General features: G+C 73.2%; 103 protein-coding genes and 3 pseudogenes (1 of these 106 only partly in view). 47 read left to right on the forward strand and 59 right to left on the reverse strand.

Annotation, left to right across the window (positions count from 1 at the left end):
* Nucleotides 1-127 precede the first annotated feature (127 nt).
* Nucleotides 128-2,353, reverse strand: coding sequence for a glycoside hydrolase family 15 protein (locus tag ESG85_RS27665; protein ID WP_128983911.1), 2,226 nt, complete (start codon nt 2,351-2,353; stop codon nt 128-130).
* 291 nt (nt 2,354-2,644) lie between these two features.
* Here ESG85_RS27665 and ESG85_RS27670 point away from each other — a divergent pair, with 291 nt between their 5' ends.
* Nucleotides 2,645-5,056, forward strand: coding sequence for an MMPL family transporter (locus ESG85_RS27670; protein WP_128983912.1), 2,412 nt, complete (start codon nt 2,645-2,647; stop codon nt 5,054-5,056).
* A 268-nt stretch (nt 5,057-5,324) separates the two neighbouring features.
* On the opposite strand, the gene ESG85_RS27675 is transcribed toward ESG85_RS27670, so the two are convergent.
* Nucleotides 5,325-6,107, reverse strand: coding sequence for a MerR family transcriptional regulator (locus tag ESG85_RS27675; RefSeq protein ID WP_128983913.1), 783 nt, complete (start codon nt 6,105-6,107; stop codon nt 5,325-5,327).
* A 285-nt stretch (nt 6,108-6,392) separates the two neighbouring features.
* On the opposite strand from ESG85_RS27675, the gene ESG85_RS27680 reads away from it, so the two are divergent.
* A complete protein-coding gene (locus ESG85_RS27680; protein WP_128983914.1) occupies nt 6,393-7,334 on the forward strand; it encodes an AraC family transcriptional regulator in 942 nt (313 codons plus the stop codon).
* Here ESG85_RS27680 and ESG85_RS27685 read toward each other — a convergent pair.
* Entirely contained in the window at nt 7,312-7,695 is a 384-nt protein-coding gene (locus ESG85_RS27685; RefSeq protein WP_309550165.1) for a Zn-ribbon domain-containing OB-fold protein, read from the reverse strand. The two genes, ESG85_RS27680 and ESG85_RS27685, sit on opposite strands and share 23 nt — an antisense overlap.
* A 185-nt stretch (nt 7,696-7,880) precedes the next feature.
* The gene (locus ESG85_RS27690) at nt 7,881-8,333 is read right to left on the reverse strand and encodes a DoxX family membrane protein (RefSeq protein WP_128983915.1); all 453 of its coding nucleotides are present in this window, start codon (nt 8,331-8,333) and stop codon (nt 7,881-7,883) included.
* Nucleotides 8,334-8,753: 420 nt separating this feature from the next.
* On the opposite strand from ESG85_RS27690, the gene ESG85_RS27695 reads away from it, so the two are divergent.
* From ESG85_RS27695 to ESG85_RS27715, 5 genes are all read left to right on the forward strand, one after another.
* Complete coding sequence (locus tag ESG85_RS27695; protein ID WP_128983916.1) at nt 8,754-9,908, forward strand: flavin-containing monooxygenase; 1,155 nt, start codon at nt 8,754-8,756, stop codon at nt 9,906-9,908.
* A gap of 344 nt (nt 9,909-10,252) precedes the next feature.
* On the forward strand, nt 10,253-11,173 hold the full coding sequence (bla, locus tag ESG85_RS27700) for a class A beta-lactamase (protein ID WP_128983917.1): 921 nt from the start codon (nt 10,253-10,255) through the stop codon (nt 11,171-11,173).
* Nucleotides 11,174-11,356: 183 nt separating this feature from the next.
* On the forward strand, nt 11,357-13,585 hold the full coding sequence (locus ESG85_RS27705; RefSeq protein WP_128983918.1) for an acetate--CoA ligase family protein: 2,229 nt from the start codon (nt 11,357-11,359) through the stop codon (nt 13,583-13,585).
* Nucleotides 13,586-13,764: 179 nt separating this feature from the next.
* Nucleotides 13,765-14,490, forward strand: a complete 726-nt coding sequence (locus tag ESG85_RS27710) for an enoyl-CoA hydratase/isomerase family protein (protein WP_246095337.1) — start codon at nt 13,765-13,767, stop codon at nt 14,488-14,490.
* 128 nt (nt 14,491-14,618) lie between these two features.
* A complete protein-coding gene (locus ESG85_RS27715) occupies nt 14,619-15,206 on the forward strand; it encodes a flavin reductase family protein (RefSeq protein ID WP_128983998.1) in 588 nt (195 codons plus the stop codon).
* Nucleotides 15,207-15,244: 38 nt separating this feature from the next.
* Here the strand turns inward: ESG85_RS27715 and ESG85_RS27720 are convergent, their stop codons facing one another.
* Nucleotides 15,245-16,576: an MFS transporter gene (locus ESG85_RS27720; RefSeq protein WP_128983920.1), complete on the reverse strand. Its 1,332-nt coding sequence runs from the start codon at nt 16,574-16,576 to the stop codon at nt 15,245-15,247.
* Between the two features lie 274 nt (nt 16,577-16,850).
* Nucleotides 16,851-18,071, reverse strand: a complete 1,221-nt coding sequence (locus ESG85_RS27725; protein ID WP_246095338.1) for an MFS transporter — start codon at nt 18,069-18,071, stop codon at nt 16,851-16,853.
* A 243-nt stretch (nt 18,072-18,314) separates the two neighbouring features.
* On the opposite strand from ESG85_RS27725, the gene ESG85_RS27730 reads away from it, so the two are divergent.
* Nucleotides 18,315-19,304: a GlxA family transcriptional regulator gene (locus tag ESG85_RS27730; RefSeq protein ID WP_246095325.1), complete on the forward strand. Its 990-nt coding sequence runs from the start codon at nt 18,315-18,317 to the stop codon at nt 19,302-19,304.
* Nucleotides 19,305-19,370: 66 nt separating this feature from the next.
* Here the strand turns inward: ESG85_RS27730 and ESG85_RS27735 are convergent, their stop codons facing one another.
* Together ESG85_RS27735 and ESG85_RS27740 are read right to left on the reverse strand one after the other, a co-directional pair.
* A complete protein-coding gene (locus tag ESG85_RS27735) occupies nt 19,371-20,420 on the reverse strand; it encodes a Zn-dependent alcohol dehydrogenase (protein ID WP_128984000.1) in 1,050 nt (349 codons plus the stop codon).
* Between the two features lie 5 nt (nt 20,421-20,425).
* Nucleotides 20,426-21,358 carry an SDR family oxidoreductase gene (locus tag ESG85_RS27740; protein ID WP_128983921.1) on the reverse strand — a complete coding sequence of 311 codons (933 nt, stop codon included), beginning with the start codon at nt 21,356-21,358 and terminating at the stop codon, nt 20,426-20,428.
* A 102-nt stretch (nt 21,359-21,460) separates the two neighbouring features.
* On the opposite strand from ESG85_RS27740, the gene ESG85_RS27745 reads away from it, so the two are divergent.
* Nucleotides 21,461-22,387, forward strand: coding sequence for a cyclase family protein (locus tag ESG85_RS27745; protein ID WP_128983922.1), 927 nt, complete (start codon nt 21,461-21,463; stop codon nt 22,385-22,387).
* Nucleotides 22,388-22,612: 225 nt separating this feature from the next.
* On the opposite strand, the gene ESG85_RS27750 is transcribed toward ESG85_RS27745, so the two are convergent.
* The 4 genes from ESG85_RS27750 to ESG85_RS27770 form a co-directional block, all read right to left on the reverse strand.
* Nucleotides 22,613-23,134 (reverse strand): ATP-binding protein, encoded by a 522-nt coding sequence (locus ESG85_RS27750; protein ID WP_246095326.1) that lies wholly within the window; start codon nt 23,132-23,134, stop codon nt 22,613-22,615.
* A gap of 534 nt (nt 23,135-23,668) precedes the next feature.
* Entirely contained in the window at nt 23,669-24,703 is a 1,035-nt protein-coding gene (locus ESG85_RS27755) for an acyl-CoA dehydrogenase family protein (protein WP_246095327.1), read from the reverse strand.
* Between the two features lie 8 nt (nt 24,704-24,711).
* Entirely contained in the window at nt 24,712-25,845 is a 1,134-nt protein-coding gene (locus tag ESG85_RS27765) for an acyl-CoA dehydrogenase family protein (protein ID WP_128983923.1), read from the reverse strand.
* A complete protein-coding gene (locus ESG85_RS27770; protein ID WP_128983924.1) occupies nt 25,845-27,035 on the reverse strand; it encodes an amidohydrolase family protein in 1,191 nt (396 codons plus the stop codon). Before ESG85_RS27770 ends, ESG85_RS27765 begins: the two co-directional genes overlap by 1 nt.
* A gap of 146 nt (nt 27,036-27,181) precedes the next feature.
* On the opposite strand from ESG85_RS27770, the gene ESG85_RS27775 reads away from it, so the two are divergent.
* Nucleotides 27,182-28,705 (forward strand): class I adenylate-forming enzyme family protein, encoded by a 1,524-nt coding sequence (locus ESG85_RS27775; RefSeq protein ID WP_246095328.1) that lies wholly within the window; start codon nt 27,182-27,184, stop codon nt 28,703-28,705.
* Between the two features lie 144 nt (nt 28,706-28,849).
* On the opposite strand, the gene ESG85_RS27780 is transcribed toward ESG85_RS27775, so the two are convergent.
* On the reverse strand, nt 28,850-29,224 hold the full coding sequence (locus ESG85_RS27780; RefSeq protein ID WP_128983925.1) for an STAS domain-containing protein: 375 nt from the start codon (nt 29,222-29,224) through the stop codon (nt 28,850-28,852).
* 250 nt (nt 29,225-29,474) lie between these two features.
* Between ESG85_RS27780 and ESG85_RS27785 the strand changes: the two genes are divergently transcribed.
* Entirely contained in the window at nt 29,475-30,068 is a 594-nt protein-coding gene (locus ESG85_RS27785; RefSeq protein ID WP_128983926.1) for a sigma-70 family RNA polymerase sigma factor, read from the forward strand.
* Complete coding sequence (locus ESG85_RS27790) at nt 30,065-31,447, forward strand: zf-HC2 domain-containing protein (protein WP_181019134.1); 1,383 nt, start codon at nt 30,065-30,067, stop codon at nt 31,445-31,447. The genes ESG85_RS27785 and ESG85_RS27790 overlap by 4 nt, the downstream gene beginning before the upstream one ends.
* Before the next feature lie 92 nt (nt 31,448-31,539).
* On the opposite strand, the gene purU is transcribed toward ESG85_RS27790, so the two are convergent.
* Both purU and ESG85_RS27800 read right to left on the reverse strand, forming a co-directional pair.
* Nucleotides 31,540-32,391 carry a formyltetrahydrofolate deformylase gene (gene purU, locus ESG85_RS27795; RefSeq protein WP_128983927.1) on the reverse strand — a complete coding sequence of 284 codons (852 nt, stop codon included), beginning with the start codon at nt 32,389-32,391 and terminating at the stop codon, nt 31,540-31,542.
* Between the two features lie 168 nt (nt 32,392-32,559).
* Nucleotides 32,560-33,006, reverse strand: a complete 447-nt coding sequence (locus ESG85_RS27800; RefSeq protein WP_128984005.1) for an SCO4402 family protein — start codon at nt 33,004-33,006, stop codon at nt 32,560-32,562.
* Between the two features lie 188 nt (nt 33,007-33,194).
* Here ESG85_RS27800 and ESG85_RS27805 point away from each other — a divergent pair, with 188 nt between their 5' ends.
* Nucleotides 33,195-34,466 carry an ABC transporter substrate-binding protein gene (locus ESG85_RS27805; RefSeq protein ID WP_128983928.1) on the forward strand — a complete coding sequence of 424 codons (1,272 nt, stop codon included), beginning with the start codon at nt 33,195-33,197 and terminating at the stop codon, nt 34,464-34,466.
* Nucleotides 34,467-34,561: 95 nt separating this feature from the next.
* Here the strand turns inward: ESG85_RS27805 and ESG85_RS27810 are convergent, their stop codons facing one another.
* Both ESG85_RS27810 and ESG85_RS27815 read right to left on the reverse strand, forming a co-directional pair.
* Entirely contained in the window at nt 34,562-35,866 is a 1,305-nt protein-coding gene (locus tag ESG85_RS27810; protein ID WP_128983929.1) for a hypothetical protein, read from the reverse strand.
* A gap of 135 nt (nt 35,867-36,001) precedes the next feature.
* Nucleotides 36,002-37,384 carry an NsdA family TPR-like regulatory protein gene (locus ESG85_RS27815; protein WP_128983930.1) on the reverse strand — a complete coding sequence of 461 codons (1,383 nt, stop codon included), beginning with the start codon at nt 37,382-37,384 and terminating at the stop codon, nt 36,002-36,004.
* A 312-nt stretch (nt 37,385-37,696) separates the two neighbouring features.
* Here ESG85_RS27815 and ESG85_RS27820 point away from each other — a divergent pair, with 312 nt between their 5' ends.
* The 4 genes from ESG85_RS27820 to ESG85_RS27835 all read left to right on the forward strand — a co-directional run bounded on the left by ESG85_RS27820 (nt 37,697) and on the right by ESG85_RS27835 (nt 42,064).
* Nucleotides 37,697-38,374, forward strand: coding sequence for a bifunctional DNA primase/polymerase (locus tag ESG85_RS27820; protein WP_128983931.1), 678 nt, complete (start codon nt 37,697-37,699; stop codon nt 38,372-38,374).
* Nucleotides 38,375-38,570: 196 nt separating this feature from the next.
* Complete coding sequence (locus tag ESG85_RS27825; RefSeq protein WP_128984006.1) at nt 38,571-39,416, forward strand: ABC transporter ATP-binding protein; 846 nt, start codon at nt 38,571-38,573, stop codon at nt 39,414-39,416.
* Nucleotides 39,413-41,056, forward strand: a complete 1,644-nt coding sequence (locus ESG85_RS27830; RefSeq protein ID WP_128983932.1) for a transporter — start codon at nt 39,413-39,415, stop codon at nt 41,054-41,056. Before ESG85_RS27825 ends, ESG85_RS27830 begins: the two co-directional genes overlap by 4 nt.
* 552 nt (nt 41,057-41,608) lie before the next feature.
* The gene (locus ESG85_RS27835; protein ID WP_128983933.1) at nt 41,609-42,064 is read left to right on the forward strand and encodes a subtilase-type protease inhibitor; all 456 of its coding nucleotides are present in this window, start codon (nt 41,609-41,611) and stop codon (nt 42,062-42,064) included.
* 41 nt (nt 42,065-42,105) lie between these two features.
* On the opposite strand, the gene ESG85_RS27840 is transcribed toward ESG85_RS27835, so the two are convergent.
* Nucleotides 42,106-42,525: a hypothetical protein gene (locus tag ESG85_RS27840; RefSeq protein WP_128983934.1), complete on the reverse strand. Its 420-nt coding sequence runs from the start codon at nt 42,523-42,525 to the stop codon at nt 42,106-42,108.
* Between the two features lie 83 nt (nt 42,526-42,608).
* On the opposite strand from ESG85_RS27840, the pseudogene ESG85_RS36805 reads away from it, so the two are divergent.
* The 3 genes and pseudogenes from ESG85_RS36805 to ESG85_RS27850 form a co-directional block, all read left to right on the forward strand.
* Nucleotides 42,609-42,770, forward strand: a pseudogene (locus ESG85_RS36805) (helix-turn-helix domain-containing protein); the annotation flags it as partial.
* 37 nt (nt 42,771-42,807) lie between these two features.
* On the forward strand, nt 42,808-43,425 hold the full coding sequence (locus ESG85_RS27845) for a DUF5753 domain-containing protein (protein WP_342781426.1): 618 nt from the start codon (nt 42,808-42,810) through the stop codon (nt 43,423-43,425).
* Nucleotides 43,422-43,667 (forward strand): DUF397 domain-containing protein, encoded by a 246-nt coding sequence (locus tag ESG85_RS27850; protein WP_128983935.1) that lies wholly within the window; start codon nt 43,422-43,424, stop codon nt 43,665-43,667. Before ESG85_RS27845 ends, ESG85_RS27850 begins: the two co-directional genes overlap by 4 nt.
* A gap of 35 nt (nt 43,668-43,702) precedes the next feature.
* Here ESG85_RS27850 and ESG85_RS27855 read toward each other — a convergent pair whose 3' ends face one another.
* Together ESG85_RS27855 and ESG85_RS27860 are read right to left on the reverse strand one after the other, a co-directional pair.
* Entirely contained in the window at nt 43,703-44,557 is an 855-nt protein-coding gene (locus tag ESG85_RS27855) for an alpha/beta fold hydrolase (protein WP_128983936.1), read from the reverse strand.
* Nucleotides 44,558-45,130: 573 nt separating this feature from the next.
* On the reverse strand, nt 45,131-45,823 hold the full coding sequence (locus ESG85_RS27860; RefSeq protein WP_128983937.1) for an iron-dependent transcriptional repressor DtxR: 693 nt from the start codon (nt 45,821-45,823) through the stop codon (nt 45,131-45,133).
* A 150-nt stretch (nt 45,824-45,973) separates the two neighbouring features.
* Between ESG85_RS27860 and ESG85_RS27865 the strand changes: the two genes are divergently transcribed.
* Nucleotides 45,974-46,729, forward strand: a complete 756-nt coding sequence (locus ESG85_RS27865; RefSeq protein WP_128983938.1) for an SIS domain-containing protein — start codon at nt 45,974-45,976, stop codon at nt 46,727-46,729.
* A gap of 58 nt (nt 46,730-46,787) precedes the next feature.
* Here the strand turns inward: ESG85_RS27865 and ESG85_RS27870 are convergent, their stop codons facing one another.
* Both ESG85_RS27870 and ESG85_RS27875 read right to left on the reverse strand, forming a co-directional pair.
* Entirely contained in the window at nt 46,788-48,176 is a 1,389-nt protein-coding gene (locus ESG85_RS27870; RefSeq protein WP_128983939.1) for a PAS domain-containing protein, read from the reverse strand.
* A 204-nt stretch (nt 48,177-48,380) separates the two neighbouring features.
* The gene (locus tag ESG85_RS27875; protein ID WP_425471286.1) at nt 48,381-49,661 is read right to left on the reverse strand and encodes a helix-turn-helix transcriptional regulator; all 1,281 of its coding nucleotides are present in this window, start codon (nt 49,659-49,661) and stop codon (nt 48,381-48,383) included.
* A gap of 275 nt (nt 49,662-49,936) precedes the next feature.
* On the opposite strand from ESG85_RS27875, the gene ESG85_RS27880 reads away from it, so the two are divergent.
* Entirely contained in the window at nt 49,937-51,346 is a 1,410-nt protein-coding gene (locus tag ESG85_RS27880; RefSeq protein WP_246095330.1) for an FAD-binding oxidoreductase, read from the forward strand.
* 226 nt (nt 51,347-51,572) lie between these two features.
* Nucleotides 51,573-52,976, forward strand: a complete 1,404-nt coding sequence (locus ESG85_RS27885) for an MFS transporter (RefSeq protein ID WP_128983940.1) — start codon at nt 51,573-51,575, stop codon at nt 52,974-52,976.
* Between the two features lie 376 nt (nt 52,977-53,352).
* On the opposite strand, the gene pdxH is transcribed toward ESG85_RS27885, so the two are convergent.
* Nucleotides 53,353-53,988, reverse strand: coding sequence for a pyridoxamine 5'-phosphate oxidase (gene pdxH, locus ESG85_RS27890; RefSeq protein WP_128984009.1), 636 nt, complete (start codon nt 53,986-53,988; stop codon nt 53,353-53,355).
* A gap of 405 nt (nt 53,989-54,393) precedes the next feature.
* On the opposite strand from pdxH, the gene ESG85_RS27900 reads away from it, so the two are divergent.
* The gene (locus ESG85_RS27900; RefSeq protein ID WP_128983941.1) at nt 54,394-55,494 is read left to right on the forward strand and encodes a citrate synthase 2; all 1,101 of its coding nucleotides are present in this window, start codon (nt 54,394-54,396) and stop codon (nt 55,492-55,494) included.
* Nucleotides 55,495-55,683: 189 nt separating this feature from the next.
* Here ESG85_RS27900 and ESG85_RS27905 read toward each other — a convergent pair whose 3' ends face one another.
* The 4 genes from ESG85_RS27905 to ESG85_RS27920 all read right to left on the reverse strand — a co-directional run bounded on the left by ESG85_RS27905 (nt 55,684) and on the right by ESG85_RS27920 (nt 60,150).
* Complete coding sequence (locus ESG85_RS27905) at nt 55,684-56,715, reverse strand: isopenicillin N synthase family dioxygenase (RefSeq protein WP_128983942.1); 1,032 nt, start codon at nt 56,713-56,715, stop codon at nt 55,684-55,686.
* Nucleotides 56,716-57,021: 306 nt separating this feature from the next.
* Nucleotides 57,022-57,600, reverse strand: a complete 579-nt coding sequence (locus ESG85_RS27910) for a TetR/AcrR family transcriptional regulator (protein WP_128983943.1) — start codon at nt 57,598-57,600, stop codon at nt 57,022-57,024.
* Nucleotides 57,588-58,373, reverse strand: coding sequence for an enoyl-CoA hydratase family protein (locus ESG85_RS27915; RefSeq protein WP_128983944.1), 786 nt, complete (start codon nt 58,371-58,373; stop codon nt 57,588-57,590). The genes ESG85_RS27910 and ESG85_RS27915 overlap by 13 nt, the downstream gene beginning before the upstream one ends.
* A gap of 37 nt (nt 58,374-58,410) precedes the next feature.
* Nucleotides 58,411-60,150, reverse strand: coding sequence for an AMP-binding protein (locus ESG85_RS27920; protein WP_181019135.1), 1,740 nt, complete (start codon nt 60,148-60,150; stop codon nt 58,411-58,413).
* Nucleotides 60,151-60,368: 218 nt separating this feature from the next.
* On the opposite strand from ESG85_RS27920, the gene ESG85_RS27925 reads away from it, so the two are divergent.
* The 4 genes from ESG85_RS27925 (at nt 60,369) to ESG85_RS27940 (ending at nt 65,014) form a co-directional block, all read left to right on the forward strand.
* On the forward strand, nt 60,369-60,752 hold the full coding sequence (locus tag ESG85_RS27925; protein WP_128983945.1) for a nuclear transport factor 2 family protein: 384 nt from the start codon (nt 60,369-60,371) through the stop codon (nt 60,750-60,752).
* Between the two features lie 208 nt (nt 60,753-60,960).
* Entirely contained in the window at nt 60,961-62,361 is a 1,401-nt protein-coding gene (locus ESG85_RS27930) for a hypothetical protein (RefSeq protein ID WP_128983946.1), read from the forward strand.
* 128 nt (nt 62,362-62,489) lie between these two features.
* A complete protein-coding gene (locus tag ESG85_RS27935; protein ID WP_181019136.1) occupies nt 62,490-63,737 on the forward strand; it encodes an AAA family ATPase in 1,248 nt (415 codons plus the stop codon).
* Nucleotides 63,734-65,014: a vWA domain-containing protein gene (locus ESG85_RS27940; protein ID WP_128983948.1), complete on the forward strand. Its 1,281-nt coding sequence runs from the start codon at nt 63,734-63,736 to the stop codon at nt 65,012-65,014. The genes ESG85_RS27935 and ESG85_RS27940 overlap by 4 nt, the downstream gene beginning before the upstream one ends.
* Here the strand turns inward: ESG85_RS27940 and ESG85_RS27945 are convergent.
* From ESG85_RS27945 to ESG85_RS27980, 7 genes are all read right to left on the reverse strand, one after another.
* Nucleotides 64,963-66,282, reverse strand: a complete 1,320-nt coding sequence (locus ESG85_RS27945; protein WP_128983949.1) for an MFS transporter — start codon at nt 66,280-66,282, stop codon at nt 64,963-64,965. The genes ESG85_RS27940 and ESG85_RS27945 overlap by 52 nt on opposite strands.
* Nucleotides 66,283-66,344: 62 nt before the next feature.
* Nucleotides 66,345-67,316, reverse strand: coding sequence for an LLM class flavin-dependent oxidoreductase (locus ESG85_RS27950; RefSeq protein WP_164986332.1), 972 nt, complete (start codon nt 67,314-67,316; stop codon nt 66,345-66,347).
* Nucleotides 67,313-68,311 (reverse strand): FkbO/Hyg5 family chorismatase, encoded by a 999-nt coding sequence (locus ESG85_RS27955; protein WP_164986333.1) that lies wholly within the window; start codon nt 68,309-68,311, stop codon nt 67,313-67,315. The genes ESG85_RS27950 and ESG85_RS27955 overlap by 4 nt, the downstream gene beginning before the upstream one ends.
* Nucleotide 68,312: 1 nt before the next feature.
* The gene (locus ESG85_RS27960) at nt 68,313-69,185 is read right to left on the reverse strand and encodes a DsbA family oxidoreductase (RefSeq protein ID WP_246095332.1); all 873 of its coding nucleotides are present in this window, start codon (nt 69,183-69,185) and stop codon (nt 68,313-68,315) included.
* Entirely contained in the window at nt 69,182-69,667 is a 486-nt protein-coding gene (locus ESG85_RS27970; protein WP_128983952.1) for a nucleoside deaminase, read from the reverse strand. The genes ESG85_RS27960 and ESG85_RS27970 overlap by 4 nt, the downstream gene beginning before the upstream one ends.
* A gap of 201 nt (nt 69,668-69,868) precedes the next feature.
* On the reverse strand, nt 69,869-70,279 hold the full coding sequence (locus ESG85_RS27975) for a DMT family transporter (RefSeq protein ID WP_128983953.1): 411 nt from the start codon (nt 70,277-70,279) through the stop codon (nt 69,869-69,871).
* A 217-nt stretch (nt 70,280-70,496) separates the two neighbouring features.
* On the reverse strand, nt 70,497-70,817 hold the full coding sequence (locus tag ESG85_RS27980; RefSeq protein ID WP_128983954.1) for a DMT family transporter: 321 nt from the start codon (nt 70,815-70,817) through the stop codon (nt 70,497-70,499).
* 149 nt (nt 70,818-70,966) lie between these two features.
* On the opposite strand from ESG85_RS27980, the gene ESG85_RS27985 reads away from it, so the two are divergent.
* From ESG85_RS27985 to ESG85_RS28020, 8 genes are all read left to right on the forward strand, one after another.
* Nucleotides 70,967-71,416, forward strand: a complete 450-nt coding sequence (locus ESG85_RS27985; RefSeq protein ID WP_128983955.1) for a MarR family winged helix-turn-helix transcriptional regulator — start codon at nt 70,967-70,969, stop codon at nt 71,414-71,416.
* A 398-nt stretch (nt 71,417-71,814) separates the two neighbouring features.
* A complete protein-coding gene (locus ESG85_RS27990) occupies nt 71,815-73,308 on the forward strand; it encodes an AMP-binding protein (protein WP_128983956.1) in 1,494 nt (497 codons plus the stop codon).
* Nucleotides 73,305-73,571 carry an acyl carrier protein gene (locus ESG85_RS27995; protein ID WP_128983957.1) on the forward strand — a complete coding sequence of 89 codons (267 nt, stop codon included), beginning with the start codon at nt 73,305-73,307 and terminating at the stop codon, nt 73,569-73,571. Before ESG85_RS27990 ends, ESG85_RS27995 begins: the two co-directional genes overlap by 4 nt.
* A gap of 160 nt (nt 73,572-73,731) precedes the next feature.
* On the forward strand, nt 73,732-74,106 hold the full coding sequence (locus tag ESG85_RS28000) for an ectoine synthase (RefSeq protein WP_128983958.1): 375 nt from the start codon (nt 73,732-73,734) through the stop codon (nt 74,104-74,106).
* A 102-nt stretch (nt 74,107-74,208) separates the two neighbouring features.
* Complete coding sequence (locus ESG85_RS28005; RefSeq protein WP_128983959.1) at nt 74,209-75,327, forward strand: acyl-CoA dehydrogenase family protein; 1,119 nt, start codon at nt 74,209-74,211, stop codon at nt 75,325-75,327.
* A 113-nt stretch (nt 75,328-75,440) separates the two neighbouring features.
* The gene (locus ESG85_RS28010) at nt 75,441-76,118 is read left to right on the forward strand and encodes a transglutaminase-like domain-containing protein (RefSeq protein WP_128983960.1); all 678 of its coding nucleotides are present in this window, start codon (nt 75,441-75,443) and stop codon (nt 76,116-76,118) included.
* 34 nt (nt 76,119-76,152) lie between these two features.
* Nucleotides 76,153-76,962, forward strand: coding sequence for a maleate cis-trans isomerase family protein (locus ESG85_RS28015; protein WP_128983961.1), 810 nt, complete (start codon nt 76,153-76,155; stop codon nt 76,960-76,962).
* Nucleotides 76,959-77,219, forward strand: coding sequence for a DUF6253 family protein (locus tag ESG85_RS28020; protein ID WP_128983962.1), 261 nt, complete (start codon nt 76,959-76,961; stop codon nt 77,217-77,219). Before ESG85_RS28015 ends, ESG85_RS28020 begins: the two co-directional genes overlap by 4 nt.
* Nucleotides 77,220-77,450: 231 nt before the next feature.
* Here ESG85_RS28020 and ESG85_RS28025 read toward each other — a convergent pair whose 3' ends face one another.
* The 4 genes from ESG85_RS28025 to ESG85_RS28040 form a co-directional block, all read right to left on the reverse strand.
* Nucleotides 77,451-78,632: an IS701 family transposase gene (locus tag ESG85_RS28025; protein ID WP_164986334.1), complete on the reverse strand. Its 1,182-nt coding sequence runs from the start codon at nt 78,630-78,632 to the stop codon at nt 77,451-77,453.
* Between the two features lie 404 nt (nt 78,633-79,036).
* Nucleotides 79,037-79,606, reverse strand: a complete 570-nt coding sequence (locus tag ESG85_RS28030; protein ID WP_128983964.1) for a TetR/AcrR family transcriptional regulator — start codon at nt 79,604-79,606, stop codon at nt 79,037-79,039.
* Between the two features lie 306 nt (nt 79,607-79,912).
* The gene (locus ESG85_RS28035; RefSeq protein WP_128983965.1) at nt 79,913-80,878 is read right to left on the reverse strand and encodes an NAD-dependent epimerase/dehydratase family protein; all 966 of its coding nucleotides are present in this window, start codon (nt 80,876-80,878) and stop codon (nt 79,913-79,915) included.
* Nucleotides 80,875-81,477 (reverse strand): ScbR family autoregulator-binding transcription factor, encoded by a 603-nt coding sequence (locus ESG85_RS28040; RefSeq protein ID WP_309548606.1) that lies wholly within the window; start codon nt 81,475-81,477, stop codon nt 80,875-80,877. Before ESG85_RS28040 ends, ESG85_RS28035 begins: the two co-directional genes overlap by 4 nt.
* Nucleotides 81,478-81,609: 132 nt before the next feature.
* On the opposite strand from ESG85_RS28040, the gene ESG85_RS28045 reads away from it, so the two are divergent.
* Nucleotides 81,610-82,557 carry a ScbA/BarX family gamma-butyrolactone biosynthesis protein gene (locus tag ESG85_RS28045; RefSeq protein WP_128983967.1) on the forward strand — a complete coding sequence of 316 codons (948 nt, stop codon included), beginning with the start codon at nt 81,610-81,612 and terminating at the stop codon, nt 82,555-82,557.
* A 46-nt stretch (nt 82,558-82,603) separates the two neighbouring features.
* On the opposite strand, the gene ESG85_RS28050 is transcribed toward ESG85_RS28045, so the two are convergent.
* The 7 genes from ESG85_RS28050 to ESG85_RS28080 form a co-directional block, all read right to left on the reverse strand.
* On the reverse strand, nt 82,604-83,737 hold the full coding sequence (locus ESG85_RS28050; RefSeq protein ID WP_128983968.1) for an acyl-CoA dehydrogenase family protein: 1,134 nt from the start codon (nt 83,735-83,737) through the stop codon (nt 82,604-82,606).
* Nucleotides 83,734-85,635 carry an acetyl/propionyl/methylcrotonyl-CoA carboxylase subunit alpha gene (locus ESG85_RS28055; RefSeq protein ID WP_128983969.1) on the reverse strand — a complete coding sequence of 634 codons (1,902 nt, stop codon included), beginning with the start codon at nt 85,633-85,635 and terminating at the stop codon, nt 83,734-83,736. The genes ESG85_RS28050 and ESG85_RS28055 overlap by 4 nt, the downstream gene beginning before the upstream one ends.
* A 7-nt stretch (nt 85,636-85,642) precedes the next feature.
* The gene (locus tag ESG85_RS28060) at nt 85,643-87,241 is read right to left on the reverse strand and encodes an acyl-CoA carboxylase subunit beta (protein ID WP_128983970.1); all 1,599 of its coding nucleotides are present in this window, start codon (nt 87,239-87,241) and stop codon (nt 85,643-85,645) included.
* Entirely contained in the window at nt 87,238-88,929 is a 1,692-nt protein-coding gene (locus tag ESG85_RS28065; protein ID WP_128983971.1) for an acyclic terpene utilization AtuA family protein, read from the reverse strand. The genes ESG85_RS28060 and ESG85_RS28065 overlap by 4 nt, the downstream gene beginning before the upstream one ends.
* Entirely contained in the window at nt 88,926-89,720 is a 795-nt protein-coding gene (locus tag ESG85_RS28070; protein WP_128983972.1) for a TIGR03084 family metal-binding protein, read from the reverse strand. Before ESG85_RS28070 ends, ESG85_RS28065 begins: the two co-directional genes overlap by 4 nt.
* A 311-nt stretch (nt 89,721-90,031) precedes the next feature.
* The gene (locus ESG85_RS28075; protein ID WP_128983973.1) at nt 90,032-90,211 is read right to left on the reverse strand and encodes a DUF1272 domain-containing protein; all 180 of its coding nucleotides are present in this window, start codon (nt 90,209-90,211) and stop codon (nt 90,032-90,034) included.
* Nucleotides 90,212-90,266: 55 nt separating this feature from the next.
* Nucleotides 90,267-91,226: an EamA family transporter gene (locus ESG85_RS28080; protein WP_128984012.1), complete on the reverse strand. Its 960-nt coding sequence runs from the start codon at nt 91,224-91,226 to the stop codon at nt 90,267-90,269.
* Between the two features lie 241 nt (nt 91,227-91,467).
* Between ESG85_RS28080 and ESG85_RS28085 the strand changes: the two genes are divergently transcribed.
* Nucleotides 91,468-92,367 (forward strand): LysR family transcriptional regulator, encoded by a 900-nt coding sequence (locus ESG85_RS28085; protein ID WP_128983974.1) that lies wholly within the window; start codon nt 91,468-91,470, stop codon nt 92,365-92,367.
* A gap of 88 nt (nt 92,368-92,455) precedes the next feature.
* Nucleotides 92,456-93,322 carry a hypothetical protein gene (locus tag ESG85_RS28090; protein WP_128983975.1) on the forward strand — a complete coding sequence of 289 codons (867 nt, stop codon included), beginning with the start codon at nt 92,456-92,458 and terminating at the stop codon, nt 93,320-93,322.
* A gap of 286 nt (nt 93,323-93,608) precedes the next feature.
* Here ESG85_RS28090 and ESG85_RS28100 read toward each other — a convergent pair whose 3' ends face one another.
* Nucleotides 93,609-96,332 (reverse strand): FAD-binding and (Fe-S)-binding domain-containing protein, encoded by a 2,724-nt coding sequence (locus tag ESG85_RS28100; protein ID WP_342781427.1) that lies wholly within the window; start codon nt 96,330-96,332, stop codon nt 93,609-93,611.
* 336 nt (nt 96,333-96,668) lie between these two features.
* On the opposite strand from ESG85_RS28100, the gene serC reads away from it, so the two are divergent.
* Nucleotides 96,669-97,787, forward strand: a complete 1,119-nt coding sequence (serC, locus tag ESG85_RS28105) for a phosphoserine transaminase (protein WP_128983977.1) — start codon at nt 96,669-96,671, stop codon at nt 97,785-97,787.
* Between the two features lie 114 nt (nt 97,788-97,901).
* On the opposite strand, the gene ESG85_RS28110 is transcribed toward serC, so the two are convergent.
* Nucleotides 97,902-98,975 carry an SdiA-regulated/phytase-like domain-containing protein gene (locus ESG85_RS28110; protein WP_128983978.1) on the reverse strand — a complete coding sequence of 358 codons (1,074 nt, stop codon included), beginning with the start codon at nt 98,973-98,975 and terminating at the stop codon, nt 97,902-97,904.
* A 92-nt stretch (nt 98,976-99,067) separates the two neighbouring features.
* Here ESG85_RS28110 and ESG85_RS28115 point away from each other — a divergent pair, with 92 nt between their 5' ends.
* A complete protein-coding gene (locus ESG85_RS28115; RefSeq protein ID WP_128983979.1) occupies nt 99,068-99,796 on the forward strand; it encodes a GDSL-type esterase/lipase family protein in 729 nt (242 codons plus the stop codon).
* A 178-nt stretch (nt 99,797-99,974) separates the two neighbouring features.
* Here ESG85_RS28115 and ESG85_RS28120 read toward each other — a convergent pair.
* Nucleotides 99,975-100,154 (reverse strand): annotated as a pseudogene (locus ESG85_RS28120) (aldo/keto reductase); the annotation flags it as partial.
* Between the two features lie 22 nt (nt 100,155-100,176).
* Here ESG85_RS28120 and ESG85_RS28125 point away from each other — a divergent pair.
* On the forward strand, nt 100,177-100,518 hold the full coding sequence (locus ESG85_RS28125) for a recombinase family protein (protein WP_281288089.1): 342 nt from the start codon (nt 100,177-100,179) through the stop codon (nt 100,516-100,518).
* 78 nt (nt 100,519-100,596) lie between these two features.
* Here ESG85_RS28125 and ESG85_RS37110 read toward each other — a convergent pair whose 3' ends face one another.
* The 5 genes from ESG85_RS37110 to ESG85_RS28150 form a co-directional block, all read right to left on the reverse strand.
* Nucleotides 100,597-100,818, reverse strand: coding sequence for a DUF7848 domain-containing protein (locus ESG85_RS37110; RefSeq protein WP_445081986.1), 222 nt, complete (start codon nt 100,816-100,818; stop codon nt 100,597-100,599).
* Nucleotides 100,818-101,021 carry a hypothetical protein gene (locus ESG85_RS28135; RefSeq protein ID WP_246095333.1) on the reverse strand — a complete coding sequence of 68 codons (204 nt, stop codon included), beginning with the start codon at nt 101,019-101,021 and terminating at the stop codon, nt 100,818-100,820. The genes ESG85_RS37110 and ESG85_RS28135 overlap by 1 nt, the downstream gene beginning before the upstream one ends.
* A gap of 88 nt (nt 101,022-101,109) precedes the next feature.
* On the reverse strand, nt 101,110-101,943 hold the full coding sequence (locus ESG85_RS28140) for a helix-turn-helix domain-containing protein (RefSeq protein WP_128983982.1): 834 nt from the start codon (nt 101,941-101,943) through the stop codon (nt 101,110-101,112).
* The gene (locus ESG85_RS28145) at nt 101,940-102,464 is read right to left on the reverse strand and encodes a DUF6879 family protein (protein WP_128983983.1); all 525 of its coding nucleotides are present in this window, start codon (nt 102,462-102,464) and stop codon (nt 101,940-101,942) included. The genes ESG85_RS28140 and ESG85_RS28145 overlap by 4 nt, the downstream gene beginning before the upstream one ends.
* Nucleotides 102,448-102,654: a hypothetical protein gene (locus tag ESG85_RS28150; protein WP_128983984.1), complete on the reverse strand. Its 207-nt coding sequence runs from the start codon at nt 102,652-102,654 to the stop codon at nt 102,448-102,450. The genes ESG85_RS28145 and ESG85_RS28150 overlap by 17 nt, the downstream gene beginning before the upstream one ends.
* A 169-nt stretch (nt 102,655-102,823) precedes the next feature.
* On the opposite strand from ESG85_RS28150, the gene ESG85_RS28155 reads away from it, so the two are divergent.
* Entirely contained in the window at nt 102,824-103,813 is a 990-nt protein-coding gene (locus ESG85_RS28155; protein ID WP_128983985.1) for an aldo/keto reductase, read from the forward strand.
* A gap of 84 nt (nt 103,814-103,897) precedes the next feature.
* Here ESG85_RS28155 and ESG85_RS28160 read toward each other — a convergent pair.
* Together ESG85_RS28160 and thpR are read right to left on the reverse strand one after the other, a co-directional pair.
* Nucleotides 103,898-104,047, reverse strand: a pseudogene (locus tag ESG85_RS28160) (aldo/keto reductase); the annotation flags it as partial.
* A gap of 179 nt (nt 104,048-104,226) precedes the next feature.
* Nucleotides 104,227-104,811 carry an RNA 2',3'-cyclic phosphodiesterase gene (gene thpR, locus ESG85_RS28165; protein WP_128983986.1) on the reverse strand — a complete coding sequence of 195 codons (585 nt, stop codon included), beginning with the start codon at nt 104,809-104,811 and terminating at the stop codon, nt 104,227-104,229.
* A 33-nt stretch (nt 104,812-104,844) separates the two neighbouring features.
* Between thpR and ESG85_RS28170 the strand changes: the two genes are divergently transcribed.
* Entirely contained in the window at nt 104,845-105,357 is a 513-nt protein-coding gene (locus ESG85_RS28170; RefSeq protein WP_128983987.1) for a GNAT family N-acetyltransferase, read from the forward strand.
* A 95-nt stretch (nt 105,358-105,452) separates the two neighbouring features.
* Here the strand turns inward: ESG85_RS28170 and ESG85_RS28175 are convergent, their stop codons facing one another.
* From ESG85_RS28175 to ESG85_RS28185, 3 genes are all read right to left on the reverse strand, one after another.
* Nucleotides 105,453-105,953: a lamin tail domain-containing protein gene (locus tag ESG85_RS28175; protein ID WP_246095334.1), complete on the reverse strand. Its 501-nt coding sequence runs from the start codon at nt 105,951-105,953 to the stop codon at nt 105,453-105,455.
* 219 nt (nt 105,954-106,172) lie between these two features.
* Nucleotides 106,173-107,549, reverse strand: coding sequence for an MFS transporter (locus tag ESG85_RS28180; RefSeq protein ID WP_128983988.1), 1,377 nt, complete (start codon nt 107,547-107,549; stop codon nt 106,173-106,175).
* Between the two features lie 27 nt (nt 107,550-107,576).
* Nucleotides 107,577-108,020: a MarR family winged helix-turn-helix transcriptional regulator gene (locus tag ESG85_RS28185; protein WP_086830705.1), complete on the reverse strand. Its 444-nt coding sequence runs from the start codon at nt 108,018-108,020 to the stop codon at nt 107,577-107,579.
* Between the two features lie 131 nt (nt 108,021-108,151).
* On the opposite strand from ESG85_RS28185, the gene ESG85_RS28190 reads away from it, so the two are divergent.
* Nucleotides 108,152-108,376, forward strand: coding sequence for a ribbon-helix-helix protein, CopG family (locus ESG85_RS28190; RefSeq protein ID WP_128983989.1), 225 nt, complete (start codon nt 108,152-108,154; stop codon nt 108,374-108,376).
* Here ESG85_RS28190 and ESG85_RS28195 read toward each other — a convergent pair.
* The gene (locus ESG85_RS28195) at nt 108,346-109,797 is read right to left on the reverse strand and encodes an NCS2 family permease (RefSeq protein WP_128983990.1); all 1,452 of its coding nucleotides are present in this window, start codon (nt 109,795-109,797) and stop codon (nt 108,346-108,348) included. The genes ESG85_RS28190 and ESG85_RS28195 overlap by 31 nt on opposite strands.
* A gap of 461 nt (nt 109,798-110,258) precedes the next feature.
* Between ESG85_RS28195 and ESG85_RS28200 the strand changes: the two genes are divergently transcribed.
* Both ESG85_RS28200 and ESG85_RS28205 read left to right on the forward strand, forming a co-directional pair.
* Nucleotides 110,259-110,531, forward strand: coding sequence for a DUF2530 domain-containing protein (locus tag ESG85_RS28200; protein WP_128983991.1), 273 nt, complete (start codon nt 110,259-110,261; stop codon nt 110,529-110,531).
* An 88-nt stretch (nt 110,532-110,619) separates the two neighbouring features.
* Nucleotides 110,620-112,875 carry the 5' portion of an HAD-IC family P-type ATPase gene (locus ESG85_RS28205; RefSeq protein ID WP_246095335.1) on the forward strand. The gene runs 318 nt beyond the window's last position, so the window shows 2,256 of its 2,574 coding nt (coding positions 1-2,256); its start codon is at nt 110,620-110,622; its stop codon lies off the right edge, out of view.

Genomic DNA, 112,875 nt, shown 5'->3' on the forward strand with positions numbered 1-112,875 from the left:
AACAAGGGCGGCCGCACCAGAAGCCCACCAGACACGGCCCGCCCCACCAACCCCAGAAGCCCTACCGCACCCCCGCCCGCCGCGACCCCACCCCCACCAACCCCAGAAACAAGCCGCACCCCCTCCCCTAAGAACCCCCCGCTCCCCACGTCGTCGTCCCCGCCGGATGGGCGCCCTGTGAACCCGGGCGGTCCAGGCGTGTCAGGCCGCCCGCTCCGGACAGGCCGTCCAGTACCTCGTCCAGGGTCGTCGCCGCCATGATCAGGGACAGGTGCGTGAAAGCCTGCGGGAAGTTGCCCAGTTGTTCGCCGCTCGGGCCGATCTCCTCCGCGAACAGGCCGACGTGGTTGGCGTACGTCAGCATCTTCTCGAACGTGAACCGGGCCTGCCGCACCCGTCCCGCCCGCGCCAGCGCGTCCACGTACAGGAAGGTGCACAGGCTGAACGTGCCCTCCGCGCCTCGCAGTCCGTCCGGCGAGGCGCCCGGGTCGTAGCGGTGCACCAGGCTGTCGTGGACGAGGTTGCGCTCGATCGCGTCGAGGGTCGAGAGCCAGACCGGGTCCGTCGGGCTGAGCAGGCCCGACCTCGGGATGAGGAGCAGCGCCGCGTCGAGGACCTCCCCGCCGTAGTACTGCACGAGTGCCCGCCGCCGCTCGTTCCAGCCCCGGTGCATGACCTGGGCGTAGATCTCGTCGCGCGCCGCCCGCCACGTCTCCAGTGCGGCGGGCCGGCCGAACTCCTCCGCGAGGCGCAGTCCCCTGTCGAAGGCCACCCACGACATCACGCGGCTGAACGTGAAGTCCTGCCGTCCGCCCCGGGTTTCCCAGATGCCCTCGTCCGGGCCGTCCCACGACTTCGCCAGCCAGTCCAGCAGCGCGGACACCGCTTGCCAGCCCTCGTGCGTGGGCTGCGTGTCGAGGCCCGTCCACAGCCCGGCGCCGGGTCCGGGCCGAGCGTTCGTCCCGGCCGACCCCACCCCCGCCCCCGCCCCCGCACCGACACCCGGACTCACCCCTGGGCCCGCTCCCGCCCCCGGGCCCGAGCCGCGGGCGCGGCCCTGGGCGAGGGCGTAGAGGGCCTCGCCGTAGATGTCGAGCTGGAGCTGGTCGGCGGCGGCGTTCCCCACGCGTACGGGCGACGAACCGCGGTAGCCCTCGAAGCCGGTCAGGATCTCCTCCGGCAGCCACGGGTCGCCGTCCACGCGGTACATGATCTGGAGCGGGCGGGTCCCGTTCGGCCCCGTGCCGTCGCCGCCGGTGACGTCGCCCGTACCGGGGCCCGTGATGGTCACGGCCCCGCGCGCCGAGGCGCGCTCCGTGACGCGTTCGGTGAGCCAGCCGGTGAACGCCGCCGCCTCGTCGACGAATCCGAGGTCGAGGAGGGCGCGGACGGCGAGGGAACCGTCGCGGATCCAGGTGTAGCGGTAGTCCCAGTTGCGCTCGCCGCCGACGAGTTCGGGCAGGCCGAGGGTGGCCGCGGCGATCGGGGCGCCGGTGGGCAGGTAGGTGAGCAGCTTCAGCGTGATGGCGGATCGGTGCACCATGTCCGGCCAGCGGCCCCGGTAGCGGGCGGTGCGCACCCAGCCCTGCCAGAAGTCGACGGCGTCCCACAGCGCGGTCTCGACCTCGCCGGGCATCGGCAGCGGCGGAGGCTCCGCCTCCGGCCCGTCGACGGTGAACGCGGCTCCGGCGACGTCGCCTTCGCGGAGCGTGAGGCGGCCGCGTACGTCGTACGGGCCGTCCTGCTCCATCGGGATGTTCGACTGCAGGTACGCGGCGAGGCCCGGGGCCCGGAAGGTGGCGGTGCGGCCGTCGACGTGCGTCTCGTGCGGGTTGTCGGCGAAGCCGAAGCGCGGCCGGCACTCCATGGAGAACGTGACGGTCCCGCGGGTGCAGCGCAGCACGCGGAGGATGGTGTGCCGGTCGGTGGCCCGGCCGGTGCGGTCGGGAGGCATCCAGTCGATGAGTTCGCCCACGCCGTCGGGTGACATGAAACGGGTGACGAGGAGGGCGGTGTCGGGGTAGTAGAGCTGCTTCGTGGTGACGGTGGAGGCGGTGGGGGCAGTGGAAGCAGTGGTGACGGTGGAAGCAGTGGAGGCAGTGGGGGCAGCTGAAGCGGTGGAGGCGGTCGGCTTCTTCGCCGGTGGCGCCCCGCCCGTCTCGGCGTCGTCGAGCGCGTCCAGGGACAGGCGGAAGTAGCCGCCCCGGTCGTGGTCGAGGAGCGCCGAGAAGATGCCCGGCGAGTCGAATCGCGGCGCCGCGAACCAGTCGACCACGCCCTCGTCCGAGATGAGCGCGCACGTCTGCAGGTCGCCCACCAAGCCGTGATCGGCGATGAGCGGATAGCGCTTCACGGTTCCACTATCGGGGAGGACGGCCGATCCGGCGCCCTGACGCGACGGGCCGATCCGGCGCCCTGACGCGACGGTCTGCACCGCCCGGCCTCGGCCGTCCCCCTCCGACCGCGCCCCTCGGCCGTCCCCTCCTCCGACCGCGCCCCTCGGCCGTCCCTCTCCGACCGCGCCCGTCGGCGTCGTCCCCGTCGTCCCCGTCGCCCCTGTTTCGAGATGACGAGTCCGCCCCGACCGCCAACAATTGGTTCCGTAGCGACGCTCGGGGATTGCCTATCCGCACGCGGCGGTGCCATGAACGCACGTAGCCCGGTGAAGACCCCGGTGAAGACCCCCGTGGAGAAGGGCCTGCTCTACCGCATCGGGCACTGGTGTGCCCGGCACTTCGTGATCGTCATCGTGCTGTGGCTGGCCGCCGTCGCCGGGCTGCAGATCACGGACCGGGCGGTGGGCGGGCAGTTCTCCGACGACTTCGCGCTGCCGGGCGTGCAGTCCGCGGAGGGCCTGGACGTCCTGAAGGCGCACGACCCGGCGGCCGGCGGTTACGGCGCGCAGATCGTCCTGAACCAGCCTTCCGGACCGCTCACCGACCAGGCCTCGGCGGTGAACTCGACCGTCGCGGCGCTGCAGAAGCTGCCGGACGTGCTCAGCGTGCAGAACCCGCTGCCGCCGCCCGGCACTCCCCCGCCGACGACGCCGTCCACGGCGCCGAACACCGGGCCGCTGTCCACGGACGGCAAGACCGCGTACATCACCATCCGGTTCTCCGTGCCGCCCTCCACGCTCGGCACCGACTACCTGAACGGCGTGGACGGCGCCGTACAGCCGCTGCGGGACGCCGGCGTGGACGTCGAGTACGGCGGGTCGCTCGGCGAGCTGGCCCGGCCGGCGCCCGACGACCGCACGAGCGAGGCGATCGGCTTCGCCGTCGCGATCGTCGTGCTCCTGATCGGCTTCGGCAGTGTGATCGCGGCCGTGCTGCCGCTGGTCACGGCGCTCATCGGAGCCATCTGCGGGCTCGCGCTGCTGGGTCTGATGGCGGCGGCGTTCACCTTCGGCACGGTCTCGCCGACGCTGGCCACGATGATCGGTCTGGGCGTCGGCATCGACTACGCGCTGTTCCTGATCACGCGGCACCGCCAGAACCTCGTGAACGACCACGATCCCGCCGACTCGGCCGCCCTCGCCACCACGACGAGCGGCCGGGCCGTCCTCGTGTCCGGCTGCACGGTGATCATCGCGCTGTCCGGGCTGTGGGTCTCGGGCGTCACCTTCATCGGCAAGCTGGGGCTCGCGGCGGCGTTCACGGTCGTGACCGCCGTGCTGGCGGCGCTGACGCTGGTCCCGGCGATGCTGGGGCTGGTGGGGCGCCGTATCGACCGCTACCACGTGCGCAAGCCGGTGGCGGAGACCAACGTGGAGGTGACGGCCGGAGCAGGCGCCGAAGCGGGCACGGAGGCAGGAGGCACCGGCACCGCAGCCCCCACCGCCGCCGCGACCGGCACCGCAACCCCCACCACCGGCACCGCAACCCCCACCACCGGAACCGGAGCCGGAACCGGCACCTGGCATCGCTACGCGCAGCGCGTCGAGCGGCGGCCCTGGTGGTTCCTGGTGTCCGGCGTCGTGGCGCTGCTGATCCTGGCGTTCCCGCTGCTCTTCATCCAGCTCGGGCACATCGGCGACGGCGCGGACCCCAAGTCGTTCACGGACCGGCGGGCGTACGACCTGATCTCGACGGCGTTCGGTCCCGGCGCGAACGGGCCGCTGACACTGGTCGTGGACCAGACAGAGGTGCCCTCCGGCGACCGGGCGGCGCTCGCGAGCAGGCTCCAGCAGGCGCTGACGAACGTGCCGGACGCCGCCTCCATCACACCGCTGCAGACGACGCCCGACGGCGACGTGCTGATCGGCACGGCGTACTCGGTCGCGTCCCCGCAGGACGAGCGCACCACCGACCTCACGAACCACCTGGTGGACGACGTGCTGCCGCAGGCGGTGGCCGGGACGGAGGCGCAGACGTACGTGACGGGCACGACGGCCGCGCAGGTCGACTTCCTCGACATCGTCTCCAGCCGTCTGCCGCTGATCATCGCGGTGGTCGTCGCGCTGGCCTTCCTCGTCATCCTGACCGTGTTCCGCGGCCTGCTGGTGGCGGTGAAGGCGGCCGTCCTGAACGTGCTGTCCATCGCGGCGTCGTACGGGGTCGTCGTGGCCGTCTTCCAGTGGGGCTGGGGCGGGCCCGCGCTCGGGGTCTCCGGGAAGGTGCCCATCGAGAGCTACGTGCCGATGATGATGTTCGCGATCGTCTTCGGGCTGAGCATGGACTACGAGATCTTCCTGCTGTCGCGGGTGCGCGAGGCGTGGCTGCGCACCGGGGACGCGAAGGCGAGCGTGGCGCACGCGCTGGAGATCACGGCGCGGGTGATCACGTGTGCGGCCCTGATCATGGTGAGCGTCTTCGCGGCGTTCGTCGTCTCGGACAACATCGTGGTGAAGATGCTGGGCCTGGGCCTGGCCGCGAGCGTCCTGATCGACGCGACGATCGTCCGCCTGCTCCTGGTCCCCGCGGTGATGACCCTCCTGGGCAGCCGCGCCTGGTGGACTCCCCGGTGGCTCGACCGGATCCTGCCCCACCTGGACACGGAGGGTGAGGCCGCGCTGGAGGAGGAGGACCGGGCGGTGGGGGCGAAGCCCGAGGCGTGACAGCCGCGGCCCGTCTCGGCTGTCGCCCGCGCTGCCGAGGGTCTGCAGCCCCTCGACGGCGGTGGCGCCGACACGCACCGCACGCACGCCCGTCCGCGCGCACGCCTGTCCGCGCGCACGCCTGTCCGTCCGTCTGCCCGCCCGTCCGTCCGTCCGTCCGCATCGTCGTCTCAAGCACGGCTTACGGCTTACGGCTTACGGATCACGGCTCGCGGATCACGGCTCACCGCAGACGGCACACGGCACACGGCACACGGCCGATCGAGCCTCAGCTCAGCCGGGCGTCCGCGTAGGCCGCCATCGCCGCGCCCTGGTAGTCCGCGAGGCCGACGGCGATGCGGTCGAAGTTCTCGCGGAAACGAGGGTCCTCGGCGTACGTCGCCGCCAGGCCCTTGTACGCCTCCGCCGTCGGGGTCCAGAAGCGGCAGACGGTCCGGTAGTGGGCGTCCACCTCCTCCTGCACCTCCGGGGCGTCGACGGGCGTGCCGGCCGCCATGTGCTCCGCGAAGCGGATCATCTGGGCGGTGGCCTCGCGCTGCCACTCCTCGGTGGTCTCCGGCGTCATGCCCTCGACCGCCCGCCGCGACTCCTCGTACGCCGCCGGCCACCTCTCGCGGACCTCGGCCTCCATGTCCGGGTCGTGCCGGAAGCCCTCGAAGAGGTTCTCCGGCCGGTTGATCCTCACCATGTCCTCGTCCTCGCTTTCGTTTTCCCGATCCCGGGGTGATTCGAGATCGGCGATGGTGCGGGCGACCGTCGCCGCCAGCGTCCCGAGCCTGTCGCGCTCCTCGACCAGCCGCGCGTGGTGTTCGCGCAGGACGGTGACGCGGTCGGCCTCGCTGTCCAGGACGGCCTGGATCTCGCGCAGGCCCACGTCCAGCTCCCGCATGAGCAGGATCTGCTGGAGGCGCAGCAGCTGGGGCTCCTCGTAGTGGCGGTGACCGCTGCTCGCGGTCCACGCGGGCGGCAGCAGGCCGATCTCGTCGTAGTGCCGCAGGGTCCGGGACGTCACCCCGGACATCCGGGCCACGTCCGCGATCGACCAGGCCATGACGGTTCCCTTTCCCTTCCTTCGCCGGAGGCCGGTGGTCCCGGCCCCACACGAAGACCGTAGGAGTTGACGCTGCGGAAACCGCAAGTGGCCGGGTGGGGCGCGCCCGCAACCGGACCCTTCCGGAACCGGATCACCCGACCTTCCCGGGTCCGGGTCACCCGACCTTCCGGGTCCGGGTCACCCGACCTTTCCGGGCACGGATCGTCGGGTCCTGGGAGGCTGGTGGTTCCTACGGTGAAGGCACAGAGGAAACGAAACAGCAGGCAGGAAGGGTGGACGGGTGTGCTGGAAGGGCTGAACCGGGCGCTGGAGCACGTGGAGCGCCATCTCGACCGCGAGGTGGACGTCGCCGAGGCCGCGCGGATCGCGACGACCTCGGAGTACCACTTCCGGCGGCTGTTCTCGGCGCTCGCCGGCATGCCGCTCTCCGTGTACGTGCGGCGCCGCCGCATGACGCTCGCCGGGGCCGAGGTCCTGGCCGGGGAGCGGACGCTGCTCGACATCGCCGTGCGCTACGGCTACGGCTCGGGCGAGGCGTTCGCGCGGGCGTTCCGGTCCGTGCACGGCATCGGCCCGGGCGAGGCCCGGCGCGCCGGTGCGGCGCTCGTGTCGCAGCCCCGGATGTCCTTCCGTGTCGTCATCGAAGGGAGTACGACCATGCGGTACCGGATCGTCGAGAAGGACGCCTTCCGGGTGGTGGGCAGCAAGGCCACGGTCCCGCTCGTGCACGAGGGCGTCAACGCGGCCGCGGCGGCGCACGTGGCGAGCCTCGGCATGGAGACGATCGTCCGGATGAAGGAGCTGGCGGAAGGCGAGCCGGAGGGTGTCCTGTCGGCGGTGGTGCACCTGACCGACAGCCGGGAGGAGGGCGCCGAAGTGGACTACTGGATCGGCGTCGCGACCGGCGCCGACACCACCGTCGGCACCGGAAGCGGTACCGATGCCGGCACCGATACCGGTGCCGGCGACCTCGGCGACCTCGGCGGCCTCGACGTCCTCGACGTGCCGGCCGGCACCTGGGCGGTCTTCGACGACCACGGGCCCTACCCGGCGGCGCTCCAGGAGCTGTGGCGCGACGTGTTCACCCAGTGGTTCCCGTCCAATCCGTACGTGAGCCGGCCGGGTCCCGAGCTGCTGCGGACCCAGCCGGTGGAGATCGGCCAGGACACGGATTCCCAGCTGTGGATCCCGGTCGAGCGCGTCAGCTCGGGCGCCGGGGCCTGAAGACGGGGACCTGGACGTCGGCTTCCGCCCGGAACGCGACGTCCAGGTCCATGCCGATGCGCAGGTCCGCCTCGGGGCAGTCCACGATCTCCGTCATCATCCGCGGCCCCTCCGCCAGGTCGACGACCGCCGCCACGTACGGGACGCGGTCGCCGAACGGCGGGAGGTCGTTGCGGTGGACGACGGACCACGTGTAGAGCACCGCGCGGCCCTCGGCCTGCCGCCAGGCGACGTCCTCGCTCCAGCAGTACGGGCAGAACTCGCGCGGGTAGTGGTGCGGCCGGTCGCAGGCGGCGCAGTGGCGCAGCAGGAGGCGGCCTTCGGCGGCGGCGTCCCAGTAGGGGCGGGTGAACGCGTCGATGTCCGGGAGGCTCGCGGGGGTGGCCTTCGGGGCGCCGACGGTCGGGGAGCCGGCCTTCGAGGCACCGACGGTCGAGGCGCCGACTGTCACGGGCATGGCCGTCGCGGGCATGACCTCCGCGGGCATGACCTCCGCGGGCATGACCTCCGCGGGCATGGCCTTCGCGGGGTCGGAGGGTGTCGTCGTCATCGGAAGAGTCCGATCGCGTGGTCGAGCGACCAGGTCTGCCAGGACATGGCGAAGAGGGCGACGAGCGAGATCAGCGCCATCATCGCGTTCTGCCCCTGCTCGGCCCAGTCGTGGATCATCAGGACGAGGTAGAGGAGGTTCAGGAGCAGTCCGCCGACGAGGGCGACGGGCGTGAGGAAGCCGCTGATCAGGCCGAGGCCGAGGGCGAGTTCGGCGTAGACGACCACGTACGCCATGAGCTTGGGGCGCGGGGCCACCACCGTCTCGAAGCCGTGCTTCACCGCCGGCCAGCGGTGCTTGCCGGCGACGTCGGCGGCCCAGGCGATGCCCGTGCCGCGCTCGAACCAGCCTTTCCTGTCCTTGTGGCGCCAGCTCTCCAGCCACCACAGGCCGAGGCCGATGCGGAGGACGGCGAGCCATTCGGCGCCGGTGAGCCAGATCGTCTGCATGTGCGGTGCCGCCTCCCGTATGTGGAACCCGACATGGGATCGGGACCGGAACCCGGTCCGGAACCCGGCCCGGGATCCGGCCCGGGATCCGGCCCGGGATCCGGCCCGGGATCCGGCCCGGGATCCGGCCCGGAAGCTGGTGAGGGATCCGGTGTGAACCCCGGCCTGAACCCCGGCATGGGCCCTGGTGTGAACCCCGGCCTTGGCCCTGGTGTGAGCCCTGGTGTGAACCCCGGCCTTGGCCCTGGTGTGAGCCCTGGCGTAAGCCCCGGCGTAAGCCCCGGCGTGAAATCTGACGGGTCATCAGTTCATCGGATGCCTCCGCTTCTCCGCAAGACCCGTGCACCCGTGATCGATTCGCAACCCAACCCCCTCTTGACCGAGACCTACGACGTGTACGCGTCATTACGCTCAGCAGTCATGACCGTCACCCCCCAGCTCCATCCCGTCTACGTGATCGGCGGCGGCCCCGGCGGGCTCGCCGTCGCCGCCGCGCTGCGCGCGCGGGGCGTGCGGGCCGTCGTCGTGGAGAAGGCCGACGCCGTCGGCGACTCCTGGCGCCACCACTACGACCGGCTGCGGCTGCACACCACCCGCCGGCTCTCCGCGCTGCCCGGCCTGAAGATGCCGCGCTCCTTCGGGCGCTGGGTGGCCCGCGCGGACGTGGTGCGGTACCTGGAGACGTACGCCGAGTTCCACGACCTGGAGGTCGTGACGGGCGTCGAGGTCTTCCGCGTCGAACGGGACGGCGAGCACTGGACGCTGCACGCGACCGGCGGACGCCGGCTCACCGGCAGCGCCGTCGTGGTCGCGACCGGCTTCAACCACACCCCGCGGCTGCCCGACTGGCCCGGCCTCGGCTCGTACGAGCGCGAGCCCGGCCGCGAGTTCGTCCACGCGAGCGCGTACCGCAACCCCAAGCCGTACGCGGACAAGGACGTGCTCGTCGTCGGCGTCGGCAACACCGGCGCCGAGATCGCCGCCGACCTGGCGGAGGGCGGCGCCGCGCGGGTGCGGCTCGCGGTGCGCACGCCGCCGTTCATCGTCCGCCGCAGCACGCTCGGCTGGCCGAGCCAGCGCAACGGCGTCCTGGTGCGGCGGCTCCCGGTGGGCCTGGTGGACCGGCTGACCCGGCTGCTGGGGCGGTTCATCACGGCCGACCTCTCGGCGTACGGGATCCCGAGGCCGGAGGGCGGCCTCTACTCGCGCGCCCGGGCCGGGGCGATTCCGGTGCAGGACGTGGGCCTGGTCGCGGCCGTACGGGCCGGGAAGGTCGAGCCGGTGGCGGCGGTGGAGTCCTTCGACGGCGGCGAGGTCGTCCTCGCGGACGGCTCCCGCATCGCCCCGGACGCGGTCATCGCGGCGACCGGCTACCGCCGCGCCCTCGAACCGCTGCTCGGCCACCTCGGCGTCGTGGACGAGCGCGGCCGCCCGGCGGTGACGGGCGCGCGCTGCCCGCGCGAGGCACCGGGCCTGTACTTCACCGGCTTCACGAACCCGATCAGCGGCATGTTCCGCGAGATGGCGCTGGACGCGGAGCGGATAGCCCGCCGGATCGCGAAGCAGCGACGCTAGGCCGTCGGGGCCCGCAGGCCGCTGGGCCGGGGGCGCAGGTCGCGGGGGCGCAGGTCTCGGGGCGCGGGTCGCGGGTCACGGGTCACGGGTCGCGGGGCGCAGGTCGCGGTGCAACCACTCGTACGAGAAGCGACGTCACGTCTCATGGACGGACAAATGGCGACTCGGGACGACTCGGGACGACTCGGGCCGACTCACGTCACATGGGTCGGTCGACTCACGCCACATGCGTCGGAGTCGCCAGAGTCTGCGCCGTCGCCACAGGCTGCACAGTCTGCGCCGTCGCCACAGGCTGCACAGTCGCCACAGGCGTCACCGCACCCGCAACATGGAAGGTACCGACCATGCGCCCCACCCGTCGGACGATGCTCGCCGCCGGTGCCGGAGCGGCTCTCGCGGCCGCCGCCCTGCCCCCGGCCTCGGCACACGCCGCCCCCGCCCCCGATCGCCCCGGGGCCTCCGCTCCCGGTCGCGCCCGGCGGCGGTTACGCGCGCTGGAGCGGGAGCACGGCGCGCGGCTCGGTGCGTACGCGTACGACACCGGGAGCGGTCGCCTGGTGACGTACCGCGCCGACGAGCGCTTCCCGATGTGCTCGCTGTTCAAGGCCCTCAACGCGGCGGCGGTCCTGCGGGACCTGGACCGCGACGGCTCCTTCCTCGCGCGGCGCGTGTTCTACACGGAGCAGTACGTGAAGCGTTCGGGCTGGTCGCCGGTGACGAAGGCCCACGTCGCCGACGGCATGACGATCGCCGAGCTGTGCGAGTACTCGATCACCGAGAGCGACAACACCGCCGCCAACCTGCTGCTGCGGGAGCTGGGCGGCCCGGCGGCCGTCACCCGGTTCGCCCGTTCGATCGGCGACGGGGTGACCCGGCTCGACCGCTGGGAGCCGGAGCTCAACACGGCCGAGCCGTGGCGCGAGACGGACACGACGACTCCGCGCGCCATCGCCCGCTCGTACGGCCGGCTCCTCCTGGGCGGCGCGCTCGCGCCCGGGGACCGGCACCTGCTGACCGGCTGGATGCTGGCCAACAGGACCAGCGGCAACCGCTTCCGCAAGGGCCTGCCGGCCGACTGGGTCCTGGCCGACAAGACCGGCGGCGGCGAGTACGGCAGCAACAACGACGCGGGCGTGGCCTGGCCTCCCGGCCGGCCGCCGGTCGTCCTGGCCGTCATGACCACCAAGCCGGAGCAGGACGCGGCGGACGACGCACTGGTCGCGGGCGCGGCGGCGGTGCTGGCGGAGGCGATGAACGCCGGGTAGCCGCGGCCGGGAGCGGGGGACCACACGGGTGGGCCCTCGCCTCGCCCGCACGCCCTATTCCTGACTGCCCGTCAGTTGAGTAATCTGACTATGCGTCAGATCAAGCCAGACGACCAAGCCATGTCAGGGACGGCACAGGACGGCTCCGGTCCCCGGGGTCGGCGGGATGGGCGGTGCGGAACGATGCTGGGATCGACTCACGGGACCTTCACCACCGACCTCCGCGCCCGCGTGGACGCCTGCGGTGAGCACCACGACGGCCGGGTGGTCGTGCACGGCGTCGCCGCCGTCGAGGGCGACACCGACGTCAGCGGTCGCCCGCTGCACGCGCCCGTACCCGAGCTCGACCGGTTCTTCCGGCCCGAGGTCGTCGCGGTCGTCGGCGCCTCCGACACCGAAGGGCGGCCCAACACCGGGATCACCCGGCAGCTGATCGACTGGGCCGCCCGGGTCGGCGCGCGGGTGGTGCCCGTGCATCCGACCCGTACCGCCGTCTTCGGGATCGACTGCGTGCCGTCGGTGGGCGAGCTCGACGCCTCCGTCGACCTCGCCGTCCTCCTCGTCGCCGACCCGCTGCCGGTCATCGAGCAACTCGCCGAGTCCAAGGTGAAGTTCGCCGTCGCGTTCGCGTCCGGTTTCGCCGAGACCGGCGAGGAGGGCGCCCGCGCCCAGGAGCGCCTCGCGGCGGCCGTCGGGCGGTCCGGGCTGCGACTGCTGGGGCCCAACACCAACCTCAACGCCTTCGAGCGCTTCCGGGAGGACCTGGAAGGCCCCGCCATCGCGCTCATCACCCAGTCCGGGCACCAGGGCCGCCCGGTGTTCACCCTCCAGGAGCTGGGCGTCCGGCTCTCACACTGGGCGCCGACCGGGAACGAGGCCGACCTGGAGACCGCCGACTTCCTCTCGTACTTCGCGCACCGGCCCGAGGTCGGGGCCATCGCCTGTTACGTGGAGGGGCTGAAGGACGGCCGTTCCTTCCTGCTCGCCGCCGACCAGGCGGCCCGCCGCGGGGTGCCGGTCGTCGCCGTGAAGGTCGGCCGCACCGAGGCCGGGGCCCGGATGGCCGCCTCGCACACCGGCAAGCTCACCGGCGCCGACCAGGTCATCGACGCGGCCCTGCGGCAGTTCGGGGTCATCCGGGTCGACGGGCTCGACCAGCTCCAGGACACCGCGACGCTGCTCGCCCGGGCCCGCAGGCCGGTCGCGGACGGCGTCGTCGTCTACTCCATCTCCGGCGGCACCGGCGCCCACTTCTCCGACCTGGCCACGGCGGCGGGCCTCACCCTGCCGACCCTCACGCAGGCGAAGCAGGACGAGCTGCACCAGTGGATACCGGAGTACCTGAGCGTGGCCAACCCGGTCGACAACGGCGGGCACCCGGTCGGCGACTGGCGCGGCCGGAAGATCATCGACGCGATCCTCGCCGACCCGGCGGTGGGCGTGCTGATCTGCCCGATCACCGGCCCCTTCCCGCCCATGAGCGACAAGCTCGCGCAGGACCTCGTCGACGCGGCGGAGCGGACGGACAAGCTGGTCTGCGTGGTGTGGGGCTCGCCCGTCGGCACCGAGGAGGCCTACCGCACGACCCTGCTCGGCTCGTCGCGCGTCGCCACCTTCCGCACGTTCGGCAACTGCATCGGCGCGGTCAGGGCCTGGCTCGACCACCACCGCTTCACGACCGGCTACCGCTCGCCCTTCGACGAGGCACCGCGCACCCCGTCGCCCTCGTTCCGCAAGGCACAGGCCCTGATGCGGCCCGGCCACCGGCTGAGCGAGCACGCGGCGAAGCAGCTGCTGCGGGCGTACGGGATACGGGTGCCGCGCGAGCAGCTGGTGACGAGCGCGGCGGCGGCCGTGCGGGCGGCGGGACTCGTCGGCTACCCGGTGGTGATGAAGGCCTCGGGCGCGCAGCTCGCGCACAAGACGGAGCTGGGCCTGGTGAAGGTGGGCCTGACGTCCGCGAGCCAGATCCGCGACGCGTACCGGGAGCTGACCGACATCGCCCGCTACGAGGGCATCGACCTGGACGGCGTGCTGGTGTGCCAGATGGTCGGGCGCGGGGTGGAGATGGTGGTGGGCGTGTCGCGCGACCCGCTGTTCGGGCCGACGGTCACGGTCGGGCTCGGCGGCGTCCTGGTGGAGGTCCTGAACGACGCGGCCGTGCGCGTACCGCCGTTCGGCGAACGGGAGGCCCGCGACATGCTGGGCGAACTGCGCGGGCGGGCACTGCTCGACGGGGTGCGGGGGGCGCCGGCGGCGGACGTGGACGCGCTGGTGGAGGTGGTGCTGCGGGTGCAGCGGATGGCGCTCGAACTGGACGGGGATCTGGCCGAGTTGGACATCAATCCGTTGATGGTGCTGCCGCGGGGGCAGGGCGCGGTGGCGCTGGACGCCCTGGTGGTGTGCCGGTGAGGGAGCCTTCGATGAGGGATGCGGCCGACCTGGCCTGCACGACCGGCGCGGCCGGCGCGGCCGACCTGACCGGCACGACCGGGGCGTCCGACCCGTCCGGCGCGGCCGAGGTGCGCGACGACGTCCTGCACGCCGTCGCGAACGGCGTCTCGTGGATCACGCTCAACCGGCCCGAGGCGATGAACGCGGTCACCTGGGACCAGCGGGAGCGGATCATCGCGCTGCTCGCGGAGGCCTCGGCGGATCCCGCCGTACGGGCGGTGGTGGTGACGGCGACCGGGCGGGGCTTCTGCGCGGGCGCGGACCTGCGGGGCGGGCCGTCGGCCCCGGCCGGTGAGCGGGTCGCCGGTGACGTGGCGCGGATGATCCGCCAGGGCGCGCAGCGCTTCGTCGGGGCCGTATTGGACTGCGAGAAGCCGGTGGTCGCGGCGGTGAACGGCACGGCGGCCGGGATCGGGGCGCACCTGGCGTTCGCGTGCGACCTGGTGCTGGCGGCGGAGTCGGCGAGGTTCGTGGAGGTGTTCGTCAGGCGCGGGATCGTGCCGGACGGCGGCGGCGCGTATCTGCTGCCGCGGCTGGTGGGGCCACAGCGGGCGAAGGAGCTGATGTTCTTCGGCGACGCGCTGCCGGCGGCGGAGGCGCGGGCGATGGGCCTGGTCAACCGGGTGGTCCCGGCGGAGGACCTGGAGAAGACGGCCCGCGAGTGGGCGGAACGCCTGGCCCGCGGCCCGACCCGCGCACTGGCCCTGACCAAGCAGCTGGTGAACGCGTCCCTGGACGCCGACCGCACGAGCGCCTTCGCGGCGGAGGCGGCGGCGCAGGAGGTGTGCATGACGACGCGGGACGCACGGGAGGGCGTGGCGGCGTTCGTGGAACGCCGGAAGACGCACTTCGAGGGCCGCTGACCCCGGTCCTCTCCCCTCCCCCGGTCCGGCAGGAGAGGAGAGGCAGCAGTGCGGGAACAACGGGTGCACCGGACTTCCTATCTGACGGTACGTCAGTTTCAATGACTCCCATGATGGGTCACGCGGGGATGGCGGCCACCGCCGTCCGGTATCTGAGGTCGGCCGGGGCGCCCACGGCCGTGGAAGCACTGCCGCGGCCCGCGCTGCGCGCGGTACGGGACGACGAACGGATGCCCGTCGATCCGGGCGAGTTCCGGCGGGTGCTCGGACACTTCGCGAGCGGGGTCACCGTCGTCACGGCACTGGACGAGGACGGCCCCGCGGGCTTCGCCTGCCAGTCCTTCGCGTCGCTGTCGCTCGACCCGCCGCTGGTGGTCTTCATGGTGGCCCGCACCTCGACGACCTGGCCGAGGATCGCCCGAGCGGGCCGCTTCTGCGTGAACGTCCTGGGCGCGGACCAGGCCGAACTGTGCCGGGCGTTCGCGGTGAGCGGCGCGGACAAGTTCGCGGGCGTGCCCTGGACCCCGGCGCCGTCGACGGGCTCGCCACGCCTGCCGGACGTGCCGGCGTGGATCGACTGCGAGATCGCGGCGGTCCACACGGGCGGCGACCACCTGATCGTGGTCGGCCGCGTGGCAGCCCTCGCCACGGCCGCCACCGACTCCACCGCCCCACTCCTCTTCCACCGAGGCCGCTTCGGCCGCTTCGCGGAGTAGACCACCGCCCCCGCCCGCCGTCACGCCCCCGCCCGCCGTCACGCCCCCGCCGCGGCCACCGCTCCCACCCGGGGGCGCCTGATCACCAGGGCCATCAGGGCCGCCGCCGCGCACAAGGCGCCCGCGGCGTACCAGACGACGTCGTACGAGCCGAAGAGGTCGCGGGCCAGGCCGCCGGCGAAGGCGACGGCGGCGGCGCCCACCTGGTGGGAGGCGAGGACCCAGCCGAAGACGATCGCGCTGTCCTCGCCGTAGTGCTCCCGGCACAGGGCGATCGTCGGCGGGACCGTGGCGACCCAGTCCAGGCCGTAGAAGACGATGAAGAACAGCATCGGCGGGTGCACCGCCGGGGCCAGCAGCATCGGCAGGAAGAGCAGCGAGATCCCGCGCAGCGCGTAGTAGACGGCCAGCAGGCGGCGCGCCTCGAAGCGGTCGGTGAACCAGCCCGACGCGATCGTGCCCACGACGTCGAAGACGCCGATCACGGCGAGGAGTCCCGCGGCCGCCGTCACCGGCATGCCGTGGTCATGCGCGGCCGGTACGAAGTGGGTCTTGACCAGGCCGTTCGTCGACGCGCCACAGATCGCGAACGTGCCGGCGAGCAGCCAGAACGGGCCGGTGCGGGCCGCCTTGAAGAGGACCGTGACGGCGCGGCGCGCGGCGCCCGTGACCGGCGCGGGCTTCTCCACGTACGCGCCGCCGTACGGTGCCATCCTCACGTCCGCCGGGTGGTCGCGCAGCAGCAGCCACACGAACGGCACGACCGCGAGCGCCGCCAGCGCCACGGTCACCGCGGCCGGACGCCAGCCGTGGTGCTCGACCAGCCAGGCGAGCAGCGGCAGGAAGACCAGCTGGCCGGACGCGCCGGCCGCCGTCAGGATGCCGGTGACCAGACCGCGCCGCGCCGTGAACCAGCGGTTCGTGACCGTCGCCGCGAAGGCCAGTGCCATCGAGCCGCTGCCGAGGCCGACGAGGACGCCCCAGCACAGCACCAGCTGCCACGGCTCCGTCATCCACACCGTGAGCAGCGAGCCGAGCGCGATCACGCTCAGCGCCACCGCCACGACCCGTCGGATGCCGAACCGGTCCATCAGCGCCGCCGCGAACGGCGCCGTCAGGCCGTACAGCGCGAGGTTCACCGACACGGCGAAGCCGATCGTGCCGCGCGACCAGTGGAACTCGCCGTGCAGTGGCTCGATGAGCAGGCCGGGCAGGGACGCGAAGGCCGCCGCGCCGATGATCGTGACGAAGGTGACGGCGGCGACGAACCAGGCGCGGTGGATCCGGATCCGGGGCCTGGCGCCGTTCCGGGGCTTACGGGTCGGGGCGGGAGCGGAACGCTCGCTTGTCTGGGTCACGTCAGAGAGCATCCCGGGCCGCCTCACGCCCCGCCATTGGCCCGGATGACAGCTTTCCCAAGGATCGGGCCAACCCGGTCGCCCCGGGGCGACCGGGGCGACCCGGGGTGGCCCGGGGTGGCCCTCCTGATCGGGCCGTCCTGATCGGCCGTCCTGATCGGCCGTCCCGACCCGGCCGTCCCGATCCGGCGTACCCGTCCGGCCGTCCCGGCCCCGCCATCGAGGTCCCGGACGGCCCGAGCCGGCCGCGCCCGCATCCCCTCGTCCGGGCGGTCCCTCCGTACGGCTACGCCCTCGGCAGCGTCCTGATCGGGCGCACCACCAGCAGCGCCGCCACCACCAGCACCGCGAGGCCCGAGCCCGCCAGCAGTACCTCCTCCGTGCCGGTCACCGCCGCCACCGGGCCCGAGAGCGCCCGGCCGACGCCCATCATCAGCAGGGATCCGGCCACGTCGTACGCGTGCAGCCGGTTCAGCGCGTCCTGCGGCACGTGCGTCTGCACCGAGGTCGACCACATCACCAGCCAGAAGGCGAACGCCGCGCCCGCGACGAACGCGCCCGCGTGCAGCACCGGCACCGGCGCGCCCGTCCCGAGCAGCAGCAGGTTCACCGGCAGGCCGAGCAGGGCCACCGCGCCCGCCGCCAGCGGGCGGACCGGGCGCAGGCGCATCGCGAGCAGGCCGCCGACGGCGCTGCCCGCGCCGTTGACCGCCATCAGCGCGCCGTAGACGGCCGACCCGTGCTCCTCCGTCACCAGGCTCGCGGTGAGCGGCACCGCGGGACCGGCGACCGTCAGGCCGTACACCGTCCAGATCGCGATGACGCCCCACAGCCAGCTGCGGGCCCGGAACTCCCGCCAGCCCAGGGCCATTTCGGACAGCAGGGAACCGCGCCTGACGTCGTCGGCCGGGGCCGGCGGGATCCGCATCAGGGCGAAGCAGACGGCGCTGACGGCGAAGGTCGCCGCGTTGACGGTGAACGCCGCCGACGTGCTCCACACGGCGACCAGCACACCGGCGAGCGCCGGCCCCGCCATCGTCGTCAGCGCCTCGACGACCCGCAGGACGGCGTTCGCGCGCTGCACGTCGGGCGCGATGCGCGGGATGGTGGAGGCGACGCCGGGCTGGAACAGCGCGGCACCCACGCCGCTCACGGCGGACAGCACGTACACGGCCCACAGCGGCGGGCTGCCGAGCGCGAACGTGACGGCGAGCAGCAGCGCGCCGGGCAGCCGCAGCAGATCGGCGGTGATCATCATCCGGCGGGCGGTGAAGCGGTCGGCGAGGACGCCGCCGACGAGGACGAAGAGCGCGAAGGCGGCGGTCCAGAGGCCGAGCGCGTAGCCGACGGTGGCGCCGGAATGACCGGCGCCGAGGAGTCCGGCCGCGAAGGCGACCGGGATCATGCCTTCGCCGAGGACGGCGACGGCCCTGGCCACGAAGAACAGCCGGAAGTTACGGTTCCAGAGGTCCGTGGGCCGCACCGCGCCCACCGGCAGCGCTTCCAGTGCCGGGGTCGCTGCCGGCGTCGGTGCCGGTGCCGGTGCCGAAAGCAGGGGCGTCTCCTGGAGCGGTGCCGGCGCCGGCCCCTGTGGCGCCGCGGGAATCCGGGCGGCCGGAGCGACGCCGCCCGTGGTGTCCTTGTACGTGTCGCCCCTGTACGTGTCGCCCCTGTACCTGTTGTCCGTCACGAGCAGCACACGTACCAGCCCGGTGGTCTGGACCACCACTCTTTTACGGAGGGAAACCCTGTGCCGGCCCATCGCGTCGCCGTCCTCGCCCTGCCCGGCCTCCTCCCGTTCGAACTGGGCATCCCCCACCGGATCTTCGGCCGGGCCAAGGACCCCGGGGGCCGGCCGCTGTACGAGATCGTGACCTGCGCGACCGCTCCCGGACCGGTCCCGACGGACGCCGACTTCGCCGTGCACGTCGAGCACGGTCCGGAGGTCCTGGCCACTGCCGACACGGTCGTCGTGCCCGCCTCGTACGAGCTGGGGCCGGTGTACGAGGAGGGAAGGCTCACCGACGAGCTCGCCGCCGCCCTCGCGCACATCCGGCCCGGCACCCGGCTCGTCTCCATCTGCACCGGCGGCTACGTGCTCGCCGCCGCCGGCTGCCTCGACGGGCGCCCGGCCACCACCCACTGGGCCTCCGCCGAGCACTTCCAGCGGCTGTTCCCGAAGGTCAGGGTCGACGCGGACGTGCTCTTCGTGGACGACGGCGACGTGCTCACCTCGGCCGGCGTGGCCGCCGGGATCGACCTGTGCCTGCACATCGTGCGCCGTGACCACGGCGCCGCCGTCGCCAACGACGTGGCCCGGCGCACCATCGTGCCGCCGCACAGGGACGGCGGGCAGGCCCAGTACGTCGCCCGCCCGGTCCCCGATCCGGGCACGTCGACCACGACCTCCGCCCGGGCGTGGGCGCTGGCCCACCTCCACGAGCCGATCCAGCTGCGCGACCTGGCGGTGCGCGAGGCGATGAGCGTACGGACCTTCACCCGCCGCTTCCGGGAGGAGGTGGGCGTGAGCCCCGGGCAGTGGCTCACGCAGCAGCGCGTGGAGCGGGCCCGGCACCTGCTGGAGTCCACGGACCTGCCGGTCGACCAGATAGCCCACGACGCCGGCTTCGGCACCGCCCAGTCCCTGCGGACGCACCTCCAGGCGGCGATCGGCGTGACGCCGACGGCCTACCGCCGCACTTTCCGCGCCACACCGGCCGCCGGGACCCCGGCACCGTGAGCGGCCCCGCCGGGCCGCCGGGTCCAGTCGACTGCCGCCGGGACCCCGGCACCGTGAGCGGCCCGCTCAGAACGTGAGCACGCCCCGCGCCACCTTCCCCCGCTCCATGTCCTCGACCGCCCGCGCGAAGTCCTCCACCGGGTAGACGGTGGTGACGAGTTCGTCCAGGAGGAGGCGGCCGGAGCGGTACAGCTCGGCGTAGAGGGCGATGTCCTTCTGCGGGCGGGAGGAGCCGTAGCGGCAGCCGAGGATCGCCTTGTCCAGGAACATCGCGGCGGGCGGGAAGCTCGCCTCGGCCGTCGGCGCCGTCATGCCGAGCAGGATCGCCTGGCCGTGCCGGTCGAGCAGGTCGACGGCGGCGCGGACGAGCGCGGTGTGCCCGACGCACTCGAAGACGTGGTCGGCTCCGGTCGGCAGGATCTCCCGTACGGCGTCGGTCGAGGTGAGGAAGTGGGTGGCGCCGAACCGCAGGGCGGGGTCCTCCTTGGCCGGGTTGGTGTCGACGGCGACGATCGTCGACGCGCCGGCGATCCGCGCGCCCTGGAGGACGTTGAGGCCGATGCCGCCGGTGCCGATGACCACGACCGTCTCGCCGCGGTCGACCCTGGCGCGGTTCAGGACGGCGCCGACGCCGGTGAGGACGCCGCAGCCCATGAGGGCGGCGGAGGTGAGCGGGATGTCGGCGGGGATCTTCACGGCCTGGACGGCCTTGACGACGGTCCGCTCGGCGAAGGAGGAGTTCGAGGCGAACTGGAAGTGCGGGGTGCCGGCCCGGGAGAAGGGCCGGCCGGGCCGGCCGATGGCCCCGCGGCACATCGTGGGGCGGCCCCGGTCGCAGTCGGCGCAGGTGCCGCAGTTCGCGAGCGTGGAAAGGGCCACGTGGTCGCCGGGTCCGACGTGCCGTACGCCGGGGCCGACGGCCTCGACGACTCCGGCGCCCTCGTGCCCGAGGACGACGGGCGCGGGGAACGGGATCGTGCCGTCGACGACGGAGAGGTCGCTGTGGCACAGTCCGGCGGCGGTGATCGCGACCAGCACCTCGCCGGGTCCGGGTGCGCGGACCTCCAGGTCGTCGACGACCCGGACGTCCTTCCCGTCGAAGACGACGCCCCTCATGGCGCTCACGATCCGTTCTCCTTGCGGGAGTTCGGGCGCTCGCCCGCGGCGGCCGCGCGGGCCATCTCCTCCAGTTGCCGGAGCATCGGCATCGGGTCCGTGCCCACCGTGCCCGGCAGGAAGTCGGCGATGCGTTCCGGCGTCCAGGCGCCGCCCTCCGCGTATCCGGCGCGCAGTTCGCGCGGCTGGGCCCACACGGCGATCTTGGGGCCGGCGATCGTGTAGACCTGGCCGGTGATCCGTTCGTCCTTGGCGCGGTCGGAGAGCAGGTAGACGACGAGTGCGGCGACGTCCTCGGGTTCGCCGATCTCCTTGAGCTCCATGGGGACGTTGGCGGACATGCGGGTGCGGGCGACCGGGGCGACCGCGTTCGCCGTCACGCCGTACTTGTGGAGCCCGAGGGCCGCGCTGCGGACCAGGGAGATGATGCCGCCCTTGGCCGCCGCGTAGTTGGCCTGGGCCACGGAGCCCTGGTGGTTGCCGCTGGTGAAGCCGATGAGGGTCCCCGCGCCCTGGCGGCGCATGACGGCGGACGCGGCCCGGAAGACGGTGAAGGTGCCCTTGAGGTGGGTGGCGACGACGGGATCCCACTCCTCCTCGGACATGTTGAACAGCATCCGCTCGCGCAGGATCCCGGCGACGCACACGACCCCGTCGATCCGCCCGTACGCGGCGAGTGCCGCGTCGACCACGCGCTGCCCGCCCGCCATGGTCGAGACGTCGTCGGCGACGGCGACGGCCGCGCCGCCCGCCGCCTCGATCTCCTTCACGACCGACGCGGCGACCTCGCTCGTGGGCTCGCCGCCCTCGATGGAGACGCCGTAGTCGTTGACGACGACGCTCGCGCCCTCGGCCGCGCAGGCGAGCGCGACCGCGCGGCCGATCCCCCGGCCGGCCCCCGTCACGGCGACGACCTTCCCTGCCAAGAAGTTCCCCACGCCCGGCCCCTTCCCGCGGTTTCTGACGACCCGTTAGATTCATGCGTCGGCAGGATTCTACGACCCGTCAGATACCGGAGAACAAGACCTCGGAGGCGCCCGATGTCACTTCCCGTCGCGTTCCACGACATCGCCAAGCGCGTGAACAACTGGGGGCGCTGGGGTCCGGACGACGAGATCGGCACGCTCAACCTGATCACCGAGGAGGTGGTACGGGAGGCCGCCGCGACCGTCCGCACCGGCCGCCGCGTCCCGCTCGCCCTCGACCTCAAGCAGGACGGCGTGCAGACCGGCATGATCCCCGGCCGGGTCAACCCGCTCCACGTCATGGTCCAGATCAACCAGGAGCTCTTCGGCCCCGGCACCGTCGCCACCAGCGACGACGCCGTGACCATGGGCCTCCAGGCCGGCACCCACTGGGACGCCCTCACCCATGTCTCGCACTCGGGCCGGATCTACAACGGCCGCCCCGCCGCGACCGTCACCCCGCACGGCCGCTCCGAGTTCAGCGGCATCCACACCGCCCGGCACGTCGTCTCGCGCGGCGTCCTGCTCGACGTGGCGGCGGCCAAGGGCGTGGACCGGCTGCCCGGCGGCCACGCCGTCACGCCCGAGGACCTCGACGAGGCCGCGGAGTTCGGCGGAGTGGCCGTGCGGGCCGGGGACGTCGTGCTCGTCCGCACCGGGCAGATCCAGGCGTACCTGGCCGGAGACCGGCACGGCTACGCCTTCCCGTCGCCCGGGCTCTCCGTCCGTACGCCCGAGTGGTTCCACGCCCGTGACGTGGCAGCGGTCGCCAACGACACGCTGACCTTCGAGATCTTCCCGCCGGAGATCGAGAACCTGTGGCTGCCCGTGCACGCGCTCGACCTGGTCGAGATGGGGATGCTCCAGGGGCAGAACTGGAACCTGGAGGAGTTGTCCACAGCCTGTGCACAGGAGCGGCGGTACGCGTTCCTGCTCTCCGCCATGCCCGAACCGTTCGTGGGCGGCACGGGAACGCCGGTGGCGCCGGTGGCGGTGCTGTAGGGAATTCAGGGCGCAGGAGCGCGGGGAGGGAGGTGGCAAGAGCGCAGGGACGCAGGGGCGCATGCCGAGGGGAAACCCCGCGGGTGGCGGCGCGCTCGCGCGCGCCCCGAGCACGGCACGACAGCCGCCACCCGTCACGACCCGCGCTCACCGAGGGGCCGCGCCCCTCGACTCCCCTCACCGAGCGAATCGCTCACCCAAGGGTGATCAATTCGCCACGAACCGTCAACAGGGCACCCAAGAGGGTGACATCCCGGCACCCGGCCCCGGTCCGACACCCGGCCCCGCGACCCGCCCGCCGACCGGCCCGACGCCGGTCGCCGCGGTCCGCGCACCCGGCCCGGCACCCTGCCCGGCGTCCTGCGCCCGGTCGACCTCGCACCAGATGCTCTTGCCCGTGCCCTCGCGCTGCCAGCCCCACCGGTCGGCGAGGCCGTCCACCAGCTCGAGGCCGCGGCCGTTCGTGTCGTCGCCGTCCGCGTGCCGCGGCCGCGGCGGGCAGTCGCTCGCGTCGGCGACCTCGACGCGCACCCCGGCCCCGCCGAACAGCATCCGCAGCACGGCCGGACAGCCCGTGTGCACCACGGCATTGGTCACCAGCTCGGAGATGAGCAGCACCAGCGTCTCCGCCAGCGGCTCGTCGTCCCCTATGCCGGAACCGGCCAGCCGCGAACGCGCCCATCTCCGGGCCCGCCCCACCTCGGCCGGGTCGGGCCCGACCTCCAACTGCACCTGAAGCACCTGCACCGTTCACACCATCCGAACCGGCGAACACACCTTTACGGAACGTGATTCCCTTGTGAGACAGCATGGTTGACGTACAGTCACCGCAACAAGCGCTTCGGGCATATTCCAGCGCGAAGGAGTACGCATGGTCCATACTGTGCGACGCATGCCGCGAGGAGTCGAACGCGGGGCGCGAGCGGCGGGCATTCCCGGACCCGGGACCACCGCATCGGCGGCACCGGCGCGATCCGGGCCCACAAGCACTCGCATCCCACGGAGCGTACCGGAGCCGGAGGCCGACTCCGGCGCGTGACGACCCGGCGAAGGACACAAGACGATATCGACATTCCGTGACAGGTCCACCACATCCTTCGCCCCTCGCACCGGCCCTGCGGCCGGGCCCGCCGACGCTTCCTCCGCCCCGCTACAGCAGGGCGGCCACCCGTTCCTCCGCCCCCGCCACAGCCGGGCCATCCGTTCTTCCGCCCCCGCCACAGCCGGGCCATCCGTTCTTCCGCCCCCGCTACAGCCGGGCCATCCGTTCCTCCGCCCCCGCTACAGCCGGGCCGCCACCAGTTCCTCCGCCGCCGCGCCCGACAGGCCGCGCTCGGCCCGTACCCAGGCCCGTTTCAGGTGCAGGTGGACGTCGGCCTCCCAGGTGAAGCCCATGCCGCCGTACACCTGGAGGCAGTCGCGGGCGCCGTCCAGGGCGGCCTCGTCGGCGAGCAGCCGGGCCCCGGCGACCTCGACGGGATCGGCGGTGACGGCGGCGGCGTAGACGGCGGCGCGGGCGAGCTCCGTGCGCACGAGCATCCGCGCGCACAGGTGCTTGACGGCCTGGAAGGCCCCGATGGGCTGCCCGAACTGCTCCCGGGTACGGGCGTACGCGACGGCGAGCTCGGTCGTGCGGGCGGCCGAGCCGAGCTGCTCGGCGGCGGTGAGCAGCGACGCCTCGTGCGAAGGCGCCCGCCCGTCGGCGCCTGTGCCGGTGCCGGTGCCATGTCCGGTGCCGGTGCCATGTCCGGTGCCGGTGCCATGTCCGGTGCCGGGCAGCCGGTGCAGCGGCGTGAGCGGGTCGACGGAGCGGAGCGGTACGGCGCCCTCCGCCGGGCCGAGGACGACGTCGGCGGCGTCCAGCCATTCCACGAGCTCCCCGTCGGTCCGGGTGACCACGGTCTCGCCCTCCGCCGCCCCGGGCACCTCGCCCGCCGCCAGGTGCGTGGCGACCAGCGGGCCCGGCAGCAGTGCCCGGCCGGCCTCCTCGAAGAGGAGCACGGCCTCGGGCAGTCCGAGGCCGACCCCGCCCGCCGCCTCGGGGAGCCGGAGCGCGAAGAACCCGGCCGCGCCGAGCTCGCGCCACAGCGCGCGGTCGAGGGCCTGGGCCCCTCCCCCACCCTGGGCCCTTCCCCCGCCGTCGCCTTCGCCCGCGCCTGCGCCCGCGCTTTCGGCCACGCCTTCGCCCGCGCCTGCGCCCGTACCCCCGGCCGCTTCCACGGCAGCCCGCAGCGCCTCGCGCCCGAAGCGCCGGTCGAGCAGTTCCCGTACGCCCTGCTTCAGCGCCCGCTGATCGCCGGTCAGTCGGAAGTCCACGGCCGTCCTCACCGCCCCTTCGGCAGGCCGAGGATGCGCTCGGCGACGATGTTCCGCTGGATCTGCGAGGTGCCCGCGGCGATCGTGTACGAGAGGGAGGAGAGCCGGTCCCGGTTCCACTCGCGTCCGAGGTCGAGCGCGTCCGGCCCGAGGACGGCGGCGGCCGTGTCGTACAGCTCCTGGCGGGCGTGCGAGTAGCGCAGCTTGAAGACGGAGCCGCCGACGCCCGGGACGCCGCCGGTGGCCTGGGCCTCGCTGACGTTCCACTGGGTGAGCCGCCACAGGGCCTGGAACTCGGCGCCGAGGCGGCCGAGACGGCGGCGCAGCACGGGATCGTCCCAGCGGCCGTTCTTCCGTGCCGTCCGGGCGAGTTCGCCGAGGAGGCGGCGGCAGGCGACGACCTCGCCGACGAAGGCGGTGCCGCGTTCGAAGGAGAGGGTGACCATGGTGACGCGCCAGCCGTCGTTCTCGTCGCCGACCCGGTTGCCGACGGGGACGCGCACCTCGTCGAGGAACACCTCGGCGAACTCCGTCGACCCGGCGAGCGTCCGCAGCGGCCGGACGGTGACGCCGGGGCCGGACATGGGCATCGCGAGCCAGGTGATGCCGCGGTGCTTCGGGGCTCCGGGATCGGTGCGGACGAGGAGTTCGCACCAGTCGGCGACCTCGGCGTGCGAGGTCCAGATCTTCTGGCCGGTGACGACGTACGCGTCGCCGTCGCGCACGGCCCGGGTCCGCAGCGAGGCCAGGTCGGAGCCGGCGCCGGGTTCGCTGAATCCCTGGCACCAGACCTCGTCGCCGCGCAGCACGGGCCCCAGCCAGCGCTCGCGCTGCTCGGCCGTGCCCTCGGCGGCGATGGTCGGGCCGGCGTGCAGGAGGCCGACGAAGTTGGCGCCGACGTAGGGCGCTCCGGCGCGTTCGGTCTCCTCGAGGAAGATGAGCCGCTGGGTCGGCGAGGCGTCCCAGTGGACGTGCCCGTACCCGGCGTCGTGGAGACGTCGCTGCCAGCCGCAGTCGTAGGCGCGCCGGCCCGGCCAGTCGAGCGGGTCGGGCCTGGGCGGCAGGGTGGGCAGCTCGGCGGCGAGCCACGCGCGCAGCCGGGCTCGGAAGTCCTCCTCTTCCTCCGTGTACGCGAGGTCCATCAGACGATTCCGAGGTCGAGCATGCGGATGGCGTTGCCCCGCATCAGCTTGTAGACGGTCTCGTCGTCGAGGTCCTTGACGTGGTCGAGGGCGACTTCCCTGGTGTGCGGGAAGGTGGAGTCGACGTGCGGGTAGTCGGTCTCGAAGGTGGCGTTGTCGCGTCCGACGACGTCGAGCGACGCGATGCCGTGCTTGTCGCGGAAGAAGCAGCAGAAGATCTGCCGGTAGTAGTACGTGGACGGCGGCTCGGGGATCAGGTCGCGGACGCCGCCCCAGGCGCGGTGCTCCTCCCACACGTCGTCGGCGCGCTCCAGGGCGTACGGGATCCAGCCCATCTGGCCCTCGCTGTAGGCCAGCTTCAGCCGGGGGAACTTCACGAGCACGCCGCTGAAGAGGAAGTCCATCATCGAGGCCATCGCGTTGTTGAAGCTGAGCGAGGCCTGGACGGCGGGCGGGGCGTCGGGGGACGCGGCGGGCATCTGGCTGCTGGAGCCGATGTGCATGTTGACGACCGTGCCGGTCTCCTGGCAGACGGCGAAGAAGGGGTCCCAGTAGCCGGAGTGGATGGACGGCAGGCCGAGGTGGGTGGGGATCTCGGAGAAGGTGACGGCCTTGACGCCGCGGGCGGCGTTGCGCCGGATCTCGGCGACCGCGAGGTCGATGTCCCAGAGCGGGATGATGCAGAGCGGGATGAGCCGGCCGCCGCTGTCGCCGCACCATTCCTCGACCATCCAGTCGTTGTAGGCGCGGACGCAGGCGAGGGCGACCTCCTTGTCCTTCGCCTCGGCGAAGGTCTGGCCGCAGAAGCGCGGGAAGGTGGGGAAGCAGAGGGAGGCCTCGACGTGGTTGAGGTCCATGTCGGCGAGCCGTGCCACGGGGTCCCAGCAGCCGCGCCGCATCTCCTCGCGGGTGATGCCCTCCAGGGTCATGTCGTCGCGGTCGAAGCCGACGGCGGCGATGTTCCGCTTGTACGGGAACTTCAGGTCCTCGTAGATCCACCAGTCGGTGGGCGGCCCGTCGGGGTCCATCGTGATCTGGTACCTGCCGCCGACGTACGCCAGCTCGCCGATGCCCGCGGTGAGGGGCCGGGGCCCCCGGTCGCGGTACTTGGCCGGCAGCCAGGTCTCGAAGAGGTGCGCGGGCTCGATCACGTGGTCGTCGACGCTGATGATGCGGGGCAGTTCCGTCATGACCCCTCCGATTCCTGAAGACCATTTCTGATGACCCGTCAGATACAGGCCCGGCATCAGGCTAGCCGCGCACCCCTGGACCGACAAGGACCGGCCCTCTACGCTCTCCGCACGAACTGACGCATCGTCAGGAATGGAGGTTCCCGGTGACCGCCATCGAGACCGCGACGGAGACCGCGCACGACCTGGGCGCGTCCCGCACCCTCTGGGAGCTCGTCGAGCGCCGCGCCGCGCTCACCCCCGACCGGCCCGTCCTGCTCCAGGACGACCGGGTCCTCACCTTCGGCGAACTCCGCGACCGGGCCGAACGCTGCGCCGCCGGCCTCCACGGCATGGGCGTGCGCCCCGGCACCGTCGTCGCCTGGCAGCTGCCCACCCGGATCGAGACCGCGGTGCTGTCCTTCGCGCTCGCCCGCCTCGGCGCCGTACAGTCCCCGGTCATCCCGTTCTACCGGGACAAGGAGGTCGGCTTCGCGCTGCGCGAGTCCGGCGCCGAGTACTTCGCCGTCCCCGGCGTCTGGCGCGGCTTCGACCACACGGAGATGGCCCGCCGGCTCGGCGCGCGCGGCGTCTTCGAGGCGTACGACACGGACACCCTGCCCGACGACGACCCCGGCGTCCTGCCCGCGCCGCCCGCCTCGGGCACCGACGTCCGCTGGATCTACTGGACCTCGGGCACCACCTCCGACCCCAAGGGCGTGCTGCACACCGACCGCTCGCTCCTCGCGGGCGGCTCCTGCCTCGCCCACGCCCTCCGCCCGAACGCCGAGGACGTCGGCTCGATGGCCTTCCCGTACGCGCACATCGCCGGGCCCGACTACACGGTGATGCTCCTCCTGTACGGGTTCCCCGCCGTCATGTTCGAACATTTCGCGCTGCCGGACGCGCTCGACGAGTACCGCAGGCACGGCGTCACGGTCGCCGGCGGGTCCACCGCCTTCTACTCGATGTTCCTCGCGGAGCAGCGCAGGCGGCCCGGCGGGCCGATCATCCCGACGCTGCGGCTCCTCGCGGGCGGGGGCGCACCCAAGCCGCCGGAGATCTACCACGCGGTGGTACGGGAGCTGGGCTGCCAGCTGACGCACGGCTACGGCATGACCGAGGTCCCGATGATCACCATGGGCGATCCCCGCGACACCCCGGAGAACCTGGCCACGACCGAGGGCCGGCCGCCCGCCGGGATGGAGATACGCATCGCGGAGGGCGGCGAGGTCCGGCTGCGCGGCGAGGCGGTCTGCCGCGGCTACCTCGACCCCGCGCAGACCGCCGCCGCCTTCGACGAGGAGGGCTTCCTGCGCACCGGCGACCTGGGCCGGCTGACCGCCGACGGCCATCTCGTGCTCACCGGCCGCCTCAAGGACGTCATCATCCGCAAGGGCGAGAACGTCTCCGCGAAGGAGATCGAGGACCTCCTCCACCGCCATCCCGGCGTCGCCGACGCGGCGGTCGTCGGCCTCCCGGACGCCGAACGCGGCGAGCGCGTCTGCGCCGTGGTCGAACAGCCCCCGGGCGCCGAACCGCTCACCCTGGAGACGGTCACCGCCTTCCTGCGCGAGGCCGGACTCTCGGTCTTCAAACTCCCGGAGCAGCTGGAGCTGGTGGAGTCCCTGCCGAGGAACGAGACGCTGCGGAAGGTGCTGAAGTACAAGCTGCGCGAGTGGTACGGGTAGGGGCCGGGCCGAGCCGTGTGAGTGGTACGGGTGGGGGCTCGGCCGACGGCTCGGGCCGAGCCGTGCGAGTGGTACGCGTGGGGGCTCGGCCGACGGCTCAGGCCGAGCCGTGCGAGTGGTACGCGTGGGGGCTCGGCCGACGGCTCAGGCCGACAGGGGGGCCGTCCGCTCGTCGAGGGCGGCCGGGACGTCCTCGTACACCTCGAAGAGGCGGCGGACGCCGAGCGCGGCGAGGACCCGGTTGACGTGCGCGCCGTCCTCGGCGCCGCGGGCGGGCAGGATCAGCCGGAGCCGGCCGCCGCACGACCGCATCAGCCGGCGCGCGGCGACGAGCACGCCGACACCGCTGGAGTCGCAGAAGCGGACCGCCGAGAGGTCGAGGACCACGTCGTGACGGCCGCCCGCGACGGCCGCGTGGACGCGTCTGCGGATCAGCGGGGAGGTGACCAGGTCCAGCTCTCCGCTGATGCGCAGTACGGTCCACGGTTCCTGCTCGTTCTCGTCGACCTGGATCGTCACGAGCGGCGCCTTTCAGACATCGGGACACGCGAACGAGCCAAACGGAGCCCGCCCTTCCTGTCACCTCCCGCTGCCCGTTCGCACCGCTCCGAAACCCCTGGGCGGCGGCTTGGCGCTTTCCTTACCATCCGGCGGACCGTCAAGGGCGCACTTGCCGCAAAGAGAAGTGCGCCGGGTGCGGGCACACTACTTTGGGAAGGAAGAACGGATCGGAGAGGTCGGTCGGCAGGTCGTCGGGAGGGTGTCGGACATGGCGACGAAGGACACACCGCCGCGCTGGGACCGCAAGATGCAGCAGCGGCTGGCGCGCGGCGAGGCCGCGGCGCTCGGCGAGCTCTACGACAGGTTCGCCTCGCTCGTGCACAGCCTCGCCCACCGCGTGCTCGACGACGACGACGCCGCCGACCAGATCACCCGCGAGGTCTTCGGCTACATCTGGGAGAACCCCGACGCCTACGACCCGAAGCAGGGCAACATGCGTTCCTGGGTCGCCCGGCTCACCCAGCGGCAGGCCGTGCACCGGCTGCGGCAGGCGGAGGCGCTGGCGTTCGCGGAGCGCGGCGAGGGCACGGCGGAGGAACTGGAGCAGAAGGTGCGCCGGGCCTCGGTCGCGGCCCGCGCCGACTACATCGTGACGTCCATGCCGACACCGCTGCGGCAGGCCCTGGAGCTGGCCTACTTCCAGCGCCGGGACTACCGGCAGACGGCCGCGGACCTCGGCGTGACGGAGGACGAGGCGCGGCGCCGGCTGCGGCTCGGGCTCCAGCTGCTGTCGACGGCCAACACCCGCCCGCTGGAAGGCTCCTCGCCGCCCGGCGCGGGCGGTTACGGACGGTCGCTGTGAGCGGGGCGAACGACGATCCCGAGGAGATCGCACGCGCCCCGTGGATACCGGGCCCGCGCCGGGCGGCCGACGACCACGCGGACCTGACCTCGCCGCCGCCACCGCCGTCGCCGTCGTCATCGTTCGCGGAGTCGTCGCCGTTCGACGAGTCGTCGCCGTTCGCGGAGTTCGCGGAGCCCTCGCCGTTCGACGAGTCGTCCGCGACCGGCCTCCCGCCCGCCCGGGACGCCCGGGAAGTGCCGGAGGTGCCGGAAGTCCCGGCGCTCCCGGAGCTCCTCGACCTGCCCCACCGGACCCTGAAGTCGCTGCTCGGCGCCTGGGCGCTGTCCGCCTGCTCGCCCGAGGAGACCCGGACCGTCGAGGCCCACCTCACCGAGTGCGCCCCGTGCGCGGACGAGGCGCTGCGGCTGCGCGACGCGGTCGGACTGCTGCACGCCGAGCGCGACCTGGACCTGGACCCGCTGCTGCGGTCCCGGGTCCTGGAGAACTGTCTGGGCCGCCGCCCCGCCCGTATCCCCGTGCCCGCCTGGGCCGCGCCGTACGACGCGGAGACCGCCCGGCTCGACGCGCTGCTGCGCGACATCGGCGAGGCGGAGTGGCACGCGCCGGTGCGGCTGAAGTGGTTCGAGGGCGAGCGCGCCGTGAACCGGAAGACCACGGTGGCCGGCGTGCTCGGCCATCTGCTGGCCGTGGACGGCCTGGTGGCCGCCTCGCTCGGGCTCGACGACCCGCTCGGCGCGGGCATCGCGGAGCTGTCGCCGGCCGAGCGGACCGAGGCGTACTGGAAGTCCTCCGCCCGGCCGCCGACCCGGGCGGTCCGCGAGCCGTGGCGGGACCAGAGCCACACGCTGATCCGCACGGTGTCGTTCGCCGGCCGCGGCGTCGCGGACCTGACCGTCACGTACGGGGACTTCGCGCTGCCGCTGCGGGACTCGCTCCTCGAGCGGGCCTTCGAGTGCTGGGTGCACGCGGACGACATCGCGAACGCGGTGGACTACCCGTACGACCCGCCGAGCGGCAGTCATCTGCACGGCATGATCGACCTGGCCGCCCGCCTCCTCCCGGCGGCCCTCGCCGACCGCCGCCGCCTGGGCCTGGCGGCCCCGGCCCGCGAACTCGTGACGGCCGGCTCGCCCGGCCGCTCGCTCCACCTGGAGATCGAGGGCGCGGGCGGCGGCCACTGGTACATCGCCCTGGACTCGCCCGCCGCGCTCGGCTCCCCGGACCACGCGGTGGCCCAGGTCGCGATGGACGGCGCCGAGTTCTGCCAGCTGCTCGCCGGCCACGTACCGCCGCAGGACGCGGCCGCGGGCCAGGACGGCGACCGCGAGGCCATCCGCGACGTCCTCTTCGCGGCGGCCTCGCTGAGCCGGATGTAGGGCCGACGGCGGTCGACGGCGCCGGCCTGCGGCCGCGCGCGGTCAGGCGTCACGGGACCGGGGAGCCGGGGCCCGCGCGAAGAGGGCGCGGGCTACGCGAAGACGACCGTGCGGTGGCCGTTCAGGAGGATGCGGCGTTCCGCGTGCCACTTCACGGCGCGCGCCAGGGCCTGGCACTCGACGTCGCGGCCGATCGCGACGAGCTGGTCGGGCGTGACCTCGTGGCCGACGCGCTCGACCTCCTGCTCGATGATCGGGCCCTCGTCGAGGTCGGCCGTCACGTAGTGGGCCGTGGCGCCGATCAGCTTCACACCGCGGGCGTGGGCCTGGTGGTAGGGCTTCGCGCCCTTGAAGCTCGGCAGGAAGGAGTGGTGGATGTTGATGATCCGCCCCGAGAGCTGCTTGCACAGGTCGTCGGAGAGCACCTGCATGTAGCGGGCCAGCACGACCAGTTCGACGCGCTCTTCCCGGACCAGGTCCAGGAGTTCCGCCTCCGCCTGGGCCTTGTTGTCCCTGGTGACCGGAATGTGCCGGAACGGGATGTCGTACGAGGCGACGAGCTCGGCGAAGTCGGTGTGGTTGGACACGACCGCGGCGATCTCGACCGGCAGCGCGCCGATCCGCGAGCGGAACAGCAGGTCGTTCAGGCAGTGGCCGAACTTCGACACCATCAGCACGACGCGCATCCGCTCGTCGGCCCGGTGGATCTGCCAGTCCATCGCGAACGAGTCGCCCACCGCGGCGAAGCTCGCGCGCAGCTTGTCCACGGTGACGGGGGACTCGGCCGAGAAGTGGACCCGCATGAAGAAGAGACCCGTGTCACGGTCTCCGAACTGCTGACTGTCCTCGATGTTGCATCCCGTGATGAAGAGGTAGCTCGACACGGCGTGCACGATGCCCTGCTTGTCGGGGCAGGAGAGGGTGAGGACGTACTGGTCGGTCATCCGCCTAGCCTGCCACACGCGGAGGACGGGAATGCCGCCTCGTCCGTCACGCGGACAGCCGGACGGACGCCGGGCGGATGCGGCGGTGCCGGCCCGGACGGACGCCGGGCGGGCGGGCCGCGGACGCCGGGCGGGCAGGCCGCGGACGCCGGGCGGGCCCGGGCGGGCTCAGGCCGAGCGGGTCATGATCCGGAGGACGTCCAGCGAGCGCGGCGGGTCGTCCGGGTCCTCGCCGTCCGCCGTCGCCATGCGCACGTGCGCCTCGCGGGCGGCCCGTACGGCCTCCGGCCAGGCATGGTGCTCCAGGTACGCGGAGACCGGGGCGTCCGCGCCGACCTGGTGCATGATGCGCAGCACCCGCAGCACGGCCACGTCGACGAGGGCGGCCTCGCCGGAGTCGCGGAAGATCGTCCCCACGTACTTCTCGGCGGACCAGCTGTCCAGCCAGGTGTCCTCCACCAGCCGGTAGACGGCGTCGGTGACGTCGCCGAACCCCTCCTGGCCGGCCAGCCAGGTCGTCTCGTGGAACTCCGGGTCCGAGAGCATGTGCAGCGCGGAGCGCACGTTGGCGCGCCAGCGCCACCACGGCATGTCGTTGAGCGGCATGCCGCCCATGGTGGAGGAGCGGCGGGCGCGACGGGAAGGGTTCATCGAAGGGGAGGTACCAGCGGACACCGTCCGATCGTACGGTCCCCCACCGACAGCCCCGGTTCCGCCCCCACCCCCGCAATTCACCGTGCCGTCACCCCGTGTCGACCCGTTCTCACCACAGGGTTACCCCCGGGGCGGAAGTCTGCGTGCTCATGACCGGCAGGCGACTTTCCCCACTCCTCGCGTACGTCACCGCAGCGGCGGCCGGAGCGTCGCTGCTCACCGGCTGCGGCGCGCTCCCCGGGACCACGGGAGGCGGCTCCCGCGAACCCGTCACCGTCATGACCTGGGCGCCCGAGCAGACCCGCGCCACCAACATGCCCGGCATGCCCGCCATGGCCCAGGCCTACGCCCGCTGGGTCAACGCCGGCGGCGGCATCGACGGCCACGAGCTGCGCGTGCTCACCTGCAACGAGCAGAACACCAACGCCGGCGCCGCCGCGTGCGCCCGCCGCGCCGTCCACGAGGGCGCCGTCGCCGTCGTCGGCTCGTACAGCCAGTTCGGCCGCGCCTTCATGGCCCCGCTGGAGGCCGCCGGCATCCCGTACATCGGCGGCTACGGCATCTCCGAGGACGAGTTCACCAGCTCCCTCTCCTACCCCGTGAACGGCGGCCAGGCCTCCCTCGTCGCCGGCCACGGCATGCAGCTCGCCGCGAACTGCCGCACCGTCTCCCTCGTCCGCCCCGACACCATCGCCGGCGACAAGCTGCCCGACCTGCTCAACTCCGGGCTCCGCAAGGACGGCCACAGCGGCGCGGTCGACATCCCGGCGGTCGAGGACGCCGCCGAGTACACCGCGTCCGCGCGCAGGGCCCGTACGAAGGCGGGGACCGAGGACGGCTGCGTCACGGCCGTGCTCGGCGAACGCACCCAGACCTTCTTCGACTCCTTCCGCCGGCTGCCCGACGAGGGCGGGGACGACGCCGGCGCCGGCACCGTGCGGATCTCCTCCGTCCTCGGCAGCGTCGGCCAGCCGCTCATCGACCGCTCCGGCGGCGCCCGCGGCCCGTTCGAGGGCGCCTACGTCACCGGCTGGTACCCGGACGCCGGCGACAGGGCCTGGGAGCCGATGAAGAAGGTGATCAGGGAGCACGCCTTCGCGGACAACCGGGTCGATCCGGCGGACGCGGGCGTGCAGACCACGTGGATCGCGTACACCGTCCTGCGTCAGGTCGTCGAGTCGCTCGACAGCGACTCGGTGTCCGCGCTGCGGATCAGCCACGCCCTCGACCAGGGCGCGGAGATCGACACCGGTGGTCTCACCCCGCCGCTGCGCTGGCGCTACGACGACCTGCTCGGCGCGCGCGGCTTCCCCCGGATCGTCAACCACGAGGTGACGTTCCAGGTGGTGCGCCGGGGCAGGCTGGTGGCGCAGAGGCCGGGCTTCGTCGACGTGGGCGAGACGGTCCTGACGGCACCGTGACGGCCGGAACGGGCGACGTGACGGCCGGGACGGAGAACGTGACGGCCGGGACGGGGACGTGACGGCCGGGAACCCCGTCCGCGGCCGACGGTCGCCTACAGCTGCGTGTACGTGCGCTTCGGCAGGCCGTACTTGTCCGCGGTCGGGTTCCACAGCCCGGCCGCCTGCTTCTTGGCGGCCGTCGCCTCCTGGCTCTTCTTGTCGCCGTCGTTGGTGTGGCTGGTGTTCCGGGCGTGGCCGCCCTTGCAGACCTTCTTGTTGCCCTTCGCCTGGTCCGCCCAGGCCGCGTAGTGGTCGTCGGCGGCGGCCGAGGCCTGCCAGGCCCTGACCAGGGAGGCGGACAGGGCCGTGTGGTTCGGCACCTTGTCCACGGACAGCGACTGGAGGCGGGTGACCAGTTCGCGCCGCTGCTTGGCCGCGCCGCGCAGGTCGCTCGCCGCCTGGTCGAGGTTGTCGCACCGGCGGATCGACGCGACGGCGCGGATCACCGCGTCGCGGCTGTCGTTGCTGTCCGCGAGGAGCTTGTCGAGCGCCTCGGCCTGCTCCTTGGCCGGGTCGGCGGCCTGCTCGGACGGCTGGGAGGACGGGGCGGCCGAACTGGCGGCCACGTTCTGCCCCTTGCCCGAATCGCCCTTCTTGTCGTCGCCGTCGCCGCCGCTGAGCAGCGCGCCCGCGCCGAGACCGACCACGGCGCAGCCGGCGACGACGGCCGCGATCAGCGCGACCGGCGACTTGCGGCGCGGCGGCTCGGGCTCGTCGTCGTAGTACGCGTCCTGGTAGCCGTACTGCTGCTGGGGCTGGGGGTGCTGGGGGTGCTGGGGCGCCTGCGGCGGCTGGTAGTGCTGCTGCGGCGCGGGCGGCGCCTGGTGCTGTGGCGCCGGGCGCTGCGGGGTCTCGCTGCGGAACAGGTTGTCGAAGTCCGCGAGCGGCGGCCGCTCGGGCTGCGCCTGCTGCGGCGGTACGGACTGCTGCGGTGGCACGGGCGCCATGTACTGGGTCGCCTGGGCGTCCGGCCCGGCCACCGGCGGCAGGTACTGCGTGGCCGCCTCGCCGGCCTGCGGGGCCACGGGCGGGATGTACTGCGTCGCCTGGGCGTCCGGTCCCTGCGGCGGCACCGCCCCGAGGTACTGCGTCGCCTGCGCGTCCGGCTGCGGATAGCCGTAGCCCGGCTGCGGGGCGGCGGGCGGCGGGTAGCCGTAACCCGGCTGCGGCGCCGGCGCCGCGGGCTGCGGATAGCCGTAGCCCTGCTGCGGGCCCGGCGGTGCGGCCGGCGGCTGCGGCGGGACCGGCGGCAGGTACTGCGTCGCCTGGGCGTCCGAGGAGCCACCAGGGGTCACCTCAGGGGGGAGGGGCTGAGCGGCCGGATACTGCTGCTCCGGCCCCTGTCCGCTGTGCGTCACCGGGACTCCTACTGATGGACCTACGAAACCGTCGGCCCACGCTACCGGGTGCGCGCTACGGCCCGCACACACGTGTGACAGAGGTGTGACGTTCACCGCTGCGCGGCACGCCTCACGCCCCGCGCGGCCACCGCCTCACGCCGCGTGCCGGTCCAGCCGCGCCCGGAACTCCCGTACCGGCGCCTCCCCCGCGTACGGCTCGAGCCGCTCCCCCAGGTCGCCCAGGTACTCCACGCCCCGGGAGGAACGGAGGGTCGAGAGGAGTTCGAGGGCGCGGGTGCCGGTGCGGCAGGCCTGCTCGACCTCGCGCTGCTGGACCTGCGCCGCGGCGAGCAGCGCGAGGCCGATCGCGCGCCGGCGGGCGCGGCCCTCCGGGTGGCCGGCGAGGGAGCGTTCGGCCGCGCGGGCCGCCTCCCGCGCCTGCCCCAGGTCACGGTGGCAGTGGGCCAGCTCGTCCGACAGGTACGCCTCGTCGAAGTGGGCGATCCAGGCCGGGTCGTCGCCCGACTCGGGATCGGCGGCGGCCAGCGCCTCCTCGGCGAGCCCCGCGACCCGGCCGAAGGCGGTGGCGTCGCCGAGCAGCGCGTGCCCACGGGCCTCCGCGGCGAGGAACATGGCCTGGGCGCGCGGCGGCACCTGGCCCCGGGCGCCCTCCTGCGCGGCCCGCGCGAGCTGCGCGATCTCGCGCGGGTTGCCGAGCTGTGCGGCGAGGTGGCTCATGGACGCGGCCAGCACGTAACCGCCGTACGCCCGGTCGCCGGCGGCCTGCGCGAGCCGCAGGGCCTGGATGTAGTAGCGCTGGGCGAGGCCGGGCTGGCCGGTGTCGACGGCCATGTACCCGGCGAGTTCGGTGAGGCGCGCGGCCGCCGCGAACAGCTCGCGTCCGACCGCCTCCCGGTAGGAGCCGGAGAGCATGCCCGACACCACGCTGTTGAGGTAGTGGACGACGACCGGCCGGACGTGGCCGCTGCCGAACTTACGGTCCAGGTCGACCAGGGCGTCCGTCATCGCCCGCACCGCCGCGACGTCCGAGGCGCCGACCCGCGCCCCGGCGGACCGGGCGACCAGCGGGTCGGCGCCGGTGATCAGCCAGTCCCTGCTCGGTTCGACGAGCGCGGAGGCGGCGACCGTCGAACCGGACAGGAAGTCCCGCCGGCCCACGTCGCTGCGCCACAGCTCGCATACCTGCTCGATCGCCCCGAGCACGGTCGGCGCGAACTGGAGGCCGACGCCCGAGGCGAGGTTGCGGCCGTTGGCCATGCCGACCTCGTCGATGGTGACGGTACGGCCGAGCTTGCGGCCCAGCGCCTCGGCGATGATGCCGGGCGCCCTGCCCCGCGGCTGCTGGCCGCGCAGCCAGCGGGCCACCGAGGTCTTGTCGTAGCGCAGGTCGAGGCCGCGCTCCGCGCCGACCATGTTGACCCTGCGGGCGAGGCCGGCGTTGGAGCACCCGGCCTCCTGGATGAGCGCCTGCAGCCGTTCGTTGGGCTGACGGGCGACGAGTGGCCTGGCTGCCATGATGACTACCCCCTGAGGCCGGTACGGTGATCGACTGGCTGATCACTGCCCGGCGGATATCCGGTCAATGCAGATGTGAACACGCGAAACCGGACACGTCGGTCGCGCGCTACGGCACTGCCGCGCGGCCCCGCACCGCACGGCCGTACGGCACGGCGACGACGCCCCCCGTCCGTCCCTACCCACCCGCCGCGTCCCGGCCCCACGCGCGCCCCCGCCCGTGCACCCGTGCGCCCCGCATGCAGGATCGATGCGTCACACCGGGCACGGTGACGCCCGTAACCCCAGGTGACGGCGGGAGTTGAGATCGACGTGGAAGAGACCATCGGAGTCACGGAAGCCGCACAGATCCCCAAGCAGCGGGGCGAGCTGCTGCTGGACAACGCCGTGCGGTACGCGGAAGAGCGGCACTGGGACGTGTTCCCCGGAACCTGGCTGGAGGCGGTCGAAGGCAGGGAGCGCTGCTCCTGCGGCGCGGAGGACTGCCCTGCGCCCGGCGCCCACCCGGCCCGTCCCGACTGGTCGACCCAGGCGACGGGCAGCGCCGTCGGCGCCCGGCGGATGTGGTCGAAGCAGCCGAAGGCGTCGATCCTGCTGCCGACCGGCCGCACCTTCGACGCGATCGAGGTGTCCGAGTCGGCCGGCTTCCTCGCGCTGGCCCGGATGGAGCGGATGGAGCTGACGCTCGGCCCGGTGACCTGCACGCCCGACCGCCGGATGTTCTTCTTTGTCCTGCCCGGCGCGGCGGCCAAGGTGCCGGACCTGGTGCGCAAGCTGGGCTGGGTGCCGACCTCGCTCGACCTCACCACCCGCGGCGAGGGCTTCTACGTGGCGGCGCCGCCGACCCGGGTCGGCGGCTTCGGTGCGGTGCAGTGGGCCCGCAAGCCCACGGCCGCGAACCGCTGGCTGCCGGACGCGGAGGAGCTGATCAGCCCGCTGGCGTACGCGTGCGGGCGGGAGGCGGCGGACGCGCGGACGCGCAGGCAGTGACGGCGCCCGTCCCCTCGCCGTCGGCGACAGCGGCCCTCCGGCGGTCCGGCCCGGTTGCCGGGCGCGGCCCGTCGTGACGGCTCTCCGGCAGTCCGGCCCACGCCTGATTGCTGGATAACGGCAATGTGGCCGGAAGGCGTTCACCCGTAAGGTTGTCCCGACTACACGGGGACAACCGAAGGGTTGACGCAACATGGTGCCTGACCAGGCATTTGATGGAGAGTTCGCAGCGGGGGGCGGCGCGCCGGAATCCGGCACGACGCCGCCCGCCGTGCAGGTCGAAGGACTGTGGAAGCGTTTCGGCCAGCAGATCGCGGTGAACGGCATCGACCTGGTGCTGCCCGCGGGCCGGTTCATCGGCCTCGTCGGCCCCAACGGTGCCGGCAAGACCACCACGCTCTCGATGATCACCGGACTGCTGCGGCCCGACTCCGGCCGCATCCGGGTCGCCGGGCACGACGTGTGGGCCGATCCGGAGTCCGTCGCCCAGGTCAAGGCGCGGATCGGCATCCTGCCGGAGGGACTGCGGCTGTTCGAGCGCCTCTCGGGCCGTGAACTCCTCGCGTACAGCGGCCGGCTACGCGGACTGCCCGGTGCCGAGGTCGACAAGCGCGCGGCCCAGCTGCTCGACGTGCTCGACCTGGCCGGCTCGCAGCACAAGCTGGTCGTGGACTACTCGACCGGCATGCGCAAGAAGATCGGCCTGGCCGCCGCGCTCCTCCACAACCCCGAAGTGCTGTTCCTCGACGAGCCGTTCGAGGGCGTCGACCCGGTCTCGGCGCAGACCATCCGCGGCGTCCTCGAGCGCTACACCTCCTCCGGCGCCACCGTCGTCTTCTCCAGCCATGTCATGGAGCTCGTGGAGTCGCTGTGCGACTGGGTGGCCGTCATGGCGGCCGGACAGATCCGCGCGCAGGGCCCGCTGGAGCAGGTGCGGGGCGACGCGCCGTCGCTGCAGGCCGCGTTCCTGGAGCTGGTCGGCGCGAACGGGCGGGACGCCGGGGAGTCCCTGGACTGGCTGGGCGGCGGTTCGGCCCGATGACCACCGCTCCCGCACCCGCCACGGCGAGGACCGCCACCGCCTCCGCCCCGTCGCTCACCTCCGTCTTCGTACGGCTCAAGCTGTCGCTCCTGAAGAACGGCCTGAAGCAGTCGGGCGGCCGGACCGCCGCCTACGTGACGTCGATCGTCCTGTCGGTGCTCTTCGCCGCCGGCATGATCCTCGGCTTCCTGCTGCTGCGCGGCCACACCGACGCGGCCGTCGTCACGGTGCTGCTCACCGGCGTCATCGCGCTCTCGTGGGCGGTCATGCCGCTGTTCGTGCCGAGCGGTGACGAGACGCTGGACCCGTCGCGGCTCGTGATGCTGCCGCTGCGGCCGCAGCCGCTGGTACGGGCGCTGCTCACGGCCTCGCTCGTCGGCGTCGGCCCGGTGCTGACCCTGTGCCTGGCGGTCGGCGCCGCCCTCGCGCTCGCGCACGGCGCCGCCGGAGTAGTCGTCGCCGTGCTCGCCGTACCGCTCGTGGTCGTCGTGTGCGTGGCGCTCTCGCGGGCCGTGGCGGCGGCGAACGTACGGCTCCTCTCCTCGCGCAAGGGCCGCGACCTGGCCGTGCTGTCCGGCCTGGTCATCGCGGTCGGCATGCAGCTCGTCAACTTCGGCGCCCAGCGCCTCGGCCGGGCCGGCGGCGTGTCGTCGCTGGAACCGGCCGCCCAGGCTGTGGGCTGGCTGCCGCCGGCGTCCGCGATCTCCGCGATCGACGCGGCGGGCGACGGCGACTACGCGGTCGCCGCGGCCAAGCTGCTGCTCAGCGCCGTCGCGGTGGTCCTCCTGGTGCAGTGGTGGCAGCGGTCGCTGGTCCGGCTCATGGTCGAACCGGACGGCTCGACCATCGGCGCGGCCTCGGACGCCGGCGCCAAGGACGCGTCGTCCTCGTCGGGCCGGCTCGGCCGGCTGCTGCCGGGCGGTCGCACCGGCACCGTGATGGAGCGCAGCCTGCGCTACATCTGGCGGGACCCGAAGACGAAGGCGGCGTGGGTGACCTCGCTGGCGATCGGCCTGATCGTCCCGATCTTCAACGCCCTCCAGGGCACGGGCTCGATCTACTTCGCGTGCTTCGCCTCGGGCATGCTCGGCATGCTGATGTACAACCAGTTCGGCCAGGACACCTCCGCCTTCTGGATGGTGATGCAGACGCTCGCGACGAAGGCCGACGCGTACGCCGAACTCCGGGCGCGCGCCCTGGCGCTGCTGGTCGTGACCGTGCCGTACACGGCGGTCGTGACGACGGTGACCGCCGGGATCCTCGGCCAGTGGGACCGGCTGCCGGGCGGCCTGGGCGTGGCGTACGCGGTGCTCGGCGCGATGATGGCGATCGGCGCGGTGGCCTCGGCCAGGTTCCCGTACTCGATCCCGCAGGAGGGCTACAAGAACGTGGCCCCGGGCCAGGGCGGCATCGCCTGGATCTCGATCTTCGGCGGCATGCTCGCCGCGGTGGTTCTCTCCGCCCCGGTCCTCGGCCTCATGATCTTCCTCCACGTCGCGGACCACCAGTCCCAGCTGTGGACCCTCCTCCCGCTCGGCGTGCTGTACGGCGCGCTGATGACCTGGGCGGGCCTGAAGCTGGCGGCACCGCGGGTGGCGAAGCGCCTGCCGGAGATCCTGGCGGCGGTGAGCAAGGGCTAGGGGTGTTTCGAAAGGAGCGTCGTTCGCCCGGAGGGCGTGACGCCCCCCGCCAGACGGGACCTTCGAAACACGTCCTAGCCGTCCAGCCGTCGGTGGCGAGGGGCCGTCGGCGACGCTGTCGCCACGCCAGTCGCCACGAGGCCGAAGGGCCGGGTTCCCGGAAGGGAGCCCGGCCCTTCGGCGTGGGGCGGCCACCGGCCTGGAGGGCGGATCGCTGGGGCGTCCCTCCCCCGTGCGGGGGAGGGTTCTGGTCGTCCGCAGCGGAGGACAGGTCTTCCAAGTCACAACCACTTTCGCGTCGTTGCAGGTCAGAAGGTCGTACGCCTTTGAACGGCCGGGCACCGCGGCAGGGCCGGGAGGCCTTGCGAGGGGCTCACGACCCTTGCGCCTACTGAACGAACGACCAGTCGGTCGGGCCTGTACGGGCGGTCCGGCCGGAAAGCGACGGACGGATGTGCGATCACGCTCCGCGTCGACAAAACTCCGGTGCGCAGCCGATCGGCTCGCAAACCCCCGTAATGCGTCACTCCGTAACCCGAAGGGACAACCCCCGTGCGTTACTTCCGTGCTCTCGGCGCCACCGCGTTCGCCACCGCGACCGGTCTCGCCCTCGTCGGCACCGCGTTCACCGGCACCGGCACCGCCGAGGCCGCCTCCGCTTCGTCCACCAGCCTGTACGCCCCGTCGGCGCTGGTCCTGACGCTCGGCCAGGGCTCCCGCCCGAGCACCGCCACCGTCGTCCGCGCGGTCACCCTGTCCTGCTCGCCCACCCCGGCCGGCACCCACCCGGCACCGGAGGAGGCGTGCGCGGAACTGAACGCCGCGGGCGGCGACTTCGGCCAGGTGATGGCCATATCGGGCGACCGCCCGTGCACCCGCGAGTGGAACCCGGTCACGGTCACCGGCGACGGCGTCTGGCAGGGCCGGCGCGTCCACTGGTCGGCGACGTACGGCAACGACTGCGAGCTGCGGTCCCGGACGGCCGAGGGCGCGGTCTTCGCGTTCTGACGGCGGCCGGCGGCCCCGGACTCCCTGACCGCTGACCACGGTCAGGTCGAGCGCACGGCACGCACGGCCATCTCGTGGAGCAGCCCCGGCTCCACGAACGGATCCTCGTCCGTCGGCGGCGACCGCCAGTCCAGGGGCCAGGTCATGCCGTGCAGCGCCGGAATCCCGACGAACGCCTCGCCGCCCCGGCCGTCGCGCGTGAGCGCACGGACCGGCGGCGGCCAGGCGTGCACGGCGGCCGTGCCGGGCGGCAACAGGAAGTACAGGTTCCGGGCGCCGGTGGCCTCCCGGACGATCGGTCCGGCCTGGAAGTCCGTGAACTCCATGAGCCGGTAGGCCACGTCCTCCCCGAGAAAGCCGCCGATGCGGACGGCGTCGAAGTGGACGCCGGCATGCCGGAGGGCATGCCCCGTGGCGGGCACCCAAGACGGCACCCTGTCAAGTGACTTGCGCGAATTCATGCGGTCAGCTTGGCGGGGCGGGTGTACTTGTGACCAGCGCCACAGGGCTTTTGTGGCGGACTGTGCGATCGGGGAGGCGGTCTGTGAACAAGGCGAGCAAGGGAAGCCCGGGCGCCGCCCAGGCGTTCGGAAGGCTGTTGCGCTTCTACCGGCAGCGAGCCGGGATCTCGCAGGAGAAGTTGGGGTCGGTCACGGGGTACTCCAAGTCTCAGGTGGCCATGATCGAGCGAGGGGAGCGCCGGGCAAGAGGGGACTTCGTCTCCGTCGCGGACCGAGAGCTGGGTGCACAAGGTGCACTGGTGGAGATCGCCGACGAGGTACCGATCAGCGCGGTGGCAGCCTGGTTCGAGGACTACCTGGAGGAGGAACGGAAGGCCGCCGGGATACTCGTACGAGCACATCCTCATCCCCGGGCTACTCCAGACTCCGGAGTACGCGCGAGCCGTGTTCGACTGCGCCACCCCTCCGTGGGACGACGACGAACGCGAGAGCATGATCGACGCCCGCATGGCCAGGCACGCGGTCCTCCATCGCAAGCCGGCCCCCCTCATCACATTCGTCCTGGAGAAGATCGCGCTCACGCGCCCCATCGGGGGACCCAAGGTCCTCAGGGACAACCTCCTCCACATCCTCGACATCGCACGCCTTCGCAACGTCGAGATCCAGGTCATGCCGGAGGCCCTGGAGTCCCACGCCGGTCTCAGCGGATCATTCGTCCTGCTGGAGACCGAACGCCGCGAGGCGCAACTCGTCTATGTCGAGGGGCTCAGTGGTAGGTACTTTCTCAGTGAACAGCCCGAGCTGGGCGACGCCTTCGCCCGGTACAGCTCCCTGCGGGCCCAAGCACTCCCCCCAGCAGAGTCGGCACGATGGATCGAACAGGTGGCCCGAGAGCTATGAGAACTGACCTCTACTGGTTCAAGAGCAGCTACAGCAGCGAGCAGCAGGGCGACTGCATCGAGATCGCCTTCGCCTGGACGAAGTCCTCGTACAGCGGCCCCCAGGGCGGCGACTGCGTCGAGGTCGCCGCCTGTCCGCACGCCGTGCACGTGCGGGACTCCAAGGACACCGCCCTGCCCTCCTTCTCCGTCTCCCCCGCCGCCTGGGCGGCGTTCCTCCACGGTCAGCGGGATCCGGCCTGAGCGGACTCGCCCGAGCGGGCGGACAGCGGGCTCCGTCAGGACGTGAGGACGCCGTTCAGGAACGGGGACACCGCCTCCCACCAGGCGTCGGCGTGTTCGTAGTGGAGGAGGTGGCCCGCGTCCGGGATCTCCGCGTAGGCGCCGTGCGGGAGGACGCGGACCATCTCCTGGGCCTCGGCGCGGCCCAGTTCGCCGTCGAGGCCGCGGACGACGAGGGTGGGGCAGCGGACCTGGGCGAGGGAGTCCCAGTGGGCGTCGTGGACCCAGGTCTCGCGGGAGGTGAGCATCTGGGCCGGGTCGAAGACCGGGCGCCAGCCGTCGGGGTGTTCGGCCATCACCTCCGCGAAGAACGCGCCGCGCGCGGGCCGGGGGCGCTCCGCCACCCACGGGTCGTCCGCGCCGAACCACTGACGGACGGCGTCCAGCGAGGGGAACGGGGCGGGCCAGCGGCGGAACCAGTCCTGCCACTCGCGCTGGGAGGCCGCGCCGAGGGCGGAGGCGCGCATGTCGCAGATGACGAGGGCGCGGACGAGGTCGGGCCGCTCGGCGGCGAGCTGCCAGGCGGTGAGGGCGCCCATGGAGTGGCCGACGAGGGTGACCGGGCCGAGGTCGAGCCGCTCGACGGCGGCGATCGCGTCCGCCACGTACGCCTCGCGCGTGAAGGGGCCGGTCGTGGGCTTCTCGCTCGCGCCGTGACCGCGCTGGTCGAGGGCGATCGTGCGGTGCCGGGCCGCGAGCCGGCCGGCGGCGGGCGCCCAGTGGGAGGCGCGGCCCATCAGCCCGTGGAGCAGTAAGACGCCGGGGCCGGTCCGCGGCGCCGTCCGTTCGGTGAAGTCCCAGGCCGCCAGGCGTACGCCGTCGGCTCCCGTGACGTCGAGTCGTCGCACCATGCTGCTCGGCACCCCCTCTTTCCCGTGGAACTGCGCCAGACTATCGAACCTGTATTCGAAAATGCGCTCCTGCCGCTCAACACCCCACGTTCGAGTGACAGCGCTCAAGGATTGACGGCTGCGGCCGAGGGGAGATCTCCAACGGGAGGCGGACCGCTCGGGGAAATCGGTCCGAGGGGATTGACCCTGGGAGCTCGGGGCTCCGGGTCAGCACAGGGGAGGACGGACCCCGGCGCCGCGAGGCGCCGGGGTTCCTTGTCGTTCGTGTCGCTCTTGTCGTCCTTCTCGTCCCTGTCACAGGGAGGGCGGCCCACATGCCACCAGCGTGGCACGAGAGGGGCCACGGCCGTGGCGATTCCGCCGTAAAACGGGCCCGAGGCGGGTCCGAGGCGGGCACGAGGCGGCCGGAGGCGGGTCCGAGGCGGGCACGAGGCGGTCCGGAGCCGGGCACGCGGGTCGGTCTGCCCGCGCTCTACGCCGGGCCGGGCGCCCGGCGCCCGGCGTTCGAGGCCCGGCGCCCGGCGATCCGTACACAACGCCTGGCTTCGTGCTCAGCGCATGGCTTCGTGGTGCTCAGCGCTTGGCGACGAAGACGTGTGCCGCGACCTCGCTGTCCAGCTCGGCCGCCTCGCCGCTGCTGCCGACCAGGACGCCGCCCGGCGACTCCGTCACCGAGACCACGGAACCGGGCTGCACGCCCGCCCGCCGCAGCGTGTACATCAGCTGGGCGTCCGTCTGGATCGGCTCGCCGATGCGGCGGACGATCACCGTCTTGCCCTCGCCGCCGGCGTCCAGGTCGGCGAGCGAGACCATCGAGTCGTCCAGGAAGGACTCCGCCTCGGCCTTCTCGCCCAGCTCCTCCAGGCCCGGGATCGGGTTGCCGTACGGCGACTCCGTCGGGTGACGGAGCAGCTCGAGGACGCGGCGCTCCACGGCCTCGCTCATCACGTGCTCCCAGCGGCAGGCCTCGGCGTGGACCTGCTCCCACTCCAGACCGATCACGTCGACGAGCAGACACTCGGCCAGCCGGTGCTTGCGCATCACGCGGGTGGCCAGGCGGCGGCCCTCCTCCGTGAGCTCCAGGTGACGGTCGCTGGCGACGGCCACCAGTCCGTCGCGCTCCATGCGGGCCACCGTCTGGCTGACGGTCGGACCGCTCTGGTCCAGCCGCTCGGCGATCCGGGCGCGCATGGGGACCACACCTTCCTCCTCGAGCTCAAGGATGGTGCGGAGATACATCTCCGTGGTGTCGATCAGTCCGGACATACGTGCCCCTCGATGAGTCGTGCGCTGGCCCTGCCCCAATTCTTGCGCATCGCGCCGACAACCGGAGCCCGCCGGGGCGAGGCGGTATTGACAGAGCAATGGTCCAGACCGCACCGTGATCCGCGACCACGACGAGAAGGAGTCGCCGCCATGGGCGAGAGCAAGCTGGCCGGACAGTTCTTCGACGCCGCGATCGGCCTGCTCCAGAAGGTGCGGGACGAGGACGCGGCGGAGGTCGCGGCCGCCGGCACGGCGATCGCCGAGGCCGTCGCGAACGGCAACCGTCTCTTCGCCTTCGGCGCGGGACACTCCTCGCTGGCCGCGCAGGACGTGGTGTACCGGGCCGGCGGCCTGGCCCTGATGAACCTGCTGGCCGTGCCGGGCGCCGTCGGCGTCGACGTCATGCCCGCCACCCTCGGCTCGGCCCTGGAGCGGGTCGACGGCCTGGCCGGCGCGGTCCTGGACTCGTCCCCGGCGAGCGCCGGGGACGTCCTGATCATCGTCTCGCTGTCCGGGCGCAACGCCCTGCCCGTCGAGATGGCCATGAACGCGCGGGCGCTCGGTCTGACCGTGATCGGCGTGACCTCGGTGGCGTACGCGACGGAGACGAAGTCCCGGCACGTCTCGGGCACCTTCCTGAAGGACCACTGCGACATCGTCCTCGACTCCCGGATCGCCGTCGGCGACGCCGAACTCACCCACGAGGGCATCGAGGCGCCCTTCGCGCCGGCGTCGACCGTCGTCACCAGCGCCCTGATGCAGGCCACGATGGCCGCGGCGGCCGAGGAACTGGTCCGCCGCGGCATCGAGCCGCCGCTGCTGCGCTCGGGCAACGTGGACGGCGGCCACGAGTGGAACGGCCGCGTGATGACGGAGTACGGCGACCGCATCTTCTTCCGCCACTGAGGCGGGAAACGCACGAGGGGGCCGTGGCGGGAACTCGCCGCGGCCCCCTCGTTCTGTGTCAGGTCCCGTCTCCGCCCGCACACCACCGTCCCGCCAGCGCCAGGGACGCCGCCACGCGGGCCGTGACCGTTTCCGCGTAGAGGGTGTCCTCGGGGGCGAAGGCGGGGCGGGAGCGGGAGCGGAGGAAGGTGGTGACGCCCAGGGTGCGGGCGCGGGAGCGGAGGGGGAGGCAGAGGGCGTGGGCCGTGTCGGGGGGCCAGTGGCGGTCGCGGTCGGGGGCCGTGCCCGGGGTGCCGCTCGTGGCGGTGGGGCCCGGGCGGGTGAGTGCTTCGAGGGCCGGGTGGGCGGGGGCGTAGCGGAGCGGGATGCCGCCGGCGGTGACGGGGGCGACCGGGCCGGGTGCGCCGGTGGGCGTGGCGAGGGCGCGGACGAGTCGGCCGTCGGCGGTGGCCCGGTCGACGAGGACGTGGTCCGCGAAGCCCGCCAGGGCGAAGTCGAGGAGGACGGCCGCGGCCCGCACCGGGTCCTCGCACTCGGCCGCCGCCGCGCTGGCCCGGTGCAGCTGGCTCCAGCGGAACCGCAGCCGGTCGGCGTCCTGTTCGGCGAGGCGGGCGTCCGTGACGTCCTGGAACAGCCAGCCGACCCCGAGCGGCACCGGCTCCGGGCCCTCGGCGAACGGCGAGGCGAGCCGCACGAACCCGCACCGCAGGCAGCGGCGGCGGTCACCGCGGGTGCCGCGCACGGTCAGCCACACGTCGGCGGGTTCGCCCGGCGAGCCGGTGGCCAGGACGTGCTGGACGGCCGCCTCCAGCTCTTCGGCGCCCTGGCCGACGAGGTCGCCCAGCGGGCGGCCGAGGAGTGCGCCGCGCGGCAGGCCGAGGGTGCGGGCCGCGTGGTCGTTGACGGCGGCGGGGCGCAGGTCCGCGTCGACGAGGACCACACCCCACGCGGCGTCCGCGAACAGGGCCTCGCTGAGCGCGATCGAGCGCTCCAGGTCGATCTGGACGTGCACTTCCGTGAAGGCGAGGTACACGCCCGCCGGCCGGCCGTCGGCACCGCGCACGCCCGTCGCCTGCGTGCGGACGAGGACCCGGCCGCCGTCCTTGCGCAGCAGGGCGAACTCGTGGACGTGCCGCCCCGGCGCGGTCATCGACCGCATCAGTCCGGCCAGGATCTCCTCGGCGTCGGCGCGACGGGCGGCCCACCCGTCGAACCCGCGCCGCCCGACGGCCTCGCGGGCGCTCCAGCCGAGGATCCGCTCGGCCTCCCTGTTCCAGTGCGTGACCGCCCCGGCGGCGTCGAGCGCGCACAGCGCCGCGTCCATCCCGTCGAGCAGTGCGGCGAGCAGATCGGCCCCGGCAACCCCCGGAACCCTCGCCGTGCCCGTCGCGCCGGCCGCGTCGGCCGTGCCACTCGCAGAGCCACTTGCGCCACCAGAGCCACTCATCCGGGCACCCCCCGGACATCATTCAACTCGAACGTGACCCAGAACACATCCCTTTCGGGGAAACCGGTACGGGGTGGATACGAGGTGAACAGGTGACGGGGCGACGGGACGACGGGACGAAGAAGCGAACCGGCGAACCGGCGAAGAGGTCCGGGGCGAAGAGGTCCGGGGCGAAGGGGTTTGGGCAAAGCGGCCCGGGGCGGGTCAGTCGTGGGTCCGGAGCGTGCCGCGTTCCGCGAGCGGCGCGTAGTACTCCGTGAACAGTCTGCCGACCAGTTCGCCGCGGCTGGACACGCCGACCTTCTCGAAGATGCTCTTGATGTAGTCGCGGACGGTGTGCGGGGACAGATGGAGCTGCTCCGCGATTCTCCCCGTCGGCAGCCCGCGCGCGATGCACCGCGTCACCTCGGCCTCCCGCTCGGTCAGCTCGAAGGCGTCGACGACCAGCGGCACGATCTCGGAGGTCTTGGCCGGTTCGACCACCACCGCCGACGGGCCGAGCCGGCCGTCGGACTCGCGCAGGCACGAGGCGTGGCACACCAGCCAGTGCCCGCGCCGGGTGCGCACCCGCACGCGCGCGTGGCCCCGGTCACGGCCCTGGGAGACGGCGCGGGCCTTGAGGGCGGTGGCCTGGACCCAGGCGGGCACCCGCAGTCCGGCGCCGGCGACGACGGCCGGGCCTTCGGGCAGGTCGGCGAGGTGCGCCCGGGCGTCGTCGTTGGCGGAGAGCAGGGCGCCCGAGGCGTCGAAGAGGAGCAGACCGGGCCCGTGCGGCGAGTCCGGCAACGGCTGCGGCGACGTGCCCGCGAAGGAGCGGAGCTTGCGGGCGAGCGGCGTCACCAGGCTCTCCACCAGCCGGTTCTCGACGGGGCCGAACGCCGGGCGCCCGTGCGCCCGGAACAGGCTGATGTGACCGTGCGGGCGCCCGCCGACGCGCAGCACGGCCCGTAACTCGTCCTGGAGGCCCCGGGGTTTCATGAAGGAGTGGTAGAGGCCGCTGCGGGCCGGCAGGTCTCCGGTGGCCTCACGCAGGCCCGCCACCGGCACCGCGGCCCGGGCGAGGTCGCGGAAGAGGTTCACGTTCTCCGTGAACAACTCGGTCTCCCAGTAGACGGCGCAGCCGTGCTCGTCCAGGTTCTCGGCCCGGATCGGGGCGGCCATCATGCCGGTCTCGGGGTCCGTGACGCGCCAGACGGCGGCGTCGTACGGGACGAGCCTGCGCAGGTGACGCGACGCCTCGGCGAACATGCCGAGGGCGTCGGCGCTGTTCGCCGCGCGCGCGAGGAGTTCCGCGCGGGCGATCTCGATCCGCTCGGTCCGCCCCGTCCGCTCGGACCGTCCCGTCCGCTCGGTCCAACCCGTCCGTTCGGACCGCCCCGTCCGCTCGGTCCGTCCCGCCTCTTCGGTCCGTCCCGTCCGTCCGGACCGTCCCGCGTGTTCGGTCCGTCCCGTCCGCTCGGTCCGTTCGATCTGTTCGTGGGCCATCCGTCGATCGTGTCAGCGGCCGGGAGGCGCGCCAACCCCTCGCTTGAGGGGGGTCCGGCCGGCGGAGTCCCTCCCCGGCGGGGGGTGGGGCGGGGCCGCCCGGATCGCGAGACTCGTCGGCGTCTCCACCGCCGGGGGCAGTGCGGCGGGTACGGGCCGTCCCTCCCACCCGCCGCCTGCCGACCGCCGCCGCACCCGCCTGACCCGCCCCCCTCACGGCGCCCTCACCCCCTCACGGCGCCCCCACGCCCGTACGCAGCAGAAAGGAGCCGTCCGTGGCTCTCCGGCCGCAGCACTCCGTCATCCCCTCCTCAGCACCCGCCCCCGCCCGCTCCGCCCTCCCCGACGGCGCCGTCGCCCGGCTCGTCGCCGAGGTGAAAGGCGAGGTCTTCCGGCCGGGCGACCCCGGTTACGCGGCCGAGCTCGACGGCTTCAACCTGATCGGCCGGCACCGCCCCGCGCTCGTCGTGGGCGCCGTCACCGCCGAGGACGTCGCCGCCGCCGTCCGTTTCGGCGCCGGACTCGGGCTGGCCGTCGGCGTCCACGCCACCGGCCACGGCATCGCGGCGCCCGACGAGGACGCCGTCCTCGTCACCACCCGCCGGATGAACGCCGTCGCCGTCGACCCGGTCGCACGGATCGCCCGCGTCGAGGCCGGCGCCCGCTGGCACCAGGTCGTCGCCACCGCCGCGTACCACGGTCTCGCGCCGCTCAACGGCTCCTCGCCCCTCGTCGGCGTCGTCGGCTACACCCTCGGTGGCGGGCTCGGCCCGCTCGGCCGGCTGTACGGGTACGCCGCCGACCACGTCACCCGCGTCCACCTCGTCACCGCCGACGGCCGGCACCGGACCGTCACCGCCGCCTCCGACGCCGAGCTGTTCTGGGCACTGCGCGGCGGCAAGGGCAACTTCGGCATCGTCACCGCCCTCGAGTTCGGCCTCGTTCCCGTCACCCGGCTCTACGGCGGCGGCCTCTCCTTCCCCGGCGCCGAGGCCGCCGCCGTGCTCGACGCCTGGCGGACCTGGACCGCCGGGCTGCCCGAGACCCTGACCTCCTCGGTCGCCCTGCTCCGGCCGCCCGCCCTCCACCACGTGCCCGACCACCCGGCCGGCGAACTCGCCGTGCACGTCCGGATCGCGTTCACCGGCACCTGGGAGGACGGCGAAGAGCTGCTGCGCCCGCTGCGCGCGGCGGGCACCCTCCTGGCCGACACCGTCGCCGACATGCCGTACAGCGCGGTCGCCGAGATCCACCAGGACCCGACCGAGCCCCTGCCGTACCACGAACGGAACGTCGTCCTGCGGGAGTTCGACGAGGGCGCCCTCGCCGCGCTGCTCGCCGCCGCCGGGCCGGGCAGCGGCTGTACGGACCCGATGGTGGAGCTACGGCACCTGGGCGGGGCGCTGTCCCGGCCGCCCGCCGTCCCCAACGCGGTGGGCCGCGACGGGGCGTTCACCCTGTCTACGCTGTCGCTGCCGGGCTCGCCCGACGTCGTGCTCGACCGGCTCGCCGCCTGGTCGACCGGGCGCCGATACCTCAACTTCCTCGCCGGGCCGGACACGAGCCGGTCGGCTGCCGAGTGCTTCGACCCGGAGACGCTCGCGCGACTGCTGCGCGCGAAGCGGCGGCACGACCCGGAGAACGTGTTCCGGCTCGGCCACGCGCTGCTCCCCGAACCGGCCTGAACCGCCCTGAGCCGCCCTCAACACCGCCCTGAACACCGCCCTGAACACCGCTCTGAACACCGCCCTGAACACCGCCCTGAACACACCGGCCTGAACCAGCCCCGTTCCCGCTCCCGCCGACCCCCTGGGCTCCCCCTCCCGCCAACCCCCATGGCCCCCACACCTTCCCGCGCCCTCCCGCGCCTCCCCGCGCCTTCACCCCTTCCGTCTCCGTAGGAGGAGACCCATGACCAGCGACCAGGCCGCGCCCACCGGCCCCCGATCCGTCCCCGGCCGGCCGTCCCCCACCGCCCGCCGGCCCGCTCCCGCCCCCGCCGTCCCCGTCCACGCCTCCCGGTCCGCCGGGCTGCGCTACGGCGCGCTGTTCGGGCCCGCCGTCTTCGGCGTCACCGCCGCCGGAGTCGCCCTGCCCGACGTCGCCGGGGCCCTGCACGCCACCCCCGCCACCGCCGCCTGGGTGCTGACCGCCCACGCCCTCGCCCTCGGTGTCGGCACCGCGCTCTTCGGGCGGCTCGCCGACGCCAGGGGCGTGCGCGTCTCGCTGCTCGTCGGCTCGCTCGTGCTCGCCGTCGGCGCCGTCGTCTGCCTGTTCGCCCCGGACATCGGCGTCCTCGTCGCGGGCCGCTTCGTGCTCGCCGCCGGGTCCGGTGCCATGACCTCCGGCGCACTCGCGCTGACCGCGTCCGCTCCCCCGGCCGACCGGCCCAGGGTGCTCGGCGGGTTCGGCGCCACGATGGCCGTGTTCTCGGCCGGCGCCACCCTCGCCGGCGGCGTCCTCACCCAGTGGGCGAGCTGGCGGATCGTGCTCGTCCTGCCCGCGCTCTCGCTGCTCGCCGTGCCGCTGTGCCTGCGGGCCGCCGCGGCCCGGGCCGGCAGCGGCCGCCGTCTCGACCTGCCCGGCGCGGTGCTCCTGACCGTCGCCGCCATGTCCTTCCTGCTGCTCGTGCAGTCGTACGCGCTCGGTCTCGCCGGCCCGCTCGTGGCCGGGCTCGCCGTCGCGCTGGCGGGGTCGCTGGTCGGTCTGGTCCGGCGGGTGCGCACCGTGGAGGGCTCGTTCGTGCCGCGCCGGCTGGTCGCCGACCGGATGTTCCTGCGCGCCTCGCTCACCGGCGCCGGCGCGTACGCGGGCCTGTTCGCCGCCATGTACCTGGTGCCGCAGATCCTCGTCGGCGGGCACGGATGGAGCGTCCTCGCCGTCGGTACGTGGCTGCTGCCCGGCGCTGTCGCCGGCGCCGTGCTGTCCCGGTTCGCGGGCCGGTTCGCGGGCGGCCGGGCCGGTTCCGTGCTGCTCGGGCTGATCGCGCTGGCCATGGCCGTCGTCCTGGCCGGGTCGGCCGTCACCGGCAGCCCGGCGCCGCCGCTCGTCGGCGCCTCGCTCGGCTTCGCCGCGTTCGCGGTCACCCAGGTCGTCACGACCGCCCTGATGTCCACGCACGTCGAGCCGAGTCTGCGGGGCGGCGCCATGGGTCTGCTCAACCTCGCCTTCTTCGTCGGCGGCGGCGTCGGCAGCGCCACCGCGGGCGCGCTGGTGAAGTCCATGGAGCTGACGGGCGTGCTCGCGGTCGTCGCCGTCTTCCCGCTGGCCGCGGCCGCGGCCGCGTTCTGGACGGGTGCCGTGACGGCGCCGTGACCGCTCCCGCACGGCTCCCGGCGGCTCCCGGACGGCTCCCGGACGGCTCCCGGAAAAAAGGGGTTGAACGGCGGGCGCAAGGTTCTTAGTGTGTGGGCACACGCGAAAGGAGGTGATCCGAAAAAATGGTTTCTTTTCGGACTCGTGAGGTGACTGCGGGCTAAGGCCTGCCGTCGCACTCTGTGCACCTCGGCAGGCCCTCTGCCGAACACCACCGCAGTCACCCGACCCGTGGGCCGCCGGTCAGTCCGGCCGGCTCCCGTCCGAACCTAGGCGGACGGGACCAAGGCCCACGGGTCGTTTGCGTTTCCCGGGGCGTCCGCGTTCCGGGTCGCCGCCGTACCCGCCGACGCCGACGGCGGCGAGAAGCCGTGCTTCAGGGCGACAGCCGCTCCACCCGCCAGGTCTCCGCCTCGGGCGTGTCCCGTACGTAGCGCAGCCGGTCGTGCAGCCGGTTCTCGTGGCCCTGCCAGAACTCCACGGTCTCCGGGACGACCCGGAAGCCGCCCCACTCCGGCGGCACCGGCACCTGCTCGCGTTCCGGGTAGCGGGCGGCCAGTTCCCCGTACCGGGCGAGCAGCTCGGCCCGCGACTCGATCACCTGGGACTGGTGGCTGGCCCACGCGCCCAGCTGCGAGCCGTGCGGCCGGGTGCGGAAGTAGGCCACCGTCTCGTCCCGGCCGACGCGGGCGGCGCGGCCGGTGACGATGACCTGCCGGGCCAGCGGGTGCCAGGGGAAGAGCAGCGCGACGTACGGGTTGGCGTCCAGCTCGCGGCCCTTGCGGGAGCCGTAGTTGGTGAAGAAGACGAAGCCGGCCGCGTCGTAGTGCTTGAGCAGCACCGTGCGGGAGGACGGGCGGCCGTCGGGGGTGGCGGTGGAGACGACCATCGCGTTCGGCTCGTGGATCGCCGGACTCGCGGCGGTCTCCTTGAACCAGCGCGCGAACTGTTCGACCGGTTCGGGTGCGAGGTCGGCCACGGTGAGCTCCATGGTCCGGTACTGCTCGCGCATGTCGGCGGGGTCGAGAGCGTCGGGATCGAGAGCGTCGGTCACGGACCCATCCTGCCGCATCGATCACGGGGGCCGTCCGCCGCCTCGAGCCCGCCGTCCGCCGCCTCGAGCCCGCCGTCCGCCGCCTCGGGCGCCTGCCGCCGGGCCACGGGTCGCCTGGCCGCCCGGGCCACGGGCCACGGCCGGTCGCTCGCGCAGAGGTTCAGTCTGCCCGGCACGGCGTGCCGTTAACCCTTCCTCGCCGGAACGGCGCACTGTGCCGGATGTCACGCTTCCCCGCATCATCGGAACCGTACAGACTCATGCGCTGGATCCCTGTTGCGTCCCACCAAGACCACCGGTCGAATGATTGATCATCGATCAGCCGTTCTCCACGACTGATCCTCATTGCTGGAGGAGCCGCCCATGTCCGACTTCGTACCCGGGCTCGAAGGAGTCGTCGCGTTCGAGACGGAGATCGCCGAACCCGACAAGGAGGGCGGCGCCCTTCGCTACCGCGGGGTCGACATCGAGGACCTGGTCGGTCACGTCTCCTTCGGCAACGTGTGGGGCCTGCTGGTCGACGGTGCGTTCAACCCGGGTCTGCCGGCGGCCGAGCCGTTCCCGATCCCGGTGCACTCCGGTGACATCCGCGTCGACGTGCAGTCCGCGCTCGCCATGCTCGCGCCGGTCTGGGGACTCAAACCGCTCCTGGACATCTCCGCCGAGCAGGCCCGTGACGACCTCGCCCGCGCCGCCGTCATGGCACTGTCCTACGTCGCCCAGTCGGCGCGCGGCCAGGGCCTGCCGATGGTGCCGCAACGCGAGATCGACAAGGCGCAGTCCATCGTCGAGCGGTTCATGATCCGCTGGCGCGGCGAGCCGGACCCGAAGCACGTCAAGGCCGTCGACGCCTACTGGACCTCGGCCGCCGAGCACGGCATGAACGCCTCCACCTTCACCGCCCGCGTCATCGCCTCCACCGGCGCGGACGTGGCCGCGGCCCTGTCCGGCGCCGTCGGCGCCATGTCCGGCCCGCTGCACGGCGGCGCGCCGTCCCGCGTCCTCGGCATGATCGAGGAGATCGAGCGGACCGGCGACGCGACGGCCTACGTGAAGCAGGCCCTCGACAAGGGCGAGCGGCTGATGGGCTTCGGCCACCGCGTGTACCGCGCCGAGGACCCCCGCGCCCGCGTCCTGCGCCGTACGGCCAAGGAGCTCGCGGCGCCGCGCTTCGAGGTCGCCGAGGCGCTGGAGAAGGCGGCCCTGGAGGAGCTGCACAACCGCCGGCCCGACCGGGTCCTCGCCACCAACGTCGAGTTCTGGGCGGCGATCGTCCTCGACTTCGCCGAGGTCCCGGCGCACATGTTCACGTCGATGTTCACCTGCGCCCGTACGGCGGGCTGGTCGGCGCACATCCTGGAGCAGAAGCGCACCGGCCGCCTCGTCCGCCCGTCGGCCCGCTACACGGGCCCCGGCCAGCGGGACCCGCGCGAGATCGAGGGCTACGGCGACATCACCGGCTGACACTCCGCGCCGGCGACGTCACCGGCCGTCCGGCCCGCCCCGCCGGACGACATCACCAGCCGGCCCTCCCCGGCCGGGAGCACCGGCCGGGGAGGGGTCGCCGGTGAGGAGCGCGACAAGGACGGCCGCGCCGGCCGGCGCCTTCCCGCCCGGGACGGCCTCGCCGGCCGGCCGTCCCCGCCGCACCCGCTACGCCGACATCGCCGGCCGGCCGTTCCTGACCAGCAGGTCCGCGTGGTGGCGGGCCGCCGCGAGCGGGTGGGCGCGCAGCTTGCCCTTCAGCTCGTTGAGGCCGTACTCGGCGAACAGCGGGTTCACCGGGTCGGCGGTCACGCCGGGCGCGGCGGCGGCGTACGGGAAGTCCAGCGGGGTGATCCGGGCGTCGAGGCGCGGGTTGTAGAAGAACGGGACGGAGAACCGTTCCGTCGCCCCGGGCGGCGACACCACGCGGTGGTTGGTGGCGACGAGATAGCCGTTCGTCGCCACCTCGAGGAGCTCGCCCAGGTTCACGACGAACGCGCCCGGCAGCGGCGGCACGTCGTGGAAGAGTCCGTCCTCCCGCTCGACCTGGAGCCCGCCCACCTGGTCCTGCAGGAGCAGGGTGAGGAAGCCGTAGTCCTTGTGCGCGCCGACGCCCTGGTCGTCGCCCTCGCCGCTGCTTCCGGGGTAGCGGACCAGCTTGAGGTGCGGGTGGGCGCGGGCGCCGAAGACGTCGTCGTAGAAGTCGGGCGCGGCGCCGATGGACGCGAGCAGCTCGTGCAGCAGGCGCTCGGCGACGCCGGACAGCCGCTCGATCCAGTTGAGCGCCGCGAGGCGCAGCTCGGGCAGCCGCTCGGGCCACTGGTTGGGCCCCTGCAGCCACCAGTACGGCGGCTCGCCCGGCGCCGGTACGTGCGCGGGCCGCTCGGCCCCGATGTCCAGCTGGTCCCGCCAGTCCCGGGCCCCGCCGGTGCGCTCGTCGCCGATGCGGGTGTAGCCGCGGAAGTGCGGTGAGTTCGTGGTGTCGAGCGCGAGCCGGTCGCCCTCGGGCAACGCGAAGAACGCGTGCATCGCGTCGGTCAGCGCCCGGGTCTCGGCCTCGGTCACACCGTGCCCGACGAGCTGGAAGAAGCCCACGTCATGGGCGGCGGAGTGGAGCTGCGCGTGCAGCAGCCGGCGGGCCTGGGGCCCGCGGTCGGCGGCGGCGAGGTCGACGATGGGAAGCTGCGAGGGGTAACTCATGATGTGCGTCCGCGGTGGGTGTACGGCGCCCGGTGCGACGCGGGGGTGTGCGTCCTGCCGGGCGGTGGGGTGGGCGGGCCGGGGATCGGCGCCGACCGGTTCCGGGTCAGCGCCGGCCGGGACAGCCCATGCTCGCGACGCGGAGCAGGTCCACGTGGCGACGACGTACGAGCGAAAGCATGCGACCAGCGTACTGCGCGCCCGCCTCCCGGGACGTGGCGCGCGTCACTTCGCGGGCGGGTCCCGGCGGTACCGCCCCGAAGGGCCTGCCCGGCCGCGGACCGGGCCGGTCCGGAGCCCGCCGGGTCAGCCCAGGGCCTCGTCCAGGAGGCGGGTCCACTGGGCGACGACGCGTTCGCGGCGGGCGCGGTCGTCGGTCAGGAGGGTGGCGAGGCCGAGGCCGCGGGCCATGTCGAGAAGGCCCTGGACGGACTCGCGGACGCCCGGGCGGGACTCGTCGGCGCCGAGGAGCTGGACGGCGATGCGGTGCGAATCGCGGCCCACGCGGGCCTCCAGCTCGGTGACGCGGGGCCGCAGCTGCTCCTCGTTGGAGGCGGCGACCCACAGGTGGAGGGCGGCGCGGAAGAGCGGGCCGGTGTAGAGGTCGACGAGGGCGGCGACCACCGCCCGGCGGTCCTGGGTGGGGAGCGTCCGCAGCGCCTGGGAGCGTTCCTCCGCCACGTACTCGACGGCCGCCGTGAACAGGTCCTCCCGGGTCGGGAAGTGGTGCTGGGCGGCGCCCCGGGACACCCCGGCGCGTTCCGCCACCACCGCGACGGTGGAGCCCGCCCAGCCGCGCTCGGCCAGGCAGGCCACCGCCGCCTCCAGGAGCCGCTGCCGGGTGGCGCGGCTCCTGTCCTGCTTCGGGCCGGTCAGAGCCGCCACATCGGGTCCCGTCGTTCGAGGAAGGCCGTCATCCCTTCGCGTGCCTCGGCCGAGGCGAACAGCGAGGCCGACAACTGCACCAGCTCCTCCGCCTCGCGTTCGAAGGTGTCCAGGACTTTAGCCGTGACCAGCCGCTTCGCCTCACGCAGCCCCTGCGGGGAGCCCTGCCGCAGCCCGTCGAGGATCCGCTCGCGGTCGGCGAGCGGCGCCGTCACCAGGCCCATCGCCAGCGCCTCCGCCGTGCCGAAGCGCTCGCCCGTCAGGTAGTACCGCGCCGCCGCCCGCGGTTCGAGCCGGGGCAGCAGCGTCAGCGAGATCACCGCGGGCGCCACCCCGATCCGTACCTCGGTGAGGGCGAAGTCCGAGTCCTCCGAGGCGAGCACGACGTCGCACGCGCCGAGGAGGCCGAGTCCGCCGGCCCGGGCGTGGCCGTCGACGACGCCCACGACCGGTTTCGGTAGCTCGACGACCTGCCGGAGCAGGTCCACGAAGGCGTACGGCCCGGGCGGGGCCTTCAGGTCGGCGCCCGCGCTGAAGGTGCCGCCCGTGTGGGTGAGGACCACCGCCCGGACCGCCGGGTCCTTGCCGCACGCGGTGAGCGCGTCGGCGAGCTCGGCGACCAGCGGGGCGGAGAGCGCGTTGCGGTTGGCCGGGGAGTCCAGGGTGAGCGTGGCGACGCCCCGGTCGTGCGCGGTGCCGACGAGGCGCGTGCGCGGCTCCCCGGCGTTCGTACGCGGCTTCTCGGCGTTCGTGCGCTGTCCCTCACGGCTCATGTGCGGCTCCCCGGCGTTCGTGCGTGTCCCTCACGGCTCATGTGCGGTCCCTCAGTTCCCGGCGCAGGATCTTGCCCGACGCCGCTCGGGGCACGGTGGCGACGAACTCCACCCGCCGGATCTTCTTGTACGGGGCGACCCGCTCGGCGACGTACGCCATGACCTGCTCGGCGGTGAGGCCGGGCGCGGCGGCCTGGCGCACCACGAAGGCCTTCGGGACCTCCGCGCCGTCGCCGTCCACGACGCCGATGACGGCCGCGTCCGCGATGCCGTCGTGGGTCAGGAGCAGCGCCTCCAGCTCGGCCGGCGGCACCTGGAAGCCCTTGTACTTGATGAGTTCCTTCACCCGGTCGACCACGTACAGCCAGCCGTCCTCGTCGACCCGTCCGACGTCGCCGGTGTGCAGCCAGCCGTCCTCGTCGATCATCTCGGCGGTGGCGTCGGGCCGGCCCAGGTAGCCCTTCATGACCTGCGGCCCGCGGATCGCGATCTCGCCGTCCTCGCCGGGCGGCACGTCCTTCGCCGGGTCGTCGAGGGAGACGAGCCGCATCTCGGTGCCGGGCAGGAGCTTGCCGACGGTTCCGGGCGGCGGGTTCTCGGTCGCGAGCGGGACCAGGTGGGTGGCGGGTGACAGCTCGGTCATGCCGTACGCCTGGAGGATCGGCGGCAGCCCGAGCCGCGCCGAGCACGCCTCGGCGAGCGCGGCGTCGAGCGGGGCGGCCGAGCAGACGATGTAGCGGAGGGAGGAGAGGTCGTAGTCGGCGACGGCCGGGTGCTTGGCGAGGGCGAGGACGATCGGCGGCGCCACGTACAGGGCGTTGATGCGGTGCTTCTCGATCGCGGCGAGGAAGCCGTCGAGTTCGAAGCGCGGCAGCACGACGACGGTCGCGCCGCGCCGCAGCGGGCCGTTCATCAGCGCCGTCAGGCCGTACACGTGGAAGAACGGCAGCACGGCGAGGATCCGGTCGCCGGGCGCCATCGGCATGAGCGGTTCGAGCTGGGCGAGGTTGGTGGCGATCGAGGTGTGGGTGAGCATCACGCCCTTGGGGATGCCGGTGGTGCCGGAGGAGTACGGGAGGGCGGCGACGTCGGTGTCGGGGTCGATGGCGGGGGCAGGCTCGGGCGCCGTGGAGCCGAGGAAGTCCTGGAGGGAGCGGACGGGGGTGGCGGCGCCACCGGCGTGCGGCCCTGCGGCGTCCGGCCCTGCGGCGTCGGGGCCGCCCCGCGCTCCGGCCACGGGCGCCACGCCGGGCGCGGACGCGGTCGCGGTGGACTCGGACGCGGTCGCGCCGGCGTCGGGTGCGGTCGCGGTGGACTCGGGCGCCGCCGGCTTGTCGCAGACGAAGATCTCCTCGACGCCGCCCGCGAGTTCGGCCGCCGCGCGGGCCGTGGCGAGCAGCGGCGACACGGTCACGATCCAGCGCGTGGCGCAGTCGCGGAGCTGCTTGGCGAACTCCTCGGGCGTGGCGAGCGGGTGCACGGTGGTGACGGACGCGCCGGCCCGGGCCGCGGCGTAGAAGGCGACCGGGAACAGCACGGTGTTGGGGCTGTGCAGGGCGAGCACGTCGCCCTTCCGCACCCCGGCCTCCGCCAGTCCCGCGGCGACCCGCCGGTGGATGGCGTCCACCTGCCCGTACGTGAGGGTGAGCGCCCCGTCGCCGCCGGTGCCGTCGATCAGCGCGGGCAGCTCGCCGAACTCGGCGGCGCGGCCGAGGACGGCGTCGTGGATGGGGAGGGAGACGGCCGGGACGTCGGCGTACTCGCTGCGAAACACCATGCGTGCGTGCCCCCTGACTCTGAGTGGGTGGTGGCGGACAGAATGGCTCGTGCGCGTACCTCTTGGGGAGACCCGGGACGTCGGAAGGCTCGCGGCCCTGGCAGGACGATGGCAGCAGGACGGGAAACAAGCAAGCGTGCATGCATGATTCGACGTGCGACCGGGTGCGGGACGCGACCGGGTGCGGAGGCGGGCCGGCGTCTGGCAGGGTCTCCCGCATGGATGCGTCGGGAGTGGTCGAGGCGTTGTGGGACCGGATGCAGGCGCGCGACTGGGACGGCCTCGCCGAACTGGTCGCGGAGGACGCCGTCGTGGAGTGGCCGGTCAGCGGTGAACGCATCGTGGGCAGGAGGAACTACGTCGCGGTGAACCGCGAGTACCCGGAGGGCTGGTCGATCCGCGTCCTCCGGATCGTCGCGAACGGCGACCGGGCGGTCTCCGAGGTCGAGGTCCCGCACGAGGGCATCGGCGTGTTCCGCGCGGTGTCGTTCTGGACGGTCCGGGAGGGGCGGATCGTCCGGGGAACCGAGTACTGGACGGGCCTGGGCACGGACCCGCGTCCGGAGTGGCGTGCGGCGTACGTCGAACCGATGGAGGCGTGACGCGGCACCGCGTGAGGGGTCGGGGACGGCCCCGCCGCGGGTCCGGCGGGCCCTGGCGGACGTCCACGGTGCCGGACACGTCCGGCTCGTCGTCCGGTTCGGCCACGGAAACGCCTGGCGGCGGCGGGTCCGGTGTGGTTACGATCGCGGCGATGACGACTTCCTCCACTCTCGGATTGGGGGTCCCGTCCGCGCAAGGTGAGTGCTAATGCACCTTCACGACGCGAACGGTGACACCCGTTTCCCCTTCCCCGATTTCTGGCCGCGCGTGCGCGAGTTCGCCGTGCCGGCCTCCGTGATCGAGACCGCGACCGCCCGCCGACGTGTCGGCGACTGGGCGGGTGCCTGTGCCGCCGCGGGTTTCGACATCGACCTGGACCTCGCGGCCCTGGGGCGGCGGTACGGCCGGGAGCTCGCGGCCGGCGTGCGCGCCGACCTGCGGCATCTGGCGCCCGACCTGCTGCGCTGGCACATGCCGCGGATCGCTCCCGACGGGCTCCTGCGGCCCGGTCTGACCGTTCCGCTGGCCCGGTACGGCCCGGTGCACCTCGTGGTGCGCACGGCGCCGGCCTGGGCGGACGGCGGTCAGCGGATCAGCCTCACCCTGTGGGACGGGGACTCCGTCGGAGCCGAGGCCGCCGCCCGGCATCCGCACCCCCGGCCCAGCCGGCGCTTCCGGTTCGACCTGCACCGGCACCTGTGGGACGGGGACTCCGTCGGAGCCGAGGCCGCCGCCCGGCATCCGCACCCCCGGCCCAGCCGGCGCTTCCGGTTCGACCTGCACCGGCACCTGTGGGACGCCCGCAGGGCCGGTGAGCTGCGGGAGCGGTCCGGCGCCTGCGGGCCGCCGCTGCCGGACGCCGAGCGGTGGGCGGCCGAAGCCCGCATCCTGCTCGCCGCGGAGGGGCGGGACGCCGGCCCCGTCGCCGTACGCGCCGGCGAGCGGCGCTTCGTCCTCGACGTCGGGCCTTCGTCGGTCGCGTGCCTCGAACCGGACGGCAGGAGCGGCCCGTTGCCCCTGCTGCCCGACGCGGCGACCTGGCTGCCGCCGGATCTGGAGCTGCTGCGGACCGGTGCGATCGAGGCCGACCGGCTGCATCCGCTGGTCGCCGCGGCACTCGTACCGGGACACGCCGGGAGTGAGCCCGTCGCGCCGCCCGATCCGCGTGCGCCGCGCCTCGTGGAGTGCCGCGGCGCGCTCCACCGGATCGCCCTGGTCGACGGCGTGCTCGCACCGCTGGACCACGACCCGGACGAGCTGCGGCGCGAGGAACTCCTGGTCGCCCTGTCCGGCACCCCGCTGCCCTGTCTGCGGATCATCGACGAGGCGCACCGCCGGCCCGACGGTCTCGACGACGTACGGGAACGCCTGCGGCACGGCGACACGGCCGGGGCACTCGCCGCCGTCGAGGGCCTGCTCGGGCCCGAGGCCGTGCTGCGCTCGGGCCCGCTCCAGGACGCCCTGCGGGCCGCCGCCGAACGGCGGCTGGTGTACGGGCTCTACCGGGCGGGGCTCGCCGGGCCGGCGTACCACCGGCTGCCCGCCCGGCCGTCGAGTCGGCGTCCGCGGCGGACCGACCGCGCCAGGCCCCGGCACGCCTTCCGCTGACCCCGCCGACCCGCCGGCGCCCCCCGTGGTGCCGTCCGGCGACGCCCCGCGCCCGCCCGCTCCCCACCCGGCCGAGCCGCCGGCTCACGTCTCCCACCCCGCCCTTCCTCACACCCCAGGTGACCCCTTTGACCACTCTCGCCCCTTCCTCCGCCCCCACTCCCACGCCCCCGGCCCAGCTCGACGTCGCCGCCGAGCTGCTCTCCCTCCTGCGGGACACCCGTACCGAACCCCGGCCCGACACCCAGCTGGAGGCACTGACCCTCGCCGTCGCCGCCGACCTGCCCGTGCTGCTGTGGGGCGAGCCCGGCATCGGCAAGACCGCCGCGCTCACCCAGCTCGCCGAGGAGCTCGACCTGCCGCTGACCACGGTGATCGCCAGCGTCCACGAGCCGTCCGACTTCTCCGGGCTGCCGATCGTCGGCGACGACCCGGCCGAGCAGGGCGTGCCGCTGGCCCCGCCGGACTGGGCCGTCCGCCTGGTGCGGGCCGGGCGCGGACTGCTGTTCCTCGACGAGCTCTCCACCGCCACGCCCGCCGTCCAGGCAGCGCTGCTGCGCCTGGTCCTGGAACGCCGCATCGGCTCCCTTCGACTGCCGCCCGGGGTACGGATCGTGGCCGCCGCCAACCCGCGCGCCTCCGCCGCCGACGGCTGGGAGCTGAGTCCGCCGCTCGCCAACCGTTTCGTGCACCTGCAGTGGGCCTACGACCACGAGGTGGTGGTGCGCGGACTCGGCGGGACCTGGCCGCGGGCAACCCTGCCCAGGCTGGACGCCGCCCTGCTGGCGCAGGCCGTGGACCGGGCCCGCCGGGCGGTGTGCGGGCTGCTCGAAACCCGGCCCGCGCTCGTCCACCGACTGCCGGCCGCCGAGACCCGCAGGGGCGGGGCCTGGCCCTCGCCGCGCAGCTGGGACATGGCGCTGTCCCTGATCGCCTTCGCGACCGCCGCCGGCTCCTCCCGCGACGTGCTCTCGCTGCTCGTACGCGGCACCGTCGGTGACGGTCCCGGGCTCGAACTCCTCGCCTGGCTCGACCGGATGGACCTCCCGGACCCCGAGGTGCTGCTCGCCGATCCCGCCGGCGCCGAGCTGCCGGACCGCGGCGACCGCCGCCAGGCCACCCTCGAAGGCGTGGTCGCGGCCGTCAGGAACCGGCCGACCAAGGCGCGTTGGGACGCGGCCTGGGCGCTGCTCGTACGCGCTATGGAAACCGGGGCGCCGGACCTCGTGGTGGTGCCCGCGACCACCCTGGCCGCGCTGCGGACGGAGGAGTGGGACGTGCCCGCGGCGATCGAGAAGCTCGCGGGCGTGGTGTCGGTGTCCCGCCGCGCCGACCGCTCGGTGGCGCGCGCGACCAGCGGGGGCGCGGGCCGATGAGCGGAGACACGCTCACGGCCGCCGGGGGCCTCGATCAGGGGAAGCGTCCCGCCGCTCCGGAGCTCGACCGGGAGAAGCTGTACGCCGCGCGCCTGCACGCCGTCCGCGTCCGGCCGTACCTCGCGACCGCGCTGTTCGCGCTGCACGTCGTCGAGTCCCGGCGGGTGCGGACGATGGGCGTCGACCGGTGGTGGCGGTGCTACGCCGCACCCGGGTTCGTGGCCGCCACCTCCGTCGAGGAGCTCGCCGGCGTATGGGTGCACGAGGTGTCCCACCTGCTCCGCGACCACCACGGCCGCGGCGACCGGCTGGCCCGCGAACGCGGGATGTCCGGCGCCTCGTCGCGACTGCGGATCAACATCGCCGCCGATCTCGAGATCAACGACGACATCTACGGCGAGGGCCTCGTGCGCCCCGAGGGCGTGCTCCTGCCCTCCCACCTGAGGCTCCCGGCAGACCAGGTGATGGAGGACTACCTGCGGCAGTTCCGGCTGGGGCCCTGGCTGCCCGACGCGGCACTGTGGCTGGACTGCGGCAGCGGCGCCGACGGCCTTGACCGCCCCTGGGAACTCGGCGCGGACGGTGCGAACGGGCTGAGCGAGCAGGAACGGGACGCCGTCCGCTTCCGGGTCGCCCAGGGCATCAAGGGCCGGCCCGGCGGCGTCCCGGCCGGCTGGAAGCGGTGGGCGGACGAGGCGTTCCACCCGCCACAGCCCTGGCGGCAGCTGCTCGGCGCGGCGGTGCGCTCCGCCGCCGCGGCGGCCGGGGCGGGCGACGACCACAGCTACGGCCGGCCGTCCCGCCGCTCGGTCGCCCTGCCCGGCACCGTCCTGCCGAGCCTGCGCCGCCGCCCGCCCCGGGTGACGGTCGTCATCGACACCTCCGGCTCGGTCAGCGACGCCGAGCTGGGCAGCGCGCTCCTGGAGGTCACCGCCATCGCGCGGGCCGTGGGCGGCCGGCGCGAGCTGGTCGGCGTCGTCTCGTGCGACGCGGCGGCCCGCGTGGCACACCCGCTGTGCCGGTCGGAGGGCATCTCGCTGGTCGGCGGTGGCGGCACGGACCTGCGGGCGGGCTTCGCCGCCGCCCTGCGGGCCCGGCCGCGGCCCGACGTCGTGGTGGTCCTCACCGACGGGCAGACGCCCTGGCCGGCCGTCCGACCGCCGTGCCGCACGGTCGTCGGCCTGTTCCCACGGGACGCCGGATACGTGAACGAGGACGACCCGGACTACGCGCCGGACGTGCCGCCGGACTGGGCGCACGTGGTCGGCATCGGCTGAGGCGGCTCCCGTCGGAACGCGCCCTGGACGGCGGCCGGTTCGCGGGGGCCGGGCTCCTGGATGCGCGGCGGTCTCCGCCGCGTCGTGCGGATCAGCACCGTCCCGGACAGGGCGGCCGCCGCGATCAGGCTCGCGAAGGCCGTGGCGGACGTGGTGACGCCGGTGGCGTCGGTGGCATAGCCGGTCAGGACGGGGAGGATGCCCGCGAACAGGTAACCACCCACGCTGAGTGCGGCGTTGGCCTCGGCGAGGCGGGGCGCGGGGACCTCGGTGGCGAGCCGGGTGAAGCCCCCGTACTGGCTCATGCCCTGGCCGATGCCCGCGAGGACCGCGGCGCAGGCCAGGACGGTGAGGGAGCGGGAGTGGACCGCGGCGGCCGTGCCGAGCATGGCGAGACCGGTGACGACTCCCGCGGCGGCCAGGACGCGGCCCGTCGGCAGCCGCTTGGCGAGGAACTGGACGGCGGTCGACGCGCCGAACATCAGGAAGCCGATGCCGCCGGTGACCAGGCGGTCGGTGGTGTCCAGGAGCGAGCCGAGCAGGGTGGGGCCGAGGGCCAGCAGCAGGGAGGTGCCCGTCATGCCGGGGGCGTAGGCCATGAGGCTCGTGACCAGGCCGCGGCGGTTGGCGGGCGGCACGGACGGCAGGCGCAGCCACCCGGCGCCGGCGGCGGCACGGGAGCGGCCCGGCCGGGTTCCGCGCCCGTCCGGACCTGCGGCGCGCTCGCCCGGCCCGGCGCCGTTCTCGCTCTGCGGGTCCGGTGCGGGCGGGCGGGGCAGCAGCACCAGGACGACGGCCACCGCCGTCAGCAGCAGGACGCCCTCGAACACGAAGGCCGTGACCGTCGGGGCGCCGAGGTACTGGGAGATCGCGCCGCCCGCCAGCGGGCCGGCCGCGAGGCCGGTGCCGATGGCGACGGACGCGGCGAGGGACGCCTGGGTGCGGCGGGCGGGGCCGCCGACGTGGACGACGGCGGCCGTGCCGGCGGAGAGGACGGCGCCGACGGCGACGCCGGTGAGCAGCCGCGCGGTGATCAGGGTGAGGACGTGGCCCGCCGTCATGAACAGGACGCAGGAGACGAGGGCGGCCGCCAGGGCGGGGGTGAGGACGCGGCGGGCGCCGTAGCGGTCGGCCAGGGCCCCGGTGAAGGGGAGGGCCAGGAGCAGGCCGCCGATGTAGGCGGCGAAGATGACGGTCGTGGTGCCGGTGGAGTAGCCGATGCGGTGCTGCCACAGGCCGAACAGCGGGGTCGGGATGTTGGACAGCATGAACACGGCCGTGATCGGCCATGCCGCCGCCCAGACATCCCAGGACCGCCGGGTTCCGCGCCTCACAGCTCGCGGAGGAGCGGGAGCAGTTCGTCCGCCGTGCGGCGCACCGCGGTGCGGTAGCCGGCCTCCGTCAGCTCGCTCGTGGGCAGCCGCAGGATGAGGTGGCGGGCGCCGTTCCTGACGTACCGGCCCAGCCAGTCGGCGACCTCGGCGGGCGTGCCGCCGAAGATGCCCTGGGTGGTGCGCATGGTGGTGAGGGGCAGTCCGTAGTACGCCCGGAAGTAGGACCAGAGGGTGTCCTCGGCCTGCTGCCGGGTGCGGTCGACGGCGACGGAGAGGTAGACGGCGCCGGTGACGGCACCGTCCGGGCGGCCCGCCTCGCGGCGTGCGGCGTCGACCTGGTTCCAACCCTCGGCGTACTTCTCGGGCGTGGTGGACGTCGGCATCCAGCCGTCGAACTGCCGGCCCGCCCGCGCCAGCATCTTGGGGCCGGAGTGGGCGATCCACAGCGGCGGTCCCTGCGGCTGGTGCGGTGCCGGCAGCAGCGCGGCGTCCTGCAGCCGGTAGTGGCGTCCCTCGTACGAGACGGGGTCGCCCTTCGCCGCCCACAGGGCCTGGCAGATCTCGACGGTCTCGCGCATCCGCCCGAAGCGGGTGGTGAAGTCGAGGCCGTAGTTGGCGAATTCGCGTTCCGTGGCCGGCGAGGCGAAGCCGGATCCGATGCCGGCGACGAGCCGGCCGCCCGAGATCCGGTCCAGGCAGGCGAGTTCGTGGGCGAGGTGGACGGGCGGGCGCAGCGGCATGAGGACGGCGGTGCCGAGCCGCAGGCGCTCGGTGGCGGTCGCGGCGGCGGTGAGGGCGAGCAGCGGGTTCATCCGGGAGCGGGCGAGGGGGGACTCGCCGGCCCACACGGAGTCGAAGCCGCTCTCCTCGGCGAGGGCCGCGATGGAGGCGAGGTTCTTCGGGTAGGGGCCGTCGTCGATGACGGACTCGCGTCCGGGCAGGACGATGCCCACCTTGAGGCCGGTCACAGGTTCCACCCCCGTCCGGGGACGATGCCCTCGATCTCGACGAGGAGGTCGTCGCGGCAGACGGCGACGTTGAGGTACTTCACCTCAACACCAGCACCAAGCGTCTCCTCACAGACCTCACGTACTGCCGGAATGTCGCTGTCATGTCTCACGTACGCCTTGATCAGTCGGAGGTCCTTGAGGTCGTGGTCGGCGTCGACGCCCTGGGCCGCGAGGTTGTCGCGCGAGATGAGGTGGGCGATGTTGTCGAGCGTCTGGCGGGTCTGGCGCCGCACGTCGCCCTGGTGGACGGTCTCGTGGCCGAGGATGGAGGCGGTGCCGGAGACGTAGAGGGTGTCGCCGAGGAGGGTCGCGCGGGCGAAGCTCGGCGGCTTGGGGCCGTACTGGCCGGGATAGTGGTACGCGGACGTCTGGTGGCTGTTCTCCAGGTGACGGGGCACTCCCGCGTGGCACGCGAGGAGGACGAAGGCGATGCCGCGGGCCTGGGTGCCGATGCCGGTGGCGGCGGGCAGTCGGGCGGTGCCGTCGCCGAAGTGGGTCCGGAAGGCCTGGGCCCGGCCCTGGACGAAGTCCCGGTAGACCTCCATGCCCTCGGCGTTGGTGCCGATGATGTCGCCGACGAAGTTCCACATGCGGAAGACGTGGCCGTAGTCGAGGTGGCTCGCGAGCGCGAAGGCCTTCTCGTACAGGGCGCGGACCGGCGGCGTGTAGACGTCCTGTTCCGGCAGGAGGCCGGCGATGAAGAGGTGCTGCCCGTCGTGGGCGTACGCGAGGTCGTCGCGCAGGGCCCAGCGGGGGCTGCCGTCCACGGTCCACACCTCGCGGAACGGTTCTCCGCCGCCCGTGACGGCCATGGGCACGGTGAGGTCGGGGTTGCCGTGGTCGGTGAAGGCGAGGCGGGCGGTGTCGCCGTAGGTGACGGTGGCCAGGACGTGCCGGCCGGGTTCGGTGCCGGGTATCTCGTCGACGGAGGTGAAGTGGGCACGGATGCTCACGTCAGCAGCCCCCGTCCACACTGCACGCCGCGCCCTGGACCGCTTCCTGCTCGGCCTGCGCGGCCTGGGCGTCGAGGATCGCCTTGCGCAGCTGGGGGACGCTGGGGACGCCTTCGATGCGGGTGTCGCCGACGAGGAGGGTGGGCACGGACCGGATGCTGTGGGCGGCGGCCTCGCGCAGCGCGTCCTGGTGGGCGGCGGTGTAGGTGCCGTCGTCCAGGGCCTTGCGTAAGGTCTCGCCGTCCAGGCCGATCTCCTCGGCGAGCCGGACGACGACGTCCACCTGCCCGAGGTCCAGGTCCTCCTGGAAGAAGGCGCGGAACATCCGGGCGGTGTACGCGGCGCCCTTGCCCTGCTCGGCGGCGTACTGGTAGCCCTCGAACGCGAGCCGGGTGTAGGGCTGCGGGGAGACGGTCGGCAGCGTGATGTCGACGCCCATCCGGCGGGCCATGGGGTAGACGGCGCGCTGCCAGATGGCGGGCAGGTACTCGTCCTCGGGGCGCAGGGTGGGGTGCGGGTGGGGCCGCAGTTCGAAGGGCTTCCACTCGATCTCGACGTCGACGCCGAGACCTTCGACGGCCTCTTCGAGGGGGCCCTCCGCCAGCATGCAGAAGGGGCAGACGTAGTCGGACCAGATCCGGATCTTCACCGGGGCGCTGCTCACTGCTCGATCATCCTTCGCGGGGTCGTTCGTTGCCTGGTGGTCGGTGGCCCGGTCGTTCGCCGCGGGGCCGGGCGTCGCGGGGCCGGGCGTCGCGGGGCCGGTGGTCTTCGCGCCGGTCGTCGTCGCGCCGGTCATCGTCGGGCCGGTCATCGTCGGGCCGGTCGTCGTCGGGTCGGTCATCGTCGGGCCGGTCGTCGTCGGGTCGGTCATCGCAGGCCGGCCCTGTGGCGGGTCAGGAACTCCTGGAACGGCACCTCGTGGCCCTCGACGGGAGCGTGGGTCACCTTGAGCCGCCAGGTGGTCGGGTCGCTGGAGAAGATGGAGTACGAGCCGGCGTAGTCGAAGCCGTACGCGGCGGCGGTCTGGCGGTCGGCCGCGTACACGATGTGGTCGACGTTGAAGTAGAGGGCTGCCATGTAGCAGAGGGCGCACGGCTCGCCGGAGGCGATGAGCGTGGCTCCCGCGACGCCGAACCGGCCGGCCTTGCGGGTCGCCTCGCGGAGGGCGACGACCTCGGCGTGAGCGGTGGGGTCGTTGTCCTCGGCGACCCGGTTGAAACCGGTGCCCAGGACGCGGCCGTCGCGTACGACGATCCCGGAGAAGGGGATGCCGCCCTCGGCGACGTGCTCTCGGCTGATCCTGACCGCCTCCTCCACGTGGGGGGCGAGCTGGTCGAGTGACTCAAGGGGCATGGCGGAATGGGTCCTTGGGAGTGGAGGGGAGGAGAGGGGGCCGCGTACGTGCGGGGCGGCCGGGGCGGCGCACCGCGTGGAGAGGAGTCGGGAGCGGCGTTCGTGCGGGGCGGGCGGCGCACCGCACCCGGGGCGGCCCGTCGTCCTCTGGCCGAGGGCTGCCCGGGGGTGCTGGTGTGCGCGTCGCGGCTCGCGGCCGGCTCAGACGCCGGCGCTCTGGGCCTGCGGCCGCTCGACGGCCGCCGGAGCCGCCTCCTCCTCGCCGCCGGTCTTGTCGGCGAGCTTCAGCCAGACGACACCGGCGATGATGACGGCGAGCCACAGGGACTGGACCAGGTTGAGCTTCTCGTCGAAGAAGACGGGGCCGAGCGCGGCGGCTCCGACCGCGCCGATGCCGGCCCAGACGGCGTAACCGGTGCCGACGTCGATGGTCTTGAGGGCGACGCTCAGCGCCCACAGCGTCAGCAGGAAGAAGACGACGGCGACGAGCGACCAGGTCAGCGTGGTGAAGCCGTTGCTCCCGCCGACGGAGAGCGCGTAGCCGATCTCGAAGACGCCGGCGAGGAGGAGCATGAGCCAGGCGTTGGCCGCGGAGCTGTTGTTCGAGGACATGAGCGGGGATTCCTTTCGGGAAGTCACGTGGGCGTGACGGCGCGAGGGCCTGGGAGGGAGGGAGCGGCGCGGGGCCGGAGCGGCGTGCGCCGGAGTGGGGATGGCGCCGGGCCTGGAGGGGATGGCGCGGGCCTGGAGGGGTTGCGCGCGGGCCTGGAGGGGTTGCGCGCGGGACCTGAGGAAGTGCCGGGGAGTGGGCGGCCGGGGCCGGCCGGGATCAGGCGGCGCCGCTGAGCTGGAGGCCGACGACGCCGGCGATGACGACGACGATGCCCAGGGCCTTCTTCCAGTTGAGCTTCTGGCCGAAGATCAGAGCGCCCAGCAGGGTGATGCCGACGCCGGAGACCGAGGTCCACAGGGCGTATCCGACGCCGACGTTGAACGTCAGCAGGGCCCTGCTGAGGAAGTACGTGCCGAGGGCGCCGCTCACCAGGGTGATCGCGGTCCACTTGCGGTTCTTGAAGCCCTCGGCCTTGCCGGCCGCGAGGGCGACGCCGATCTCGAAGACGACGGCGATCGCGAGGTAGAGCCACTGCATGACAGGGGTTCCTTCCGTTTCCAGTTCATTGCTTGTACATGCAAGAACATGATGTCCGACTGCCCCCTGGAGCGCAATGGGGGAACGGCCAGGAGCTTGCATGAGCATGTACTCTGCTGTCAAACAGCCACTCCCGTGAGGACGCACCTATGGCAACTTCACCCCTCGCCACCCAGCGCAACTCCGACCACGCCGTGTGGAACCGCGTGCTCGCACTCCACGCGCATGTGGAACGCGAGCTGACGGCGGCCCTGCAGCGCCGGCACGCGATCGGCCTGTCGGAGTTCCGCTCCCTGGAGCACCTCCACCGCTCCGAGACCAGCGAACTGCGCATGCAGGACCTGGCCGACAAGGTGGGCCTCGGCCAGTCGTCGGTGACCCGGCTGGTGGGCCGGCTGGAGACGGCCGGCTTCGCCTTCAAGGACCTGTGCCCCTCGGACAAGCGGGGCGTCTACGCGGTCATCACCGACGAGGGCCGCCAGCGCTACGAGGCCGCGCGCGCCACGTACGCGGAGGTCCTGTCGTCCGCGCTGAACACCTTCGCCGCCGACCCCGACCTCGGCCCCACGGTGCGCGCCCTGCGCACCCCCCGGGACTGACGGGCCCCGGCGGGCCCGCGACAGACCCCCGACGGGCCCACGGCAGGCCCACGGCAAGCCCGCGGCACGGCCCCGCGGCCCGGCATCGCGCCGCCGCACGGCCTCCACAACCCCACAGCACGGCCCCGCGACGCGGTGCAGCCGTCCGGACCCGGAGTCATTCCGGTTCCGGACGGCTGCACCGCGTCGCGGCCTTTCCGGGGTCCGCACGGCGGATTCCACATCGCCGTTTTTTGCATGAGCAAGCAAAAGTGAATGGGCTGGCTCACACCCACTTCGCCAAGTAAGTGCTTGACCAAGCATGTACTTCGCCGGATACCTTCTTGCTCGACACCGCAAGATTCGAACAGCCGAGCGACTCCCGTTGTCGCGGCTGAGCCGACCGCAAGGAATCCGCCGTGCCATCGCCCCGCCTGGCCGAGACCGTCGCCGTCCACGGTCACCAACGGCCCCACAGCATCGCCCTCCACTACAACGACCAGGCCGTCACCTACGGCCGACTGCACGACCTGACCGAGAGCCTCCGCGGTCAACTGCACCGCCTCGGACTCCCGTCGGGCAGCACCGTGTGTGTGCCGGCGCACAAGACGCCGCAGACCATCGCCCTGCTGCTGGCCGTGTTCCACGAGGGCCTGGTCGCCCTGGCCCCCTCGCCCGACCTCGGCAGCGCCGCCCGCGAACGCATCGCCCGGCAGGCCCGGGTCCGGCAGCTGCTCACCGTCGACGCCGACGGAGTGCTCGACGCGACGCCCGTGGCGCCCGACGAGGACGAGGCGAAGGGCTTCGCGACGCCCGATCCGGAGCGGACGCGACTGCTGCTGACCACCTCCGGCTCGACCGGAACCCCCAAGATCGTCCCCATCGAGTCGGCCGGGTTCGAGGCCTTCGCCGACTGGGCCGTCGAGGAGTTCGGCCTGACGCCCGGCGAGACGGCGTTCTCGTACGCGCCCCTCAACTTCGACCTCGCGCTCCTGGACGTCTGGACCTTCCTGCGCCTCGGCGCCTCCGTCGTCCTGGTGGACAAGGAGAAGGCCACCGACGCCGGCCACCTCGCCGCGCTCGCCACCGGACACCGGCTCACCTTCGTCCAGGGCGTGCCGATGATGTACCGGCTGCTCCTCGAAGGCAGCGCGGGCCGCCCCGAGGACCCCGCCACCGGCGCCTTCGGCACCGTGCGGCACGCGATCTTCACCGGCGACCGGCTCCCCGCCGACCTGCTGGCCCCGATCGCGTCGGCGTTCTCCGGCGCCGCCTTCCACAACGTGTTCGGCTGCACGGAGACCAACGACTCGTTCATCCACCGCGTCGATCCCGCGGCGACCGGCCCGATGCCCATCGGCCGGCCCCTCCGCGGCACCGAGGCCCTCGTCCTGGACGGCGACGGACAGCGGGTGGACGGAGCCGGCACCGGTGAACTGCTGGTGGCCACGCCGTTCCAGACCCGCGGCTACCTCCGCGAGGAACTGAACGGGACCGCCTTCACCCGCATCGACGGCCGCGACTTCTACCGCACCGGCGACATCGTCTCCCGCGACGCCGACGGCCTGTACGTCCTCGAAGGCCGCGCCGACTGGCACGTGAAGGTCAGGGGGGTGCGCACCAACCTCCAGGAGGTGGAGAGCGTGCTCGCCGCCCACCCCGACGTCGCCGAGGCCGTCGTCGTCCCGCTGCCCGACCCCCAGGCCGGCGTCCGGCTGCACGCCCACGTCACCCGGCGCCCCGGCACCGGACTGACCAGCCTGCGCCTGCGCACCCACTCGGGGCGCCATCTGCCCCGCCACGCCATACCGGCCTCGGTGCACCTCACCGACGCGCCGCTGCCCCGTACCTCGACCGGCAAGCCCGACCGCAACCTCATCAAGCAGAACCGTCTGAAGGAGATCGACGCATGAGCACCACGGACATCGCCGGCCAGATCCGCGCCTACGTCGTGGGCCAGTTCCTCGCCGGCGAGGACGCCTCGGACCTGACCGGGGACTACGACCTGATCGAGTCCGGCGTCATCGACAGCCTCGGCCTGGTGCGCCTGCTCTCGCACCTCACGCAGGCCTTCGACATCCCGGCCGACGACATCGAGTTCACGCCGGACGACTTCCGCACCCTCGACTCCATCACCGCGCTGGTCGAGGCCCACGCCCCGGCCGCGGTCGCCTGACCCGGCCCCCGCGCCCCCACGCACCACGAGCACCGAACCCCCCACGCACCACGCACGAGCACGGAACGGCACGCACGAAGCACCACGCACGAAGCACCACGCGCGAAGCACGAGCAGCACTTCATCCACCCGGCACCACACACACCAAGGAGAACCGGACATGTTCACTCGCAGCCTCGATGACGTCGCTCCCGTCGAGTGGGGCAACGGCCTCAGCACCCGGCTGCTGACGGAGTCCGACGGCATGGGCTTCGCCGTCTGCGACACGCTCGTGCGCCAGGGCACCACCAGCGCCCTGCAGTACCGGCGCCACCTGGAGGCCTGCTACTGCATCGGCGGCTCCGGCGAGGTCGTGGAGAAGGACGGCACCCGCCACAAGATCGTGCCGGGAACCATATACGTCCTCGACAACCACGATCCGCACTACCTCATCGCGTCGGACTACGAGGACCTGCACCTGGTCTCGATCTTCAACCCGCCGATCGTCGGCAACGAGAAGCACACCCTGTCCGAGGACGGCTTCTCGCAGTACTGAGCCGCCCAGCCCGGGCCGGCCCGCTTCCCTCCCCCGCTGCGGGCCGGCCCGGGTCCGGGCCCCTCATCCGACCACCCGCCCACCGCCGACCTAGGACCCGCCTTGACCGACGACCTCTTCCATCTGACCGCCCCGTGGGCCGAGCAGCTGAACGCGGACACCCGCGAGCTGGACGCGGCGGGCGCCTTCCCGCACGACAAGTGGAAGGTCCTGCAGGAGACCGGTCTCCTGCGCACCCACTTCGCCCCGGAGTTCGGGGGCGCCGGCCACGGCGTGACGGCGACCATGCGCGCCCTGGAGGGCCTGGGCTACGTCTCCCACGACGCGGGCCTGTCCTTCTCCGCCTCGACCCAGATCGTCTCCGTGGGCGTGCCGCTGCAGCGCTTCGGCAGCCAGGAGCAGAAGGAACGGTACCTGCCGGGGATCATGTCCGGTGAGTCGATCACCGCACACGCGATCACCGAGGAGTCCGGCGGCTCGGACGCCATGAACCTGGCCGCGACCGCCCGCCGCGACGGCGACCACTACGTGGTCGACGGCGGCAAGATGTTCATCACCAACGCCCCCGTGGCCGACCTGTTCCTCCTCTACGTCCGCACCGGCAAGCCCGGCCCGTTCGGCCTGACCACGCTGCTCGTCGAGGCCGGCACGCCCGGCCTGACCGCCGGCCCCTCGATGGACAAGATCGGCCTGCGCACCAGCCCGGTCGGCACGCTCTCCTTCGACGGGCTGCGCGTCCCCGTGAGCCGGCGGCTCGGGCAGGAGGGCACCGGCTTCCTCGTCCTGGACTACGTGATGAAGCGGGAGGTCCTCTTCGGCTTCTCGATCACGCTGGGCGAGATGACCCGGCGCCTCGAGGAGACCATCGACTTCGCCAGGAAGCGCCACCAGTTCGGGCAGCCCATCGGCTCGTACCAGGGCGTCTCCCACAAGATCGCCGACATGAAGATGCGGGTGGAGACGGCCCGCAAGTGGCTCGCCGACACCGGCGCGAAGGTCGAGGCCGGCCAGGACGCCTCGCTCGACCTGGCGGCCACCAAGACGATCGTGTCCGAGGCCAACGTGCAGACCGCGCTGGACGCGGTGCAGATCCACGGCGGCCGGGGCGTGCTCACCGAGCACGGCATCGAGCGCGACCTGCGCAACTCGATCGCCGGAACGATCTACTCGGGCACCTCCGAGATCCAGCGCAACCGCATCGCCACCCTCCTCGGCCTCTGACCGCCAGGCCACCGCCGAGCCCTCCCGGCGCCACCGCCGAGCCCCTCCCCTTCCCGGCCGAGCCCCGACCTCCCCCGGCGGCCGAGCCCCGACCGACAGGAAACGACACCCGCATGTCCGACCAGCTGGAACTGCTGACCCGCCCCACCGAGTTCCTCGACTACGAGACCGACGCGGTGCAGGCCTTCATCGACCACGCCGTCAAGGACCGCTCCGCGGACCGCACGACCAACGCCATCGAGCTGTACTACGCGGTGCGCGACGACGTCTTCTACGAGGTCTACGGCGCCCCCCTCTCCCGCGAGGGCCTCCGGGCCTCCACCACCGCCACCACGAAGGAGGGCTTCTGCCTGCACAAGTCCGCGCTGTACGCGGCCTGTGTGCGCGCCCTCGGCATCCCCTCCCGGCTCGTCTACGGCGACGTGCGCAACCACCTCGCCTCGCCGCGGCTGCTGAGCCACATCGGCGGCGACGTGTTCTTCCACGGCCTCACGCAGGTCTACCTGAACGGCACGTGGGTCAAGGCGACCCCGGTGTTCAACAAGATGCTCTGCAAGCTCTACGGCATGGAGGCGCTGGAGTTCGACGGCGTCAGCGACAGCCTCTACCACCCCTTCGCCGAGGGCGGCGGCTCCATGGAGTTCCTGACCGACCACGGCGCCTTCGACGACGTCCCGTACGACTTCGTCATGTCGGCCATGCGCAGCAAGCACCCGCGTTTCCTCGACGACGAGGGCAACGGCACCGTCCGCGGCGGCCGGCTGGCCGACGAGTCCGCCCTCACCCGATAGTCCCGCACGCATCGTCAGCCAGGAGAACACGACCATGACCAACGCCACCTCTCCCACCGACGGCTGGGACGCCTCGACCCGGATCGGCGTCGTCGTACCGCATGCCGACGTCGGCCCGGAGGCCGAGCTGCAGGCCGTCGCGCCCGCCTCGGTGTCCGTGCACGGCTCGCGCATCCACTTCGCCGCGATGCGTGCCGGCGGCGAGATGGACGAGAAGATCCCGCACGACCCCGTCCGCGCCTTCGTCGAGCCGCCGTACCTCGACCAGGCGGTGGAGCTGCTGGCGGCGTCCCCGCTGCACGCCCTGACCCTCGGCTTCACCTCCTCCAGCTACGTGCTGAAGGCGGAGGGCGAGCGCGAGCTGTACGAGCGGCTGCGGCCCGTCACCCGTGACCTGCCGATCACCGGCACCACGAAGGCCGCACGGGCCGCGTTCGACGCGCTGGGCGCGCGGCGGATCGCGGTGGTCAACCCGCCGTGGTTCGACGACAAGCTGTCCGGCCAGGGTGCCGACTACTTCCGTGAGTTCGGCTACGACGTCGTCCACCACGGCCCGTGCGGACTGCCCTCCGACCAGAAGGCGATCACGCCGGACAACCTCTCGCAGTGGATCCGCACCACGGTCGCCGAGCACCGTCCGGACGCCGTCCTGGTCGCCGGCAACGGCATCCGCGCCGTGGGCACCATCAAGCCGCTGGAGGCCGAGCTCGGCTTCCACGTGGTCACCGCGAACCAGGTGATCCTGTGGCACGCCCTGCACCTGGCCGGCGCCGCCGACACCGCGTACGGCATCGAGGACTACGGCCACCTGTTCGCCACGACGCCGAAGGGCGAGGACGCGTGAGCCTCCTGGACGCGGCCGGTTACGAGGCCGTCTTCGCGACGCCCGAGGGCGACACGTACAGGATCCCGCTGGTGTGCTGGCGGGAGGACGAGGGCCGGGTGTACGGCATGGTCCTGTTCAAGGGCCAGCTGCGGTGCGCCGACCAGGTCCGGCACTTCCTGCGGTACGGCAACCGCACCGCGGCCGCGCCGGGCGAGGAGGCCGGCGCGCCCGGCACCGCGCCCCAGGCCGCCCCCCTGACTCCGGCGCTGGGCTGACCCGGTGCCGGCCGCCGGGTCCCGGCACGCGGCCTCTGGCCGGGACCCGGCAACCCGACCGGCTCCGGCACCCCCGGCCGGCCCCGTCACCGCCCTGACCCCGAGGGCCGGCCGCCGGAGCACGACGAAGGGCCCGTGCCCCACCGAAGCTGGTGGGCACGGGCCCCTCGCGTACGGGCACGCCGCGCGCACGCGGCTCGCGTGCGGGTGTGCGGGTGTGCGGGTGTGCGGCTACGCCGACAGCAGGTCCATGGTCCGGCCGAACTCGTTCTCCCTGGCCCAGCCCGCGGGCAGGCCGAGGTCCTCGTACTCGTCGGAGGCGGCGGTGAGCCGGCTGAAGGCGAAGGCCGCCGAGACGAGCGTCATGTGGTGGTGCCAGCCGGGGAAGGACCGGCCCTCGAAGTCCCGCAGACCGAAGCCGCGTTCGAGCCGGTCGACGGTCTCGCCGGCCGCGGCGGTGCGGTCGGTGTACCGCATGAGCTCGCCGACCGGCCGGTCCACGATGTTGGTGAGCCACAGCCGCCCGAGACCGTTCGCCCGGGTGCCGGGACCGGCGAACAGCCGGAAGGGCCGGGGGCGCTGCTCGTCGCGTGTGAACGGCAGCTGTACCAGCTGGTTGCGGACCAGGCCCCGCACCGGACGCTCCGGACCGGCCGTCGCGCCCAGCATCCGGACCGCCGCGCGCGGCTGGGCGCGCACGGGCCGGGCGCCGGTGAAGGGGGCGAGCGGCAGGCCGTCGGGAACGGCGACGACGAAGTCGCGGCGCGCCCGCATCAGGCCGTGCAGCAGCGGGCGTACGTCGAGGTATCCGTCGACGTCGACGACCACCGGGACGGGCTCGTGCCGCGAGGACCCGACCAGCAGCTCGACCAGCCGCAGGACGTGGGACTCGGGCCGGGCCGCGGCGGCGTCGGGAATCCGGGCCCGTTCCCGCAGGTCGCCCTGGGCCCAGGCCTCGGGCAGCAGCAGGCTCCAGCCGACCGGGAAGTCGCCGGCGTCGGTCGACATGAACAGGCCGGTGCCGATCTGGCAGTTGACGGTGCGTCCGGTGTGCGGGATGAACCGGCGGTGCACGCCGCACGACTTGTCGCCGCGCTTGGGCAGGACGACCGGCGCGATCGTCCAGGCGCGGGGCCGCACCCGGCCTTCGGTCCAGTGCCGCAACCGGTCGCAGACCGGCGTCCAGTCCCACGGGCTCTCGTTGATGAACTGGTGCAGCGCCTGCGACGCCGTCGGCGAGTCGCTCGCGGCGGCGGCGAGACGGCGCATCGACTTCTTTCCGGGTGTGGTGAGCAGGCCCAGCACATAGGCGTGGGCCCATCTGCGCTGGTCGATCCTGCGCAGATGTCCGAAGAGCTGGTCAGTGAACCGGTTGACGGAATCCGCTCCCCCGGATCCGGCTGTCCCCCTCATACCTTCTCCCTCTCTCGGTGCGTCAGCTCCGTGTGGGCTGTGCATCAGAATAAAGAGAATGAGCACTATTTTCTTCTGGGCGAGGACTTTTCGGCCGCGACTTCGCCAACTCGCCCGCCGGCCGGAGGGGCGGGACCACCGCCCGCGCCAGGGCATGCGTGAGCGACCGCACGCCGTCGGCGTGCGGTCGGGAGACGTACGGATCAGCCGAGGGCGGCCTGCGGACCAGGGCTGGGGACGACGTACGGATCGGGGCCGAGGACCCACGTACGGATCAGTCGGAGGGCGACCTGGGGATCAGGCTGAGGGCAACCTGGGGATCAAGGCCGAGGACGACGTCCGGATCAGACTGAGGACCACGTTCGGATCGGTCCGAGGCCGTTCGGATCAGTCCGAAAGCGGCCTCATACGGGCAGGCCCTCGGCGAACCGCTGCCACAGACGGGCCAGTTCCTGCCGGACCGTGTCCACCGAGCGGCCGGCCCGCATCCGGGCCCCGGTACCGGCCAGGAGGTAGGCGATCAGCAGCCGGACGTCGGCCACGACCGCGTCGTCCGCCCCGCCCGCGCGGGCCCGTTCCATCGCGTGGTCGAGGGCCGGCCGCCAGGCCTCCTCCCAGGACGCGCACTCGTCGGGACACTCGTCCATGAGGCGTACGGTCGCCCGGGCGTGGACGTCCTGTTCGAGGAGGGCGGCGAGGACCTGGGTGAGCCGCTCGGCGGCGGCCAGGCCCGGGTCGGCGATCCGCTCGACCTCGCCCACCGCCGCGCGGGCGGCCTCGACGCCCGCGTCGGCGACCGCGCGGGCCAGCTCGTCCTTGGACAGGAAGTGGAAGGTCAGCGCGCCCGAGGTCACTCCGGCTGCGGTGGAGATCTTGGCCACGGTGGCGCCGGCGTAGCCGAGCCGGGCGAACTCGCCCGCGGCGGCGGTGATCAGGGCCGACCGGGTCTGCCGCGCCCGTACCTGCCTCACCACGCCGGCACGCCCCGGTACGGGAGGGCGGTTCCGGACGACCGGGTGTCCCCGGCCCTTCGCTCGAGCCGCACGGCACCTCCCGCACTCCTCCGGCCGCCGCTTCCTCCGGCCGTCTTCCGTCACAACACCCCAACCGTAGCGAGAGATTCCGTACACCTTGATCGATCTCCCGCTCGTGGGAACGGCTTTGGCAGGTTGCGCCGCTCGGCGGCCCGCCGCCGGGCCCCGGGGCCGGTGTCCACCCGCCCGCGCCCGCGGCCATCCCCTCACGCCGCCCCCTCACGCCGCCCCCTCACCCCGCGTCCCTCACGCCGCCGCCGGGACCGCGTCGGCGCCGCGACGCCGGGCCAGGTGTGCGCGGTACCAGGGCGCCGCCGCCGTGAGCCGGGCCAGCGGGCCGGGGCCCGCGGTGGCGCGGCTCGCGATCCAGATGCCGTCGCTGCGGTACCAGTGGTCGCCCGCCAGCAGGGCGAACTGGCGCTCGCTCACCCCGCCCGGGCCGCTGCGCAGCCGCTCCAGGCACTCCTGCCACGACCAGTCGGCCAGCGCGGCGGGCAGCACGTGGAGTTCGGACAGCCTGGCCATCAGGTCGGCGTTGCGCACGGGCGTGGGGTGGCTGGCGTGGTGGACGCCGGTGGGGACCGGGCCCGGAGCCAGGACGAGCGCCGCGATCAGCCGGGCGAGGTCGTTGGCGTCGACCATGGACAGCAGCCCGCGGCCGCCGTCCCAGCGGGCGGGCACCAGCTCGAGCAGGTCGGCGAGCGCGGGCACCACCCACCGGTCGCCGGCGCCGGTGACCAGGCCCGGCCGCAGCACCGTACCGCCCGCGGCGAGCACCGTCCGCTCGCCCGCCAGGCGGGACCGGCTGGCCGGGGACAGCGGTGCGGGCTCGACCGCGTTCTCGGTGATGCCGCGGTGCGGGCCCGCGCCGTAGACGGCGGCCGTGGACAGCTGGACGATGCGGCGCACCCCGGCCCGCTCGGCCTCGGCGACGAGGGCCGCGGTGCCACGGTGGTTGACCGCGTCGCAGGCGTTCGTGTCGCCCGTGACCAGGGCTGCCAGGTGCACGAGGACGTCGACGCCGCGGGCGATCCCGCGCAGGGAGCCGGGGTCGGCCAGGTCGGCCCGGCGGCAGGCGACTCCCGGGACGCTGCCCGAGCGTCCCGCCACGACCACGTCGATCCCGTGGCCGGCGCGGCCGGCCTCCACGAGCCGGCGCAGTACCTTCGAGCCGATGAAACCGGTGGCCCCGGTCACCAGGACGGTGGTCATCGTGTGCTGCCTTCCTCTCCGTAGGTGGTGAACTCGAGACGCCCGATGACGTCGGCGGGGGCGAGTCCGGGCAGCAGGCACCGCCACATGCTCGTGATGCGCCGGGGCAGGTCGGCCCGGCCGCTGGCGAGCTGCGACATGATCTGCGCGCCGGTGAAGGCGGCCACCAGCGTGGAGGCGAACGCGCCGGTGTCGGCGTCGGGCAGGAGTTCGCCGCGCCCGCGCGCCTCGTCGAGCTCCTCGCCGAACCGCTCGGCCCACCACTCGTAGATCGAGTACTCCTGCAGCCCCGCCTCGCTCTGCTCGACCGCGAGCCGGACGCCCGCGCGGAGCAGGGTGTTCCGCTGCAGCTCCGACGCCAGGTACAGGGTCAGGTCGAGGAGGTGCTGCAGGCCCGGCTCGCCCTCGGGAAAGTCCAGGTCGGCGGCCTGTTCCTGGATCACGGCACGGGCCAGGCCCTCCTTCGAGCGGAAGTGGAAGTAGACCGCGCCGGTCGTCACACCGGCCCGGTCGATGATCTTGGTGATGCTCGCCCCGGGGTAGCCGACCTCGCCGAACACCTCCGCCGCCGCGCGCAGCAGCACCTCACGTGTGCGCACTGCCCGCTCCTGCATGACCCGAGACATCAAGTTCACCTTTCCTCATCAAAAAAGAATCATCACTATGTTAAATTCATCGCCCGCCAAGCACTAGTCAGGGCGCACCAGTTGAGTCAGTAGGGGAGAACTGGCATGTCACAGCTGCACCTTGCGCACGACCGGACCGACGAGGCGTACGGAGTCCCGACCCTCGTCGCCCAGAGGCACACCCACAAGACGAACCCGGACGAGGTCCTGCTCACCGAATGGGAGCGGACCGGCGAACACGCCTTCCTGGTACGGGCCAACTGGCCCAGAAGCCACGCCTTCTACACCGCCCGGAACGGGCTGCACGACCCGATGCTGCTCAGCGAGACGGTGCGGCAGGCCCTGCCGCTGCTCTCGCACGTCGGCTACGACATACCCCTGGGCCACCAGCTGCTGTGGCACGACTTCCGCTGGGAGCTCGAGCCCTCCGCGCTGTTAGTCGCCGGGCGGACGAGCGAGGTCGAGCTGCACGTCACGTGCTCGGAGCTGAAGTACCGCCGGGGGAGGGCGGCATCGATGCTCCTGACGGCCCACGTGTACCGGGAGGGCCGGGCGCTCGCCCGCACCCGCACCCGGTTCGCCATCCAGGACCGCGCCATCTACGAGCGGCTGCGCGGACAGTACGCCGACATCGAGCTGGCCAACGCCCGGGCGCTGCCGCCCGCGCCCCCGGTGCCCGCGCCCGCCGTGGGCCGCAGCCGCGCCGCGGACGTCGCCCTGTCCCCCGTCGGCCGGCCGAACCGGTGGCTGCTGCGGGTGGACACCGGCCACCCCATCCTCTTCGACCACCGCGTCGACCACGTGCCCGGCATGCTGCTGCTGGAGGCGAGCCGTCAGGCGGCGCAGGCCATGGCGGCGCCGCGGTCGAGCGTGATCGTCGGCATGGACAGCGCCTTCATCCGGTACGCCGAACTCGACGCGCCCTGCCGGATCCACGCCCACCGCTACACCGCCGACGAGGCGGGACGGCGGCGCGTGCTGGTCACCGCCCACCAGCACGAGGCGGAGATCTTCACCAACATCGTCACCCTGGTCGCCGCACCCCAGGACTGACGCCCCGGGGCACCCCGGGACCGACGCCCGGCGTGCCCCGTCCCGCTCAGTACGACTTGGGCAGGCCCAGGGTCTGGTGGGACACGTAGTTCAGGATCATCTCCCGGCTGACCGGCGCGATCCGCGCCACGCGGGACGCCGTGACCAGCCGGGCGAGACCGAACTCGCGCGTGAGGCCGTTGCCGCCGAGGGTGTGGACGGCCTGGTCGACGGCCCTCACGCAGGCCTCGGCGGCGGCGTACTTCGCCATGTTGGCGGCCTCGCCCGCCGCCAGGTCGTCGCCCGCGTCGTACAGGGCGGCGGCCTTGCGCATCATCAGCCGGGCGAGTTCGAGCTCGATGTGGGACTGCGCCAAGGGGTGCGCTATGGCCTGGTGGGCCCCGATCGGGGCCTTCCAGACCTGGCGCTCCTTGGCGTACTTCACGGCCTGCGCGAGGGCGTGGCGGCCCATGCCGATCGCGAAGGCGGCGGTCATGATGCGCTCCGGGTTGAGTCCGGCGAAGAGCTGGAGCAGGCCCGCGTCCTCGTCGCCGACGAGCGCGTCGGCGGGCAGCCGGACGTCGTCGAGGACGAGTTCGAACTGCTTCTCGTCCGCGGCCAGTTCCATGTCGATGACGCGCCGGCCGAAGCCGGGCGTGTCGCGCGGGACGACGAAGAGACAGGCCTTGAGGCTGCCGGTGCGGGCGTCCGAGGTGCGGCCGACGACGAGGGTCGCGTCGGCGATGTCGACACCGGAGACGAAGACCTTGCGGCCGTTGAGGACCCAGCCGTCCTCGGTGCGGGTGGCCGTGGTCGTGATGCGGTGGGAGTTGGAGCCCGCGTCCGGCTCGGTGATGCCGAAGGCCATGGTGCGCGAGCCGTCGGCGAGTCCGGGCAGCCAGGCCGCCTTCTGCGCGTCCGTGCCGAAGCGGGCGATGACCGTGCCGCAGATCGCGGGCGAGACGATCATCATCAGGAGCGGCGCGCCGGCCGCGCCCGCCTCCTCCAGGACGATGGACAGCTCGGCCATGCCGCCGCCCCCGCCGCCGTACTCCTCGGGCAGGTTGACGCCGAGGTAGCCGAGCTTGCCCGCCTCGGCCCACAGGGACGCCCGGTCGAAACCGGGGCCGTGACGGTGGCCGAGGGCGGCCACGGCGGCGCGGAGGGCGGTGTGTTCCGGTGACTCGATGAGCGTGCTCATGCCGAGGTTTCCTCCTGGGCTTCGGTCGGTACGCCGGCCCGGTCTTCGGGCTGTACGACGGCGAGCAGGGCGCCGACCTCGACCTGGCGGCCGGGGGCGGCGTGGAGCGCGGTGAGCGTGCCGGCGGCCGGAGCGGTGACCCGGTGCTCCATCTTCATGGCCTCCAGCCACAGCAGCGGCTGTCCGGCCGCCACCCGGTCGCCGACGGCGAGGCCCTCGGCGATCCGGACGACGGTGCCGGGCATCGGCGCGAGCAGCGAGCCGGGCTCCCGCCGACCGGCCGGGTCGGTGAACCGCGGCCGTACGGCGAACCGGTGCGGGCCGACGTGGACGGTGCCGTCGCCGTACGCCGCCACGTCGAAGGTCCGGACGACTCCGCCGGCTTCGAGGCGGACGGCGGCCGGCGTGACGGACACGGCGCGGACGCCGTCGGGCGCGGTGACGGTGTAGCCGGTACGGCCGTGCCGGTAGCGCACCTGGTGGTCGCCGTACGTCTTCACCTGGTCCTGCGACGGCAGGTTCCGCCAGCCCCCGAACCGGCCGGCGCCCAGCGCCGCGTCGGCCAGGGCGGCGGCCACCGCCGCGTGCGCCGCGTCGGCCCGGGGCCGGGTCAGGGCGTCGAGGTGCCGTCCGTAGAAACCGGTGTCGAGCAGGCCGGGATCCCGGAAACCGGGGTGCCGCAGCGAGGCGACGAGGAGGTCCCGGTTGGTGACCGGGCCGTGGATCCGGGCCCGGTCCAGGACGTGCGCCAGCCTGCGGACGGCGGCGTCCCGCGTCGGCGCGTGCACGACGACCTTGGCCAGCATCGCGTCGTAGTGCACGGGCACCGAGTCCCCGGAGGCGTACCCGGTGTCGACCCGCACGCCCGGCCCCGTCGGGAACTCCAGGGCGTGCAGCACTCCGGTCTGCGGCGTCCAGCCGGCCGCCGGATCCTCCGCGTAGAGGCGGGCCTCGATCGCGTGCCCCCGGGCGGCCGGCGGCTCCGGGTCCAGCGCCGTGCCCTCCGCGACCGCGATCTGCAGGGCGACCAGGTCCACGCCGTGGACCTCCTCCGTCACGGGGTGCTCGACCTGGAGGCGGGTGTTCATCTCCAGGAAGTGCGCCCGGCCGCCGGCGACGAGGAACTCGACCGTGCCCGCGCCGACGTAGCCGACGGCCTTCGCGGCGGCGGCCGAGCGCTCGTACAGCTCGGCGGTGAGCGCGGCCGGCAGGCCGGGCGCCGGGGCCTCCTCGATCACCTTCTGGTGGCGGCGCTGGAGCGAGCAGTCCCGGGTGCCGAGGGTCCACACGGTGCCGTGGACGTCGGCGAGTACCTGCACCTCGACGTGCCGGCCGTCCTCCACGTACGGCTCGACGAACACCTCGCCGTCCCCGAACGCGCTCAGCGCCTCCGCCGACGCCGCCGCCAACTCGCCCTTCAGCGCGTCGAGTTCCCGGACGACGCGCATGCCGCGCCCGCCGCCGCCCGCCGCCGCCTTCACCAGGACCGGCAGGTCCGCCCCGGTGACGTCCGTCAGCGGCGGGATGCCCATCAGCTCCTTGGCGCGGGTCTTCGACGCCATCGCCTCGATCGCCTCCGGCGGCGGCCCGATCCACACCAGTCCGGCGGCCGTCACCGCCCGCGCGAACTCCGCGTTCTCCGACAGGAATCCGTAACCGGGATGCACGGCGTCGGCGCCGGCCGCGAGGGCCGCCGCCACCACCAGGTCGCCGCGCAGATACGTGTCGGCGGGCGCCGCGCCCGGCAGCCGTACCGCCGCGTCGGCCTCCCGGACGTGCAGGGCGCCCGCGTCCGCGTCGGAGTACACCGCCACCGTCCCGATGCCCAGCTCGCGGCAGGTGCGGAAGACCCGGCAGGCGATCTCGCCGCGGTTCGCCACCAGAACTGAAGAGATCACCAGAGCCTCACATTCGGAAGACGCCGAAGCCGCCGCGCGCGCCCTCGACCGGTGCAGTGTGGATCGCGGACAGGCAGAGCCCGAGGACCGTCCGCGTGTCGCGCGGGTCGATGACCCCGTCGTCGTACAGCCGCCCGGACAGGAACACCGGCAGCGACTCGCTCTCGATCTGCGCCTCGACGAACGCCCGCATCCCGGCGTCCTGCTCCTCGTCGTACGGCTGCCCCTTGGCCTCCGCGGAGGCGCGCGCCACGATCGACAGCACGCCCGCGAGCTGCTGCGGGCCCATGACCGCCGACTTGGCGCTCGGCCAGGCGAAGAGGAACCGCGGGTCGTACGCCCTGCCGCACATGCCGTAGTGCCCGGCGCCGTACGAGGCGCCCATGAGGACCGACAGGTGCGGCACGCGCGAGTTCGCCACCGCGTTGATCATCATCGCCCCGTGCTTGATGATGCCGCCCTGCTCGTACTCCCTGCCCACCATGTAGCCGGTCGTGTTGTGGAGGAAGAGCAGCGGGATGTCGCGCTGGTTGGCGAGCTGGATGAACTGCGCCGCCTTCTGCGACTCGGCGGAGAACAGCACGCCCTGCGCGTTGGCGAGCACGCCCACCGGATAGCCGTGCAGCTCCGCCCAGCCCGTCACCAGACTCGTCCCGTACAGCGGCTTGAACTCGTCGAAGTCGGAGCCGTCGACGATCCGGGCGATCACCTCGCGCGGGTCGAACGGCGTCTTGAGGTCGCCCGGGACGATCCCGAGCAGCTCCTCCTCGTCGTACTTCGGCGGCTCGGCCGGCAGCGGATCCGGGTGCGCCTTGCGGTGGTGGAGGCGGGCGACGATCCGGCGGGCCTGACGCAGCGCGTCGGCCTCGTCGACGGCGTAGTGGTCGGCGAGGCCGCTGGTCCGCGCGTGCATCCGCGCGCCGCCGAGCGACTCGTCGTCGCTCTCCTCGCCCGTCGCCATCCTCACCAGCGGCGGCCCGCCCAGGAAGACCTTCGACCGCTCCTCGATCATCACGGTGTGGTCGGACATGCCGGGGACGTACGCGCCGCCGGCCGTCGAGTTGCCGAAGACGACCGCGACCGTCGGGATCCCGGCGGCGGACAGCCGGGTGAGGTCGCGGAAGAGCGCCCCGCCGGGGATGAAGATCTCCTTCTGGGAGGGCAGGTCGGCGCCGCCGGACTCGACGAGCGAGACGACCGGAAGCCGGTTGGCGAACGCGATCTCGTTCGCGCGCAGCGCCTTCTTCAGCGTCCACGGGTTGGAGGCCCCGCCGCGCACGGTCGGGTCGTTCGCGGTGATGACGCACTCGACGCCCTCGATCACCCCGATCCCGGTCACCAGGGACGCCCCCACGGGATAGTCGCTGCCCCAGGCCGCGAGCGGCGACAGTTCCAGGAACGGGCTGTCCGGGTCGACCAGCAGCTCGATCCGCTCGCGGGCCAGCAGCTTGCCGCGCCCGCGGTGCCGTTCGACGTACTTCTCGCCGCCGCCGGCCAGCGCCTTGGCGTGCTCGGCGTCGAGCGCGGCGAGCTTCTCCAGCATGGCGGCGCGATGGGCCGCGTAGTCGGGTCCGCCGGTGTCGAGGGCGGAGGCGAGGACGGTCACAGCAGTTCCTCCGGTATGTCCACGTGGCGGGAGCGGAGCCATTCGCCGAGGGCCTTGGCCTGCGGGTCGAACCGGGCCTGCGAGGCCACGCCCTCGCCGAGCAGGCCGGTCACGGTGAAGTTGAGGGCCCTGAGTCCGGGCAGGACGTGCCGGGTGACCGCCAGGTCACGGGTCTCCGGGAGGAGTTCGCGGAACCGCTCGACGGTGAGGGCGTGCGCGAGCCAGCGCCAGGCGCGGTCGCCGCGGACCCAGACGCCGACGTTGGCGTCCCCTCCCTTGTCGCCGCTGCGGGCCCCGGCGACCCGCCCGAGCGGCGCCCGGCGCACCGGCCCCGGCGGCAGCGGCTCGGGCGGCTCCGGTTCGGGTACGGCGACGAGCTCGCGGTTCCCGGGCGGTACGGGCACGGGGACGCGGGCCCCGTCGGGCAGCACGGCCGTGTGCGGGACGTCGCCGGCCGGCACGTACGCGGTCTCGAACACCCCGTAGGGGGCGCCCTTGCCGGGCGGCGCGGTGACGTGGAAGCCGGGGTAGCCGGCGAGGGCGAGCTCGATCGCGGCCCCCGTCAGGGCCCGGCCGACCTTCTCCGGGTCCTGGTCGCGGACGACGAGGCGGAGCAGCGCGCTGGCGGTCTCCTCGGTGGGCGCGTCCTCCCGGTCGGTCCGCACCAGCTCCCAGCGGACGTCGGCCGGCGGCGACGCGGCGAGGGCGTCCCCGATCTGCCCCCGCACCAGCTCCGCCTTGGCCTCGATGTCGAGCCCGGTGAGCACGAACACGACCTCGTTGCGGAAGCCGCCGAGGCGGCACAGGCCCGCCTTGAGCGTGGGCGGCGGCGCCTCGCCCCGCACCCCGTCGATCCGCACCCGGTCCGGACCCTCCTGGGTGAGGCGTACGGAGTCGAGGCGGGCGGTCACGTCGGGCCCCGGGTAGCGGGCGCCGGCCGTCTCGTACAGGAGCTGGGCGGTGACGGTGCCGACGTCGACGACCCCGCCCGTGCCCGGGTGCTTGGTGATCACCGCGCTGCCGTCGGCGTGGAGCTCGGCGAGCGGGAAGCCGGGGCGGCGCAGGACGGCCGGGTCGTGGTCGGTGAAGAAGGCGTAGTTGCCGCCGGTGGCCTGCGTGCCGCACTCCAGGACGTGTCCGGCGACGACCGCGCCCGCCAGCTCGTCGTACGCCTCCGGGCCCCAGCCGAAGAACCACTGCGCGGGTCCGGTGACCAGTGCGGCGTCGGTCACCCGGCCGGTGACGACGACGTCAGCGCCGGCGCTGAGGCAGGCGGCGATGCCGGCGCCGCCGAGATAGGCGTTGGCCGCGAGGACACCGGGCCCTGCGGGCAGCCGGTCGCCCTCGACGTGGGCGATCCGGGCGGGCACGCCGAGCCGGTCGGCGAGCGTGCGCAGCGCGTCGGCGAGACCGGCCGGGTTGAGCCCGCCGGCGTTGGCGACGATCCGCACGCCGCGGTCGTGGGCGAGCCCGAGCCCCTCCTCCATCTGCCGCAGAAACGTCCTGGCGTATCCGGCGGAAGGATCCTTCAGCAGGTCGCGACCGAGGATGAGCATGGTCAGCTCGGCGAGGTAGTCGCCGGTGAGGACGTCGAGCCCGCCCTCGGGACCGCCGCCGGTCAGCATCTCCCGTACGGCGTCGAAGCGGTCGCCGTAGAAGCCCGAGGCGTTGCCGATCCGCAGGATCACGCGCCATCCTCCCTGCGCGCCCGGCCCTCGCCCGCGGGACCGGCGAACGCCTGCGCGATGCCGAGCCAGTGCTCGGCGTCGGCGCCGCGGGCGACCAGCGCGGTGTCGGCGCGGTGCACCCGCTGGGTGACGAGCAGACAGAAGTCGAGCGCCGGCCCGGTGATCGCCTGCGCCGCGTCGGCGGGCCCGTACGCCCACCGCTCCCCGCCCGGACCGGTCAGCTCGACGCGGAACGGCTCGGCGGGCGGCCTGAGCCCGCGCACCAGGTACGCGTAGTCCCGGGCCCGCAGCCCGATCCAGGCCACGTGCCGCAGCCGGGCCGTCGGCTCCCGTACGACCCCGAGCGCGTCGGCCACGTCCTGGCCGTGCGCCCAGGTCTCCATCAGACGGGCGGTGGCGAGGGACACGGCGCTCATGGCGGGCCCGTACCAGGGGAAACGCGTCCCGGGCGGGGCCTCGCGCAGCACCCGGTGCAGCTCCTCCCGGCCCGCGCGCCAGCGGGCGAGCAGCTCGCCCGGCGGCAGGGCCGCGCCCTCCTCGGCGCCGTCGTCGACGAACCGGTCGGGCGCGACGAGCGCCTTCTCGGTCGCGGCGGCGAAGGCCTCCGGGTCGGTCGCCGCGAGCAGCGCGGCGGCGTCGGTCCAGGCGAGGTGCGCGATCTGATGGGCGACGGTCCAGCGCGGCGCGGGCGTGGGCAAGGCCCACTGCTCGCCGCTCAGCTCCCTCACCAGAGCGTCGACTTCCTCGCTCTCGGCACGCAGGTCGTCGAGGACGACGACGGGATCGGACACGGTGCGCTCCCCTCGGGGCGGGCGGGCCACGGACGTGCGTGAGGAGCATGGCAGCAGGGGAAGAAACAATCAAGCGTGCTTGCTTGGGATGTTGCGGGGGCGGGTCCCGGGGGACGCGGGCGAGGCGAGCGAGGCGCGGGCGACGGGGGCGCGGGCGAGCGAGGCGAGCGAGGCGAGCGAGGGCGACGGGGGGCGCGGGCGAGGGCAACGGGGGGCGAGCGAGGCGCGGGCGACGGGGGCGCGGGCCCGGAACGGCAACGGGGCCGCTGTCGCGGCCCCGTGGGGGTGGTGTGGTGGGCGTCGGCGCGGGCTCAGGCGGCGCGGCGGGGGCGGGCGACGAGCTCGCCGCCGCAGTTGGGGCAGACGTCGTCCATCGCGTCCGAGCAGGGGACGCAGAAGGTGCACTCGTACGTGCAGATCCGGGCGGGTGCGTCGACGGGCAGGGCGGTCTTCTCGCAGCGTTCGCAACGCTCGCGCATCTCCAGGGCCATGCCGACCATCCTGCGGCCGGGCCCGTGGCGGCGGAAACCGGCCACGGGCCAGGGATCAACGGGATCGGGCCACCTGGGTCCGTACGGCGCCCATGCTGGCCGCGATGACGAGGCCGATGGCCAGCGCGTCGGCCAGGCCGAGGGCCTGGTGGAGGACGAGGAAGCCGGCGGTGGCGGCGATGGCCGGTTCCAGGCTCATGAGGATGGCGAAGGTGGGCGCGGGCAGGCGGCGCAGGGCGAGGAGTTCGAGGGTGTAGGGCAGGACGGAGGACATCAGGGCGACGCCGAGGCCGAGGCCGATCGTCGACGGTTCGAGCAGCTTGTCGCCGGCGGAGGCGATGCCGAAGGGCAGGCTGATGACCGCGCCGACGGCCATCGCGAGGGCGAGGCCGTCGGCCTGCGGGAAGCGGCGGCCGGTGCGGGCGCTGAAGACGATGTACGCGGCCCACATGGCGCCCGCGGCGAGCGCGAATCCGGCGCCGGCCGGGTCGAGCCGGTCGAAGCCGCCGCCGTGGGCGCCGCTGAGCAGGACGACGCCGGCGAGGGCGAGTCCGGCCCACAGGAGGTTCACGAGGCGGCGGGAGGCGATGACGGAGAGGGCGAGCGGGCCGAGGACCTCGAGCGTGACGGCGGCGCCGAGCGGGATCCGGGCGACGGAGAGGTAGAACAGGATGTTCATGCCGGACATGGCGGCGCCGAAGGCGAGCACGGTGCCCCAGTCGGCGCGGCCGTAGCCGCGGACCCTGGGCCGGCAGGCGATCAGCAGGACGGCGGCGGCGAGCACGAGCCGCAGGGTGACGACGCCGAGGGCGCCGGCACGCGGCATGAGGAGCACGGCGACGGCGGAACCGAACTGCACGGACAGCCCGCCGGCGACGACGAGCGCGACGGGCCCGAGGCGACGGGCGGCGCGGGGACCGCCGGAGGCGTCACCGGCGGACCCCGCCGGTCCGGGCGACCCGGCGGCGGGGATGGCGGAGGGTCCGGCGGCCGGGGCTGCCGGGCGGGCGGACATGTCCTTGACCGGGCTCTCCACCGGCGTGCTCCTCAGCCTTGCAGGGGTGCGGGGGCCACGGACGGCCACCACCGAAGGGTCCATCACACTGAACCTTCCGGTCCAGCATAATGGACCGCCCTCGAGGCCCCGCCCACGGCGGGCGGGCACCCGGAAGCCGGAAGACGGCGCCAGGAACCCCGACAGGACAGCTGAATCAGACCTTCCGCTTCACGCTACGACTCCGGGCGCGGCACCGGAAATGCCGATCGCACTGCGGTTATGCTCCGCACGCATGAGCCGCACCAGCATCGAGCTCCGCCACCTGCGCTGCTTCCTGGCCATCGCGGAGGAGGGCAACCTGACCCGGGCCGCCGCGCGGATCCACCTCACCCAGCCCGCCGTGTCCCGGACGCTCGCGTCCCTGGAGAAGCAGCTCGGCGCCCGGCTCGTCGACCGCTCCACGCACCACCTCGCGCTGACGCCCGAGGGCCGCGCCTTCCGGGACCGGGCGGCGGCGGCGATCGCCGCGTTCGACGCGGCCGTCGATCCGGGCCGGCTCCACCACCGCCCGCTCCGGCTGGGCCACGCCTGGTCGGCCTTCGGCCCGTACACCACGCCCCTCCTGCGCCGCTGGCAGCGGGAACACCCCGAGACCCCGCTCGAACTGCTCCGGATCGACGACCGCACGGCGGGACTGCTGCGCGGCGAGGTGGACGCGGCACTGCTGCGCGGCCCCGTGGAGATCCCGGGCCTGGCGACCGAGCAACTGCTCACGGAACCCCGCGTGGCCGCCGTCCCGGCCGACGGCCCGCTCGCCGCGCGCCCGGAACTCACCCTGGCGGACCTGGCGGCGGAGACGGCGATCCTGAACACGGTCTCCGGCGCGACCACCCTCGACCTCTGGCCGCCCGACGCGCGCCCCCGTACGACCCTCACCGTCGCCAACACCGACGACTGGCTGACGGCGATCGCGGCGGGCCGCGGCATCGGCGTCTCCTCGGCCTCGACGGCCACCCTCCACCCCCACCCCGGCGTCACCTACCGCCCCCTCCCCGACGCCCCGCCCCTCCCGCTCCTCCTGACCTGGCGGGAGGACTCCCCCCACCCGGCGACGAGGGCCCTGGCGGATCTGGCCCGAAGGGTCGCGGGCGAAGCCTGAGGCCACGCCGTACGCGAAGATCACCCACAAGGGTGGTCATATGCCAAAGGCATATTCCAACCCACCGAAGCGCCCCTACGTTCGCCCCATGGTCACTTCCCCGCACGAGACCTCGCACCGGATCTTCCAGGACCGCCCCGAGCTCCTGCCCCCGGTCTTCGAGATCCTCGGCGTACCGCTGCCCAGAAAGGCCACGGTCGAGGTCATCAGTCCGGACGCCACCGAGATCCGCCCCCTGGAGCGTCGTGTCGACAGCGTTCTGCGCGTCGAACCGCCCGACGGCGACGGATTCCTCCTGACCATCGAGGCACAAGGCCGAAAGGACCGGGAGAAGGCGTCGAGCTGGACGTACTACCTGGGCTACCTCGGCGCCAAGTACGACCTCCCGGTCCTCCTGCTCGTGGTCTGCAAGGACCGCGCCACGGCGCGCTGGGCGGCAGGGCCGTTCCGCGGCGGCTACGGCACCTGGACGTCGATCGTCATCCACCCGCTGGTCCTCGGCCCGGACAACGTCCCGGTGATCACGGACGCGGCCGAGGCATCGCGGAACCTGGCCATGACGGCCTTCAGCGCGATGACTCATGGCACGCACCAGCAGGCCCCGGCCATACTGGAGGCACTGGCACAGGCCTTGGGCACGGCCGACCAGGCCTCCTTCAAGTACTACTCGGAAATCATGGAGATCGGCCTGGGCAACACCCCGGCCAGGGACACCTGGAGGAAACTGATGGCTGTAGGGACCTACTTCCCGGGCCGGGGCACCCTGGTCGAGGAGACGTTCCTCGAAGGCAAGGCCGAAGGCAAGGCCGAGTCGATCCTGGCCGTGCTCGCGGCACGCGGCATCGACGTTCCCGAAGACGACGCCCGGCGGATCGCGGAGTGCACCGACACCAGGACCCTCGACCTGTGGCTCCAGCGGGCGGTCACGGCCGCGAGCGCGGCCGAGGTCTTCTGATGGCGCGCTCCACGGGCACCTGTTACCCCGGCCGGGGCACGTTCGTCGAGGAGACATATCTCAAGGGCAAGGCGCACGGCCTCAGTGATTCCGTGCTGCGCGTGTTCGCCGTGCGGGGTCTCGTGCTGCCCGATGCCGTGGCCGAGCACATCCACGACTGCACCGACCTCGACACGCTCCACTGGTGGCTCGAACACGCCGCCACCGTGGAACCGCCCGCCCTCGCGGACGTGACGGAAGCAGACGCGACCGCCGGGGCCTGCGGAGAGGGCCCCGGTGAGAAACGTCAGTCCGCCGAGTCTTCCCCATGGCCCTCGTCTTCCCCATGGCCCTCGCCGTCCCCGTGGCCCTCGCCGTCCCCGTAGCCCTCGTCCAGCGCCTCCGCCAGCACCTCCGCCACGTGGCGCGGGTGCCGTTCCGGTGCCAGGTGGGTGATCTGGGTGCGGCAGGAGAAACCGTCGGCGAGGGTGAGGGCGTCGGGAGGGGCCGCGTGGAGGGACGGGAGGAGCTGGTCCTCGGCGCAGGCGACGGAGACCTCGTAGTGGCCCGGTTCGAAGCCGAAGTTGCCCGCGAGACCGCAGCAGCCGCCCGCCGGTTCGCCCACCAGGCCCGCCCGTTCCCGTAGCCGGCGGTCCGCCGCGTCGCCCAGGACCGCGTGCTGGTGACAGTGGGTCTGGCCGGTGACGGGGCGGGCGACGCGCGGCGGCGCCCAGTCCGGCGCGAGTTCCTCCAGCGCCTCCGCGAAGGTGCGCACCGCCCCCGCCAGCCGCGCCGCGCGCGGGTCGTCCGGCAGCAGCTCCGGCAGGTCGGCGCGCAGGGCCGCCGCACAGGACGGTTCCAGGACCACCACCGGCCCCTCCACGTCCGCCATGACGTCGAGGGTGCGGCGCATCACCCGCCGCGCCGCCGCCGGCCGGCCCGTCGACACGTAGGTGAGCCCGCAGCACACCCGCCCCGGCGGCAGCGCGATCCCGAGGCCCGCGGCCTCCAGGACCCGCACCGCCGCCGCGCCCACCTGCGGCGCCAGATGGTCGGTGAAGGTGTCCGGCCACAGCGTGAGGACCGGCGGGCGGCCCGAGGCCCGTTCCCCGAACCACGACACGAAGGACCGCTCCGCCACCCTCGGCAGCGGCCGCTCCGGCGTGACGCCCGCCAGCCGCGCCGCGAACGGCAGCCGCGTCGCCGCGTTCAGGCCCGTACCGAACCGGTCGAGCAGCCGCGGCAGACCGCCCATCGTCCAGTGCGCCCGCGGCCGCTTCCACGGCCGCCCCGCGTAGTACCCGGCCAGGAACTCCGTCTTGTACGCGGCCATGTCGACGCCCACCGGGCAGTCGCTGCGGCAGCCCTTGCACGACAGGCACAGGTCCAGCGCGTCCCTGACCTCCTCCGACCGCAGCCCGTCCGTGACGATCTCCCCGAGCGCCATCTCGTGGAGCAGCCGCGCCCGGCCGCGCGTGGAGTGCTTCTCCTCCCCCGTCGCACGGTACGAGGGGCACATCACCCCCGGACCCGAACCCGGGCCCTCCACCCGGCACTTGGCCACGCCGACACAGCGCGCGACCTCCCGGCCGAGCCCCACCAGCGGCAGCCCTTCGAACCGCAGCCCGGAGTCCAGCGGCTCCGGCCGCACCAGCACGCCCGGGTTCAGACCGCCGTCCGGGTCCCACAGGTCCTTCACCTCGCCGAACAGGGCGACGAGCTCGTCCCCGTACATCCTCGGCAGCAGCTCCGCCCGCGCCTTCCCGTCCCCGTGCTCGCCGGACAGCGAACCCCCGTGCGCCACCACGAGGTCGGCCACCGCCTCCGAGAACTCCCGGAAACGGCCCACGCCTTCACCCGTCCACAGGTCGAAGTCGATCCGGACGTGGACGCAACCGTCACCGAAGTGCCCGTACGGCGTGCCGCACAGCCCGAACTCCGCCAACAGGCCCCGGAACTCCCGCAGATACGCCCCGAGCCGGGCCGGCGGCACCGCGCAGTCCTCCCACCCGGGCCACGCCTCCGCGCCGTCCGGCATCCTCGTCGCCGTCCCCGCCGCGTCCTCCCGGATCCGCCACAGCGCCCGCTGCCCGGCGGGATCGGTGACCCGTACGGAGTCCAGCGCGTCCGCCGCCCGTACGAGCTCCGCCGCCGCCCCGTGCCCGTCCACCTCCACGAACAGCCACGCGCCGCCCCGCGGCAGTCCCTCCGCGCCCCGGCCGCGCACCAGGTCCGCGGCCATCCCCTCCACGGTCAGCGGCCGGTACGGCAACAGGCCGGCCGCCGCGTCGGCCGCCGCGCCCTCGTCCGCGTACCCGAGGACCACCAGCACCGGCTCCGCCGGCAGCGGCACCAGCCGCACCACCGCCTCCGTGAGCACCCCGAGCGTGCCCTCGCTGCCGCAGAAGGAACGGGCCACGTCCGCGCCCCGCTCGGGCAGCAGCGCGTCGAGCGCGTACCCGGAGATGCGGCGCGGCAGCCCGGCCGGATAACCGGTCCGCAGCAGCGCCGTCCGGCCCGCCACCAGCTCCCGCAGCCCGGCGGGCGCGCCCCGCCACTCCGGCCCGAGGCGCAGCCGCCGTCCGTCGTAGGTGACGACGTCCAGCTCCCGCACGTTGTCGGCCGTCGTGCCCCAGGCCACCGAGTGCGCGCCGCACGCGTTGTTGCCGATCATTCCGCCGAGGGTGCAGCGGCTGTGCGTGGACGGGTCGGGGCCGAACGTCAGCCCGTACGGGCGGGCCGCCGCCCGCAGCCGGTCGAGCACGAGACCCGGCCGGACGACGGCCGTACGCGCCTCGGGGTCGACCGCCACCAGGTCACCCATGTGGCGGGTGAAGTCGAGCACGACACCCGTGCCGGTGGCCTGCCCGCCGATGGAGGTGCCGCCGCCGCGGGCGACGACCGGCACGCCGTGCGCACGGCAGACCGCCAGCGCGGCGGCGACGTCGTCGGCGTCACGCGGGGCGACGACGCCGAGCGGGACGCGCCGGTAGTTCGAGGCGTCCATCGAGGTCAGCGCGCGTGCGGCCACGGAGAAGTCGACGTCACCGGCGACGGCGGCGCGCAGCTCGCGCGCGAGCGCGGCGGCCGAACCGGCGGATGCGGTCGAACCGGCGACCGCGGCAGCGACCGGGGCAGCGGCACTGGCGACGGCAGCCGCATCCGCCGCCCCAGCCCCAGCCCCAGCCCCAGCCCCAGCCCCAGCCCCAGCCCCAGCCCCAGCCGGAGTCTCCGCCCCGGAACCCGTCCCCGGCCCTTGTCCGATCCCGTTCTCGTGTGATCCCACGACTACACAGTGTCTCAGCCGTTGTCTCATCCGGCGGACATCCCTCAGCCCCGGCTTGCCCGAACCGATACGCTCCGCCTCGTGGCCGATATCCAGATTCCCGCTGACATCAAGCCCGCCGATGGCCGTTTCGGCGCGGGCCCCTCCAAGGTGCGTACGGAGGCGCTGGACGCCCTGGCCGCCACCGGCACCTCGCTCCTCGGTACCTCTCACCGCCAGGCTCCGGTCAAGAACCTGGTCGGCGAGGTGCGTGCCGGCATCCGTGACCTCTTCTCGCTCCCCGAGGGCTACGAGGTGATCCTGGGCAACGGCGGGTCGACCGCCTTCTGGGACATCGCGACCCACGGCCTGATCGAGAACAAGTCGCAGCACCTCACCTTCGGCGAGTTCTCCTCCAAGTTCGCGAAGGCCGCGAAGCTGGCCCCCTGGCTGGCCGAGCCGACCGTGATCTCCTCCGACCCGGGCACCCACCCGGAGCCGGTGGCCGAGGCGGGCGTCGACGTCTACGCCTACACCCACAACGAGACCTCCACCGGTGTCGCCGCCCCGCTGAAGCGGGTCGCGGGCGCCGACGAGGGCGCACTCGTCCTCGTGGACGCGACCTCGGGCGCCGGCGGTCTGCCGGTCGACATCACCGAGACCGACGTCTACTACTTCGCCCCGCAGAAGTCCTTCGCCGCCGACGGCGGCCTGTGGCTCGCGGCGTTCTCGCCGGCGGCCCTGGAGCGCGCGGCCCGCGTCCACGCCTCCGGCCGCCACGTCCCGGAGTTCTTCAGCCTGCCGACCGCGATCGACAACTCGCTGAAGAACCAGACGTACAACACCCCGGCACTCGCCACCCTCTTCCTGCTGAACGAGCAGCTGAAGTGGATCAACGGCCAGGGCGGCCTCGACTGGGCCGTGGCCCGGACGAAGGAGTCCTCGGACGCGCTGTACGGCTGGGCCGAGGAGTCCAAGTACGCGACGCCGTTCGTCACCGACCCGGCGAAGCGCTCGCAGGTCATCGGCACGATCGACTTCGCGGACGAGATCGACGCGGCGGCCGTCGCCAAGGCGCTGCGCGCCAACGGCATCGTGGACACCGAGCCCTACCGCAAGCTGGGCCGCAACCAGCTGCGCATCGCGATGTTCCCGGCGATCGACCCGGCGGACGTGCGGGCGCTGACGGCCTGCATCGACTACGTGATCGAGAAGCTGTAGCAGCGGGAGGAGGCGCGAGGGGGAACCCTTCGCACCCCGCCCGCACGAGGGGCCCGGCACGGACCGCACGGTCCGCGGCCGGGCCCCTCGCCCATGCCGCTCACGGCTGCGGCGTCACTCCCCGCGCCGGAACATCCGCTTCAGCCCCACCACGACGACGGTGGCCAGACCGAGGATGACGACGCCGAGGCTGAAGTCCCCCTGCTCGCCACCGCCTCCGCCGCTCGCGGAGGGACCCGAGGGCCCGGCGGAGCCGGCGCCCGGCGCGTGCGGACCGCCGGAGGCACCGGACGTGCCGGCGCCGCCGGACGAGCCCGACCCGTTCGTGTCACCGCCCCGCGACGACGACCCGCCGTCCCGCCCGTCCCCGCTCCCGCCCTGGCGCTCGACGCGGATCACCCGGCTCCCCCGCCCCTCCGCGCCGAACATCAGCGCCGAGCCGTCCCTCGTGTACGTCACCGACTCCGCCTGGCCCTGGAACGGCGCGCCGACGGAGGTGCCGTCGTCGCCGAGGCGGCCGTCCTTCCACGCGTACTCCCGGGCCAGGAGGTAGCCGCGCAGGACCAGCCGGCCGCCGTCCGGCGAGAAGGCGCCGTCGGTCACCCAGGGGACGTCCCCGATGCGCCGGAAGACGTTGGTGCGGGAGGCGTCGAGCCGCTCGGGGCCGGCGTAGAGACCGCCGCCGTCCTCGTTCTTGCTGGCGATGTAGACCCGGCCGGTCTTCGGATGCACCATCAGGGCCTCCGCGTTGCGGGGCCCGTCGGCGTACTCCACGTCGTACTGGGTGGCCCGTACGGTCTGGTCGCGCAGCTGCTTCGGCTCGGGGAAGCGGTAGATCCAGACGTGGTCCCACGAGCCGTCGAGGTTGTCGCCGATGTCGCCGACGTAGATGTCGCCGTCCGGGCCGACGGAGATGGCCTCCATGTCGCGGGGCGTGCCGACCCCGGTCAGGGTGAGGGTCGCGACGGTCTTTCCCGTACGGGAGTCGATGCCGTAGATCAGGGGCGCGTCCTGGTCGTTGTGCGTCCAGTAGACGCCGGGGTGGGCACGGCTGGCGGCGAGGCCGCTGGACTCGGTGATCCGGGGATCCTGGACGGTGAAGTCCCGGTCGGCGTCCGCGGCGCCCGCGGGGGCGGCCGTCAGTCCGATGAGGGCCGCCGTTCCCAGGACGCACAGAGCAGTTCGCATGCCGACCAGCCTGCCACGGCGGCGGCCGCGGCGGCGCGTGGTGTCGGGGGTCACGTCGCCGCCGCGGCCGGGCGTCGGTGATGATGTGCCCCATGCGTTTTCTGTTCGTCGGCGACAGCATGACCATCGGACGCGCCGGCGACTTCACCTGGCGGTACCGGATGTGGCAGCACCTGGAGACCGTGCTGCCCGGGCCCGGCGGATACGAGATCACCGGCCCGCGCACCGCGCTGTACGAGCCGGCCGACGACGCGGCCACCTCGCACGCCTACGCCGCCCCGGACTTCCCGGACGCCGCCCGCCGCCATCTGGCGGGCTGGGGCGAGGGCTGGCTGCACATGGCACCGCTCGTCGGCGCGGCGGTGCGGGAGACGCGGGCGGACGTGCTGCTGGTCTCGCTCGGCCTGATAGACCTCGGCTTCTACACCAACAGCGACCAGACGGCCGAGAACGTCCGCGCCTTCCTGACCGCCGCCCGCGCCGCGAACCCGCACGTCCGCGCGGTCATGCTGCCGGTGATCCCCAATGTCCGCGCCGAGTACGACGCGCCCTTCGCCGCCGAGTGCGCCCGCTTCAACGAACTCCTCGCGAAGACGGTCGCCGACCTGGACACGGCCGCCTCACCGCTCCTCCTGGCGACGGTCCCGGAGTCGTACGACATCCACCAGGACACCTACGACGGCACCCACCCGGGTCCGACGGGCGAACACAAACTGGCCTCCGCCTTCGCCGACGCCATGCACCAGGCCTGGGGCCTGGGCGGTCCGTACCGGGCGCAGGACGTCGCCGTCACGGCAGACGAGGCGTGCCCGTCCACGTGATCGTGGCCCCCTCCACGGGTCGGTGCAGCGCCCCCACGAAGCCCGGGGGCGACCAGTGCACCGAGGAGGTGCGGGTGCCCTCTTCGGCACCGACCTCGATCCGACCCAGACCCGGCTGGATCTCGTCCTCGACACCGCCGGGTTCCCCCGTGACCGACCCGGCGGAACCCGGCGCCCCAGCGACCCGGGAGGCGACCCAGCCCTCGGCCGGGCGCCCGCCCTGGGCGCCCTTCGCGTGCTCCTTCCGGAGCACCCCGCCGAGCAGACCGCCGGCCGGCGGCGACCACGGGATGACGCCGACGCCGTACTCCTGGGCGGCCGGGATCACCTCCATCTCGGCGCGCCGCTCGTAGAGGCTCGGCCGGTCGTTCATCGACCTTGTGTCCATCGTCGATGGCCTGCGCGAGCGCGGCATAGGTTTCCGCGTGCTCGATGGTGCTCTCTCGTCCGTCGACACCACGTCGGCCGACGGACGCCTGTTCTTCCAGATCATCGCGGCCACGGCGGAGTTCGAGCGATCGCTCATCAAGGACCGCACGCGGGCCGGGCTGGAAGCGGCCAAGGCGCAGGGCCGGACCGGCGGCCGGCCGGCCGTGGTGGACGAGGACGTGCTCACCGTGGCTCGTGCCAGGAAGGCCAAGGGGGAGAACGTCAGCGCCATCGCCAAGGCCCTCGGCGTCTCCCGAGCCACGCTGTACCGACACCTGGGAGAGAACGCCTGAGGCAGGCACACAGCAGTGCAGACAGGCCCTCGGCCCTACGTCGGGGGCCGTTGTCGTACATGGACGTACAACAACGCCTTACTCAGCCCGCACCACCATGGCGAACGACGTACAGATCCGCCGGAAGCCGCGATGGTTGCTCAGGCCGGTGTGACTCATGCACTCGACGTCGACCGCCGCACTGTCCGTCGATGGCTCCGCCTTCCACTTGCAGTGCAGGCACTCCGCTTCGAAGGTCACGTCCGTGTCCGGATGCTGCGCGATCCGGTGTGTCACGAACCGCAGGACCGCGCGTGACATCACTCGGCCCCGTGGTCTTCCCGGAGGTGCGTGCGGAGCACGACGTTCGTGTCCGTCGCCTTCGAGTAGTCGCCGACCGATCGGGCGTTGGCTCGGGTCACGGCGACGCCGAGGCACTGCCGACAGCCTGCGACGGGGTTCGGATCTCCCTCCGGAAGGGTCAGGTTCACCGGCCCTGCCATCGTCGTCTTGGGTGTGCTCATCCGTGCGACCTCCCGACTGTTCGCCTGCCGAAGGATGATCCCCCGGGGTGCGCACGGGATGGCGCTTCAGTCGCGTAGTCGACTGAAGTCATGCACGGCAAGCGGCGGACCACTCGGCGAGCCGTGCCCGGAGGTCTTCGCCGAAGAGTGCGTGTTCCTCGTACCCGGCGAACTCCTTCAGGTACGCCTGAACATCTCGGCCGTCGCGGAGTACGAGACTTCCCGCCGTCGTCTCGATGGTGACCAACGCGGCGTCGTAGACGGTGAACGTACTCAGAGGAGTTCGAGGCGTCGGTGCCCCAACAGGGATCACCCCGATCTGAACGTTCGGAAGGTAGGACAGGGACGCCAGCCGATCCATCTGCTCGGCCAGTGCCAGCGGGGAGACGACCGGCCAGCGAACCGCCTGCTCGGTCAGAACGAACGTGAACCGCTTCGAGGCGTCGTAGAGGACGGCTTGCCGTCCCAGTTTCCCCGCCACTGCCTTGCTCGTGTCGGCCGTCGAGTGGGCCAGGCTCGCCCGTACGTACTCCGGTGTCGCGAGCAGGCCGGTGACCATCGAGAGCAGGAAGTAGCGCATATGGGTAGAGGACGCTTCGAGCGACTTCAGCTCGGCCTGTCTCGTGCCGAGGCCCTTGCGCCGCAGCTCTCGGACGTTCCGCCACTCGGTGTTCGCCATCCTGGCGAGGGCGGAGACCTCGGCGACCAGTTCCGGCGGAGCGTCCAGCGCTCGCAAGATCTGCTCGACGTCGACCAGGGACGGCCGTGTCCGGCCGTTCTCGATGCGAGACACCTTCGACTGGGACATGTTGCAGCGCGCTGCGAGCCGGTCCCCCGAGAGGCCGGCTCGCTTGCGCAAGTCCCGAAGCAGTGAGGCGAGTTCGATACCGGAGTCGCCAAGCTGCTCAGCTTCGAACGTCACTCCGTCACGCGCTCCGCGTACTCCAGGAAGGGAACCGACTCGGCAACGGCGATGCGCTGCCACTCGATGAACGGCGCGAGGTCACCCTCGTACAGCTCCCGACTGATCTGCGTGCCGTCGCCCGCGTAGTGCATCAGGACGACGGTCGAGCGGTCGAACATCCAGAAGTCCTCGACGTCCGGCAACGGGTTGTCCCGCTCGGTCACGTCAAGGATGCGGACGTCCTCCCCGGCGAGCACGTGCGGGGCGTAGTACCGCGAGAACTCGAAACGCAGGTACTCGGAGAGCGGTCGAGTCAGGACGTGCACGCGCCCCTTGCTCCTGCCCTCCCCTCGCAGCCGCTTCAGGTCTTCCGTGTACGCGGACGAGTAGGCGTGCGGGTCGACGCGCCTGCCCGCCCGGAAGGCTTCGAGCTCTTCCGCCTCCTGCGGTACGAGGTACTGGGGCAGGGTCTCCAGCCGCCACGCTTCCGACCGGAAGCCCCGGAGCATCGCCCGCCACTCGTCACCATCCAAGAGCACGAACGGCCTCCCGGAGAACGCTCTCGGGGATCTCCACGAGCCCTTCCCCCTGCGGGAGAGTAAAGGCGTCGGACACGTCGCCCTGAACCACGATGGAGCCGGAAGCGGTGCGGTAGACGTTCGGGCAGTCGTCCTCTCCACACGTGCCGTTGCCGTTGCCGGTGAGCCGAGTCAGTTCTTCGCGTGCCATGCGGAACTCCCTTGACCTGTCGGCCCGGTCGGGCCGCCCGAGACGACCGTACGGGGGCCGCTCGCAGCCGTCCATGCACGGACGTGACTCATGCGCGTTGTCGCATAAATGGGCGGCTGAGTGGTCGGCCCTTGCTTGGAGTGGGCTCGAAGCAGTTGGCTTGTGCCTCATGAAGTACACGCAGCTCGGACGCACCGGACTCAAGGTCAGCCGCCTCGTCCTCGGGACGATGAACTTCGGCCCGCAGACAGACGAACCGACAAGCCACGGCATCCTGGATGCCGCGCTCGACGCAGGTCTGAACTTCGTGGACACGGCCAACGTGTATGGGTGGGGTGAGAACAAGGGCCGCACCGAGGAGATCATCGGGACGTGGTTCGCCCAGGGCGGTGGCCGGCGGGAGAAGACGGTCCTCGCCACGAAGGTCTACGGCTCCATGTCACGTGAGGGCGAGACCTGGCCCAACGAGGACCGGCTGTCGGCCTTGAACATCCGGCGGGCCGTCGACGCCAGCCTCAAGCGGCTCGGTACCGACTACATCGATCTGTACCAGTTCCACCACGTCGACCGTGCCACTCCCTTCGAGGAGGTCTGGCAGGCCGTCGACGTGCTGATCCAGCAGGGGAAGATCCTGTACGCGGGCTCCTCGAACTTCCCCGGGTACAAGATCGCCCAGGCCAACGAGGCCGCCGCCCGGCGCGGCATGGTCGGCCTGGTCAGTGAGCAGTGCCTGTACAACCTCTACGAGCGGCGCGCGGAGATGGAGGTGATCCCGGCCGCACAGGACTACGGCCTCGGGGTCATCCCCTGGTCCCCGCTGCACGGCGGCCTGCTCGGCGGCGTCCTGAAGAAGGAGGCCGGGGGTAAGCGGCGTACGGAGGGCCGCGCGGCGGAAACGCTCGCCGACCCGACCGTGCGGGCGAAGTTCCAGGCGTACGAGGACCTGCTCGACAAGCACGGCCTGGAGCCCGGCGAAGTCGGGCTGGCATGGCTGCTGACCCGGCCCGGCGTCACCGGCCCGATCGTCGGCCCGCGCACGGTGGAGCAGCTGGAGAGCGCGTTGCGCGCCCTGGAGCTGGAGCTGAGTGACGAACTTCTGACTGGTCTGGACGAGATCTTCCCCGGCCCGGGGCCGTCGCCGGAAGCCTTTGCCTGGTGATCGAGTAGCGGCCGGAAGCACGGCCGTCGCCCGCTCCGATGGGGCGGCGGCCGCAGTGTCACACAGGCGTCAGAATGCCCGCTTCGCGGTGTCGAAGAAGTTGAGGCCCGCGTCGAGTGCGGCGTCCATGATCGCGTGACTGGTGGGTTCGTCCGTCTGCGGACCGAAGTTCATGGTCCCGAGGACGAGCCGGCTGACCTTGAGTCCCGTGCGTCCGAGCTGCGTGTACTCCATGGGGATCAAGCCAACTGCCTGGAGTCCACTCGAAGCAAGGGGTGACGGTAAGGGGCGGTTCGAGCGGGGCGGCGCGGCTACTGGCCGCCGACCATCGTCGTCACCGCGATGATCGCGAACATCAGGACGAGCACGCCGGCCATGATCCGGTTACGGGTTTTCGGGTCCACCCTTCGAGGTTAACCCCCCGCACCGGCCCCTCCGCCCAGCGGCCACGTGGCGATCGTCTCGTAGCGGGGCTGCCTGCCCGGCGGGCCGCCGCCGGGGAGGTGGCTGCGGATCAGGGTGAGGTCCGCGACCTGCCAGCGGGTGCCCTCGAAGGGGGTGAGGGCGGTGACGAACGGGCGGAGGTCCACGGCGTCGGTGCGGGAGCGGGCCACGGTGAGGTGCGCCTGGTAGCGGCGGTGCTCGTCCATCGCGACGCCGGCCCGGCGGGCGGCGGCGTCCGCGCGCTCGGCGAGCAGCCGCATCTCGTCCAGGCCGCCCGCCGCGCCGGTCCACAGCACCCCGCGGCCGAAGTGTCCGCCGCCGTGCAGGCGCAGCGGGAAGGGCGCGGTGCGGTGGGCGGCGCGGCCGAGCCGGGCGTGCAGGTCGGGCAGCAGGGTCTCGTCGACCTCGCCCATGAAGGCGAGCGTGAAGTGCCAGCCGGGCCGTGCGGTCCAGCGGAGCCGGTCGGCTCCCGGCAGGTGCGCGAGCCGGTCGACCTCGCGCCCCAGCTCGTCGAGCTGCGCGGACGGCGGCAGGACGGCAGCGAAAAGCCTCATGGGTCGAGTCTGGCAAAGACTAGGCTCGGCCGGATGGATACCGGCATCAAGATCAGGAAGGGCGGGCCGGAGGACGTTCCCGCCATGCTCGCGATATTCGACAGCGCGGTCGCCTGGCTCAACGAGCGGGGCATCACGGCCCAGTGGGGCACCGAGTCGTTCAGCTCGCGTCCGAAGACGGTGGAGGCGATCGAGCGGCTGGTGTCCGAGGGCGCCCCGTGGATCGCCGAGGTCGACGGTTTCCCCGCCGGCACGCTCACCCTCACCCCGCACCCGGGCCAGTACGTGGCGCCGGCCGGCGAGCCCGAGCTGTACGTGCGCTACCTCGCCACCCACGGCCGCTTCCACGGCCACGGCGTCGGCTCGGCCCTCCTCGCCCACGCGGTCGACGAGACCCGCCGCGCGGGCGTCTCCCTGCTGCGGGTCGACTGCTTCGCCGGCAGCGAGGGCCGGCTGGTGGCGTACTACGAGCGCCAGGGCTTCACCCGCACCGAGGAGTTCACGGTGAACGACTGGCCGGGGCAGGTGCTGGAGCAGCGGGTCTGAGCCCACTGCTCCTCGTGCCGTCCGATCGCGCGAGGCCCGTGGCCGGGCCTCGCGCGCGGTCCCGTGCGGTGCCGGGTGCCGCGGTGCCGCGGTGCTCAGCCGTGGTACGTGATGTAGCCGTTCCCGTCGCGGTCGTTGGCGCTCTTGGTGTAGGCGTGCGTGTCCGCGTAGGCGCCGCCCGGCTTGATCAGCTTGATGGTGTCGCGGTCGTTGTTCCAGAGGAAGTTGCAGTTGTTGCGGTAGGCGACGTTCTTGGCGTCGGACTCGGTGCCGTAGTTGCCGCGCAGCTGCACGTAGTCGCCGGGCTGCAGGTAGTGGTTGTTGCGGAACGTGTACGCGTTGCCGACCGCGTCCTTCACCACGTAGCCCTTGAGGTTCACCGTGGTGGTGCGGGAGTAGTTCTTGATCGTGACGAACTCGGCGGCGGTGTTGCCACCGGAGCACCGGTTCGAGTCCCGGCCGGGGGCGTCGTACTGGACGCCCTTGATCTTCAGGGCCGAGGAGTACTCGGCGGCCTGGGCAGTCGGTGCGGTGGTGAGGGCGGCCAGGGTGCCGGCGGCGAGGGCGACGGCTATGGCGGCGGAGCGCATGCGCAAGTGAAACCTCCTGTGACTGTGGGCACTTGAGCGGCACTCAACGTACACACGATCTTCACCCCGCCGCCCCGCAAACGCCTGAATCGGGACAGTCGGCAGTCGCTCTCCCCCTCGCCCCGCGCCGCTGTACGGCGAGGGGGCCGGGTCCCGTGACAGGACCCGGCCCCTTCTCCGTACGGGCGACGCCCGCACCGACCCCTACGCGAAGGCGCGCTCCGCCTACGCGGCCGTCGCCAGGCTCGGCCGGGCGGCCTGGGCCCGTGCCTGCGGGACGAAGCGGACGCTCGGGTGGCCGTGGCGCCAGCCGACCGCGAGCTTCAGGCCGCCCACGCGGGCCAGGACCAGGCCGATGACGGTCGCGGCGGCCAGCGAGACCAGGCCGCCGGTGGCGAAGCCGACGCGGGGGCCGTAGGTGTCGGTGACCCAGCCGAGGAGCGGGGCGCCGATCGGGGTGCCGCCCGCGAACACCATCATGTACAGGCTCATCACCCGGCCCCGCATGACCGGGTCCGTCGCCATCTGGACGGCCGAGTTCGCGCTGATGTTGACCGTGAGGCCGATCATCCCGATCGGGACCAGGAGCAGCGCGAACATCCAGAACGAGGGCGACAGCGCCGCCGCGACCTCCAGGACGCCGAAGACGCCCGCCGCGACGACGGTCTTCCGCAGCCGGGTCGAGCCGCGCCGCGCCGCGAGCAGCGCGCCCGCGAGCGAGCCGGCCGCCATGAGCGTGTTCAGGAAGCCGTACGTGCCGGCCCCGACGTGGAAGATCTCCTCCGAGAAGGCGGTCAGCCAGATCGGGAAGTTGAACCCGAACGTGCCGACGAAGCCGACCAGGACGATCGGCCAGATCAGGTCGGGGCGCCCGGCGACGTAGCGCAGGCCCTCGCGCAGCTGGCCCTTGCCGCGCGGCGCGCGCTCCACCTTCTGGAGCTCGCCCTGGCGCATCAGCAGCAGCGCGGTGAGCGGGGCGAGGAAGGACAGGCCGTTGATCAGGAAGGCCCAGCCGCTGCCGACGCCCGCGATGAGCAGACCCGCGACGGCGGGGCCGATCAGCCGCGCGGACTGGAAGTTGGCCGAGTTCAGCGAGACCGCGTTGCGCAGCCGGTCGGGGCCGACCATCTCGGAGACGAAGGACTGCCGGGCCGGGTTGTCGACGACGGTGACCATGCCGAGCAGGAAGGCGATCAGGTACACGTGCCAGACCTGGACGTGACCGGAGAGGGTCAGGGCCGCCAGGGTCAGTCCGCACAGGCCGAGGGCGGCCTGGCTGACGAGGAGGATGCGGCGCTTCGGGTAGCGGTCGGCGATGACGCCGCCGTACAGGCCGAACAGCAGCATCGGCAGGAACTGGAGCGCCGTCGTGATGCCGACGGCGGCGGCCGAGCCGGTGAGGCTCAGGACCAGCCAGTCCTGGGTGATCCGGGCCATCCACGTACCGGTGTTGGAGACGATCGCTCCGGTGAAGAACAGCCGGTAGTTCCGGATCGCGAGCGAGGAGAAGGTTCCTCGGCTCCGGGGCTCACGCGCCCGCGCGGGGGTGTGGGTATCGGATTCGTTGACGGGTGCGGAGTCTGCTCCGGGTCCCGTACTCAAAGTGCGTCGCCTCCTTGGCGCCTGGGGTCAGAGGTGGGCGAGCTTCTCCAGGACCGGGGCGGCGGCGCGCAGCTTCGCCCATTCGTCCTCGTCCAGACCCTCGGCGAGGGAGGCCAGCCAGGCGTTCCGCTTGCGGCGGGACTCCTCGAGCATGGCCTCGGCCTGCTCGGTCTGGCTGACCACCTTCTGCCGGCGGTCGTCGGGATGCGGCTCGAGCCTGACCAGCCCCTTGGCTTCCAGCAGGGCGACGATGCGGGTCATCGACGGGGGCTGGACGTGCTCCTTGCGGGCCAGCTCGCCGGGTGTGGCGGAGCCGCAGAGCGACAGGGTGCCGAGCACCGACATCTCGGTGGGGCTCAGCGACTCGTCGACGCGCTGGTGCTTCAGGCGTCGGCCCAGCCGCATGACCGCGCTGCGGAGCGCGTTCACGGCGGCGGCATCGTCGGCGGTGCCGTGCGACAGGTCAGGCATCTCCTTAGCGTAACTCATTACTCTTCCTAAAGACCAATCGAAAACCTTCCGTCGCAACCTGTCACCCAAACGAGTGAGACCGATCCGGAAAGTGACGCACGCGGCCCTTCCGCGGCGCGAACCTGACGGGTATGGAATCGACCGTGCTCAGCCTGCGCATCGACGGAGAGCTGCTCGAACGGCTCCGCGGTCATGCCGCCAGAAGAGGAATGAGCGTCCAGGACTATGTCGTCCGGACGCTCATTCGGGAGGACTTCGACGAGCGGTTCAAGACCGCCGTCGACGAGACGGAGAAGTTCTACGGGACGGAGGACCCGCCGTCGGCTCAGGTCAGGCCCAGCGCCGGCATCGCGTAGAAGAAGACGAAGACCGCCGACACGGCGTACATCGCCGCCGGGACCTCACGGCCGCGGCCGGCCGCGAGGCGCAGCACGCTGAACGCGATGAAGCCGATGCCGATGCCGTTCGTGATCGAGTACGTGAACGGCATCATCACCATCGCCAGGAAGGCCGGCACGGCGATCGTGAAGTCGCTCCAGTCGATCTCCTTGACCGACCCGGCCAGGATCAGGAAGCCGACCGCCAGCAGGGCCGGGGTCGCCGCCTGGGACGGGACCATCGTGGCGAGCGGCGTGAGGAACAGCGCGACCGAGAACAGACCACCGGTCACCACCGACGCCAGACCCGTACGGGCGCCCTCGCCGACACCGGCCGTGGACTCCACGAAGCAGGTGGTGGCGGAGGAGGACGTGGCACCGCCGGAGGCGACGGCGAGGCCGTCGACCAGCAGGACCTTGTTGATGCCCGGGAAGTTGCCGTCCTTGTCCATCAGCTTGGCCTCGTCGCCGACGCCGAGGATCGTGCCCATGGCGTCGAAGAAGCAGGACAGCAGCACGGTGAAGACGAAGAGGACGCCGGTCAGCACGCCGACCTTCTCGAAGCCGCCGAACAGGCTGAACCGGCCGAACAGCCCGAAGTCGGGCGTGGCCACCGGGTTGCCGGGCCACTCGGGCGTCGTCAGGCCCCAGGACGGCACGGTGGCGACGGCGTTGATCACCATGGCGACGATCGTCATCACGACGATGGAGATGAGGATCGCGCCCGGCACCTTGCGGACGATCAGCGCGAGGGTCAGCAGGGTGCCCAGGACGAACACGAGCACCGGCCAGCCGGTGAGGTGACCGTCGCCGCCGAGCTGCAGCGGAACGGTGGTGTGCGCGGCGTCCGGGATGCGGGAGACGAAGCCCGAGTCGACCAGGCCGATCAGCATGATGAACAGGCCGATGCCGATCGCGATGCCCTTGCGCAGGCCGACCGGGACCGCGTTCATCACGCGCTCGCGCAGACCGGTCGCGACCAGGAGCATCACGACCAGACCGGCGAGGACGACCATGCCCATGGCGTCCGGCCAGGACATCCTCGGCGCGAGCTGGAGCGCGACGACCGTGTTGACGCCGAGACCGGCGGCGAGCGCGATCGGCACGTTGCCGATGACGCCCATGAGGAGCGTCGAGAACGCGGCCGTCACGACCGTCGCGGTGACGAGCTGGCCGCCGTCGAGCTGGTGCCCGTACATGTCCTTGGCGCTGCCGAGGATGATCGGGTTCAGCACGATGATGTAGGCCATCGCGAAGAAGGTGGCGAAACCGCCGCGGACCTCACGGGCGACGGTGGAGCCGCGCTCGGAGATCCGGAAGAAGCGGTCGAGTCCGGAGACGGGGCCCTGCGGGGCTTGAGGTTCCGGGGAGGTGGCCTTGAGGGCGGCCGTGGTGCTCATGGAGTAGGTTCCTCTTCGGAAGAAGTCCTTTTGGCGGTTCATACGAGGGGAACCCGCCGGAGGCAAACCGTTTCAGTATGAACACATGAACGAGTGAGCGTCCATCTCCGCGCGTAGACACCAAGGGGCGCCTGCGTGGGGCCCTGCGCGAGGACCGGACGGGTGCCGCGCGCACGGGCGGACGAAGGGCGTACGAGGGGCCGCGCGCGGACGCGCGGAGGACCGTGCGAGTCCGATGCGCGGACGCGCGGAGGACCGTGCGAGTCCGATGCGCGGACGCGCGGAGGACCGTGCGAGTCCGATGCGCGGACGTGCGGAGGACCGTGCGAGTCCGATGCGCGGACGTGCGGAGGACCGTGCGAGTCCGATGCGCGGACGTGCGGAGGACCGTGCGAGTCCGATGCGCAGACGGTGCGCGGACCGTCCGAGGGCCGGGAGACCCGCCCGCCTAGACTGGCCGCATGGCGAAGTGGACACCGAAGCACGAGGCACCCGAGCCCCTGGAGGGGCCCGTCGTCGCCACCATCACGGGCGGCACGATCCTCTGGTTCGTCCTGTTCCTCGTCCAGGTCCCCTTCTACGGCTGGTTCGACGACCGCGACCTGACCTGGTGGGTGTGGACCTGCCTGGCCGGCGCGGGCCTGGGCCTCATCGGCATCTGGTACGTGCGCAAGCGCGACGCGGCGATCAAGCGCCACGAGGCGCGGCAGCGGGCCGAGCAGTCCCAGCCGTAATGCCCGGGGACGATTTCCGTCCTACCCCGGTCTGATGTTCGGGCTTCTCGGCGGGTGAGCGGCCGGATCCCGCCGTAACGTCGAAAACATGACGCAGCGGGCGAAGATCGACATAGGCGGAAGCGGAAGCGGACACGGGCCCGACGGCGGCGGAAGCGGCGCGAGCGGAGCCGACGCCCACGGCACCGGCACCGGCACCGGCACCGGCGACAGCACCGGCGGGACGGACGGCAGTGCGTCCGGGGTGAGCGGCTCCCCCGCCCGCGGCACCGCACCCGCCGGGCCGTCCACCCAGCCGCCCGCCGAGCCGGCCGTCGTGCACCGTCCGGCCGGCCTGACCTCCGCCGAGGTCGCCGAGCGCGTGGCGCGCGGCGAGGTCAACGACGTCCCCGTCCGCAGCTCCCGCTCCACCGCCGACATCGTCCGCGGCAACGTCTTCACCCGCTTCAACGCGATCATCGGCGTGCTCTGGGTGATCATGCTCTTCGTCGCGCCGATCCAGGACAGCCTCTTCGGCTTCGTGATCGTCGCCAACACCGGCATCGGCATCATCCAGGAGCTCCGCGCCAAGAAGACCCTGGACAGCCTGGCCGTCATCGGCGAGGCCAGGCCCACGGTCCGGCGCGACGGCGTCTCCGCCGAGATCTCCACCTCCGAGATCGTCCTCGGCGACCTCATCGAGCTCGGCCCGGGCGACAAGGTCGTCGTCGACGGCGTCGTCGCGGAGGACGACAGCCTGGAGGTCGACGAGTCGCTGCTCACCGGCGAGGCGGACCCGGTCGTGAAGCGGCCCGGCGACCGGATGATGTCGGGCTCGTTCGTGGTCGCCGGCGGCGGCGCGTTCACCGCGACCAAGGTCGGGCGCGAGGCGTACGCGGCGCAGCTCGCCGAGGAGGCCTCCCGCTTCACGCTGGTCCACTCGGAGCTCCGCTCCGGCATCTCCACGATCCTCAAGTACGTGACGTGGATGATGATCCCGACGGCGATCGGGCTCGTCGTCAGCCAGCTCGTCGTCAAGGACGACGACTTCAAGGACTCGATCGCCCGCACGGTCGGCGGCATCGTCCCGATGATCCCGGAGGGCCTGGTCCTGCTGACGTCCGTCGCCTTCGCGATCGGGGTGATCCGGCTGGGCCGCAAGCAGTGCCTGGTGCAGGAGCTGCCCGCGATCGAGGGCCTGGCGCGGGTCGACGTCGTCTGTCTCGACAAGACCGGCACGCTCACCGAGGGCGGCATGGACGTCACCGAGCTGCGCCTGCTGAACGGCGCGGACGAGACGTACGTACGGAAGGTCCTCGGCGCCCTGGGCGAGTCCGACCCGCGGCCGAACGCCTCGCTGCAGGCGATCATCGCGGCGTACCCGGACGCGGAGGACTGGCGCTGCACGGAGTCGCTGCCGTTCTCCTCCGCCCGCAAGTACAGCGGCGCCGCGTTCAGCGAGGGCGACGGCGAGAACTCGACGTGGCTGCTCGGCGCGCCCGACGTGCTGCTGCCGGCCGGCGATCCGTCGCTCGCGGAGGTCGACCGGCTGAACGAGCAGGGCCTGCGGGTGCTGCTGTTGGCGCGTACGACCCGGGAGCTCGATTCTGCCGGGGTGGCGGCGGACGCGGCGGCGACGGCCCTGGTCGTCCTGGAGCAGCGGCTGCGGCCCGACGCGGCCGACACGCTCGCGTACTTCGCCGACCAGAACGTCGCCGCGAAGGTCATCTCCGGCGACAACGCGGTGTCGGTCGGCGCGGTGGCCGGAAAGCTCGGGCTGCCGGGCGCCGAGCACACGGTCGACGCGCGCAAGCTGCCGGAGGAACAGGAGGAGATGGCGCGGGTCCTCGACGACAACGCGGTCTTCGGCCGGGTCACGCCGCAGCAGAAGCGGGAGATGGTCGCGGCGTTGCAGTCGCGCGGGCACACGGTGGCGATGACGGGCGACGGCGTGAACGACGTGCTCGCGCTGAAGGACGCGGACATCGGGGTGTCGATGGGCTCGGGCTCGGAGGCGACGCGGGCGGTCGCCCAGATCGTCCTCCTGAACAACTCGTTCGCGACGCTGCCGTCGGTGGTGGCGGAGGGCCGCCGCGTGATCGGCAACATCACGCGGGTCGCGACCCTGTTCCTGACGAAGACGGTCTACTCGGTGCTGCTGGCGATCCTGGTGGTCGCGACGCAGGTCGAGTACCCCTTCCTCCCCCGCCACCTCACCCTCCTCTCCACCCTCACCATCGGCGTCCCGGCCTTCTTCCTGGCCCTGGCGCCCAACAAGGAGCGCGCGAAGCCGAACTTCGTGCGGCGCGTGATGCGGTACGCGATCCCGGCCGGCCTGATCGCGGCGGCGGCCACCTTCGCGACG

This window comes from Streptomyces roseicoloratus (assembly GCF_004117935.1).
Taxonomy (GTDB): Bacteria; Actinomycetota; Actinomycetes; order Streptomycetales; family Streptomycetaceae; genus Streptomyces; species Streptomyces roseicoloratus.

Excerpts from the sequence above, each read along its gene's own strand:
- ESG85_RS27870 (WP_128983939.1), bottom strand. The coding sequence starts at position 48,176 with ATGAGTGGCTCTGGTGGCGCAAGTGGCTCTGCGAGTGGCACGGCCGAC.
- ESG85_RS27860 (WP_128983937.1), bottom strand. The coding sequence starts at position 45,823 with ATGTCCGGACTGATCGACACCACGGAGATGTATCTCCGCACCATCCTT.
- ESG85_RS28050 (WP_128983968.1), bottom strand. The coding sequence starts at position 83,737 with ATGAGCACGCTCATCGAGTCACCGGAACACACCGCCCTCCGCGCCGCC.
- ESG85_RS28010 (WP_128983960.1), top strand. The coding sequence starts at position 75,441 with ATGTCCGACCAGCTGGAACTGCTGACCCGCCCCACCGAGTTCCTCGAC.
- ESG85_RS28015 (WP_128983961.1), top strand. The coding sequence starts at position 76,153 with ATGACCAACGCCACCTCTCCCACCGACGGCTGGGACGCCTCGACCCGG.
- ESG85_RS27970 (WP_128983952.1), bottom strand. The coding sequence starts at position 69,667 with ATGCCCCTTGAGTCACTCGACCAGCTCGCCCCCCACGTGGAGGAGGCG.
- ESG85_RS27945 (WP_128983949.1), bottom strand. The coding sequence starts at position 66,282 with ATGCTGTCCAACATCCCGACCCCGCTGTTCGGCCTGTGGCAGCACCGC.
- ESG85_RS27855 (WP_128983936.1), bottom strand. The coding sequence starts at position 44,557 with ATGGTGCGACGACTCGACGTCACGGGAGCCGACGGCGTACGCCTGGCG.
- ESG85_RS27690 (WP_128983915.1), bottom strand. The coding sequence starts at position 8,333 with ATGCAGACGATCTGGCTCACCGGCGCCGAATGGCTCGCCGTCCTCCGC.
- ESG85_RS27765 (WP_128983923.1), bottom strand. The coding sequence starts at position 25,845 with ATGGACCTCGCGTACACGGAGGAAGAGGAGGACTTCCGAGCCCGGCTG.
- ESG85_RS27675 (WP_128983913.1), bottom strand. The coding sequence starts at position 6,107 with ATGGCCTGGTCGATCGCGGACGTGGCCCGGATGTCCGGGGTGACGTCC.
- ESG85_RS27815 (WP_128983930.1), bottom strand. The coding sequence starts at position 37,384 with ATGGCAGCCAGGCCACTCGTCGCCCGTCAGCCCAACGAACGGCTGCAG.
- ESG85_RS28200 (WP_128983991.1), top strand. The coding sequence starts at position 110,259 with ATGGCGAAGTGGACACCGAAGCACGAGGCACCCGAGCCCCTGGAGGGG.
- ESG85_RS27710 (WP_246095337.1), top strand. The coding sequence starts at position 13,765 with ATGAACGCGGTCACCTGGGACCAGCGGGAGCGGATCATCGCGCTGCTC.
- ESG85_RS27670 (WP_128983912.1), top strand. The coding sequence starts at position 2,645 with ATGAACGCACGTAGCCCGGTGAAGACCCCGGTGAAGACCCCCGTGGAG.
- ESG85_RS28110 (WP_128983978.1), bottom strand. The coding sequence starts at position 98,975 with ATGCGAACTGCTCTGTGCGTCCTGGGAACGGCGGCCCTCATCGGACTG.
- ESG85_RS27840 (WP_128983934.1), bottom strand. The coding sequence starts at position 42,525 with ATGAATTCGCGCAAGTCACTTGACAGGGTGCCGTCTTGGGTGCCCGCC.
- ESG85_RS27985 (WP_128983955.1), top strand. The coding sequence starts at position 70,967 with ATGGCAACTTCACCCCTCGCCACCCAGCGCAACTCCGACCACGCCGTG.
- ESG85_RS27805 (WP_128983928.1), top strand. The coding sequence starts at position 33,195 with ATGACCGGCAGGCGACTTTCCCCACTCCTCGCGTACGTCACCGCAGCG.
- ESG85_RS27960 (WP_246095332.1), bottom strand. The coding sequence starts at position 69,185 with ATGACCGACCCGACGACGACCGGCCCGACGATGACCGACCCGACGACG.
- ESG85_RS27705 (WP_128983918.1), top strand. The coding sequence starts at position 11,357 with ATGCTGGGATCGACTCACGGGACCTTCACCACCGACCTCCGCGCCCGC.
- ESG85_RS37110 (WP_445081986.1), bottom strand. The coding sequence starts at position 100,818 with ATGTCACGCGCGGTCCTGCGGTTCGTGACACACCGGATCGCGCAGCAT.
- ESG85_RS28115 (WP_128983979.1), top strand. The coding sequence starts at position 99,068 with ATGCGTTTTCTGTTCGTCGGCGACAGCATGACCATCGGACGCGCCGGC.
- ESG85_RS27800 (WP_128984005.1), bottom strand. The coding sequence starts at position 33,006 with ATGGGCGGCATGCCGCTCAACGACATGCCGTGGTGGCGCTGGCGCGCC.
- ESG85_RS28000 (WP_128983958.1), top strand. The coding sequence starts at position 73,732 with ATGTTCACTCGCAGCCTCGATGACGTCGCTCCCGTCGAGTGGGGCAAC.
- ESG85_RS27920 (WP_181019135.1), bottom strand. The coding sequence starts at position 60,150 with ATGGTGTTTCGCAGCGAGTACGCCGACGTCCCGGCCGTCTCCCTCCCC.
- ESG85_RS28035 (WP_128983965.1), bottom strand. The coding sequence starts at position 80,878 with ATGACCACCGTCCTGGTGACCGGGGCCACCGGTTTCATCGGCTCGAAG.
- ESG85_RS28080 (WP_128984012.1), bottom strand. The coding sequence starts at position 91,226 with ATGTCCGCCCGCCCGGCAGCCCCGGCCGCCGGACCCTCCGCCATCCCC.
- ESG85_RS27720 (WP_128983920.1), bottom strand. The coding sequence starts at position 16,576 with ATGCTCTCTGACGTGACCCAGACAAGCGAGCGTTCCGCTCCCGCCCCG.
- ESG85_RS27715 (WP_128983998.1), top strand. The coding sequence starts at position 14,619 with ATGGCGGCCACCGCCGTCCGGTATCTGAGGTCGGCCGGGGCGCCCACG.
- ESG85_RS28090 (WP_128983975.1), top strand. The coding sequence starts at position 92,456 with ATGGTCACTTCCCCGCACGAGACCTCGCACCGGATCTTCCAGGACCGC.
- ESG85_RS27930 (WP_128983946.1), top strand. The coding sequence starts at position 60,961 with ATGCACCTTCACGACGCGAACGGTGACACCCGTTTCCCCTTCCCCGAT.
- ESG85_RS27885 (WP_128983940.1), top strand. The coding sequence starts at position 51,573 with ATGACCAGCGACCAGGCCGCGCCCACCGGCCCCCGATCCGTCCCCGGC.
- ESG85_RS28170 (WP_128983987.1), top strand. The coding sequence starts at position 104,845 with ATGGATACCGGCATCAAGATCAGGAAGGGCGGGCCGGAGGACGTTCCC.
- ESG85_RS28190 (WP_128983989.1), top strand. The coding sequence starts at position 108,152 with ATGGAATCGACCGTGCTCAGCCTGCGCATCGACGGAGAGCTGCTCGAA.
- ESG85_RS27865 (WP_128983938.1), top strand. The coding sequence starts at position 45,974 with ATGGGCGAGAGCAAGCTGGCCGGACAGTTCTTCGACGCCGCGATCGGC.
- ESG85_RS28025 (WP_164986334.1), bottom strand. The coding sequence starts at position 78,632 with ATGAGGGGGACAGCCGGATCCGGGGGAGCGGATTCCGTCAACCGGTTC.
- ESG85_RS27830 (WP_128983932.1), top strand. The coding sequence starts at position 39,413 with ATGACCACCGCTCCCGCACCCGCCACGGCGAGGACCGCCACCGCCTCC.
- ESG85_RS28150 (WP_128983984.1), bottom strand. The coding sequence starts at position 102,654 with ATGGCACGCGAAGAACTGACTCGGCTCACCGGCAACGGCAACGGCACG.
- purU (WP_128983927.1), bottom strand. The coding sequence starts at position 32,391 with ATGACCGACCAGTACGTCCTCACCCTCTCCTGCCCCGACAAGCAGGGC.
- ESG85_RS28155 (WP_128983985.1), top strand. The coding sequence starts at position 102,824 with ATGAAGTACACGCAGCTCGGACGCACCGGACTCAAGGTCAGCCGCCTC.
- ESG85_RS27745 (WP_128983922.1), top strand. The coding sequence starts at position 21,461 with ATGTCACTTCCCGTCGCGTTCCACGACATCGCCAAGCGCGTGAACAAC.
- ESG85_RS27785 (WP_128983926.1), top strand. The coding sequence starts at position 29,475 with ATGGCGACGAAGGACACACCGCCGCGCTGGGACCGCAAGATGCAGCAG.
- ESG85_RS27695 (WP_128983916.1), top strand. The coding sequence starts at position 8,754 with ATGACCGTCACCCCCCAGCTCCATCCCGTCTACGTGATCGGCGGCGGC.
- ESG85_RS27905 (WP_128983942.1), bottom strand. The coding sequence starts at position 56,715 with ATGAGTTACCCCTCGCAGCTTCCCATCGTCGACCTCGCCGCCGCCGAC.
- ESG85_RS27915 (WP_128983944.1), bottom strand. The coding sequence starts at position 58,373 with ATGAGCCGTGAGGGACAGCGCACGAACGCCGAGAAGCCGCGTACGAAC.
- ESG85_RS28075 (WP_128983973.1), bottom strand. The coding sequence starts at position 90,211 with ATGGCCCTGGAGATGCGCGAGCGTTGCGAACGCTGCGAGAAGACCGCC.
- ESG85_RS28195 (WP_128983990.1), bottom strand. The coding sequence starts at position 109,797 with ATGAGCACCACGGCCGCCCTCAAGGCCACCTCCCCGGAACCTCAAGCC.
- ESG85_RS27850 (WP_128983935.1), top strand. The coding sequence starts at position 43,422 with ATGAGAACTGACCTCTACTGGTTCAAGAGCAGCTACAGCAGCGAGCAG.
- ESG85_RS27940 (WP_128983948.1), top strand. The coding sequence starts at position 63,734 with ATGAGCGGAGACACGCTCACGGCCGCCGGGGGCCTCGATCAGGGGAAG.
- ESG85_RS27735 (WP_128984000.1), bottom strand. The coding sequence starts at position 20,420 with ATGAGGGGCGTCGTCTTCGACGGGAAGGACGTCCGGGTCGTCGACGAC.
- thpR (WP_128983986.1), bottom strand. The coding sequence starts at position 104,811 with ATGAGGCTTTTCGCTGCCGTCCTGCCGCCGTCCGCGCAGCTCGACGAG.
- ESG85_RS27900 (WP_128983941.1), top strand. The coding sequence starts at position 54,394 with ATGTCCGACTTCGTACCCGGGCTCGAAGGAGTCGTCGCGTTCGAGACG.
- ESG85_RS28045 (WP_128983967.1), top strand. The coding sequence starts at position 81,610 with ATGTCACAGCTGCACCTTGCGCACGACCGGACCGACGAGGCGTACGGA.
- ESG85_RS27995 (WP_128983957.1), top strand. The coding sequence starts at position 73,305 with ATGAGCACCACGGACATCGCCGGCCAGATCCGCGCCTACGTCGTGGGC.
- ESG85_RS27925 (WP_128983945.1), top strand. The coding sequence starts at position 60,369 with ATGGATGCGTCGGGAGTGGTCGAGGCGTTGTGGGACCGGATGCAGGCG.
- ESG85_RS27770 (WP_128983924.1), bottom strand. The coding sequence starts at position 27,035 with ATGACGGAACTGCCCCGCATCATCAGCGTCGACGACCACGTGATCGAG.
- ESG85_RS27975 (WP_128983953.1), bottom strand. The coding sequence starts at position 70,279 with ATGTCCTCGAACAACAGCTCCGCGGCCAACGCCTGGCTCATGCTCCTC.
- ESG85_RS28085 (WP_128983974.1), top strand. The coding sequence starts at position 91,468 with ATGCCGATCGCACTGCGGTTATGCTCCGCACGCATGAGCCGCACCAGC.
- ESG85_RS27875 (WP_425471286.1), bottom strand. The coding sequence starts at position 49,661 with ATGGCCCACGAACAGATCGAACGGACCGAGCGGACGGGACGGACCGAA.
- bla (WP_128983917.1), top strand. The coding sequence starts at position 10,253 with ATGCGCCCCACCCGTCGGACGATGCTCGCCGCCGGTGCCGGAGCGGCT.
- ESG85_RS28185 (WP_086830705.1), bottom strand. The coding sequence starts at position 108,020 with ATGCCTGACCTGTCGCACGGCACCGCCGACGATGCCGCCGCCGTGAAC.
- pdxH (WP_128984009.1), bottom strand. The coding sequence starts at position 53,988 with ATGCGCGAGCAGTACCGGACCATGGAGCTCACCGTGGCCGACCTCGCA.
- ESG85_RS27980 (WP_128983954.1), bottom strand. The coding sequence starts at position 70,817 with ATGCAGTGGCTCTACCTCGCGATCGCCGTCGTCTTCGAGATCGGCGTC.
- ESG85_RS28135 (WP_246095333.1), bottom strand. The coding sequence starts at position 101,021 with ATGAGCACACCCAAGACGACGATGGCAGGGCCGGTGAACCTGACCCTT.